At 66.5% G+C, this 113,402-nt stretch carries 114 protein-coding genes and 4 tRNA genes (2 of these 118 only partly in view); 51 read left to right on the top strand and 67 right to left on the bottom strand.

Annotated features, from left to right (window positions below):
• The 6 genes from KIK15_RS11555 to KIK15_RS11530 all read right to left on the bottom strand — a co-directional run.
• Positions 1–664, bottom strand: the 5' portion of a protein-coding gene (locus KIK15_RS11555; protein ID WP_214244499.1) for a DNA polymerase domain-containing protein. The gene continues 398 nt to the left of window position 1, outside the view; only the first 664 of its 1,062 coding nucleotides appear in the window; it begins with the start codon at positions 662–664; its stop codon lies off the left edge, out of view.
• Positions 665–816: 152 nt separating this feature from the next.
• Positions 817–1,212, bottom strand: coding sequence for a hypothetical protein (locus KIK15_RS11550; RefSeq protein WP_214244497.1), 396 nt, complete (start codon positions 1,210–1,212; stop codon positions 817–819).
• Positions 1,213–1,422: 210 nt separating this feature from the next.
• Positions 1,423–2,463, bottom strand: a complete 1,041-nt coding sequence (locus KIK15_RS11545) for an ATP-dependent DNA ligase (protein ID WP_307851846.1) — start codon at positions 2,461–2,463, stop codon at positions 1,423–1,425.
• A 115-nt stretch (positions 2,464–2,578) separates the two neighbouring features.
• A complete protein-coding gene (locus tag KIK15_RS11540; RefSeq protein ID WP_214244495.1) occupies positions 2,579–3,124 on the bottom strand; it encodes a hypothetical protein in 546 nt (181 codons plus the stop codon).
• A 107-nt stretch (positions 3,125–3,231) separates the two neighbouring features.
• Positions 3,232–3,786, bottom strand: coding sequence for a GNAT family N-acetyltransferase (locus KIK15_RS11535; RefSeq protein WP_214244493.1), 555 nt, complete (start codon positions 3,784–3,786; stop codon positions 3,232–3,234).
• Between the two features lie 81 nt (positions 3,787–3,867).
• Positions 3,868–4,227 carry a hypothetical protein gene (locus KIK15_RS11530; RefSeq protein ID WP_214244491.1) on the bottom strand — a complete coding sequence of 120 codons (360 nt, stop codon included), beginning with the start codon at positions 4,225–4,227 and terminating at the stop codon, positions 3,868–3,870.
• A 103-nt stretch (positions 4,228–4,330) separates the two neighbouring features.
• Here KIK15_RS11530 and gluQRS point away from each other — a divergent pair, with 103 nt between their 5' ends.
• Both gluQRS and KIK15_RS18615 read left to right on the top strand, forming a co-directional pair.
• Positions 4,331–5,257: a tRNA glutamyl-Q(34) synthetase GluQRS gene (gene gluQRS / locus KIK15_RS11525; RefSeq protein WP_214244489.1), complete on the top strand. Its 927-nt coding sequence runs from the start codon at positions 4,331–4,333 to the stop codon at positions 5,255–5,257.
• 100 nt (positions 5,258–5,357) lie between these two features.
• On the top strand, positions 5,358–6,053 hold the full coding sequence (locus tag KIK15_RS18615) for an RDD family protein (RefSeq protein ID WP_307851845.1): 696 nt from the start codon (positions 5,358–5,360) through the stop codon (positions 6,051–6,053).
• A gap of 101 nt (positions 6,054–6,154) precedes the next feature.
• On the opposite strand, the gene KIK15_RS11515 is transcribed toward KIK15_RS18615, so the two are convergent.
• The 4 genes from KIK15_RS11515 to KIK15_RS11500 form a co-directional block, all read right to left on the bottom strand.
• Entirely contained in the window at positions 6,155–7,072 is a 918-nt protein-coding gene (locus KIK15_RS11515) for a hypothetical protein (protein WP_214244487.1), read from the bottom strand.
• A gap of 107 nt (positions 7,073–7,179) precedes the next feature.
• Entirely contained in the window at positions 7,180–8,466 is a 1,287-nt protein-coding gene (gene tgt, locus KIK15_RS11510; protein ID WP_214244484.1) for a tRNA guanosine(34) transglycosylase Tgt, read from the bottom strand.
• A 130-nt stretch (positions 8,467–8,596) separates the two neighbouring features.
• Positions 8,597–10,894 carry an MMPL family transporter gene (locus tag KIK15_RS11505; protein WP_214244483.1) on the bottom strand — a complete coding sequence of 766 codons (2,298 nt, stop codon included), beginning with the start codon at positions 10,892–10,894 and terminating at the stop codon, positions 8,597–8,599.
• Between the two features lie 53 nt (positions 10,895–10,947).
• The gene (locus KIK15_RS11500) at positions 10,948–11,553 is read right to left on the bottom strand and encodes a TetR family transcriptional regulator (RefSeq protein WP_214244482.1); all 606 of its coding nucleotides are present in this window, start codon (positions 11,551–11,553) and stop codon (positions 10,948–10,950) included.
• Between the two features lie 131 nt (positions 11,554–11,684).
• On the opposite strand from KIK15_RS11500, the gene KIK15_RS11495 reads away from it, so the two are divergent.
• Positions 11,685–12,224, top strand: a complete 540-nt coding sequence (locus KIK15_RS11495; protein ID WP_214244480.1) for a hypothetical protein — start codon at positions 11,685–11,687, stop codon at positions 12,222–12,224.
• 59 nt (positions 12,225–12,283) lie between these two features.
• Here KIK15_RS11495 and KIK15_RS11490 read toward each other — a convergent pair whose 3' ends face one another.
• The 4 genes from KIK15_RS11490 to KIK15_RS11475 all read right to left on the bottom strand — a co-directional run bounded on the left by KIK15_RS11490 (position 12,284) and on the right by KIK15_RS11475 (position 14,913).
• Positions 12,284–13,684, bottom strand: coding sequence for a wax ester/triacylglycerol synthase domain-containing protein (locus KIK15_RS11490; RefSeq protein WP_214244479.1), 1,401 nt, complete (start codon positions 13,682–13,684; stop codon positions 12,284–12,286).
• A 74-nt stretch (positions 13,685–13,758) separates the two neighbouring features.
• A tRNA-Ser gene (locus KIK15_RS11485) sits at positions 13,759–13,849 on the bottom strand.
• A 45-nt stretch (positions 13,850–13,894) separates the two neighbouring features.
• The gene (locus KIK15_RS11480) at positions 13,895–14,392 is read right to left on the bottom strand and encodes a nucleoside deaminase (protein ID WP_250324447.1); all 498 of its coding nucleotides are present in this window, start codon (positions 14,390–14,392) and stop codon (positions 13,895–13,897) included.
• Positions 14,393–14,403: 11 nt separating this feature from the next.
• Entirely contained in the window at positions 14,404–14,913 is a 510-nt protein-coding gene (locus KIK15_RS11475) for a tRNA adenosine deaminase-associated protein (protein ID WP_214244477.1), read from the bottom strand.
• A 94-nt stretch (positions 14,914–15,007) separates the two neighbouring features.
• Here KIK15_RS11475 and KIK15_RS11470 point away from each other — a divergent pair, with 94 nt between their 5' ends.
• On the top strand, positions 15,008–15,979 hold the full coding sequence (locus KIK15_RS11470) for a prephenate dehydrogenase (RefSeq protein ID WP_214244476.1): 972 nt from the start codon (positions 15,008–15,010) through the stop codon (positions 15,977–15,979).
• On the opposite strand, the gene KIK15_RS11465 is transcribed toward KIK15_RS11470, so the two are convergent.
• Together KIK15_RS11465 and KIK15_RS11460 are read right to left on the bottom strand one after the other, a co-directional pair.
• On the bottom strand, positions 15,952–16,566 hold the full coding sequence (locus KIK15_RS11465) for a putative glycolipid-binding domain-containing protein (RefSeq protein WP_307851844.1): 615 nt from the start codon (positions 16,564–16,566) through the stop codon (positions 15,952–15,954). The genes KIK15_RS11470 and KIK15_RS11465 overlap by 28 nt on opposite strands.
• 354 nt (positions 16,567–16,920) lie before the next feature.
• Positions 16,921–17,742 carry a class I SAM-dependent methyltransferase gene (locus KIK15_RS11460; RefSeq protein WP_214244472.1) on the bottom strand — a complete coding sequence of 274 codons (822 nt, stop codon included), beginning with the start codon at positions 17,740–17,742 and terminating at the stop codon, positions 16,921–16,923.
• 89 nt (positions 17,743–17,831) lie between these two features.
• Between KIK15_RS11460 and KIK15_RS11455 the strand changes: the two genes are divergently transcribed.
• Positions 17,832–18,632, top strand: coding sequence for a YqjF family protein (locus KIK15_RS11455; protein ID WP_250324446.1), 801 nt, complete (start codon positions 17,832–17,834; stop codon positions 18,630–18,632).
• 26 nt (positions 18,633–18,658) lie between these two features.
• On the opposite strand, the gene KIK15_RS11450 is transcribed toward KIK15_RS11455, so the two are convergent.
• Positions 18,659–19,441: an SDR family oxidoreductase gene (locus tag KIK15_RS11450; RefSeq protein ID WP_214244470.1), complete on the bottom strand. Its 783-nt coding sequence runs from the start codon at positions 19,439–19,441 to the stop codon at positions 18,659–18,661.
• Between the two features lie 184 nt (positions 19,442–19,625).
• Here KIK15_RS11450 and KIK15_RS11445 point away from each other — a divergent pair, with 184 nt between their 5' ends.
• Positions 19,626–20,285, top strand: coding sequence for an NADPH-dependent F420 reductase (locus tag KIK15_RS11445; protein WP_374222847.1), 660 nt, complete (start codon positions 19,626–19,628; stop codon positions 20,283–20,285).
• 50 nt (positions 20,286–20,335) lie between these two features.
• Here KIK15_RS11445 and KIK15_RS11440 read toward each other — a convergent pair.
• Positions 20,336–20,408: transfer RNA gene (locus KIK15_RS11440), tRNA-Arg, on the bottom strand.
• Positions 20,409–20,445: 37 nt separating this feature from the next.
• Positions 20,446–20,537: transfer RNA gene (locus tag KIK15_RS11435), tRNA-Ser, on the bottom strand.
• A 108-nt stretch (positions 20,538–20,645) separates the two neighbouring features.
• On the opposite strand from KIK15_RS11435, the gene hisC reads away from it, so the two are divergent.
• Positions 20,646–21,713, top strand: a complete 1,068-nt coding sequence (gene hisC, locus KIK15_RS11430) for a histidinol-phosphate transaminase (protein ID WP_214244468.1) — start codon at positions 20,646–20,648, stop codon at positions 21,711–21,713.
• A gap of 1 nt (position 21,714) precedes the next feature.
• On the opposite strand, the gene KIK15_RS11425 is transcribed toward hisC, so the two are convergent.
• From KIK15_RS11425 to murF, 4 genes are all read right to left on the bottom strand, one after another.
• Entirely contained in the window at positions 21,715–22,725 is a 1,011-nt protein-coding gene (locus KIK15_RS11425; RefSeq protein WP_307851843.1) for an alpha/beta hydrolase family protein, read from the bottom strand.
• Positions 22,726–22,835: 110 nt separating this feature from the next.
• Complete coding sequence (locus KIK15_RS11420; protein ID WP_214244466.1) at positions 22,836–24,095, bottom strand: hypothetical protein; 1,260 nt, start codon at positions 24,093–24,095, stop codon at positions 22,836–22,838.
• Positions 24,092–25,252, bottom strand: a complete 1,161-nt coding sequence (locus tag KIK15_RS11415) for an acyltransferase (protein WP_214244465.1) — start codon at positions 25,250–25,252, stop codon at positions 24,092–24,094. The genes KIK15_RS11420 and KIK15_RS11415 overlap by 4 nt, the downstream gene beginning before the upstream one ends.
• 3 nt (positions 25,253–25,255) lie before the next feature.
• A complete protein-coding gene (gene murF / locus KIK15_RS11410; RefSeq protein ID WP_214244463.1) occupies positions 25,256–26,593 on the bottom strand; it encodes a UDP-N-acetylmuramoyl-tripeptide--D-alanyl-D-alanine ligase in 1,338 nt (445 codons plus the stop codon).
• A 54-nt stretch (positions 26,594–26,647) separates the two neighbouring features.
• Here murF and KIK15_RS11405 point away from each other — a divergent pair, with 54 nt between their 5' ends.
• From KIK15_RS11405 to KIK15_RS11385, 5 genes are all read left to right on the top strand, one after another.
• Positions 26,648–27,727, top strand: a complete 1,080-nt coding sequence (locus KIK15_RS11405; RefSeq protein WP_214244461.1) for a D-alanine--D-alanine ligase family protein — start codon at positions 26,648–26,650, stop codon at positions 27,725–27,727.
• Positions 27,728–27,731: 4 nt separating this feature from the next.
• Positions 27,732–28,787 (top strand): magnesium transporter CorA family protein, encoded by a 1,056-nt coding sequence (locus KIK15_RS11400; RefSeq protein WP_307851842.1) that lies wholly within the window; start codon positions 27,732–27,734, stop codon positions 28,785–28,787.
• 56 nt (positions 28,788–28,843) lie between these two features.
• A complete protein-coding gene (locus tag KIK15_RS11395; RefSeq protein WP_214244459.1) occupies positions 28,844–29,548 on the top strand; it encodes a CPBP family intramembrane glutamic endopeptidase in 705 nt (234 codons plus the stop codon).
• A gap of 19 nt (positions 29,549–29,567) precedes the next feature.
• Entirely contained in the window at positions 29,568–29,909 is a 342-nt protein-coding gene (locus tag KIK15_RS11390; protein ID WP_214244457.1) for a DUF2200 domain-containing protein, read from the top strand.
• A gap of 546 nt (positions 29,910–30,455) precedes the next feature.
• Entirely contained in the window at positions 30,456–31,181 is a 726-nt protein-coding gene (locus KIK15_RS11385) for a hypothetical protein (protein ID WP_214244455.1), read from the top strand.
• A gap of 415 nt (positions 31,182–31,596) precedes the next feature.
• Here the strand turns inward: KIK15_RS11385 and KIK15_RS11380 are convergent, their stop codons facing one another.
• Together KIK15_RS11380 and KIK15_RS11375 are read right to left on the bottom strand one after the other, a co-directional pair.
• A complete protein-coding gene (locus tag KIK15_RS11380; RefSeq protein ID WP_250324444.1) occupies positions 31,597–32,175 on the bottom strand; it encodes an Eco29kI family restriction endonuclease in 579 nt (192 codons plus the stop codon).
• A 20-nt stretch (positions 32,176–32,195) separates the two neighbouring features.
• The gene (locus KIK15_RS11375) at positions 32,196–33,413 is read right to left on the bottom strand and encodes a DNA cytosine methyltransferase (protein ID WP_214244452.1); all 1,218 of its coding nucleotides are present in this window, start codon (positions 33,411–33,413) and stop codon (positions 32,196–32,198) included.
• Positions 33,414–33,750: 337 nt separating this feature from the next.
• On the opposite strand from KIK15_RS11375, the gene KIK15_RS11370 reads away from it, so the two are divergent.
• Positions 33,751–35,049 (top strand): HNH endonuclease signature motif containing protein, encoded by a 1,299-nt coding sequence (locus KIK15_RS11370; protein ID WP_214244450.1) that lies wholly within the window; start codon positions 33,751–33,753, stop codon positions 35,047–35,049.
• A 286-nt stretch (positions 35,050–35,335) separates the two neighbouring features.
• Here the strand turns inward: KIK15_RS11370 and KIK15_RS11365 are convergent.
• Positions 35,336–35,421, bottom strand: a tRNA-Ser gene (locus KIK15_RS11365).
• Positions 35,422–35,469: 48 nt separating this feature from the next.
• The gene (locus KIK15_RS11360) at positions 35,470–36,000 is read right to left on the bottom strand and encodes a MarR family winged helix-turn-helix transcriptional regulator (RefSeq protein ID WP_214244448.1); all 531 of its coding nucleotides are present in this window, start codon (positions 35,998–36,000) and stop codon (positions 35,470–35,472) included.
• Positions 36,001–36,189: 189 nt separating this feature from the next.
• On the opposite strand from KIK15_RS11360, the gene KIK15_RS11355 reads away from it, so the two are divergent.
• Positions 36,190–37,167 carry an NAD(P)H-quinone oxidoreductase gene (locus tag KIK15_RS11355; protein ID WP_214244620.1) on the top strand — a complete coding sequence of 326 codons (978 nt, stop codon included), beginning with the start codon at positions 36,190–36,192 and terminating at the stop codon, positions 37,165–37,167.
• A gap of 67 nt (positions 37,168–37,234) precedes the next feature.
• On the opposite strand, the gene KIK15_RS11350 is transcribed toward KIK15_RS11355, so the two are convergent.
• Positions 37,235–38,431 (bottom strand): cysteine desulfurase-like protein, encoded by a 1,197-nt coding sequence (locus KIK15_RS11350; protein WP_214244446.1) that lies wholly within the window; start codon positions 38,429–38,431, stop codon positions 37,235–37,237.
• A gap of 147 nt (positions 38,432–38,578) precedes the next feature.
• Between KIK15_RS11350 and KIK15_RS11345 the strand changes: the two genes are divergently transcribed.
• Genes KIK15_RS11345 through KIK15_RS11330 form a run of 4 tightly spaced genes read left to right on the top strand, consistent with a single transcriptional unit; the run spans position 38,579 to position 41,789 of the window.
• Positions 38,579–39,106 (top strand): bacterial proteasome activator family protein, encoded by a 528-nt coding sequence (locus KIK15_RS11345; protein WP_214244444.1) that lies wholly within the window; start codon positions 38,579–38,581, stop codon positions 39,104–39,106.
• A 56-nt stretch (positions 39,107–39,162) separates the two neighbouring features.
• On the top strand, positions 39,163–40,023 hold the full coding sequence (locus tag KIK15_RS11340) for an ABC transporter permease (RefSeq protein WP_214244442.1): 861 nt from the start codon (positions 39,163–39,165) through the stop codon (positions 40,021–40,023).
• Positions 40,024–40,048: 25 nt separating this feature from the next.
• Entirely contained in the window at positions 40,049–40,894 is an 846-nt protein-coding gene (locus KIK15_RS11335; protein WP_214244440.1) for an ABC transporter ATP-binding protein, read from the top strand.
• Positions 40,887–41,789 (top strand): glycosyltransferase, encoded by a 903-nt coding sequence (locus tag KIK15_RS11330; protein WP_214244438.1) that lies wholly within the window; start codon positions 40,887–40,889, stop codon positions 41,787–41,789. Before KIK15_RS11335 ends, KIK15_RS11330 begins: the two co-directional genes overlap by 8 nt.
• A gap of 53 nt (positions 41,790–41,842) precedes the next feature.
• Here the strand turns inward: KIK15_RS11330 and KIK15_RS11325 are convergent, their stop codons facing one another.
• The 3 genes from KIK15_RS11325 to KIK15_RS11315 all read right to left on the bottom strand — a co-directional run bounded on the left by KIK15_RS11325 (position 41,843) and on the right by KIK15_RS11315 (position 43,679).
• Positions 41,843–42,283 (bottom strand): hypothetical protein, encoded by a 441-nt coding sequence (locus tag KIK15_RS11325; RefSeq protein WP_214244437.1) that lies wholly within the window; start codon positions 42,281–42,283, stop codon positions 41,843–41,845.
• A 123-nt stretch (positions 42,284–42,406) separates the two neighbouring features.
• Positions 42,407–43,243: an SDR family oxidoreductase gene (locus KIK15_RS11320; RefSeq protein WP_214244436.1), complete on the bottom strand. Its 837-nt coding sequence runs from the start codon at positions 43,241–43,243 to the stop codon at positions 42,407–42,409.
• Positions 43,244–43,247: 4 nt separating this feature from the next.
• Entirely contained in the window at positions 43,248–43,679 is a 432-nt protein-coding gene (locus tag KIK15_RS11315; protein ID WP_214244618.1) for a GtrA family protein, read from the bottom strand.
• 151 nt (positions 43,680–43,830) lie between these two features.
• Between KIK15_RS11315 and KIK15_RS11310 the strand changes: the two genes are divergently transcribed.
• The 5 genes from KIK15_RS11310 (at position 43,831) to KIK15_RS11290 (ending at position 49,090) form a co-directional block, all read left to right on the top strand.
• On the top strand, positions 43,831–45,072 hold the full coding sequence (locus tag KIK15_RS11310) for a lipase family protein (RefSeq protein ID WP_307851840.1): 1,242 nt from the start codon (positions 43,831–43,833) through the stop codon (positions 45,070–45,072).
• A gap of 20 nt (positions 45,073–45,092) precedes the next feature.
• The gene (locus KIK15_RS11305) at positions 45,093–46,343 is read left to right on the top strand and encodes a lipase family protein (RefSeq protein WP_214244614.1); all 1,251 of its coding nucleotides are present in this window, start codon (positions 45,093–45,095) and stop codon (positions 46,341–46,343) included.
• Complete coding sequence (locus KIK15_RS11300) at positions 46,340–47,536, top strand: S9 family peptidase (RefSeq protein ID WP_250324443.1); 1,197 nt, start codon at positions 46,340–46,342, stop codon at positions 47,534–47,536. Before KIK15_RS11305 ends, KIK15_RS11300 begins: the two co-directional genes overlap by 4 nt.
• A 108-nt stretch (positions 47,537–47,644) precedes the next feature.
• Entirely contained in the window at positions 47,645–48,541 is an 897-nt protein-coding gene (locus KIK15_RS11295) for a crotonase/enoyl-CoA hydratase family protein (protein WP_214244435.1), read from the top strand.
• Positions 48,542–48,604: 63 nt separating this feature from the next.
• Positions 48,605–49,090 carry a DUF2231 domain-containing protein gene (locus KIK15_RS11290; RefSeq protein ID WP_214244433.1) on the top strand — a complete coding sequence of 162 codons (486 nt, stop codon included), beginning with the start codon at positions 48,605–48,607 and terminating at the stop codon, positions 49,088–49,090.
• 3 nt (positions 49,091–49,093) lie between these two features.
• On the opposite strand, the gene KIK15_RS11285 is transcribed toward KIK15_RS11290, so the two are convergent.
• On the bottom strand, positions 49,094–50,383 hold the full coding sequence (locus tag KIK15_RS11285; protein WP_214244431.1) for an alpha-hydroxy-acid oxidizing protein: 1,290 nt from the start codon (positions 50,381–50,383) through the stop codon (positions 49,094–49,096).
• Between the two features lie 102 nt (positions 50,384–50,485).
• Here KIK15_RS11285 and KIK15_RS11280 point away from each other — a divergent pair, with 102 nt between their 5' ends.
• Entirely contained in the window at positions 50,486–51,166 is a 681-nt protein-coding gene (locus tag KIK15_RS11280; protein ID WP_214244429.1) for a YoaK family protein, read from the top strand.
• A 193-nt stretch (positions 51,167–51,359) separates the two neighbouring features.
• Entirely contained in the window at positions 51,360–52,589 is a 1,230-nt protein-coding gene (locus tag KIK15_RS11275) for an EAL domain-containing protein (RefSeq protein ID WP_214244427.1), read from the top strand.
• Here the strand turns inward: KIK15_RS11275 and KIK15_RS11270 are convergent.
• On the bottom strand, positions 52,586–53,197 hold the full coding sequence (locus KIK15_RS11270; RefSeq protein ID WP_214244425.1) for a LysE/ArgO family amino acid transporter: 612 nt from the start codon (positions 53,195–53,197) through the stop codon (positions 52,586–52,588). The two genes, KIK15_RS11275 and KIK15_RS11270, sit on opposite strands and share 4 nt — an antisense overlap.
• A gap of 70 nt (positions 53,198–53,267) precedes the next feature.
• Between KIK15_RS11270 and KIK15_RS11265 the strand changes: the two genes are divergently transcribed.
• The gene (locus KIK15_RS11265; RefSeq protein WP_214244423.1) at positions 53,268–54,176 is read left to right on the top strand and encodes a LysR family transcriptional regulator ArgP; all 909 of its coding nucleotides are present in this window, start codon (positions 53,268–53,270) and stop codon (positions 54,174–54,176) included.
• Between the two features lie 65 nt (positions 54,177–54,241).
• Here KIK15_RS11265 and KIK15_RS11260 read toward each other — a convergent pair whose 3' ends face one another.
• Together KIK15_RS11260 and KIK15_RS11255 are read right to left on the bottom strand one after the other, a co-directional pair.
• The gene (locus KIK15_RS11260) at positions 54,242–55,621 is read right to left on the bottom strand and encodes a hypothetical protein (RefSeq protein WP_214244421.1); all 1,380 of its coding nucleotides are present in this window, start codon (positions 55,619–55,621) and stop codon (positions 54,242–54,244) included.
• A 159-nt stretch (positions 55,622–55,780) separates the two neighbouring features.
• Positions 55,781–57,067, bottom strand: coding sequence for an MFS transporter (locus KIK15_RS11255; protein WP_214244419.1), 1,287 nt, complete (start codon positions 57,065–57,067; stop codon positions 55,781–55,783).
• Here KIK15_RS11255 and KIK15_RS18900 point away from each other — a divergent pair.
• Complete coding sequence (locus KIK15_RS18900) at positions 56,971–57,183, top strand: DUF1720 domain-containing protein (RefSeq protein ID WP_374222846.1); 213 nt, start codon at positions 56,971–56,973, stop codon at positions 57,181–57,183. The two genes, KIK15_RS11255 and KIK15_RS18900, sit on opposite strands and share 97 nt — an antisense overlap.
• On the opposite strand, the gene KIK15_RS11250 is transcribed toward KIK15_RS18900, so the two are convergent.
• The 3 genes from KIK15_RS11250 to KIK15_RS11240 all read right to left on the bottom strand — a co-directional run bounded on the left by KIK15_RS11250 (position 57,111) and on the right by KIK15_RS11240 (position 62,350).
• Entirely contained in the window at positions 57,111–58,583 is a 1,473-nt protein-coding gene (locus KIK15_RS11250; protein WP_307851838.1) for an NAD(P)/FAD-dependent oxidoreductase, read from the bottom strand. The genes KIK15_RS18900 and KIK15_RS11250 overlap by 73 nt on opposite strands.
• Positions 58,584–58,658: 75 nt before the next feature.
• Positions 58,659–61,526, bottom strand: coding sequence for a DUF2232 domain-containing protein (locus KIK15_RS11245; protein ID WP_214244416.1), 2,868 nt, complete (start codon positions 61,524–61,526; stop codon positions 58,659–58,661).
• The gene (locus KIK15_RS11240) at positions 61,523–62,350 is read right to left on the bottom strand and encodes a crotonase/enoyl-CoA hydratase family protein (RefSeq protein WP_214244414.1); all 828 of its coding nucleotides are present in this window, start codon (positions 62,348–62,350) and stop codon (positions 61,523–61,525) included. Before KIK15_RS11240 ends, KIK15_RS11245 begins: the two co-directional genes overlap by 4 nt.
• A 39-nt stretch (positions 62,351–62,389) precedes the next feature.
• Here KIK15_RS11240 and KIK15_RS11235 point away from each other — a divergent pair, with 39 nt between their 5' ends.
• The 4 genes from KIK15_RS11235 to KIK15_RS11220 all read left to right on the top strand — a co-directional run bounded on the left by KIK15_RS11235 (position 62,390) and on the right by KIK15_RS11220 (position 66,149).
• Entirely contained in the window at positions 62,390–63,418 is a 1,029-nt protein-coding gene (locus KIK15_RS11235) for a crotonase/enoyl-CoA hydratase family protein (protein ID WP_214244412.1), read from the top strand.
• A gap of 63 nt (positions 63,419–63,481) precedes the next feature.
• The gene (locus KIK15_RS11230) at positions 63,482–63,943 is read left to right on the top strand and encodes a hypothetical protein (RefSeq protein WP_214244410.1); all 462 of its coding nucleotides are present in this window, start codon (positions 63,482–63,484) and stop codon (positions 63,941–63,943) included.
• Positions 63,940–65,292, top strand: a complete 1,353-nt coding sequence (locus tag KIK15_RS11225) for a glutathionylspermidine synthase family protein (protein ID WP_214244408.1) — start codon at positions 63,940–63,942, stop codon at positions 65,290–65,292. Before KIK15_RS11230 ends, KIK15_RS11225 begins: the two co-directional genes overlap by 4 nt.
• On the top strand, positions 65,289–66,149 hold the full coding sequence (locus tag KIK15_RS11220; RefSeq protein WP_214244406.1) for a DUF350 domain-containing protein: 861 nt from the start codon (positions 65,289–65,291) through the stop codon (positions 66,147–66,149). Before KIK15_RS11225 ends, KIK15_RS11220 begins: the two co-directional genes overlap by 4 nt.
• A gap of 9 nt (positions 66,150–66,158) precedes the next feature.
• On the opposite strand, the gene KIK15_RS11215 is transcribed toward KIK15_RS11220, so the two are convergent.
• Positions 66,159–67,106: a Ku protein gene (locus tag KIK15_RS11215; protein WP_214244404.1), complete on the bottom strand. Its 948-nt coding sequence runs from the start codon at positions 67,104–67,106 to the stop codon at positions 66,159–66,161.
• A 569-nt stretch (positions 67,107–67,675) separates the two neighbouring features.
• On the opposite strand from KIK15_RS11215, the gene KIK15_RS11210 reads away from it, so the two are divergent.
• The 4 genes from KIK15_RS11210 to KIK15_RS11195 all read left to right on the top strand — a co-directional run bounded on the left by KIK15_RS11210 (position 67,676) and on the right by KIK15_RS11195 (position 71,746).
• A complete protein-coding gene (locus KIK15_RS11210) occupies positions 67,676–69,073 on the top strand; it encodes a hypothetical protein (RefSeq protein ID WP_214244402.1) in 1,398 nt (465 codons plus the stop codon).
• On the top strand, positions 69,073–70,281 hold the full coding sequence (locus tag KIK15_RS11205; RefSeq protein WP_214244400.1) for a hypothetical protein: 1,209 nt from the start codon (positions 69,073–69,075) through the stop codon (positions 70,279–70,281). The genes KIK15_RS11210 and KIK15_RS11205 overlap by 1 nt, the downstream gene beginning before the upstream one ends.
• A gap of 402 nt (positions 70,282–70,683) precedes the next feature.
• Entirely contained in the window at positions 70,684–71,280 is a 597-nt protein-coding gene (locus KIK15_RS11200) for a hypothetical protein (RefSeq protein ID WP_214244399.1), read from the top strand.
• A gap of 82 nt (positions 71,281–71,362) precedes the next feature.
• Positions 71,363–71,746 carry a hypothetical protein gene (locus tag KIK15_RS11195; protein WP_214244397.1) on the top strand — a complete coding sequence of 128 codons (384 nt, stop codon included), beginning with the start codon at positions 71,363–71,365 and terminating at the stop codon, positions 71,744–71,746.
• Here KIK15_RS11195 and KIK15_RS11190 read toward each other — a convergent pair.
• The 6 genes from KIK15_RS11190 to KIK15_RS11165 all read right to left on the bottom strand — a co-directional run bounded on the left by KIK15_RS11190 (position 71,717) and on the right by KIK15_RS11165 (position 75,657).
• Complete coding sequence (locus tag KIK15_RS11190; RefSeq protein ID WP_214244395.1) at positions 71,717–72,253, bottom strand: hypothetical protein; 537 nt, start codon at positions 72,251–72,253, stop codon at positions 71,717–71,719. The two genes, KIK15_RS11195 and KIK15_RS11190, sit on opposite strands and share 30 nt — an antisense overlap.
• 139 nt (positions 72,254–72,392) lie before the next feature.
• A complete protein-coding gene (locus KIK15_RS11185; protein WP_214244394.1) occupies positions 72,393–72,620 on the bottom strand; it encodes a ferredoxin in 228 nt (75 codons plus the stop codon).
• Positions 72,617–73,876, bottom strand: a complete 1,260-nt coding sequence (locus KIK15_RS11180; RefSeq protein WP_214244392.1) for an NADH-ubiquinone oxidoreductase-F iron-sulfur binding region domain-containing protein — start codon at positions 73,874–73,876, stop codon at positions 72,617–72,619. Before KIK15_RS11180 ends, KIK15_RS11185 begins: the two co-directional genes overlap by 4 nt.
• Entirely contained in the window at positions 73,873–74,436 is a 564-nt protein-coding gene (locus tag KIK15_RS11175) for a ferric reductase-like transmembrane domain-containing protein (protein WP_214244390.1), read from the bottom strand. Before KIK15_RS11175 ends, KIK15_RS11180 begins: the two co-directional genes overlap by 4 nt.
• Positions 74,433–75,359: an FAD:protein FMN transferase gene (locus KIK15_RS11170; RefSeq protein WP_250324442.1), complete on the bottom strand. Its 927-nt coding sequence runs from the start codon at positions 75,357–75,359 to the stop codon at positions 74,433–74,435. Before KIK15_RS11170 ends, KIK15_RS11175 begins: the two co-directional genes overlap by 4 nt.
• A 1-nt stretch (position 75,360) precedes the next feature.
• Positions 75,361–75,657, bottom strand: coding sequence for a hypothetical protein (locus tag KIK15_RS11165; protein WP_214244389.1), 297 nt, complete (start codon positions 75,655–75,657; stop codon positions 75,361–75,363).
• A gap of 208 nt (positions 75,658–75,865) precedes the next feature.
• On the opposite strand from KIK15_RS11165, the gene KIK15_RS11160 reads away from it, so the two are divergent.
• From KIK15_RS11160 to KIK15_RS11130, 7 genes are all read left to right on the top strand, one after another.
• Positions 75,866–76,894, top strand: a complete 1,029-nt coding sequence (locus tag KIK15_RS11160; RefSeq protein ID WP_214244388.1) for an NADP-dependent oxidoreductase — start codon at positions 75,866–75,868, stop codon at positions 76,892–76,894.
• A gap of 90 nt (positions 76,895–76,984) precedes the next feature.
• Complete coding sequence (locus tag KIK15_RS11155) at positions 76,985–77,830, top strand: SDR family NAD(P)-dependent oxidoreductase (protein ID WP_214244387.1); 846 nt, start codon at positions 76,985–76,987, stop codon at positions 77,828–77,830.
• A gap of 222 nt (positions 77,831–78,052) precedes the next feature.
• Complete coding sequence (locus tag KIK15_RS11150; RefSeq protein WP_214244385.1) at positions 78,053–78,535, top strand: SRPBCC family protein; 483 nt, start codon at positions 78,053–78,055, stop codon at positions 78,533–78,535.
• Complete coding sequence (locus KIK15_RS11145; RefSeq protein WP_214244383.1) at positions 78,528–80,981, top strand: ATP-dependent DNA ligase; 2,454 nt, start codon at positions 78,528–78,530, stop codon at positions 80,979–80,981. Before KIK15_RS11150 ends, KIK15_RS11145 begins: the two co-directional genes overlap by 8 nt.
• Positions 80,982–81,045: 64 nt before the next feature.
• On the top strand, positions 81,046–81,417 hold the full coding sequence (locus KIK15_RS11140; RefSeq protein WP_214244381.1) for a hypothetical protein: 372 nt from the start codon (positions 81,046–81,048) through the stop codon (positions 81,415–81,417).
• Positions 81,418–82,089, top strand: coding sequence for a TetR family transcriptional regulator (locus KIK15_RS18610; RefSeq protein ID WP_214244379.1), 672 nt, complete (start codon positions 81,418–81,420; stop codon positions 82,087–82,089).
• Positions 82,090–82,128: 39 nt separating this feature from the next.
• Entirely contained in the window at positions 82,129–82,863 is a 735-nt protein-coding gene (locus KIK15_RS11130) for a metallophosphoesterase (protein ID WP_214244377.1), read from the top strand.
• Between the two features lie 1,352 nt (positions 82,864–84,215).
• Here the strand turns inward: KIK15_RS11130 and KIK15_RS11125 are convergent.
• The 8 genes from KIK15_RS11125 to KIK15_RS11095 all read right to left on the bottom strand — a co-directional run bounded on the left by KIK15_RS11125 (position 84,216) and on the right by KIK15_RS11095 (position 92,061).
• Positions 84,216–85,601 carry a DUF2252 domain-containing protein gene (locus KIK15_RS11125; protein ID WP_214244375.1) on the bottom strand — a complete coding sequence of 462 codons (1,386 nt, stop codon included), beginning with the start codon at positions 85,599–85,601 and terminating at the stop codon, positions 84,216–84,218.
• An 88-nt stretch (positions 85,602–85,689) separates the two neighbouring features.
• On the bottom strand, positions 85,690–85,815 hold the full coding sequence (locus tag KIK15_RS18605) for a hypothetical protein (RefSeq protein ID WP_284149980.1): 126 nt from the start codon (positions 85,813–85,815) through the stop codon (positions 85,690–85,692).
• Between the two features lie 218 nt (positions 85,816–86,033).
• Positions 86,034–87,551, bottom strand: coding sequence for an NAD(P)(+) transhydrogenase (Re/Si-specific) subunit beta (locus KIK15_RS11120; RefSeq protein WP_307851855.1), 1,518 nt, complete (start codon positions 87,549–87,551; stop codon positions 86,034–86,036).
• Between the two features lie 8 nt (positions 87,552–87,559).
• Positions 87,560–87,865: an NAD(P) transhydrogenase subunit alpha gene (locus KIK15_RS11115; protein WP_214244370.1), complete on the bottom strand. Its 306-nt coding sequence runs from the start codon at positions 87,863–87,865 to the stop codon at positions 87,560–87,562.
• The gene (locus KIK15_RS11110; protein ID WP_214244368.1) at positions 87,865–88,947 is read right to left on the bottom strand and encodes a Re/Si-specific NAD(P)(+) transhydrogenase subunit alpha; all 1,083 of its coding nucleotides are present in this window, start codon (positions 88,945–88,947) and stop codon (positions 87,865–87,867) included. Before KIK15_RS11110 ends, KIK15_RS11115 begins: the two co-directional genes overlap by 1 nt.
• A 141-nt stretch (positions 88,948–89,088) precedes the next feature.
• Positions 89,089–89,934, bottom strand: coding sequence for an anti-sigma factor (locus tag KIK15_RS11105; RefSeq protein ID WP_214244366.1), 846 nt, complete (start codon positions 89,932–89,934; stop codon positions 89,089–89,091).
• Positions 89,924–90,499: an ECF RNA polymerase sigma factor SigK gene (gene sigK / locus KIK15_RS11100; RefSeq protein WP_307851837.1), complete on the bottom strand. Its 576-nt coding sequence runs from the start codon at positions 90,497–90,499 to the stop codon at positions 89,924–89,926. The genes KIK15_RS11105 and sigK overlap by 11 nt, the downstream gene beginning before the upstream one ends.
• Before the next feature lie 32 nt (positions 90,500–90,531).
• Positions 90,532–92,061: a molybdopterin-dependent oxidoreductase gene (locus KIK15_RS11095; RefSeq protein WP_214244364.1), complete on the bottom strand. Its 1,530-nt coding sequence runs from the start codon at positions 92,059–92,061 to the stop codon at positions 90,532–90,534.
• 264 nt (positions 92,062–92,325) lie between these two features.
• Here KIK15_RS11095 and KIK15_RS11090 point away from each other — a divergent pair, with 264 nt between their 5' ends.
• On the top strand, positions 92,326–92,988 hold the full coding sequence (locus tag KIK15_RS11090) for a fasciclin domain-containing protein (RefSeq protein WP_214244362.1): 663 nt from the start codon (positions 92,326–92,328) through the stop codon (positions 92,986–92,988).
• Positions 92,989–93,110: 122 nt separating this feature from the next.
• On the opposite strand, the gene KIK15_RS11085 is transcribed toward KIK15_RS11090, so the two are convergent.
• From KIK15_RS11085 to KIK15_RS11060, 6 genes are all read right to left on the bottom strand, one after another.
• Positions 93,111–93,830 (bottom strand): adenosylcobinamide amidohydrolase, encoded by a 720-nt coding sequence (locus tag KIK15_RS11085; RefSeq protein ID WP_250324441.1) that lies wholly within the window; start codon positions 93,828–93,830, stop codon positions 93,111–93,113.
• A complete protein-coding gene (locus KIK15_RS11080) occupies positions 93,827–94,693 on the bottom strand; it encodes an ABC transporter ATP-binding protein (protein ID WP_214244360.1) in 867 nt (288 codons plus the stop codon). Before KIK15_RS11080 ends, KIK15_RS11085 begins: the two co-directional genes overlap by 4 nt.
• Positions 94,690–95,745, bottom strand: coding sequence for an iron ABC transporter permease (locus KIK15_RS11075; protein WP_214244358.1), 1,056 nt, complete (start codon positions 95,743–95,745; stop codon positions 94,690–94,692). The genes KIK15_RS11080 and KIK15_RS11075 overlap by 4 nt, the downstream gene beginning before the upstream one ends.
• The gene (locus KIK15_RS11070; protein ID WP_214244356.1) at positions 95,742–96,707 is read right to left on the bottom strand and encodes an ABC transporter substrate-binding protein; all 966 of its coding nucleotides are present in this window, start codon (positions 96,705–96,707) and stop codon (positions 95,742–95,744) included. The genes KIK15_RS11075 and KIK15_RS11070 overlap by 4 nt, the downstream gene beginning before the upstream one ends.
• 253 nt (positions 96,708–96,960) lie before the next feature.
• Positions 96,961–97,422 carry a hypothetical protein gene (locus tag KIK15_RS11065; RefSeq protein WP_214244354.1) on the bottom strand — a complete coding sequence of 154 codons (462 nt, stop codon included), beginning with the start codon at positions 97,420–97,422 and terminating at the stop codon, positions 96,961–96,963.
• A gap of 57 nt (positions 97,423–97,479) precedes the next feature.
• Positions 97,480–98,307, bottom strand: a complete 828-nt coding sequence (locus tag KIK15_RS11060) for an RNA polymerase sigma factor (RefSeq protein WP_214244352.1) — start codon at positions 98,305–98,307, stop codon at positions 97,480–97,482.
• Between the two features lie 215 nt (positions 98,308–98,522).
• Here KIK15_RS11060 and KIK15_RS11055 point away from each other — a divergent pair, with 215 nt between their 5' ends.
• From KIK15_RS11055 to KIK15_RS11025, 7 genes are read left to right on the top strand one after another with little or no spacing between them, the layout of a single operon-like run.
• On the top strand, positions 98,523–98,981 hold the full coding sequence (locus tag KIK15_RS11055; RefSeq protein ID WP_214244351.1) for an Asp23/Gls24 family envelope stress response protein: 459 nt from the start codon (positions 98,523–98,525) through the stop codon (positions 98,979–98,981).
• Positions 98,978–99,298, top strand: coding sequence for a hypothetical protein (locus tag KIK15_RS11050; protein WP_214244350.1), 321 nt, complete (start codon positions 98,978–98,980; stop codon positions 99,296–99,298). Before KIK15_RS11055 ends, KIK15_RS11050 begins: the two co-directional genes overlap by 4 nt.
• Positions 99,299–99,316: 18 nt before the next feature.
• Positions 99,317–99,610 carry a hypothetical protein gene (locus KIK15_RS11045; protein WP_214244348.1) on the top strand — a complete coding sequence of 98 codons (294 nt, stop codon included), beginning with the start codon at positions 99,317–99,319 and terminating at the stop codon, positions 99,608–99,610.
• A 45-nt stretch (positions 99,611–99,655) separates the two neighbouring features.
• Positions 99,656–99,850: a DUF2273 domain-containing protein gene (locus tag KIK15_RS11040; protein ID WP_214244346.1), complete on the top strand. Its 195-nt coding sequence runs from the start codon at positions 99,656–99,658 to the stop codon at positions 99,848–99,850.
• Positions 99,843–100,229 carry an Asp23/Gls24 family envelope stress response protein gene (locus KIK15_RS11035; protein ID WP_214244344.1) on the top strand — a complete coding sequence of 129 codons (387 nt, stop codon included), beginning with the start codon at positions 99,843–99,845 and terminating at the stop codon, positions 100,227–100,229. The genes KIK15_RS11040 and KIK15_RS11035 overlap by 8 nt, the downstream gene beginning before the upstream one ends.
• Positions 100,226–100,969: a DUF6286 domain-containing protein gene (locus tag KIK15_RS11030; protein ID WP_214244342.1), complete on the top strand. Its 744-nt coding sequence runs from the start codon at positions 100,226–100,228 to the stop codon at positions 100,967–100,969. The genes KIK15_RS11035 and KIK15_RS11030 overlap by 4 nt, the downstream gene beginning before the upstream one ends.
• Positions 100,966–101,535 carry a hypothetical protein gene (locus KIK15_RS11025; protein WP_214244340.1) on the top strand — a complete coding sequence of 190 codons (570 nt, stop codon included), beginning with the start codon at positions 100,966–100,968 and terminating at the stop codon, positions 101,533–101,535. The genes KIK15_RS11030 and KIK15_RS11025 overlap by 4 nt, the downstream gene beginning before the upstream one ends.
• A gap of 121 nt (positions 101,536–101,656) precedes the next feature.
• Here KIK15_RS11025 and KIK15_RS11020 read toward each other — a convergent pair whose 3' ends face one another.
• The 8 genes from KIK15_RS11020 to nadB all read right to left on the bottom strand — a co-directional run bounded on the left by KIK15_RS11020 (position 101,657) and on the right by nadB (position 111,737).
• A complete protein-coding gene (locus KIK15_RS11020) occupies positions 101,657–103,909 on the bottom strand; it encodes a cation-translocating P-type ATPase (RefSeq protein WP_214244338.1) in 2,253 nt (750 codons plus the stop codon).
• Positions 103,906–104,130, bottom strand: coding sequence for a heavy-metal-associated domain-containing protein (locus tag KIK15_RS11015; RefSeq protein WP_250324440.1), 225 nt, complete (start codon positions 104,128–104,130; stop codon positions 103,906–103,908). Before KIK15_RS11015 ends, KIK15_RS11020 begins: the two co-directional genes overlap by 4 nt.
• A 26-nt stretch (positions 104,131–104,156) precedes the next feature.
• The gene (locus KIK15_RS11010; RefSeq protein WP_214244336.1) at positions 104,157–104,468 is read right to left on the bottom strand and encodes a metal-sensitive transcriptional regulator; all 312 of its coding nucleotides are present in this window, start codon (positions 104,466–104,468) and stop codon (positions 104,157–104,159) included.
• Between the two features lie 123 nt (positions 104,469–104,591).
• The gene (locus KIK15_RS11005; protein WP_214244334.1) at positions 104,592–105,407 is read right to left on the bottom strand and encodes a hypothetical protein; all 816 of its coding nucleotides are present in this window, start codon (positions 105,405–105,407) and stop codon (positions 104,592–104,594) included.
• 84 nt (positions 105,408–105,491) lie between these two features.
• Positions 105,492–107,090, bottom strand: a complete 1,599-nt coding sequence (locus KIK15_RS11000) for an FMN-binding glutamate synthase family protein (protein ID WP_214244332.1) — start codon at positions 107,088–107,090, stop codon at positions 105,492–105,494.
• A 121-nt stretch (positions 107,091–107,211) separates the two neighbouring features.
• Positions 107,212–108,354 carry an acyl-CoA dehydrogenase family protein gene (locus KIK15_RS10995; protein WP_214244330.1) on the bottom strand — a complete coding sequence of 381 codons (1,143 nt, stop codon included), beginning with the start codon at positions 108,352–108,354 and terminating at the stop codon, positions 107,212–107,214.
• Positions 108,355–108,482: 128 nt separating this feature from the next.
• Positions 108,483–110,138, bottom strand: coding sequence for a PQQ-binding-like beta-propeller repeat protein (locus KIK15_RS10990; RefSeq protein ID WP_214244328.1), 1,656 nt, complete (start codon positions 110,136–110,138; stop codon positions 108,483–108,485).
• A 60-nt stretch (positions 110,139–110,198) separates the two neighbouring features.
• The gene (nadB, locus tag KIK15_RS10985) at positions 110,199–111,737 is read right to left on the bottom strand and encodes an L-aspartate oxidase (RefSeq protein WP_250324439.1); all 1,539 of its coding nucleotides are present in this window, start codon (positions 111,735–111,737) and stop codon (positions 110,199–110,201) included.
• 535 nt (positions 111,738–112,272) lie between these two features.
• Here nadB and KIK15_RS10980 point away from each other — a divergent pair.
• Positions 112,273–113,402, top strand: partial view of an NADP-dependent succinic semialdehyde dehydrogenase gene (locus tag KIK15_RS10980; protein ID WP_214244324.1) — the 5' portion only. It continues 244 nt past the right edge of the window; the window shows 1,130 of its 1,374 coding nt (coding positions 1–1,130); the start codon lies at positions 112,273–112,275; its stop codon lies off the right edge, out of view.

The raw sequence follows: 113,402 nt of genomic DNA, 5'->3' as shown, positions 1-113,402 counted from the left end.
ACGAGGTGGTCACTCGCGTCGGATCTCGCCGCTCCAGCTCGCGCGCCAAGGCGATGATCGCGCGGCGCGTGGCGATGAAGTCCCACCGGGGGACGATCGGGACATACACGTGAATGCCACGTCCGCCAGAGGTTTTCGGATAGCCGGTCATGCCGAGTTCGTCCAAGACGGGTGCCAACACGTCGATGGCCACCCGGCGAGCGTCGTCGAAGTCGGTTCCGGGTTGGGGATCGAGATCGATGCGCAGCTGATCGGGGTGATCGTTGTCGGGGGACACGGTCGGCCACGGGTGGAAGGTGACCGTGCCGAGGTTGGCGGCCCACACGATGTCAGCGGCGCTGGTGGTACACATGGCATCTGCGGTGCGTCCGGACGGAAACGTGATGTGGGTGGCCGCAACGTGTTCGGGCCGCTTGGCGGCCACCCGCTTCTGGTAGATCTCCTCGCCGTCGATGCCGTCGGGAAACCGTTGCAGGAACGTCGGGCGATCACGCAGCGCGGTCAGCAGCGCCCCGTCGAGAGCCACGCTGCGGTAGTAACCGACGAGATCGCGCTTGCGGCCACCGGTTTCACCGAGTTGTGGGAAGTAGATCTTGTCCGGGTTCGACATCCGCACCGCGACGCCATCGACGTCGAGTTCCTCTGCGGGAGAACGGGCGGCCATCAGTTCGCCGCCGATGGATCATCAATGGTGGTGCCCGTCGAGGGTGCGGGGTCGGACCGACAGTTCATGGGTGCCATGGTGACACGCAACAGCCCCGCCCGGTGAGATTGCGGGCGGGGCTGCATTCGTCGATGTCGGATGTGTGTGGGGTGTCAGCCGAACTCGCCGTAGCGATAGTTGCCCAGGTCGAAGAGGCCGTTCGCGTCGCTGATCGCACTGCAGGCAACGTCCCCGTTGGCGCCGTCGGGATACCCGGTGGTGGGGCTGAGCCCGGGGATGGTGTCCAGGTAGTCGTAGTGCTGGCCGGTCCATTTCTGGATGGAGCCTGAGAGTCCCTGAGCGAGAGTGGTTCCGGGGCGTTCGGGGAACGCGACCGCGGTGAACGTGAAGACCAAGCGCTCGTTGTTGGTCCCACCGGGGTGCTGGTAGCAGGCCAGGCGGTCGGCGCCGGTCGCGGCTGCAGGCGCTGCGGTGACGAGTGCTCCACCGACGATGGACCCGGCGAGAACGGCGGTTGCTGCGCCGGCAGTCATTACACGTTTCAACATGTGTGCTCCTTGATCGGATCGATGCCCGAACGTTCGCCGGTCGGGCTGCACGCATGGTGTCGCCAGATCTTCACATCAGCAAACAGACAATTGCCGTCAACGGATTGAACTGCCGATATGCGACTGGCGGAATTGCCGGTGTGTCGCCCATGTGACGTGGCCTTTTTCCGCTGGACTACGAATCGGTATCGATTGGTACGTCGATGGCGATCACTCGGCGCCGAGAACGTCGAAAAGGTCATACGTCAGCGGCACCTCGAGCTGGTCGTACCCGCAACTGACCGGGTCCCGGTCGGGTCGCCAACGCTGGAACGTGACCGTATGGCGGAACCGATCCTTTTCCATCTGGTCATAGCCCACCTCGACCACCAGCTCGGGTCGGATCGGTATCCATTCGCCGGTGCCCGCAGCGTTCCACCGATTGGGTTCACCCTGGGCGCTGTGATCGGGGTCCAGACGCATCGGCTCGAACCGAGCCTGGAGTTCCACGCGGGTGGCATCGCTGAAGGCACTCGACCCGCCGACCATCCGCAGATCACCGTCCCGGTAGAGGCCGAGCAGCATCGAGCCGACGCCCGTGCCGCTCTTGTGCACTCGATACCCGACCACCACGCAGTCGGCAGTGCGCTTGTGTTTCACCTTCGCCATCTCACGCTTGCCTGGGACATACGTCCCGTCGATTCGCTTGCTCACCACCCCGTCGAGGCCCGCACCTTCGAAGGCGCTGAACCATCGGTGCGCCTCATCGGAGTCGGTGGTGACGCGCGAGATGTGCAGTCTGCCGACGCCGGAGATGGCCTGAGTCAACGCGTCGCGACGATGCGGGAACGTCTCGACGGTCAGATCGCGGTGGCCCAGCGCCAGCGCATCGAAGCCGATGAAGATGGCCGGGGTCTTCTCGGCCAGCATCTGCACGCGCGACTGCGCCGGGTGTATCCGCTGGCTCAACGAGTCCCAGTCGAGGCGACGCACCCCGTTGATCTGGGCCTGCACCCCGATCTCGCCGTCGACGACCACCTTCTCTGGCAGTTCGGCGCGCGCGGCGTCGACGAGTTCGGGAAAGTATCGGGCCAGGTCCTTGCCGCCGCGCGAGCCGATGACCACCTCATCACCGTCGCGGAAGATCAATGCGCGGAACCCATCCCACTTGGGCTCGTGCGACCACACGGTGCCATCGGCGGGTTGCGCGGGCACTGCGGCGACCGCCTTGGCCAACATCGGCGCCACCGGAGGCATCACGGGGAGATCCACGGGGTCATCCTCGCATGTGGCTCTACGGATGCGGACAGGTCATGGGGTCAGACGCGAGAACAATTCACGTAGCCGACCACCGCATGGTGGTCGGCTACGCATTGTTGTCGGTTGTTCAGAGGCAGTTCTTCACGATGCCACCGAAACCGGTGGCAACCTCGAAGATCTCTTTCAAGGCTTTGATGAGATCGGTCTTGGAATCGACGGCAATCAATCGCTTGACCACCTTCGCAATTCCGCCGGCACGCTTGATCTTCGCGACGAAGACCACATTCGTGGCGACGAACTCGGCGACGGCAGCGCTACACCTCAGCACGTCGATGATGCCGGTGGGTGCCACGGGAGCCACCGCGACAAGCCTTTGACCTGCAGCGTCGATCGGAAAGGTGTCGCCGGTGGCTCCTGACGTCACGAATGCGACCGTCCCCTCGGGAAGTCCGCGCGAGCCTATCGAAGCGGCCAGATCGTTGAGCTCGATCACCTCGGACTGCGGGACGTCAAACCGCGTCACGTCTGGTCCGCCAGGAACTGCATTGGCGATGGATGTCGTCATCAACCCCACCATCAGGGACATGACAACCACGATCATGGGCTTGAAAATAGTGCGCACTGAATCTCCTTTTGTTGGGCTGGTAACGGCGCGTACCAGAGTCTCGCCCATGAAAGGAAATTTTGTCAACGACTTTCGGAAAAGAGAAGAATGACCGATTTCGGTGTTCGGCAGAACGGCGATGTTCTGTGCTCGATCAGCCGTTCAACCGCGCAGAGCTACGGGTGAATGTTCTCCCACTGCTCGCGCGCCACCCGGTAGATGCGGCCATCGCCCTCATACCACGGGTCGGGCATCACACCGACGAGCGACAGACCCAGTCGGTCGGCGACCGCAGCCGAACGGTGGTTGTCGGGGAACATGTCGCACCACAGCTCGGTGGCGCCGCGGGCGAAGGCCATGTCGATGATGGCGCGCGCGGCTTCGGTGGCGTAGCCGTGGCCGGTAGAGTCCGGGTGCAAGTGCCAGCCCACCTCGTATTCGCCGACGAAACCGCCGTCCCTACGCACGGCCGGTGCGATCAACACGGTGCCCGCGACCACCCCGGTCTCGCGAATTTCGATGGCACGCCGGAAGTTCAGTGGGTCCGATGCCTCACTGTCGCACTGTCTGGTCACCCACGCCCGGGCGGCGGCGATGTCGGGCATCGGGACATACGGCGGGTCACCGAGCCATCGGATCACCTCGTGTCGGCTCAAGATGTCGAGCACCCGCGGCGCGTCGGCGTCGCGGTATGGCCGCAGGATCAGTCGCGCGGTGTGCACTGTGGTCATCAGGTCATGGTGCGACCCGGCCGGGCAGATAGCCACCGAATTCTTGTCATCTGACGGTGGATGGGTACCGCCGTGCCGGCATCAGGACTCGGCGAGGTCTCCCCGCGCTGCCTTCGCCTTCTCGTGGTCGCGCAGCCCTTTCGTCACCAGCGCCATGGTCAGCTCGAGGATCGCGGCCACTGCCGCCACCTGGCCGACCATCGCCACGAGGGGGATGTAGAAGGTGACACCGTCGGCCCGCAGCGCCCACACCACGCAGGCGATCGGTACCGCCACGATTGCTGTCGGAATCCCCACCCATGCGAACACGACACCGTAGAGCGCTATCCCGGGCACGCCTTGGTCAGTGAAAAAGATTGTCGTGTAAAGCAATATCGGGATGAGCAGCACTCCGAGGAAGGAGACCATGAACAACAGCACGGTGGCAACGAGATCGACCATCGTGTCCTCCCGGTGCGAAGGCCCAGCGATTGTGCGGGCAGCGGCAGATCTGGACAGATGTAAGTCCTACTCACTTACAGCGCATCTGGCTAGTCTCGGTGGCATGGACTCCCCCGGCGGCGGTACCAGCGCCGGCCGCTATGCGCCGTCGCCGTCTGGTGACCTGCACATCGGCAACCTGCGTACCGCGCTGCTGGCGTGGATGTTCGCCCGCAGCACCGGCCGCCGGTTCCTGCTGCGAATCGAAGACCTCGACGATCGGACCAGTCACGAGGTGGCGCAACGTCAGCTGGCCGACCTGCGCGATCTCGGTATCGATTTCGACGGCGAGGTGATGGTGCAATCGCGCCGCACCGAGGTCTACGACGCCACCATCGCCGAGCTGACCGCGGCTGGACGCACCTACGAGTGTTGGTGCAGCCGTAAGGAGATCCTCGCCGCGACCCGGGCCCCGCACGCCCCGCCCGGCGCCTACCCGGGGACCTGCCGCGATCTCACCGCCTCCGCAAGGGCGGCTCGGCGGGCGTCGGGGAAACCGCCCGCCATCCGATTACGTTCGCAGACCAGCCGATTCACCATCGTCGATCAGTTGATCGGCGAGTTCACCGGTGCAGTAGACGATTTCGTCCTTCGTCGTGGCGACGGTACCGCCGCCTACAACCTGGCGGTGGTGGTAGACGATGCGGCGAGCGGGGTGGATCAGGTGGTGCGTGGTGACGACCTGCTGACCTCCAGTCCCCGCCAGGGCTACCTGGCCACTCTGATCGGTGCAGATGTGCCCACCTACGTGCACGTTCCGCTGGTCCTGAACCCGGCCGGAGTGCGGTTGGCCAAACGCGACGGCGCCGTGACCAGGGCCGACCTCGCCCTCGTCGGCGTCGACATCGACCACATCCGCGGCCTGATCGGTCGCTCGTTACGACTGGCCGGACCCGACGAGACCCCGAGTGCAGCACAGCTGCTGGCTCGCTTCGATCCTCAACGCCTGCCGCAGGGCCCATGGATCGTCGACCCCGCCGAGATGTGGTGACCGGTTTCACCGGTCGGCCACTCCGATGTCCTAGACTGGGCGCCTGTCCAGGTCGTGCCCAGCTGTGGGTGCGCCGAGAAAGTCGGGAGAGGAACCCCACGTGAGCGGACCCCAGCAGTACCCAGGCAATGACCCCCAGTACGGTGCGCCGCCCAACCCTGCACCCCAGTACCCCGCGCCCGGGTCGTATCCACCGCCCGCTCAGCCGGGTGCGGGGGCTTATCCGCCGCCGGGTCAGTACCCGCAGCAGCCCGGGGCGTTCCCGCCGCCGCCTCCGGTGGATCCCTACGGCCAGGGTGGATACGGCCAGCCCATCTACGGTGGCGCCGGTCAGCCCGCTGATGCCGGAATCCGACTGGTGGCCCGCATCATCGACAGCATCATCGTCTACATCCCCACGTTCATCATCAGCTTCGCGGCCGGGGTGGGTGTATACGCCTCGAATGGCTCTGGCGTCAGCGTCGGTCTGGTGATCGCGCTGTCCCTGGTGCTCGCGGTCGCCGCCTCGGCCTACTACGTGCTGATGGAGGCGAAGACCGGAAGCACGGTGGGCAAGAAGGTCCTGGGGCTGAAAGTGGTCGGCCCGGCCGGGGGCAACCCGAGCATCAGCCAGGCCGCGCTGCGGTTCCTTCCCCTGTTCCTGGCCGGCCTGGTGACGGGCGTGCTGGGCATTCTCGGCTTCCTGGTCACCCTGGCGGTCTACATCGCTCTCGGCGTCACCATCAGCCAGTCGCCGTCCAAGCAGGGTTTCCACGACAGGATGGCCGGCGGCACGCAGGTGGTCCGCACCCGCTGATCGGCCACCGGTCGCCGCGAACGAAAGATCCCGCCGCCCAGCACGTTCGGGCGGCGGGATCCGTCGTTTCGTGACCTGTGGGTCGGCGTGGGCCGAGCCGATCAGGCAGCGGGACTGATCACCCCGCCGGTGAGGGAACGGAACGCGTACGCGTTGGCGATGGCTACCAGCGGCACGGCCACCAACAGCCCCACACCGCAAAGCAACAGTCCCACCACCAGGATCGCCACCGAGGCCAGGGCCAGCAGCAGCAGAGGCCCGATGTTGGCCGACACCAGTTGGAAACTGTTCTTCAGTGAATCACCGACGCTGGTGCGCTTGTCGAGAGCGAAGTAGGTGGAGAACCACAGCAGGAAGGTGGCCACGATGCCTGGGATGATGAACAGGAGCAGGCCGATCTCACTGATCACCACCACCGACAGCGCCACCGGGAGCGCGGCCACCACCGTGCCGATGCCGAAGATGTCGGCGATCTGCGGTGTGGTGCCGTCGGTTTCGCGCAGTGACACCTGGACCAACAGCAGCTGCAGAACCGAGGAGACAACCAGCGCGAGCACCAGGCTCACAGCAATCCCCACGAACGAGTCCACGACGATCGATGGGAGCTGCGCGATTCCTGAGGCGACGACGAAGACGACGGTGAGCACGATCCAGGTGGCCGGATTGGCCTTGAACTTGTTGAAGGCGTACGACAGTGCCGCACCCACCGACAGCTCCGGCGGCTGCTGGTACTCACCGAACTGCGGCGGAGGCGGCGGAAAGCCCTGGGCCGCAAACTGTTCGGTCGGAGGTGGATAGGTGCCGGGCGCAGGCGGTGGGTAGTTGCCCGGCGGTGGATAATTGCCTGCCGGCGGTGGATAGCTGCCTGCCGGCGGTGGATAACTGCCGGGCGGCGGTGGATAGCTGCCGGGCGCCGACGGTGGCTGACCACCCGGGACGGGTGGCGGGTACGCGCCAGGCTTCTGGCTGGGATCGGGCACAGCGTTGGGGTCGTTCCCGGGCGGCGGATAGCTGGTCATGTCGTCCCTTGGTTGTCGATTCCAGTGGCCGATGAGCGCGCGGCTGTGGCAAAGCGCCCCCATCGGGTGCCAACACTAGTGATCAGGGGCGACGCCTGCGTACCTGTTCAGCCAACCTGGCCGGTCGGACCACCTGTGCCGGCGTAGTACCGGGCCAGGAAGCCGTCGCGGTACTCCCGATACGTGCCGTCGATGATGGCTCGCCGCGCGCGATCGACCAGCGTGACGATGAAGTGCTCGTTGTGGATGGTGCACAAGGTGGCCGCGAGACCCTCCTTCGCCTTGAACAGGTGGTGGATGTAGGCGCGGCTGTAGTTCGACGTGTAGTTGTGCAACTCGGGATCCAGCGGACCGAAGTCGTCACGGAAGCGTCGGTTGGTCACGTTGTAGCGGCCGTCGAAGGAGTAGATGGCACCGTTGCGGGCCACCCGCGAGGGCGACACACAGTCGAAGGTGTCGATCCCGGCCTCGATGGCGGTGAAGATGTCGTCGGGTTCGCTTATCCCCAGCAGGTGCTTGGGTGCGTCGAGCGGCAGCTCGTCGTTCACCCATCCGACGATCTGGCCGAGGTTCTGCTTCTCCAGCGCGCCCCCGATCCCGTAACCGCCGAAACCGCGTCCGCCGGAATCCGTATCGCGCTTGCTCAACTCGGCCAGGTCGCGCGCGGCCTTGCGGCGCAGGTCCTCGTACTGCGCACCCTGCACCACACCCCACAGGGCCTGCGGGGGACGATGACTGCGCGCGGCGTTGAGCCGATTGTGTTCAGCCAGACAGCGAATGGCCCACAGCCGGGTGCGTTCCAGCGAGTTCTCCTGGTACGAGCGGGTGTTCATCAATGTGGTCAGCTCGTCGAAGGCGAAGATGATGTCGGCGCCCAGCTGATGTTGGATCTGCATCGACACCTCCGGGGTGAACCGGTGGGTGGAGCCGTCGAGGTGGGACTTGAAGGTGACGCCGTCGTCGTCCACCCGCGCCAGCCGTTCTTTGCCCGGGGCGATGCTGTCGTCGTCGGGGGTGAGGGTCGGGTCGCCGGCGGTCATCGAGATGACCTTCTTGAACCCCACGCCCAGCGACATCACCTGGAAGCCGCCGCTGTCGGTGTAGGTGGGTCCGGGCCAGTTCATGAACGCGCCGAGTCCGCCTGCGGCGTCGACGATCTCGGGCCCCGGCTGCAGGTAGAGGTGGTAGGCGTTGGCCAGCACGGCCTGGGCGCCGAGTTCGGCAACCGCCTCAGGCAGAACGGTTTTCACCGTCGCCTTGGTGCCCACCGGGATGAAAGCGGGTGTGGCGATGTCGCCGTGCGGGGTGTGGATCTCCCCGGTTCGACCACGCGTGCCGGCCAGCTCGGCGCCGACGGTGAAGCCGCTGGGGGAAACCTCGGGTGCAGTGCTCATCACCGGCGATCATCCCACGATGCAGCAGGTCGCCCCCGCAGACGACCCACGCCCTCATCGCCGACGCCCGCCGACGACCGACGCCCGCACTCAGGTGAATGCGGGCGTCCGATCGAGCGTGCGGTGCGGCCTAGACCTGCACGCGGTCGTCCTCGCGCTGCGACACTGCGCCGTTTCGCGTCTCGAGGTAGCGGTTGAGCTTGTCGCCCTCGACGTCGACGTCGGGCAGGATGCGGTCGAGCCACGTGGGGATCCACCAGGCCTTGTCTCCCATCAGCGACAATGCGGCCGGGATGGCCACCATGCGCACCAGGAAGGCGTCGAAGACCACGGCCGCGGCCAGCGCGAAGCCCATCGACTTGATCAGTGTGTTCTCCTGCAGCACGAACGCGGCGAACACCGAGGTCATGATCAACGCGGCTGCGGTGACCACGCGGGCCCCGTGGGTGAAGCCCTCACGCACGGCCTCGGTCGGAGAGGCGCCGTGCACGTAGGCCTCGCGCATCCGAGTCACCAGGAACACCTGGTAGTCCATCGCCAAACCGAACACGATGCCGATGAGGAAGATCGGCAAGAAGCTGACGATCGGCTGTGGATTGCCGGTCAGGCCCAGGTGACCTTCCTGGAACACCGCGACCGTGGCACCGAAGGTGGCCACCACGCTGAGCAGGAAGCCCAATGCTGCGGTCAGCGGGACCAGGATCGAGCGGAACACCGCCACCAACAGGATGAATGCCAGCCCGACGACGATCGCCAGATACGGCGCCAGCGAGTCAGCCAGCCGCTGCGACACGTCGTCGGCGATCGCGGTCTGCCCGGTCACCCCGTAGGTGACCCCGGTGGCCTGGGTGAACGACGCCTCCTGGTCCCGGATGTCGGACACCAGGTCATGGGTGGCGTCGCTGCTGGGGCCGGTGGTCGGCTCGATGGTGATCACCGCGGTGTCCTTGTTGGCGGTGACGTCGGTCGGCGCGATGAGCACCGCTCGGACGTTCTTGAGCGCCTTCACCTCGGTGACGAGACGTTCGTAGGCCTGCACCCGCTGCTGGGGATCGGCCACCTTCGAGCCGTCGGCGACCACGGCGATGACGCCGTTGCGGCCGGCGCCGAACTCGTCGCTGACGATGTCGTAGGCCTTGCGCTGTGTGGTGGACGGGTCGTTGAAGCCGTCGTCGGGCAGCGCCAACTTCAGGTTGACCATCGGTCCGGCGATCACTCCGAGAACGACCACCGCCAAGACCAGGGCCACCCCCGGGTGCTTGATGACGCGACCGACGAATCGGTGTGCGGCCCCGAGTCGACCTTGGGCCTCGCGCTCCACTCGGCGGTCGGTGTCGGGCGGGTTGACGCCCGGCACGGTGCCGGCGAACGCCTTGGTTCCAAACAGTCCGAGCACGGCGGGAAGCAGGGTCAACGCGACCAACACCGCGACGAACACGGTGCCCGCTGCCGACAGACCCATCGCCGTCAGGAACGGGATCTTCACCACCGACAGCGCGGCCAGCGCGATCAACACGGTGAGACCGGCGAACACCACGGCGCTGCCTGCGGTCCCGACGGCCCGGCCGGCCGCCTCGGCGGGATCGGAGTTCTTGCGCAACTCGTGGCGGTACCGGGACACGATGAATAGCGCGTAGTCGATACCGACGGCCAGACCGATCATCGTCGCCAGGATCGGGGTCTCGCGTGCCAGATCGACGAAGCCGGTGGCGGTGGTGATGCCCAGCACGCCGATCGTGAGACCGATCAGGGCGGTGATGAGCGGCATCCCCCACGCGACGAACGAACCGAAGGTCACGATCATGACGACGATGGCCACGGCGACACCGATCAGCTCAGAGGTCGCTTCGATCTTGGGCAGTTTGAGAGCCAGGCCGGTCATCTCGACGGTGAGCCCGGACTTGCGTGCTTCCTTGGCGACGTTGTCGATCTGCTGGTGGGTCCGCTCGGTGACGTCTGATGGTGTGGTCTTGTTCAGCGAGACCTGGATCTGGGCGGCCGTGGCCTGCTCGTTGATCGGCCCGAAGGCCAGCAGATCCTTGCTCGGCGGGGTGGCCGGGACCGGCGCGGTGAACGGGTTGATGATCGTCTCGGGGTTCTTGACGTCGTCGATCTTCTTGGCTTGTTCGACCAAGGTGTTGATTGCCTGTTGGTATCTGGGGTCAGTCAGATTCTGGCCGTCAGGGGCTTTGATCGTGTATCGCACCGAGATGTCCTCGGTGAACTTGACCTTGTCGGGGAACTTCTCGACCAGCTTGGTCTGCGCCCTTTCGGACGGGATGCCTGGAATGGTGAAGGTGTTGCTGGTCGGCCCGGACAGTGTGGCCGCGGCGACTCCCATGCCGACCAGGACAAGCACCCAGATACCGATCATCTTGAACCGGTTGGTGTACGACCAACGACCGATTCGATACAGGTATGTAGCCATGATCACTTCCTTGTCGGGCGGCAGGTGCCGCGCAGGAGATGTTTCTTTGTCGGTTACCGATGGTCAGGCGCCGTCGCCAAGCCAGTACGTAGGTGGTCGAATGCGTGCTGCAACGTGGCCAGTACGTCGTTCATGCCGCCTGTTTCGTTTAGTTGCTGAAATGCAACACGCGCGGCGATGCCTGCACATCCGAGAACGAGTCGGGTGTAAAGGAGGCCGTGCGGACCGGTCGAACGCTGTGCACACAGTTCGTCGAATCTGGTGATGAGGTCGTTCGCGCCGGCGTCCCTGTTGAGCACCAGGGAGGGCTCGGTGTCCATCAAGGTCATGAGCTGAACGAGTTCCTCAGGGTTCTCGCCGGGATCGCTGATGACCTCCATGAACGCTGCCGTCGCGGAGTCGAAGAACCCCTCGTCGGCCGGTCGGGCCTCCAACGCCAGCAGGATGCGGTTGAGGATCGTCTCCATGAAGGCCCGCAGCGCATCGTCCTTGCTGGCGAAGTAATTGTGGAAGGTGCGGGCCGACACGCCCACCTCGGCCGCGACCGCCTCGACCGACACCGCGTCGAAACCGCGTTGTGCCGACAACCGGACCACTGCGCGGGCCAATGCGTCGCGGGTGGCCGCTTTCTTCGTCTCACGGAGGCCGGTGGAAGACATACGTGCAACCGTAGGCAAAATTGCACACACCCGCAAGATTGCAGTGTCATGCAAAAAAGTGATGGGGCTCACCGTCGTCGTGGCAACCGTGACGGCTGGGCCCCCAACCATCAGTTCGCTACGGTGGCCGCATGCGATGGACACACGGCACGGGTGCAGCGGTGGCCGCGATGTCGTTGGCGCTCACGCTCGGCGTGACCGGATGTGGGTCCGATGGTGGTGACGGTGCGTCGAAACCACCCGCGGGCGACGCTTCTTCTTCTGTGGCGCAACCGGTTTCGCCGTCGCCGCCGGCGCCGTCCGACGTACCGGCGTCGGAAGCGCCGGGCAGCTCCGAAGCGCCCGCCGGGTCTGATCCCGACGCCGAGACCGTGCCCGGACCCAACCTGCCGCCGGCGCAGAACGTGCCGCCGGGCAAGCAGGCGCCGGTCATCGCGGGCATCCGATGCGACACCGCCAACGGACCCGAGGGTGCGCTGCGGGTGATCGTGTTCCCCGGCAGTCGGGTGGGATGCGCGGTGGTGATGCCGGTGGCGCGCAGCTACGGGCCGCTCATCTCGACCGGTCGTCCTCAACAGGTGGCGGGCTGGAGCTGCGATCTGTCGAGCACCCCCGGAGTGTTGGCCCGCTGCGCGCGCGGCGGCGATTCCTTCGGGTTCGTGCCCCAGTGATCGGTCGGATCCCGATACCCGATCAGATCCTCATATTCGGTCAGATCCCCATACTTCGGTCAGATCTCGGCCAGGGCCTCGGTCAGCAGCTCCCGATAGCGGTCGCGCTCGACGATGTTCTCCGGGGCCGACAACACACTCAGCGTCAGCATCGGACCGGCACCGTAGAGGCCGTGCCCTACCCCGACGTGCGATGAGAGCACCGGGAACCCGGCGATGAGCGCCAGTGGCGCGTCGCCCACCGACAACTGTCCGTCCCCGCAGCGCAGGCTGGTGAACGAGGTGTGCACGGTGGGTGCAGTGCCGGCGCCACGGGCGGCTCGCCGACCCGCAGATCGTTGGTCGCGCGCAGAGCGTCGGCTCACCGCGGTGAGGATCGGACGGGGCACCACCTCGGCCAGCCGGACCATGCTGGTCATGTCCGGGTCGCGGAGCCGAGCACGTTCGCGGCGCAACGACGACCGGATGGCGGCGGCCCGATCCGGTGGGGTGACGTTCGCCGACAGTGAGATCAGCGCAGGCAGAAACCTGTTCTCGCCGTGCCAGGCGGTGTCCTTGTCCACCGCCACGGTGACATGGGCGCCCAGGGCCGAGGGGTCCTCCCCGCGTTCCTCGGCGTAGCGTTGCATGGCCAGCGAGATGGCCGCGAGAGCCGTTTCGGTGACCGTGAACCCCGATCGACGCAGCCGGTCGAGGTCGATCGGGATGACCGACAGGTGCCGGTGCGGGCCGGGTGCCGCCGAGTACGACAGGGCGGGTGCCACTGTTGTCGTGGCCACCTCGATGCGCGCATTCATGCGTCTACCCGCCCGCATCGCGCTGATCAGCCCGCCCGGCAGCCGCAGCCCGCGAACCAACCCACGGCCCAGGTCCCCCAGCGCGGTCACCGCGCGAGACCGTGTGGCTGCTGCCGCGATCCCAGCCACCGCGGTGTCACCGGGTTCGGGTGTGACGGCGAACATCGCGCGCACCAGTGCAGCTCCACCGGCCCCGTCGGTGAGGGCGTGGGAGAACCGCACCAGTACGACGGTGGCCGGTCCGTCGACACCGGGTACACCCTCGATGTCGGTGCCGACGTGCAGTTGCCACGGGGAGACCTGTGCGTCCAACGCGCCCGACAGCACGCGGGCGACCGCATCGAGCGTGGCCGACCAGGTGGGCGAGGAGGGGATCAACGCAGTGCAGGTGTCGGCGTGGGGTAACCGTTGGGCCACCCAGACCGGGTAGTCCAGGCCGCCGGGACTGTCGACCAGACGTTTGCGCAGCGCCGGTGTGGCTTCGATGCGTGCGTCGATGTGTCGCGCCACCGCCTCGGCGTCTAGTCCGCCGCCGGCGAAAGCCAGCAGAAAGTACTGGTCGGTCGGCATCCCGTCGCGCGAGGACAACCAGAAGGTGGCGTCCTTGGGGTCGAGCCGACCACTGGTGGTGTCGCCCGGGATCTCGAGCTCTATGTCGCCCACGTAGGCCAGGTTATGTGACGCGCGAGGCCCTTGGTACAAAAACACCCCCCACCTGAACCAGCAGATGGGGGGTGTGGCGGTGGCGGGGGGATTTGAACCCCCGGTACGGGGTTACCGCACACAGCATTTCGAGTGCTGCACCTTCGGCCGCTCGGACACGCCACCGCCGATGAATGTACCTCCACCGCTGCGAACAGCTAAATCGGCAGCTCAGGAGGGGTGGTCGGGGTGGGCGACCGAGTCGCGTCGGGTGGCGAAGAACCCTTGCAACAGCGCCGCGCACTCGGTGTCACGAATGCCGCCGAGCACCTGGGGTCGGTGGGCGAGGCGCTGATCGCGCACCACGTCCCACAACGATCCGACCGCCCCGGTCTTGGGTTCCCAGGCCCCGAACACCAGACGATCCAGCCGCGCCATCGTGATGGCGCCCGCGCACATCACGCACGGTTCCAGGGTGACCACCAGCGTGCAGCCGGTCAGCCGCCACCCGTCGCCGTGGACTGCGGCGGCGGCACGGATGGCGAGGATCTCGGCGTGAGCGGTGGGATCGCCATCGGCCTCACGGCGGTTGCCTGCGCGGGCCAGCACCGTCCCGTCTGCATCCAGCACCACCGCCCCGACCGGAACATCCTGCGGGCCCGAGCCTTTCGCGGCCGACAATGCCAGTGACATCCACTCGTCGTCGACTGCGCGGGACCACGGCGCCATGAGACGTGTGGTCAGTGACCGAGTTTGTCGAGCACACGCGACAACTCGTCGGCGAAACCCAGCCGGGCCGCGATCATCCCGATCTGCTCGTCGGCGTAGAGGTCGGTGTCGGAGACGATCACGTTCATCACCGAGTCGGGCAGGCCGAGGTCGGCCAGCAACCCCAGATCGCCTTCCTCCCAGGGCTCCACGTCGTCGAGCTCGTCGGCGTCGATGTCGGGAACCTCGACGTTGAGTGCGTCGAGTACGTCCACGGCGATGTCGTAGTCGAGCCCGGCGGTGGCGTCCGACAGCAGCAGCCGCGAGCCGGTGGGGGCCGGCCGGATCACCACGAAGAATTCATCGTCTACATCGAGAAGGCCGAAAACTGCACCGGCACTGCGCATCTCACGGAGTGAACGCTCGGCGTCGGCGAGGCTGGACAGGGCACTGTCGTCCATGGCGGTTACGGTCCACGCGCCGTCCTCGCGGACCACGGCGACAGCGAAACCGTCCAGGTCATCGTTACCCTCACCAGCCATGGGGCCACCGTAGTCCCACCTCGAAGCGATTCCCAAGTCCCGCCGCGGGGTGCCTTCACCCCTTGCGCCCGCCCGATGTGCCACTGTTGTGGCCATGGTCGGCGACGGCAGCGTGTGCATCCTCGGACTGGGCCTGATAGGCGGATCGTTGCTGCGTGCGGCGGTGTCAGTGGGGCGGGAGGCGTTCGGCTACAACCGGTCGCCGCAGACGGTCGAGGCCGCGCGAGCCGACGGGTACGACGCCGACACCGATCTGATCGCGGTGCTCGATCGCGCCACCGCAGCCGGCTCGTTGATCGTCCTCGCCACGCCGGTGACCGCAGCGGGTCCCATGCTGGACGCGATCGCAGAGCATGCATCCGATGCGCCGCTGACCGACGTGATCAGTGTGAAGGCGCAGGTGGCGTCCATGGTGGCCGAGCGTGGTCTCACCGCTCGCTTCGTGGGCGGCCACCCGATGGCTGGGACTGCGGTATCCGGTTGGGGGGCAACCGATCCTGAGTTGTTCCGGGGCGCCACCTGGGCGGTGGCCACCGATGACGACGCCGATCCGCAGGTGTGGTCGGCCGTCGCCGATCTCGCGCTCGAGGTGGGGTCGGTGGTGGTGCCGGTGGGCACCGACGCCCACGATGCGGCCGTTGCCGCCATCTCCCATCTGCCGCACCTGACCGCGGCGGCCACCGCGGCTGTCGGTGGGCAGGCCGGTGATCTGGCGTTGCGGCTGGCTGCAGGCAGTTTCCGCGACGGCACCCGGGTGGCTGGCACTGCACCGGCGCTGCAACGGGCCATGTTGGAGGCCAACCGGGAGTCGTTGGCGGCCGCCCTGGACCAGACCATCGAGCTGCTGGCTGCCGCTCGCACCGAACTGACCGAGGCCGGCACGGTGGCTGGACTGGTGGAGGCGGGCCACACCGCGCGGTTGCGGTACGACCAGATCGCAGGTGCAGGAGCGCCATCGATCACCGTGGCGGTGGGCAGTGACGACTGGCCGCGCCGGATGCGCATCGAGGCCCAGCGCGGTTCGGTGTGGCGCGGAGCTCAGATGCGTTCGGCCAGACCGGAATAGCTGCTGACGAAGCCGTGCTCGTCGGTGTGGATGGTCGCGTTGCCCACCGGTGAGACGATCTCGATGGCGTCGCCACCAGCGGTGTAGGTCTGGGTCTCGGCGCTGACCACACCCTCGGGCAGCCGAAGGTAGACCACCGGCAACTCCACGGTCGTGGCGGTGCGGTGCAACCCCAGGCGGCGGATGGGCAGAGTGTTGAACATCGGGCTGAGCATCAGGTCCACATCCCGGGCTCCGCCGAAGTCGCCACGCGTGGTGCCCTGTGGCGTCTGGATCAGCCAGGTCTGCTCGGCGTCACGGGTCAGGGAGATCTGTACCTCGCCACCGGCGCGCACCAGCTGCACCGAGAGTCGACGAGTGACACCGAGGTCGTTGGTCAACAGGTCGTAGGTGGCGCAGAACGCCTCGCTGGTCGGGGTGGCGGCGGCGATGATCTGGCCGTAGGCCTTCACCCGATCGCCGGTGACCTGGACGCGAGCCTGCTCGATGCGGGTGGCCTCGGCGTTACGCCAGGTGAGGATGGTCTTGAAGTCCTCGACCGGTGCAGCTGGGCTCGCGGTCTCGGGGGTGAGCTGTGGAGAATTCACTCCCCTACGGTAAGCGAGGAACCACGGCTGCCGAACGCGGTCCACAGAACCCGTTCCCGGCGGCTCCGATCGGCTCGCCTGCCGCCGCCCCGTTCGCATGGGTTGGCGTTGCTCGCACGGTGTGGTGCGTTTCGCATGGGTTGGGGTTGTTCGCATGGTGTGGTGCGTTTCGCACGGTGCATGCGGCGTGCGAAGCGACATGGACCGTGCGAACGGGGCGGAACCGTGCGAGCTGAACCAGACCGTGCGAACGGGGCAGAACCGTGCGAGCTGAACCGGACCGTGCGAACGGGGCGGAACCGTGCGAGCTGAACCAGACCGTGCGAGCTGAACCAGACCGTGCGGAAGGGAGGGTCAGCGGCGTCGCGCGGTGACGATCAGGTACGGCGCATCGAACGCCACGCGCCCGGATCCGTCGGTGTGCGGGGCCAGTGCCGCCTCGAAACCGGCGACCAGACGTTCGCGCTCCATCTCGTCGCACCGGCGCAGCAGATCCACGTGATACGGCGACTCGCTGGTGAGGAAGTGCATCGCGCTCTCGGCGGTGTCGAACGCCCAGGTGTGTACGCGATGTTCGATCTCGACGGTGTCGAAGTCCTCGGCCAACCGGGCGCGAACGGTCTCGGGCTCACCCCACTGTTCGGGTGCAAACGCTCCCGGCGGAGACGTACCCAGCACGGTGGCCACCGGATCGTGGAAAGGGTTGTGGGAAGGCTTCATCCATGCGCTGAAACCCAACGTTCCGCCGGGACGTAGCAGTCGCACCAGCTCGGCGACCTGACTGACCGGTTCGACGAAGATCAGGCCCATGCTGGAGACCGCGGCATCGAACGATTCGGCCGGCAAGCCGGTGTCTGCGGCGTCGCCGATCACCCAGGTGATGTCGGTGTCGTGTGGCGACACCCGTGACTTCTGTTGTGCCACAGCGATCAACTCGGGTGAGATGTCCAGGCCGGTGATGTCGGTGGCGCCCACCTCCGCCAACGCGAACGCGGCGTTGCCGGTGCCACAGGCCAGGTCGATGGTGCGTACCGCAGACAACGGTAAGCGGTCTTCCACCGAGGCGACCAGCTCGACTGCGATGTCGAAGATGCGGGCCGCCACCGCATCATATCGCCCCGTGGACCACTCACGACCGACGGCGGACGGGGTGGGTGCGGGCTGCGCGGCGGTCATGTGACCAGCGTAGCCCTGCGACGGAGTCACGGGATGGCAGTGGCGATCGCCATATCGGATCCCGGTGATGGCGCGGGCACCATGGACGCATGTCTGCCTCGCCCCGTTCGCATCGCACCGACGCCCCGTCCAGCGTGATGGATGGCTTCGCCTACACCCCTCCGCCGTTGCGCAAGCCGGTGGTCCTCGACCAGTACTGGGACGACCTGACCTTCGTGCACTGGCCGGTGGAGCCGGAATCGGTTGCGCACCTCTACCCGTCGGGTGCGCGACCGGATGTGTTCGACGACGGTTACACGTATGTGGCGCTGGTGCCGTTCTACATGCGGTCCATCGCCTTGGGCCCCACGTTGCCGCCGGTTCCCTACTTCGGCAGCTTCGCCGAGACCAACATCCGTCTGTACTCGATCGATGACGAAGGACGCCACGGCGTGCTGTTCCGGTCGCTGGAGACCGAGCGCGCAGCGGTGGTTCCCATCACACGTGCGGCGCTGGGCATCCCCTACACCTGGGCGAGGATGAGCATCGACCGGGCGCACGCGGCGAGCACCCCGGTCGGCGACGAGATCACCTACGACTCGACGCGCCGGTGGCCTGATCCTGGCCTGCGTAGTCGACTGCGGATCCGAGTGGGCGAGGCGGTGGAGCCCACTCCGTTGGAGACCTGGCTGACCGCGCGGTGGGGTGCCCACACCCGCGCACTCGGGCGCACGCTGTGGGTGCCCAACGAGCATCCGCCGTGGCCGCTGCACGTCGCCGAGGTGCTGGAGCTGTCCGACGACCTGCTCGGTGCCAGCGGTGTGGCGGCAGCTGGTGAGCCATTGCGGGCACTGTTCTCTCCGGGTGTGCGTACCCGTTTCGGACGCCCGTCGATGGTCGATCCAGGGTGACGCATCGGTGTGCAGCGCCTGGCCGGTCAGTATTTGGCTGACTGCCCGCCGTCGATGGGCAGCACCACCGCGTTGACGTAGGAGGCCTCGTCGGAGAGCAGGAACGCGACGACGGTCCCGATCTCCTCGGCGCGACCGTAGCGCTTCGTGGGGTTGGCCTGGATGAACTGGTGGGCCACGGCGTCGGGGTTCTCGGCGTCGATCTGTCGGAACGAGCCTTCGACCATGGGTGTCCAGATGGCGCCGGGGGCGATGGCGTTGACGCGAATGCCGAACTCCGCGTACTCGATCGCCGAGTTGCGGGTGAGCCCCACCACCCCGTGTTTGGCTGCGGCATAACCGGATTGGTTTCCGATAGCCCGGATTCCACCCACCGACGCGGTGTTGACCACCGCGCCCGACCCCTGCCCGCGCATCACACCCAGCACCTTCTCCAGCCCGAGAAACACCCCGCGCAGGTTGATCGCGAGCACGCGGTCGAACTCCGCTGAGGTGAACGATTCGGTCAGGTTCTGTTTGCCCTCGACGCCGGCGTTGTTGAAGAACCCGTCGATCCGACCGAATCGCTGCACGGTCTCGTCGACGTAGCGCTGCGTGTCGGGCTCGGAGGCGACGTCGGCGACCACGCTGAGCGTGGCGGCCCCTGCGACGGCGTCGGTCACTGCGGCCACCGTGGCGTCGAGACCTTCGGCGGACACGTCCACCAGGGACAGCAGCGCACCCTCGCGAGCCAGTTGCACGGCGGTCGCGCGACCGAGACCCGATCCGGCGCCGGTGATGAGGACAACCCGGTCTGTCATGCGTGCCATGGCTTCTCCTGAACAGTCGTGTCCGACGATCGGATATTCATCAGGATGATATCGCGAGGCCGGCCGACGGTTCGGGTTTTGCTCAGCGTCCTCGCGAGCCCGGCGTCTGGAATATCCGGTGGTTCGGCACCGCTGTAACCCGGGTGGTCCTGCGATCGTTGGACCACAGGATCAGGAGAATGACGTGAAGATCGGAATCATCGGAGCAGGTTTGATCGGCGGCACCCTCACCCGGCGCCTGACCGCAGTGGGTCATGAGGTGGCGGTGGCCAACTCGCGTGCGCCCGAGACACTTGCCGAACTGGCGGACGAGACCGGTGCGACCGCGGTCTGGGCGAAAGATGCTGCGGCAGATGCGGATCTGGTCATCTTGACCATCCCGCAGAAGAACGTGCCCGATCTGGCGGCCGGCTTGTTCGCCGCCCGCAAGCCCGGTGCCCCGATCATCGAGACCAACAACTACTACCCGCAGCAGCGGGATGGACTGATCGCGGCCATCGAAGACGGTCAGCCCGAGAGTGCCTGGGTCGCTGAGCAGATCGGTGAGCCGGTGGTGAAGGTGTTCAACGGCATCTACTGGAAGCATCTGCTGAACAAGGGTGTGCCGGCCGGTGAGCCCGGGCGTATCGCCTTGCCGATCGCCGGCGATGACGAGTTGCACAAGAAGATCGCCGCCGACCTGGTCGACGAGATCGGGTTCGAACCGGTGGACGCCGGCACCATCGCCGAGTCGTGGCGTCAGCAGCCGGGTACGCCGTCCTATGGCAAGGACTACGACGCCGCCCGCCTGCACGCGGCGCTGGCCGAGGCGACCCCCGAACGCACCGCCGACTGGAAGGCCTGAGAAAAAATCAACCCCCGTGACCGCCTCACGGCAGGGTCACGGGGGTGCGGTGCGCCCGAAGGGATTCGAACCCCTAACCTCTTGATCCGTAGTCAAGTGCTCTATCCGTTGAGCTACGGGCGCAGGTCTTCAGTTGTGTCGTACAGGTGGCGGGTTGCCGTGGCGGAGGCGAGAGGATTTGAACCTCCGGTCCCGTTTTAGCGGGACAATTCATTAGCAGTGAATCCCATTCGGCCGCTCTGGCACGCCTCCTGATGTAGCCGCCCTCACGGACTGCCGAACACGAAGGTTACACACGGCGCGTCGCGCGGAGCAAACCGCCCTTGGTGACCAGACCAATCGCTCCCTACATTGGGGGATGTGACTCCCATCCTTCGGTCTCATCTCGAATCGATACCCGCCTACGTACCCGGTCGCGTCATCCCGGGCGCGGTGAAACTGGCCAGCAACGAGGTGACCTTCGGACCGCTGCCCAGCGTCGCCGCGGCCATCGCCGAGGCGGCCGGCGGGCTCAACCGTTACCCCGACAACGCGATGGTGGAGCTCACCGAAACACTGGCCAAGAAGTTCGGGGTGACCGCGGACGAGATCGCGGTGGGCTGCGGTTCGGTGATCCTGTGCCAGAACCTGATCACGGTCACGGCCGGGCCTGGCGACGAGGTGCTGTTCGGGTGGCGGTCGTTCGAGATGTACCCGACGGCCACCCAGATCGCCGGTGCCGTGCCGGTGCAGGTGCCGCTCACCGGCGACGACACCTTCGATCTGTCGGCGATGGCCGATGCGATCACCGACCGCACCCGGCTGATCTTCGTCTGCAACCCCAACAACCCCACGGGGACCGTGGTCGAGGCCGCCGACCTTGAGGCCTTCCTCGAGCGGGTCCCGCCGACGGTGGTGGTGGCCCTCGACGAGGCCTACGCCGAATACGTTCGCCCCAGCCCGGCGCAGCGCTACGACGCGATCCAGCTGCACCGGCGACACCGCAACCTGGTGGTGTTGCGGACCTTCTCCAAGGCGTACGGGCTGGCCGGGCTGAGGGTGGGCTACGCGGTGGCCGACCCGACGGTCATTGAGGCATTACGCAAGGTGCACGTCCCATTCAGCGTCAACACGCTGGCTCAGGTGGCCGCGACGGCCTGCCTGCGGGCCGACGACGAGCTGCTCGCGCGCACCGAACCGATCGTGGCCGAGCGTGTTCGGGTTGCCGCGCAGTTGCGTGCGTGGGGGCTGCCGGTGTCGGACTCGCAGGCCAACTTCGTGTGGCTCGGGTTGGGTGCGGACACTGCGGAGTTCAGCGCGGCGATGACAGATCAAAAGGTGATCGTGCGCGCGTTCGACGGTGACGGGGTGCGTGTCACCGTCACCGACCCGCACGAGAACGATGCATTCCTGGCCGCCGTGCGCGCGTGGATGTCGGCTCGCGGCTGACCTAGAGGCCGCGGGACAACGTCTGCCACATGCCGGGCAGGCGCGCGGCCCAGTACGGCCAGTTGTGGGTGCCGACGACGGGGAAGTCGACGGTGACTCCCACGTTGTGTTTGCGCAGCGAGGCGGCGAACTCCGCTGAGCAGCGGTAGGCCGCACCCTCCAACGCCGACCCGGCGAGGATCTGGCCGCTGCGACCCAACGGCGAATCGATCGGAGCGGTCTGATCGCGCGGCCCCGGTGTGCCCTGGCCGGCCGAGATGTAGAGGTACTTGTCGCGCAACGCGTTCAGACGGGTGGCGGGGTCGTGGTCAGACCAGGCTGCCGCCCCTGGCGGACCCCACATGTTGGTGGCGTCGGCGCCCTCCTTGGCCACCGTGCCCCGCACGAACGCCTCGTTCACCGGACCGGTCGTCGGTGGGCAGCCGCTCAGCGAACCGACGGCGGTGTAGAGCGTCGGGTGGCGTGACGCCAGGATGAAGGCCGCTTGCCCGCCCATCGAGATCCCACCGATCGCGTTGATTCCGTTGCCGCCGTAGTGATTGTCGATCAGCGCAGGCAGCTCGGCGGTCAAGAACGTCTCCCACTGCGGCGCGCCCAACACCCGGTCACGCTTGCGCCAGTTCGTGTAATAGGTCCCGGCGCCGCCGGCGGGCATCACCACGGTGACGTTCTTGTCGTCGAAGAAGTCGACCGCGTGGCCCTTGCTCACCCAGTCGCTCTCGCCCTTGCCTGCCCCGGCCCCGTCGAGTAGGTAGAGGCTGGCCCGAGGGCGAGAAGTGTCGCGGGGCAACAAGATCGACACCTGAACCGGCCCACGCATGGCCGGTGAGTTCACCGTTATCCGCAGGTGTCGCGGGGTGATCGCGGTGACGGCCCCCAGCGTCGCCGCAGTGCTGCGGGTCGATGGAGGGATGCTGTTCGAGGGGGCCGCATCTGCGGCGGGAACCGTACTGATGCCCAGCGCACAGGCCACCGCGGTCACACTGATCAGGATTCGACGAAACGTTGTCACTGATTCCACGCTACCGGCGATTGCGGGAAAAATCTGTTCAGATGCACGTTCTCACGGCACCGGTCTGGCGTCGACCAGGTCACCGTCGGGCAACGCCGCCCCGGGCGGGGCTATTTCTCCAGCATCGGTCCGGCTCGATGGGAGTCGCCGGAGGAGAGTCGGATGATGTTGCCCTGCAGAACATCACGGTAGATTCTCAGCTGCTCCTCGCCGGCCCGCACCTGTTCGGTCAGCCGTTTGGTGTTGTCGGCCGAGATCTCTCGGTCACCTGAACGGGCTACCAGTCGGTCGATCCGGTCGTCGATCGTTGCGGTGCGGGCGAACTCGGCGAGGACGCGCAGTTCGACGGCCGCTGACTCGACCACCTCGGCCACCGACGCCAGCGCCGACACCCGGTCGACCACCTGGGTCCACACCGGTCGTAGCGACGTCTCGCGCCGTGAGATGTGGTCGTCGAGGGAGGTGTCGAAACCACCCGCTTGGCGGCTGGCGTCCAGATCGACCCGGATGGTGCGCAGCGCGATCACGTCGGCGGCGATCTCAGCCAGCTCGGCGTTGAGGTCCACCGCACCACGCTGAAGCTCGAAATGCTCAGAATGCCAAGCAGGACAGCGCATCACCCGGTCATAGAACAGGCCGGCGACATACAGGATGGTCTCGTAGCCGTCGAGGAACCGCGCTTCACCATTGGCCGGCGCCAGCTCGGTGTCAGCGGTCAGCTCGCTCACCCAGCGCCGTCCGCGTTCGATGCCTGCCTTGGCTGCCGCGCTACCCATGGCGCCGACCAGCCGATCCAACGCCACTGTGCCCGCGCGTCTCATGTAACCACCGGCGTGGACGTTGGGAGTGGGGGTCAACGTCAACGCCTCGAACAGTGCCTCACGATCAGCCAGCTCCAGGTGCACCCCGTCGCGTCGCTCGCGTCGGATACCGCGGATGCTGGTCGCGAAGATGCCTTTGCCGTTGATGACCTGCTTGCGACCGTCCTCGAGCTTGCGGCTGACCGCGGTGCGCCGGCTTCGCAGCACGGGGGCCACCATGCTCGGCAGCATGGGGTTGCGCAGCTGCGCGTCGATGGCCCCGACGCTGCGCTTGATGCGCCGCAGATCGCCGAATGCCGTTGCCCCCGTGATCAGGTCGCTGGTGGGGATGGGCAGACCTCTCGACATCCGGGTCACCACGATCGTGCGGGCCGAGTCCGACAGATGCCCGGCGGCGATGATCACCGCAGCCTCGTCGGACAGCTCGGCGGGCTCACCTCCGGGGATCACCGACACCGGCACCACGCACCGGTCACACCACGCGGCGATGTCGGTGCGCACCACCGGACGCGATCCACCGAACTCTGGGCTCAGACGCGGGTCGTTCATGTCTTCGATGGTACGGATTGCCGGGTTCTGGAGTTCGGTTCGTGACGGGCCGACCACCAGGTCAGTCGATGCAACAGCCAGGCGATCGGGATGCTGAACGCGGTGGTGGCGACGAAGGCTGCGGTGGTCGATCCGGTGAACACTCGGTAGCCCAACACGTCCATCATCAGCTCCAACACCATCAGGTGCACCAGGAAGAACTCATACGAGATCTCGCCCAGCCAGACCAGCGGCCGCCACGACAGCGTCCGATGCCACCACGTGTCGCGGGGTTCCAACACCAGGGGCGCGATCAGTCCCAGCGCCACCACCAGGTACAACGCATGTTTGACGATAGTGGCTCCGGCCGTGGCCGGCGTGATGGTCGGTTCGCCGGCGACATCGGTGCAGCTGAGTTGGAAGGCCAGCACGGCCACCGGCACCGACAGGATCGGTAGGCATCGCAGCCCGGAGCCGCCGGTGGCCATCCGGCGCGTTGAGATCTCGGCTACCACTGCCAGTGCCATCCCGCCGGCAAACCATGACGCGAACCCGGGCGGCCACAGTCCCGCCGTGGGGTCGATGCGGTTGCCGGAGTGAGTGAGCACAGCCCAGATCGGGCTGATCGCGGCGAGTGCCGTCAGACCGAGGAGCAGGGCGCCCGGGCGCCATCGACCAGCACAGGCCACCCGGGTGAGCAGCCAGGCCAGCGGCGGCAGACACACGTAGAACGCCACCTCCACCGACAGACTCCACATCTGGGTCAGCCCGGAGTGCAGGTGGCCGAACCCGTAGATCTGGGTGAGGGTGAGGTGGCGCAGCAGGCCGTCGAGGCCGTGACCGAGTGTTGAGGTGTCGGTGCGCCACCAGGCGAAGATGGCGTAGACGACCAACACGGTCACCACGTACGCGGGCAGGATGCGACGAATCCGTTGCCGCGCATAGTGACCCACCGATGGCGGTGGCCGGTTGTCGGCAAGGGAGCGTACCCAGGGTCCGAACAACAGCAACCCGGAGAGCACGAAGAAGATCGGCACACCCACCTCCAGGCGTGCGAAGAACCGCCCCGGCAGGTCGTCGGTGTAGCGCCCGGTCCAGAACGCTGCGTGGGTGGCGCAGACGAGAAGGGCTGCCACCGCGCGGATCCCGGTCAGGGCCGGGTTGCGGGGGGCGGACACGTCTCAGGTGGGGTCGGCCTCGAGCAGCCGGGTGGCCACCCGCTCCAGGGCGGCCACCCGGCTGCCCTTCACCAGCACCGCGTCGGCGGCGCCCAGCTGTCCCACCGCTGCCACGGCTGCATTCACATCGGCGACATGGGTTGCGGCCGAACCATAGTCGGGAGCGGCGACGGCGATCACCTCGATCCCGGCGTCGGCGGCGCGTGCACCGATCGCTGCGTGTTCAGCCGGTGCGGTGTCGCCGAGTTCGGCCATCACGCCCAGCACCGCCACCTTGCGTCCGGTGCCCAAGGCTGCCAACGCATCCAGGGCCGCGTTCATGGAGGTGGGGTTGGCGTTGTAGGCGTCGTTGAGCACCGCGGCACCGGTTGCCGTGTGCGACAACTCCATCCGCAGACCCGAGATGGCGGCTCCGCCCAACCCGGCGGCGATCTGATCGACGCTCAGACCCAGGCCGCCGGCCACACAGGCTGCGGCCAGGGCGTTGCTCACCTGGTGTCGTCCACGTGCGGCCAGCCGCACTGGCGTCTGCCCCCACGGGGTGTGCAGGGTGAACGCGGCGCGCAACTCGTCGTCGACGCTCACATCGATGGCGGTCACATCGGCGGTGCGGCCGGGTTCGGTGGCGTAGGTGAGCACGCGGGCGCGGCTCCGCGAGGCCATCGCGGCCACGGTCTCCTGGTCCACGTTGAGCACCGCGATGCCCTCGGGCGGCAGCGCCTCCACCAGTTCGCCCTTGGCCACCGCGATCGCTGCGATGTCACCGAACAGCTCCAGGTGCACCCCGTCGACGCGGGTGACCACGCCCACCGTCGGATGCGCGATGTCGCACAGGGTGGCGATGTGGCCCACGCCGCGCGCCCCCATCTCCACCACCACCGCCTCGGTGTCGTCGGGGGCGTTGACGAGGGTGAGGGGCAGCCCGAGTTCGTTGTTGAACGACCGTTCGTTGGCTGCGGTCCGCAGGGTGGTGGCCAACACCGTGGCCAACAGGTCCTTGGTCGAGGTCTTGCCCACCGATCCGGTCACCCCGATCACCGGACCGGCGATGCGGCTGCGCGCCGCCGAGCCCAACGCCGCCAGCGCGGCTGCGGTGTCCTCGACGACGACTGCAGATCCGGGCTGCTCGGCGATGGGTTCACGGCTCGTCAGATACGCCGCCGCGCCGCCCGCGGAGGCGGCGGCGATGAAGTCGTGACCGTCACGTTCGGCGACGATGGGGACGAAGAGCATGTCCGGGGTCACCGCACGCGAATCGATGCCGGCCCCCGACACCGTGATGTCGGGACCGATGAGTTGACCGCCGGTGGCCGCCGCCACCTCGCTGAGTGTGAAATGCACGCGTCGAAACTACTCCCGTGCGTGGCTCACACCGCCCGCCGTAGGGTGAGCGGCATGCAGAAACCCGCCCGCCACCGGCTGGTGGTCCTGTTCGGGGGTGTCTCGGCGGAGCACGATGTGTCGTGCGTGTCGGCTGCCCACGTGATGGCCGCCGTCGACCCCGACCGCTACGAGATCGTGCCGGTGGGTATCAACCATTCCGGGGAGTGGATCCGCAACGACGACGCGATCGCCGCCCTCACCGCTCGTGCCGCACTGCCCTCGACGCTGTCGACGACCGGCACCGAGGTGACGTCCGGGGAGATCTTGGCGCGCGACGCCTCACCGCTGCCGACGGTGGTGTTGCCGCTGCTGCACGGGCCGCACGGCGAGGACGGCACCGTGCAGGGCATGTTGGAGCTGGCTGGGCTGCCCTATGTGGGCAGCGGGGTGTTGGGGTCGGCGTTGTGCATGGACAAGGCGGCCGCCAAGGTGGCATGCGCGCAGGCGCGAATCCCGCAGTGCCGCTGGATCGAATACCGCGACGGCATGGGCAGCCGGGCCGATCTGGCCGCGCGGGTGATCGATGAGCTGGGCCTGCCGGCGTTCGTCAAACCAGCCAATCTTGGTTCGTCGGTGGGTATCTCGAAGGCACATGATGCCGAGGAGTTGACCGCGGCGATCGACCTCGCGCTCACCTATGACGAGGTGGTGGTGGTGGAGGAGGCCGTCACTGCCCGTGAGATCGAGGTGGCGGTGCTGGGTAACACGGCACCGCAGACGTCGCTGCCCGGTGAGGTGCTGCCCGGTGCGGAGTTCTACGACTATGAGGACAAATACCTCAACGGCACTGCCGGCCTTGCCATCCCAGCGGACCTACCCGCCGAGGAGGTGGCCCGGGTGCGCGAGCTGGCGGCCCAGGCGTTCGTCGCGCTGCGGTGTTCGGGGATGGCGCGGGTGGACTTCTTCTACGAAGAGGCGGGCCGGGGCTGGCTGCTCAACGAGGTCAACACCATTCCGGGGTTCACCCCGTCGTCGATGTATCCGAAGATGTGGGAGGCCACCGGACTGGCCTACCCGCACCTCGTCGATCGACTGGTCGAGTTGGCCCTCGAGCGTCATCGGCGACGATCCGGCTTCTCCACCCATCGGTGACGGCGTGACAGTCGAGGTGAACGGACAACTGTTCCGCGATGGGGTGGCCGTCGAGGGGTTCGCCCTCGAAGACATCTCCGACTACCTGCTGGAACCCGACACCATGGTGTGGGCCGACCTGTTGGATCCAACGCCAGATTCGTTGGGCCAGTTGGCAAACGAGCTAGGGTTGAGCAGGTGGGCCATCGAGGACTCGCTGGCCGACGCCGAACGCGTCAAGGCGTCGACGTACTCCAACCACACCTTCATCAGCGTGTACGCGGTCGGCTTCGACGTGTCGTCGGGCAGCCGCGACCCCGTGAGCTGGGGTGGGCTGCGCAAGCAACGCATCTCGATCTTCATCCGTGCCAACGTGATCGTGACGGTCCGGTTGAGTGACCCGATCATCTCGGCCACCACGGGCACGGTTGCCCAGTTCGGGGCGGGTGCCCGGGTGACCGACATCGAGGCGTTGATCCATCGGCTCGACGAACTCGGCGGCTACCAGCTGGGTGTCGGGATGTTGCTGCACGGTTTGCTCGACGTGGTGGTCGACTCGCATTTCGAGGCCATCGGCCAACTCGACGAGGTGCTGGATTCGTTGGAGCAGCAGGTCTTCGACACCAAGACCAATCCTCGTGTGCTGCAACGCAGTACGTACACCATCCGAAAGGATCTGGTGGCGTTGCGGCGGGTGGTGTTGCCGATGAGCGACGTGGTGGAGCTGCTGGAACGGCATCGCGATGTGCTCAAGGCGCCGGAGGCGTTGCGGGCCCGCTACGAGGACCTCTACGACCACATCACCCGCGCGGCCGAGTGGGTGGACTCGATGCAGGAGATGGTGGTGACCGTCTTCGAGACCAACGCGTCGCTGCAGGATGCCCGACTCAACGAAGTGATGAAGCGGCTGACCGCGTTCACCGCCATCATCGCGGTGCCCACGGCCATCACCGGGTTCTACGGCCAGAACGTGCCGTTCCCGGGGTCGGGGGCGACGAGTGGTTTCGTCACCAGCACGGTGCTCCTGGTGAGCGCGATGTCGCTGTTCTACGTGCTGTTCCGTCGCAACGGCTGGTTGTGACCGCGGCGTGATCTATCACATTCCCTGAGGTCGTTCGCGTACGTACCATCGTCGTCGTGACCACCAACCTGTGGGACCAGCTGCGCGATGTCGTGTTGCATCGCGAAGACAGCCACATCGACGAGGCCCCGAACATTGTTCGGCGGCGACGGATCGTGGTGGCTGTGACCATGGTGGTCGGTGCGGTGTTCCTGGCGCTGTCGTTGTCGACCAAGCCCGGCGACTCGGTGTTCTACGTCTACACAGTCGCGTTGGCGGCGGTGTGGTTCATCGGCTCGGCGCTGGCTCGCCCGCTGCATCTGGGTCGGGTCACCTGGCGGGGGCACCGTCGTCGTCCGGTGTTGACCGGGATCGGATTCGGGCTGGCACTCGGCGGGATCTTCGTTCTCGGTGGTCTGGTGGTGCGTGAGATACCGGTCATCCGGGACCTGGTGCGCCACGTCATGGAACATGCGACGCAGGGCAATCTGACCGTGGTCATCATCATCGCGTTGGTCAACGGGGTCGCCGAGGAACTGTTCTTCCGTGGTGCGCTGTATTCAGCTCTCGGTCGCCACAACCCGGTCATCTACTCGACGCTGATCTATGCGGTGGTCACCATGGCCAGCGGTAACCCGATGCTGGGATTCGCCGCGATCCTGTTGGGCTGGGTGTGTGCGATGGGGCGGCGCGCCACCGACGGGGTGTTGGCGCCGATCCTCACCCACGTGGCCTGGTCGTCGGTCATCCTGCTGGCCCTGCCGCCACTGTTCGGCGTGTGAGCCGGTTACGCTGTCGCGAGTGCATCGCATCTTCACCACGGCTGTTGCCGACGTCTATCCGCTGTATGTCGCGAAGCTGGAACGCAAGGGTCGGACTGAGGCGGAGCTACGGACCGTGATCAGCTGGCTCACGGGTCTCGACGATGCCGGTCTCGATCAACATCTCGAGTCCCGCACCACGTTTCACGACTTCTTCGGTGCTGTGACCCTGCGCCCCGATGCTCGGTTGATCACCGGTGTGGTGTGCGGCGTGCGCGTGGAAGACATCGACGATCCGCTGATGCAGAAGATCCGCTACCTCGACAAGCTGGTCGACGAACTCGCTCGCGGTAAGTCGATGGCAAAGGTGCTGAGGTCCTGAGATCACTCGGATGACCAGCGTTCTCGATGCTGTCGTGGGACGATGCCCAGGTCTTGCTCGACGCGGTTTTCCACGCCCACGGGGGTTGTCGCATGCACGTCCGTCGCTCGGTGAAAGGTGTTGCCGGGATTGGTGCTTTGGCGTTGGTGGTGGCTGGACCTACGTCCTGACAACTCAGTCTTCGGGTGCCCATGTGATCACCTTCTATCGCTGGGCTCAGCGCATCAGCTTCATCGATCCGCCCGTCACCATCAAGTCGCGCTTCACTTACGAAACGTCTAGCGGCCCTGGGAGTTGACGCTGCGGAACCCGAATAGTCCCACCCTGCTCATCGGACGACTTCGGGTATCACCCCGGGTCGACGCCTCGCCAGCTGCACGGCAACGTTCGACACGGCTTCGCTCTGAGCCCAGCCCGTCCCAACGTGGCGCGCTCGCGACCAGAGATCGCGAGATTGTCGGCTCGCCCGTCACGCAACGTCGACTTATGGGACGATAACCGAAAAGTTCGGCTGGTCCTCACGCTGGGAGTCGTCAGATGGTTCGGGTGAAGCGTTTCACGAAAGTGCTTGTCGGAGTAAGTGTTCTGGGTCTGTTGCTGGCCGGATGTCGGCTCACGGGACTGGAGATCACTCCCAGCCGGCTGCAGTGCCGGGTTGTCTCGCAGTCTGATGGCAAGCCGCTGTTCGACGGCGGTAACCAGTGTGGGACGGCGGTGGCGTCGTTCGGGGTTCCCTTCGGCTTCGGATCGAACGGCGCCCAGTTCAGGTTGGCCGCACCACAGACCCGCACCGGGTCGGGCACCGCCACCGATCCGCTCGTCATCACCACTGAGCTGCAGGTGGCCGATCAGGGCGTCAACCTCACGCAGGTGGACACCTTCGTGGACGGCGCCACCAGCTACGACACGACGATCACGGTGAGCACGTTCTCCACCGAGATCTATCCGATCACGGTGTACCGGGCGGCAGATTGCGCCGTCGGCGGTGACAACGGCACCGGAGCCTTGGTGCCCAACGGTGTCTCCTGCGTCGCGTCCAACGGCGAGCGCATCACCTGGACCGATCTGACCGGCGGCGCAACGCGGCAGGAAGGGGCTGTCGGCGACGTGTTCGCGGTGATCGGTGCCGGGAAGCCGTTCGACAACACCGCCAGCACCGTCACCGTCGACAACGCCGCCGGCCTCAGCTGGACGGTGAACATCCCGCCGAGCCCCGGGAGTCTGACGTTGAAATCGCGTTTCACCTACGAAAGCTCAGGCACCGGCAGCTGACGTTTGATCGGTGGCGGCCTGCGGGGGTAGTTGCCCTCGGCCGGACGCCACTGGCAAAACCAGGTGGCATTCCACGCAACAGTCTCGGCCGCCCGTACGAGGGAGATCCGCTACGCGGGGGGTCACACAGGTGATCGAAGCGTATCGGCGAAAAGACGGACCTCGCGACGAGAACTGTACGGGCTCGGTGCGTCCCACTCTCGAAGTCTGGTTGGTCGTCGGCCGGGACAGGGTTTCGTAGTGCGATCACCGCTGGACCGCTGCGGCGTTGGCACAGTCTCCGGCCTACAGGCGGGACGTCAGCTCATCGAGATGTCTCGGATCAGCCGGCGCGCGTTAGAGGTTCTTTGTCAATCCGACAAATCAGTCCGGCGCTCGTCAGCGTTACTCGGCTTAGCAACTCGCCGTCAGGTGCTCATCTGAGTCGTGAGCGCAGATACTCGATCACATCGTCGGCGATCTCGGCGCCAGTCTCTTGGCGTTGTGGGAACTTTTGCGCCCATGGCCTGCCGGGATGCAGGGTATCCCAACGGGTCCTCATGCCATTGATACGACCAGCGCCTGGATCATGATTGCCAAATCCGTCAACGAGCACATTCCATACTGGATGAGAGCGCTGAATCATTACGGACTCGCCCAGGGGAATCCAGATCGGTTCAACAACGAGGTAGCGGAACCGGAACTCATCGAGGCGAAAGTCTCTGGTCTCGACCTGGCCAATACTCTTGGCATGCTCTTTGAGGCGCGACCTGAGAGCCGTTGTAGACGTGGTTTTCGCGACCTCAACTCCCTTCCGGCCACCTTTCGGAACCGCCTTTCCGACGTAGACGGCGATGTCGCGGTTCTCCGGTTCGGAAAGCGGCTTGTACGTGGGGCAGTCCCCTCGGTAGTAGATGGCGTAGATTCCGGCGCCTTTGAAGTCTGGAATCTCGCTATGCCTTACTGCGGGCGTCGCCAGCAGCTTGTTCGCGATGCTCACTGCGAGGTTTTCCATGTCTAGCGGATTATATGCGCTCATGCAGATGCCGCATTCGACGAAGGACGCCGCGACGTAGTCATATTTCGGATGGCAGCCAGCTCGAGGTGCGTCCGAACCGAGGCGGCTACGAGCTGTGCGAGCTTGACGGGCACTGCGTTCCCCAACTGCCGCATTGCCTCGCTCCACGCTCCGTGGAGCTCGTATCGGTCAGGGAAGGTCTGGATGCGGGCGGCCTCTCGAACGGAAAAGTACCGAACTTGCCCATCTGGGTACAATGCCATGTTTTCACCGCCGGGTACACCATGGCCGCCCGCTTTAAGGGCCTTGGCGGGTAAGTCGAGAGGCGAGCCAGTATGGCCCGGGTATTGGCGCGCACCGGGTTGTAATGCGTGATTTAAGAAGCGATTGCTGCCAGCAAGCAGAGGCTCTGGAAGCCCTACGAGCGCCTCGCGAACTGTGCGCCAGGGCTTGCCGATGGGCTCTAGCGACCCGCTGGCAATCAGTTGCGCGCGCGCAATCTGCCGTTCTGTGGGGAGCGGTCGATCTTTTCTCGCGACCTTGTTCCGCTTCCAGTAGTCACCCGTCACCCACTGGTCGTTGATGAGTGCGTCAGATGAATGGGTGGCGACCGGGAAGGACCATTCGGCGCTCACATCCGATCTGAAACCGACGAGAAAGACACGCCAACGCTGCTGCGGCACACCGTAGTCGGCTGCGTTGACCAAGGTCGGAACCACCCGATAGCGGAGGGTAGCTTCGCGTGATGTAGTCATCTCGACTTGTAGTCGCGAGTGGTGGTCGACCCAGTTTTCTTCTGGGCGTGCGGCGAGCTCGGGAAACCGAAGCCTATTTTGGATGTACTCAAAATAATTTGCGAAAGCAGGGCGGGTAAGCCCACGGACATTTTCAACTATGAATGCTCGAGGTCGGAGCTCGCGGATCACTTCCGCCGTCGCGGGGAACATGTCCCTTTTGTCGTCAGCGGCGCGTGCTTTCCCGCCCATGGAGAAGGGCTGACAAGGCGGGCCGCCGGAGACCAGGTCAATGTCTGAGAGGCCGCTCCAGTCGACGCCACGAACGTCACCCTCGTGAATCGACCAGTGTTCTACCAACGGGTATCCGCGCGCACTGTTTTCGCGCATCGTGTCGCACGCCCAGCGGTCCCACTCGGCGACCACGACTGGTTCGAACCCGGCGAGCTCGCATCCCAGGGCGAGACCGCCAGCTCCAGCGAACAGCTCAACTGATTTCACCCTGTGACCGTATCGCCCCCCACTGCCACCGCCCTCCAGCAGCGGCGGCGTGGCGCTGAACTGCAGAAACGAGGCCTCGAATTCCTCCAGGGCAGCAGTCCTTCCCGCTGACAGCTGTGCTGCCTCTCTTGCAGTCAATGCACCCGTATCGGGCCCTCGCTCGAACTCAAGCGGTAGAAACAGTGGCTCACCATCCCCCATACAGCGTAGGACGGCCCAACTCGTCGGTTGGTTCCCCGTCGCCGCTTCTACATTGGGCGCCCGCTGGCGACATCGCCGCGATGGGTTCCGAGTGTAGTCGCTTGCATGTTCGATATAGATCTGTATAATCGTACCCATGAACGGCAAGGTGCTCACCGCTGCAGTCGACACACTCGTCGACGCCGCGACGGACGTGGCTGTCGCCTCCGACGATGACGTGATCGCCACCATCCGCGCGGCCGTACGCTTGCGGGCCACCGCAGATGACCTGTTGGCGCGATCGGCGGGTCACTGCGAACGAATGGGGACTGCGAAACGGTGCGGCATGAAAACCGCCGAGCTCCTGGTCCGCAACGGATGCGCACCCGCTGTCGCCGCCCGAGCCATGCGCGTCGGCCGCGCGCTGGATGTGTTGGACTCCACCGGCCGCTACTCCCGTGACGCCGTGGTGTCCGGCGAACACATTGCAGCCGTCGTCACCGGTGTCGCCCACGCTGCGCGACGGTGCCGCGCGGGACTCGAGTCAGACCTGCTGACACGGCTGGAATCTCAGCTCCTCGCTGCCGCAGTCTCCGGCGCCGCACCCGCCGAGATCTCCAACGCCGCTCGGGCCTTCGCCATCGAGCACGAACCGACCGTCGGTGAGGCCGACCCGAACTCTGTGCCTGCCGCTGAAGACACCAGTCTCAATGAACTGTCCTGGGCCCAAGGCGACGACGGTCGGCTACGCGGCCAGTTCGACCTCGACGTCCTCACCGGGGAACGGTTGATCGCTGGACTGGATGCGGGGTCGCGTCCTCGGCCGGCACCAGATGGGACACCCGACCCGCGGAGAGCTGCGCGACGCCATGCCGACGCGTTCAGTCAACTCCTCGAGTCCGGCGTCACAGCCATGGCGTCCACCGCTTTCGCCGGACCTACCAAGACTGACGTCCTGGTCACCATTCCCGCCGTTGCGGTCAGTGATTCATCCGAGATCGTCGTCGCGAGCGGTGTCGCCGCGCATCTGCAATGGCTGGGACCGATCAGCGACATCTCGACCACCCTGCTCACCTGCGATGCAGTCACCAGCGTGCTCACCTACGACGACAACGGGGCCCCGGTCACCATCACCGACCCGCAACGACTGTTCGCCGGTCCCCAACGTAGAGCGGTCAATGAGCGGACGAAGGGCTGCGTCAAGTGCGGCGCCCCACCGTCGTGGTGCGACATCCACCACATCATCCCCCACAGCCAGGGCGGGTTGACCGTCGTCGACAACGGAGCGCCCGCCTGCCGGACATGTCACATCGAATTCCACCACGGCGGCTGGGAGGTGGTCATCGGCCACGACCGCCACCCCTGGCTCCGACCACCCGCCACCATCGACCCGCGACGACAACTCATCCCGAGCTACCACCGCCGCACCCTCAACCTCGACGGTGTCGCCGCCTGACCCCACCACGGCGTGGACACACCCAACCCAGACCTGGGATCCCACGAGAACCCACACGTTGCTTGAGAACTGAACAGTGAAACCGCCTCGGCCACACCATGGTCCGGCCACGAGATGAACCGATCGTGGCCGGGCCACGAGGCCTTGATCCGGTCGGCGGCACAGACATCAGGATGCGTGGTAACGCATCCAGCCTCGACGTCTACCGCCACGTCGACCGATCTGAGACCACACTGCTGCGAGCCTGGAGGTGTTGGCCGGTGTGAACACAAGCTGGGACCTGCTGCGGAAGCGGAGGGATTTGAACCCCCGGTGCTTTTTAGGCACGCTCGCTTTCAAGGCGAGTGCATTCGGCCGCTCTGCCACGCTTCCTTCGCCGAGTAGCTTACGACAGCGAGCGGGCGGGCCCGTTGTGCAGCCTCAGCGCTCGTGCAGGCCCAGGCGGATGCGGTCGAAGACACGTTCCACCTCGGGTAGGTCGGCGGGGTCGATGTGATCGAGGAAGTTCGATCGCACCCGGCGAACGTGGTCGACGGCGGCTCGCTGCAGCAGAGCCATCCCACGCGGGGTGATGCGGACCAGACGGTTACGTGCGTCATTGGTGTCGGGCAGCCGTTCGATGGCGCCGTTGTCCACCAGCCGCGACACCTGCCGTGAGATGGTGCTTCGCGAGGCCACCGCCCCCTCCGACAGGTCCGACATCCGCAGAGTGCTGCTCTCCGAGAGCAGCACCAGGATTCGGTACTCGCTCAGCGTGAGCCCCGCATCATCCAGCAACGCCCTGTCCAGGCTGGTCAGCAGGTCGGTTGCACACTCGACGAACGCACGCCACGCCCCTACCTCGGCCCCGCGCAGCCAGTTCGGGTCGGCCCCGGCTGGACCCGGCGTGGCTGGGCCCGAAGCGTCCGCGTCGGGATCGGATGCGCTCAGTTCCTCGGCCGTGCTGTACATCGAGACCCCCGATACTGGTGAGTACCACCGAAATCCAGGCGGTATTGGGCAGTACCTCGAAACTACCGAACCGAACGGAAGTAAGGTAGTCGTACGATCGCACTAATTTCCTCGGCTAAAGCCCGTCAGGTGCACACATACGCCGGCTGCGCCTACGCACCTGTTCGGTAGACAGGTGAGATGACATCCATGCGTGCGGCCACCATCACCGGAGCGGGACCCGAGGCGAGCATCGTCATCACCGAAGTCCCGCGTCCAGACCCGGCGCCCGGCGAGATCCTCATCGAGGTGGCCGCTGCGGGCGTGAACCGAGCGGACCTGATGCAGCGCCAAGGTCTCTATCCGCCGCCACCGGGCGCCAGCGAGATCCTCGGACTGGAGGTGTCGGGCACGGTGGCCGCAGTCGGCGCCGGTGTGGAATCACCGGCGGTCGGCGACGAGGTGTGTGCACTGTTGGCCGGTGGCGGATACGCCGAGTTCGTCACGGTCCCGGCCCCACTGGTGCTGCCGGTGCCTCGTGGCGTCACTCTTGTCCACGCCGCAGCGCTACCGGAGGTGGCGGCCACGGTGTGGTCGAACCTGGCCATGACCGCGCACCTGTCCGCGAACGAGTTGCTGCTGATCCACGGTGGGGCCAGCGGCATCGGCACCCACGCCATCCAGTTCGCCCGCGCCCTCGGTGCGCGCGTGGCGGTGACCGCAGGATCGCAGGCCAAGCTCGATGTCTGCGCCTCACTCGGGGCCACCACCCTGATCAACTACCGCGAGGACGATTTCGTTGCGGCGGTGGCCGAACTCGGTGGCGCAGATGTCATCTTCGACATCATGGGTGCAAAGTATCTGCAGCGCAACGTGTCTGCGCTGGCCACCGGGGGTCGAGTGGTGATCATCGGACTGCAGGGTGGCGCGGTGGCCGAACTGAACATCGGTGTGCTGCTGGCGAAACGGGCATCGGTGACCGCGACCAATCTGCGCGGGCGTGCACTGGAGGGCCCCGCGGGCAAGGCCGCGATCATCGCCGGCGTGGCCGAGGCCACCTGGCCGCTGGTCGAATCCGGAGCCATCGCGCCCGTCGTCGACCGCACCATGCCGTTGGCCGACGCCGCGCAGGCGCACCGACTTTTGGAGGACGGGGCCATCACCGGCAAGGTGCTGCTCACCCTGTGATGCGCGAGAGCTGTTGTGCTGAAATCGACAGTGCCGGCACTCCCGACCGGTGAGGGCAGCGGGCGGCTCAGCCCAGCGATCCGAGGGTTCGTACCAGCTGGTCCACCTCATAGGGGGTGGAGTATTGGCCCAGTCCCACCGTCACTGCACCGCCCACGTCGTTGACCCCGATCCGATCCAGCGCTCGACTGGTCACATCGGCCAGCGCGCAGATCCCGTTGTCGGCCAGGCGACGCACCACCTTCTCGGCGGGTACGCCGGTCACGGTGAAGCTGACCGTGGGCACCCGCACCTCAGCGGTGCCGATCACCCGCACCGACGCCAGCTGATCCAGCGAGTTGATCAGGTACACCAGCAGTCGTTGCAGATATGTCGACATCGACTCCATCGACGAGATGAGCCGTCGCCGCCGCGAACCCAACGCCTCATCGTCCAGCGACGCGAGATGTTCGATGGAGGCGACCAGCCCGCCCAACATGGCGTGCTGATGGCGGTCCACCTCCAGTCGCTCGGGTCCGGTGGCAAAGGCCGACAGGCTGACCGGCCGCAGTCGATCCAGCCGCGCCGGGTCGGCGAACACCAGTGCCGCCGCCTGCGGACCGCCCCAGCGCTCGGCCGAGACCACCAGCACGTCGGCTTTCAGGTCGGCGATGTCGAGCAGCATGTACGGGGCCGCGCTGGTGGCATCCACCACCAACAGTGCGCCTGCGGCATGCGCCATGTCGGCCACCGAACGCACATCGGTGACCGTGCCCATCGTCGACGACGCCAACGTCATCGCGACCACGCTGGTCATCTCGGTGATCAACTCGCCGAACTGCCAGGGCGGCAGGATCCCGCTCTCGATGTCCACTTCGGCCCACAGCACCGACGCGCCGTAACGTTCGGCGGCGCGTAGCCAGGGGACCACGTTGGCCTCGTCGTCGAGCCGGGTGACCACCACCGTCGACCCCAACCACACCCGTGGGTTCAACGACTCGGCCAGCACCCCCAGCAGCGCGCCCCGCGAGGGCCCGAGCACCACGCCGTCGGGGTCGCCACCGACCAGGTCGGCCACGGCCGAGCGAGCCGCGGTGACGATGGCTGCAGACTGCTGCGCCGCCGGGTACACGCCGCCGGGTGAGGACACCAGCGCGCGGAACGCTTTGGACACCGTGGATGCCACCGAATCGGGGATCTGCATTCCCGCTTGCGGATCGAGATGGATCCAGCCGTCGCCCAGTGACGGAAACAATCCGCGCACCCGGGCGACGTCATAGGTCATGGGGACACCCTAGACCGTCATCACACGACTGCAGTGTTGTGCGCCGAGCCACAAGCCATGCTGTCGGCGCTGGTCAGCTGTACTGAACTCGGTGTCCACCCCGGGGGATCGCCGACCACGTCAGCGGGTTGACGCAGAATGGGACCCATGACTTCTGGACTGTTCGGAAACGAGGCGGACCGCGGCTCCGACGACGACGGTGTCGTGGTCGTGGGCCCGGATTCCAAAGACAACGACGACGCGGGCACCAACCTCACCGACATGGTGGAGCAGCCGGCCAAGGTGATGCGGATCGGCACGATGATCAAGCAGCTCCTCGAGGAGGTACGCGCCGCCCCCCTCGACGACGCCAGCCGCACCCGGCTCAAGGAGATCCACCGCAGTTCCATCACCGAGCTCGAGGCTGGGCTGGCGCCGGAGTTGCGTGAGGAGTTGGAGCGCTTGGCGCTGCCGTTCACCGATGAGCGCACTCCGTCAGACGCTGAACTGCGCATCGCCCAAGCCCAGCTGGTCGGTTGGCTGGAAGGGCTGTTCCACGGCATCCAGACGGCGTTGTTCGCCCAGCAGATGGCCGCTCGCGCGCAACTGGAACAGATGCGTCAGGGAGCGTTGCCGCCGTCGGCGGGTGGCATGGGTCCAGGACACGGGGTGACCGGCACCGGGCAATACCTGTGAGCTGAGCCGATCGTGGATTGCGGGACGGCGAACCCCGGCCGGTAGGCTGGGCGACCGTGTCCACTGTTGCGCCCGGCGATGTCGCTCCGCGTCCGGTCGCGTCTGATTCGCGAACCTATCGTCGCGCGTTCGCCGATCTGAAGACCGGTTTCGGTCAGTCGGAGTTATGGCTGCTGCTGGGGTGGCAGGACATCAAGCAGCGCTATCGCCGGTCGTTGCTGGGTCCGCTGTGGATCACCGTGGCCACCGGTGTCACCGCGATCGCGATGGGCTTCCTGTACGCCGAGCTCTTCAACGCCGACATCACGACGTTCCTGCCGCACGTCACGCTCGGGCTCATCTTCTGGAACTTCATCAGCCAGTCGATCCTCGAGGGCGCGGTGGTGTTCTCCAGCAACGATGGCCTGATCAAGCAGATCCCGGCGCCGCTGAGCGTCCACGCCTACCGGCTGGTGTGGCGACAGCTGATCATCTTCGCCCACAACATCGTCATCTATCTGGTGATGTTCGCAATCTTTCCGCAGCCCATCAGCTGGACGGTGATCCTGGTGATCCCCGGGGTGCTGTTGCTGGCGCTCAACGCGGTGTGGGTGACCATAGTGTTCGGCATCCTGTCCACCCGTTTCCGTGACATCGGGCAGTTGCTGACCACCGTGGTGCAGCTGGTCTTCTTCCTCACCCCCATCATCTGGACCGCCGACAGCATCCGGGCGCGCACCGATGGTGGCGACTACCGGTTGGCGCTGATCCAGCTGAATCCGATGTATCACTACCTGGAGATCACGCGCGGTCCGCTGGTGGGCGAGAGTGTGGCGCTGTACCACTGGGGGATCGTGATCGGGTGCACCGTCGCCGGTTGGGCGTTGGCGCTGTGGGTGCTCCGCAATTTCCGTGCCCGCGTGGCGTACTGGGTGTGATGCGGCGGATGAGCAGGGGGACACGATGAGTTCGGTGTCGCTGGACACGTGGGATGCCTGCGTCGATTTCCCGATCTTCGACGCCAAGACCCGGTCGCTGAAGAAGTCGGTCCTCGGTCGTGCCGGTGGGGCGATCGGTGCCAACGAGTCCGACGTGATCGTCGTCGAAGCGCTCAAGGACGTGAACCTGCATCTGTCCCATGGGGATCGGATCGGTTTGGTGGGCCACAACGGGGCCGGCAAGTCCACGCTGCTCCGGCTGCTGTCGGGGATCTATGAACCGACCCGCGGTGTTTGCAAGATCAAGGGCCGCGTGGCCCCGGTGTTCGACCTCGGCGTCGGTATGGATCCGGAGATCTCCGGCTACGAGAACATCATCATCCGCGGCATGTTCCTCGGGATGAGTCGGCGCGAGATGCTCAAGAAGGTCGACGAGATCGCCGAGTTCACCGAGCTCGGCGACTATCTCGCGATGCCGCTACGCACCTACTCCACCGGCATGCGGGTGCGGGTGTCACTCGGTGTGGTCACCAGCATCGATCCCGAGATCCTCATCCTGGACGAGGGCATCGGGGCCGTGGACGCGGAGTTCATGCGCAAAGCCCGCGTGCGCCTGCAGGAATTGGTGAAGCGATCGGGAATCCTGGTGTTCGCCAGTCACTCGAACGAGTTCTTGGCCCAATTGTGTGACCGCGCACTGTGGATCGATCACGGCGTCATCACGATGGACGGCGGCATCGAGGAAGTGGTGACCGCCTACGAGGGGCCCGACGCCGGACGGCACGTCCGTGAGGTGCTGGCCGAGGTGGCCCGTGACGACGCCGCGGCGGGATCGACAGCTGGAGAACGTGATTCCGGCGGCGATGACTGAACGGATCATCGCGGTGGTGGTCACCCACCGTCGCGCGCAGCTGTTGGCCCTGTCGCTGTCAGTGCTCACATCGCAGACTCGGCCCATCGATCACCTGATCGTGGTGGACAACGGCAACGAGGCCCAGGTCGCCGATCTTGTTGCTGCACAGACGGTCCCGACCACCTACATCGGTTCCCAGCACAATCTGGGAGGCGCCGGTGGGTTCGCGCTGGGGATGTTGCACGCGTTGGCGGCCGGAGCCGACCGGGTGTGGCTGGCCGACGACGACGGTCGCCCCGAAGGTCCCGAGGTGCTGGCCACCCTGTTGCGCTGCGCGAGCGCGGGCGGCTACGACGAGTTGTCGCCGGTGGTGTGCAACATCGACGATCCCGACACCCTGGCCTTTCCGCTGCGGCGGGGAGTGGTGTGGCGGCGCAAGCGATCTGAGTTGTTCAGCGACCCCAGCGAGACCGATGAGGTGCTCGACGGGATTGCCTCGCTGTTCAACGGGGCCCTGTTCACCGCTGGCGCCATCGAGGCCGTGGGTGTACCGGACCTGCGGTTGTTCGTCCGCGGCGACGAGGTGGAGATCCACCGTCGACTGGTGCGCAGCGGATTGCGGTTCGGAACCTGCTTGCTGACCGCGTACCTGCATCCCGACGGCACCGACGAGTTCAGGCCCATCCTGGGCGGACGAATGCACACGCAGTATCCGGACAACCCGACGAAACGTTTCTACACCTACCGTAACCGCGGCTACCTGCTCAACCAGCCCGGGCTACGGCGCCTCATCCCGCAGGAGTGGGCGCGTTTTGGTTGGTACTTCTTGGTGCAGCAGCGCGATGTTCGCGGGTTTCGCGAGTGGGTCGCCCTGCGGCGGGCGGGTCGGCGCGAGCAGTTCCGGCGCACCTGAGAGCCGAGCGGTCGGGGAATCAGGTGCGCCCCGATCCCCCGACCACGCGGCGATCAGTCCGGGGTGCAGCCGTCGCCGGTGGTGATGTCGGTCTTGTAGGAGAAGTTGACGTAGTAGTTGCGGAAGCAGTTGTTCGAGGATCCGCCCGCAGGGATGTCGAAATCGCCGTGCTTCCAGGTCGGGATCAGGAAGTTGCCGATGCGCACCTTGAGATAGCCGTCGCCCTGGGTATACCACCAGGTGACACCGCCGCCTGACTTGTTGCCCGATTCCCAGTGATAGACCTCAGAACCGTCGCGACGGTAGAGCGTCATCGAGGCCGACCAGATGGTGCCGGTGGAGGCACTGATCCGAGCGAACTGGGTGTGCCCGTTGGGTCCATCGAAGGCCGAGGCCGGTGCGGTTGCTCCGGTCGCCAGTGAACCGGCCGCCGCTGCGGCCACCGCGGTGGTGACGAGTGTTCGGGTGAGTCGTGACGCTTTGGTAGAGGGCATTGCCATCCTCGGTTGAAGTAAAACTGACATCCGAAAGCTATTGCAGAGCAATCAGATTGAGAACGGCAATTGGCGGCTATGACCGGATCGGACCGAACTGTGACGTGACGCGAGCGAGAGTCGTCAGCCGTGACCGTGCCGTAGCGTGCGCTGATAGCGCCGCATCCCCGCGATCCAGCGGTCGTAGTCAGATCCTTTCCGGCGATACATGTCCAGCACCTGCGGATGCGGCAGCACGAGGAATCGTTCGTCGCCGATGGCCTCGATCACCAGCTCGGCCACCTGGGCGGGTTCGAGGACCTCCCCCGCCTGGGTGACCGCGCTGGCCGCCAGCGACGCACCGTCCCGGGCGCCGGCGAACCCCGAGTTCAACAGTTCGGTGTTCACCCCCATCGGACACAGGCAGCTGACCGCGATCCCGTCGTCGCCGTAGGTGACGGCCAACCATTCGGCGAACCCGACCGCGGCGTGTTTGGTCACCGAGTACGTCACCGACCCGATCTGGGTCAGCAGTCCCGCCGCCGATGCCGTGGACAGGAAGTAGCCCCGACCGCGTGCCACCCAACCAGGGACCAGGGCTCGAGCTGCGCGTACGTGCGCCATCAGGTTCACCTGTGTCGCGGTGGTCCAGGCCGCCTCGTCGGAGTCCAAGCCCAACCCGGCGGTGGTACCGGCGTTGGCCACGTAGAGATCCACCGGACCGAACTCGGTGTCGGCGACGCGGATCAACTCGGCGATGACGGTCTCGTCGGACACGTCTCCGCCGCAGGCGCGCGCACGACCCGGTCGGTCGGCATTGATCGAGTCGGCGTTGATCGAGTCGGCGAGGGCGGTGACCGCGGCGACGTCAAGGTCGGCCAGCACCACGTCGGCACCCGCGTCCACCAGGGCCCGAGCGATGGCGGCCCCGATTCCTGCACCGGCCCCGGTGACGATCGCGACAGCTCCGGTCAGTTGCATCTGTTCACCTGATCTTGAAGATGACCACGCGCTGGACCACGAAGTTGATCACCGTCGCGGTGCCCTGGGCGATGACGAACGCCGCGAGGCTGTAGAAGAACTCCTCGGGCCACACCGCCGACAACGCTGTGTACAGGCCGACCTGCACCGCGAAGGTCACCAGATACAGGGCGACCACCGCGATGAAGCGGGCGCGGCTGGGTTCGGTACGGAAGGTCCAGCGCCGGTTGATCAGATAGGCCATCGTGGTGCCGCATACGAAGCCCGCGGCCTTGGCCAGCCAGTGCGGGGCCCCCACCAGGTACTGCAACAGCACGGTGACGCCGAAGTCCACCGCACCCGACCCGGCCCCGGTCACGACGAACCGGACCAACTGTTGGGTCAGCGGAAGATCGGTGGACGCCTCGGCGTCGTCGAGGGGCAGCTCGATGGGCATCGGTGCATGCGCAGTGCTGAACTCGTCGTGCGCATGATGTTCATCGGTGGGCTGCGGGCGGGCTTGGTCGGACACAAGGAGTCAGGGTAGCCCTCGCCTCGACCACTGCAGAGGGTGTTCGCGCACTGTGGGCAAGGCCTACAGTCATCGCGTGACCGTTCGCACCGCGTATCACCGCGTAGTCCTCCTCGTGGCAATCGCCTTGTCGGCGGGGCTGCTGAGCCCTCTGGTGCCGATGGCGTCGGCCGCGCCTGCGCCTGGCCCCCGCAGTTCCGGACTCGACGCGCGGGACTACGCCGGTCCGATACCGGCCCGGCCGGGCACGTTGATCGCGCACACCGCCCTGGATCCGGCGCTGTCGCTGCCGGGTGCCGGCCCTGCCTTTCGTATCCTGTATTCGACCGTCGCCCAACGTGATCGGCCGGCCGTCAGCACCGGTGCGGTGTTTCTCCCGCAGGGCACGGCGCCGTCCGGCGGGTGGCCGGTGTTGGCTTGGGCGCACGGGACCGTCGGTATCGGCGACGACTGTGCACCCTCGGTGCAGCCCCGCACCACGGTCGATTCGCACTACCTCGCCTCGTTCCTGCGCCGTGGCTACGCGATCGTCGCCACCGACTATGCGGGTCAGGGCACGCCGGGCGTAACCGGCTACCTCGACGCCGGACTCCAAGGCCGATCCGTGGTCGACTCGGTGAAAGCGTTGCGCCAGTTGGCCGTTCCCACGGCCCCGCGCTACGCCATCGTCGGCCAGTCGCAGGGCGCGCAGGCCGCGATGGCAGCGGCGCGGTTGGCCACCGGCTACAGCCGCGGATGGGGTCTGGACTACCGCGGCGTGGTGGCCACCGGCACCCCGGCCAACCTGGAGACGGTGTTCGCCTCGGTCGGTCCGGCGTTCCCGCCCGCCTTCGTCCCGGCTTCCATCGCCGGTGGACTGACGGTGTTCGTGTCCTACCTGCTGGTGGGTCTGCGGGTGGAGCGACCGGACCTGGGTATCGATCGGGTGCTCACCCCGCTGGGACGGTCGGTGCTGGCACAGGCAGGCACCGCCTGTTCAGACCAGTTCGCCGCCGACCTGGCGCGACGCAAGGTGACGCTGAACGCGATGTTCACCCGGGGGCTGTCGAGCCTGCCGGGAATCACCGCCGCGTTGGTGCGCTACGCCGGGGTGCCCACCCGCGGCTATGACCGGCCGATCTTCCTGGGACACGGCCTGTCCGACCTGACGGTGCCGGTGGTGACCACGCTGACCCTGGCCGGCCAGCTCACCGCCAACCGGCAACCGGTGCAGGTGCACTACTACCCCGGCGCCGATCACCTCGGCGCCCAGCTGGTGTCGCGACGCGACTCGATGCCGTTCCTGGCCCGCATCCTCAACGCGCCGGGGAAACGATGAGGCCCCACGCGCGCAGGTCGATGCCGTTGGCCACCCGGCGTGGTGGAGGCTTGAGAGCATCAGCGACATTCCGGGTGGCAATCGCCGGTGCGCTGTCCGTGTCGACCCTGGCAGCTCTGCTCGTCGGCGCCGCCCCCGCGGGTGCCGACACCGACCCGCGCACGCCGCCGCCGAACTGGTCTGGTCTCGACGTGCGCGCGTTCGCGGGCCCGGTCCCATCCCGCTCGGGCACGCTGATCGAGCAGGTGCCGTTGGCCCCGACCCTGTCCATTCCCGGCGCCGGGTCGGCGGCGCGAATCCTCTACTCCACCATCGACCAACACGACCGCGCAGCGGTGAGCACCGGCGCGGTGTTCCTGCCGATCGGTCAGGCCCCGCGCGGCGGGTGGCCGGTGTTGGCGTGGGCGCACGGCACCGTGGGTATCGGTGATGACTGCACCCCGTCGGCCCAGCCACGAAGCATCCGAGATCGCGATTACCTGTCGCACTGGCTGCGCCGGGGCTACGCCGTGGTCGCCACCGACTACGCCGGGCTGGGAACGCCGGGCCTGATGAGCTACCTCAACGGGGTGGCCGAGGCGCACTCGATCGTCGACTCGGTGAAAGCGGTTGCGCAGATGGGTGTTCCGACGGCGCGGCGCTGGGCGATAGTGGGGCAGTCGCAGGGTGCCGGTGCGGCGATGAACGCCGCCCGGCTGGCCACCGCATTCACCCGTGGCACCGATCTGGACTACCGGGGTGTGGTGGCCACCGGTACCCCCGCGAACATCGAGACCATCCTGCAGCTCGGCGGACCCACGTTCCCGCCGTTTCGGTTGCCCACCGGGCTGACCACCTACACCGCCTACATCCTCGCGGCCATCCGGGAAGCGCGACCCGACCTGAACATCGACGGGCTGCTGACCGCACGGGGCCGGGCGGTGGCCGACAAGGCCGAGATCGCCTGCTACCCAGAGCTCGAAGCGGCACTGACCACAGCCGACGTCCGCACGTTCTTTTCTCGCCCGATCTCGGCGATACCCGACGCCTACGGCGTACTGCACCGGTTCATCGGGACGCCCGCAAGTGGATACGACCGGCCGATCTTCCTGGGCCAGGGCATCATCGACACCGACGTCCCCGCGCCGTCGGCGTTGTCGCTGGCGGCCCAGCTGCAGGCGAACCGGCAGCCCTTCGAGTTGCACCTGTACCCCACCGATCATTCGGGGACCGTCTACGCCTCGGTGAAGGACTCCACCCCGTTCCTGACGCGCATCCTGGCGGCCCGATGATGCGCATCGGTACGGCGGTGATGACGTGCGTGGTGGCTGCGACGACGGCGGTGTTGTCGGCCGGTCCGGCGACCGCGTTGCCACCGGAGCCGGCGCCCATCACCTCCGGCCTCGACGCAGTGGACTACTCCGGCCCCATCCCCGATCGCGCTGGGGCCCTGATCCGTTCGGTGCCGCTGGATCCGCGGCTGTCGTTGAGCGCGGCCGGGCACGCTTTCCGGGTGTTGTATTCGACCACCGATCAACTGAACCGGCGTGCGGTCAGCACCGGTGAGGTGTTGATACCGCGTGGAACGCCTCCGCGCGGTGGGTGGCCGGTGATCGCGTGGGCGCACGGCACCGTCGGCATGGGCGACGACTGTGCACCGTCGATGCAGGTGCACGAGGAGGGCGAAGCCGCCTACCTCAACCACTGGTTGCGACGTGGATTCGCCATCGCAGCAACCGATTACGTCGGCATGGGGACACCCGGCATCCTCAGCTACCTCAACGGCGTCACCGCAGCGCACTCGGTGGTCGACTCGGTGATCGCCGCGCATGCGTTGCCGGTGCCGCTCTCGACGTCCTGGATCGCCATCGGGCACTCCCAAGGCGCGGGCGCTGCGCTCAACACCGGTCGATACGCCCAACAGTTCACTGCCGGTGCAGGTCTGGACTATCGCGGTGTGGTGGCGACCGGGGCGCCGGCGAACCTCGAGGCGCTGATCCGGTACGGGGGTCCACAGTTCCCGCCGGTGGTGTTGCCCCGTCCGCTCAACGGCTACCTGCTCTACATCCTGGCCGGATTGCGAGACGCCCGACCCGATCTGAAACTGAACGACATCCTCACCGCGCGTGGTCGCCAACTCGCCGACATCGCTGTGAACACCTGCGGTAAACAGCTCCGGCCGTACTCGCAGGGACTGGATCTGCGCACCCTGTTCCGGCGTCCGCTGAGCTCCATCCCGAACATCTACGGCGTGCTGCGCGACTACCTCGGTACGCCCGATCGGGGCTACACCCGGCCGGTGTTCTTGGGTCAGGGTCTGCTGGATGTGAATGTGCCTGCGCCGTCAGCGTTGTCGCTGGCCGCACAGCTGCAGGCCAACCGTCAGCCCGTGGAGCTACGGGTGTACCCCGGGGCCGATCATCCTGGGGTCTTGGTGGCCGGGTTGGGCGACATCGACCGGTTCGTCACCCGGGTCACCCGCTGAGCTCGCGCTTCGCCTGCGAAAAAACTGCGTTCCGGCCGGGGCCGGAGGGGAATATTCCCTTCAGCACGTCCCACGGTGCAGATTTCGGCCGGCGCTACCGTGGGCGTCATGGACCTGCAGAATCTGGAAACCGTCACCTACGAGATCACCGACGGCATCGCGCTGGTGACGTTGAACCGCCCGCACCACCTCAACGCCTTCACCCCGCAGATGGCCGAGGACCTTGTGTTCGTGTTCGGGGCCGCCTCCACCGACCCGGACGTGGCCGCGGTGGTGGTGACCGGCTCCGGACGTGGGTTCTGCGCTGGGATGGAGCTTCGTACCGAGGGCAACGTCTTCGGCCTCGACGAGTCGGTGCAGCCAACGCTGGCCGACATGCAGGAGCGGTTCACCGACCCCGACATCGTCCACGGTGCACGTGACACCGGTGGTCGCGTGGCGCTGGCCATCTACGAGTGCCCCAAGCCCGTGATCGCCGCCATCAACGGCCCGGCCGTGGGTTTCGGGGCCACCATGACCCTGCCGATGGATTTCCGACTCGCATCGCAGAGCGCGCGGATCGGCTTCGTCTTCGGTCGACTCGGCGTGGTGTTGGAGGCGGCGTCGAGTTGGTTCCTGCCGCGGGTGGTCGGTTTGCAGAACGCCCTCGAACTGGTCTACACCGCCGACATCATCGATGCCGCCCGCGCCCAGGAGATCGGCCTGGTGCGTTCGGTGCACCCCGATGACGAGGTGCTCGACGCCGCCATCGCGTTGGCCCACCGCGTCACCGACGGCAAGTCGCAGGTCGCCACCGCCCTGATGCGTCACATGCTGTACCGCAACAGCGCTTTCGCATCTCCGGTCGACGCTCACCGAGTCGACTCGCTGGCCATGTACTACACGTCGTTTCAGGACGGTCAGGAAGGAGTGGCAGCGTTCCTCGACAAGCGGCCGCCCAACTTCACCTCGCGGGTGCCGCAGGATCTGCCGGCGTTCCTGGCCGACACCGACACGATTCGCTGACCGCGCGGGCGCGTTTGCGGCGGTCGCAGCATGCTGCCAGGCGCATGACTTTAGGATGCAAGTGTGGACACATTTGACGGCATTCCCACCCATCCGCTGTTCGTACACCTGACCGTGGTCGCGATCCCGCTGGCCGCGCTTCTTGGCATCGTCGCGGTGGCGTGGCCGGCGGCGCGTCGCAAGATCGGGATCGTCGGGCCGGCCGTGGCCCTCGTCGCGCTGATCATGACCCCGATCACCACCAGCGCCGGAGAGGCGTTGGAGGAGAAGACCCCCTCGTCGAGCATCCTCAACGAGCACACCGAATGGGGCGACCGGGTGCTCTACTTGGTCGCGCCGCTGTTCCTGTTCATGCTCATCTTCTGGGCGTTGAACTCCGACAAGGCGCTGGGCTGGCTCACATCCAAGGTCTCGGCACTCAACCCCAGAACCGTGTCGATCGCCAACATCGTGGTGGCCGTGCTGGTGGTGGGCTTCGCTCTCGCGTCGCTGGTGCTCATCTACCAGGTCGGGCACAGCGGTGCTGAATCCGTCTGGCGCCGCGACTAGCGTTCAGTCCCTGCGCCGCAGCATCTCTCGGGTCAGATCCGCCACATCGGTCTGACCCGAGAGGCCGAGGGTGAGGTCGAGCTCTGCGATGATGTTGGCCACCGCCTCACGCGCGCCGGTCTGGCCCGCGATGGCGAGACCGTACATGTGCGGCCGCCCGATGCACACCGCGTCGGCTCCCAGGGCCAGCGCTATGTAAGCGTCGGCCCCAGTGCGAATACCGGAGTCCAACAACACTTTCGCTCGTCCGCGCACCGCGTCGACGATGTCGACCAAGGCGTCCAGTGACGCGACGGACCGGTCGATCTGGCGGCCCCCATGGTTGGACACCAAGATGCCGTCGACGCCCAGATCGACTGCACGCCTGGCGTCGTCGGGGTGCAGGATGCCTTTGAGCACCACCGGCAGGCTGGTCCGGGCACACAACCCGGCGATGTCGTCCCAGTTCAACGACGGCCGCGAGTAGATGTCGAGGAAGGTTTCCACCGATGCCCGAGGAATCGGTGACCGCAGGTTGGCCCAGGTGCCACCGGGCAGGTGGCGTGCCATCGACACCAGCGCCGCCACTGCGGCTGCCGTCACCCGTGGGCGTGGGCCTGCCTGTGTCCCAGCCGATTCGGCGACCCGCTCGGTGACGATCTGTTGAAACCGTGGGTCCGAGGTGTATTGGGCGATGCCCTCGCCACGCGCGAAGGGCAACGATCCCAGGTTCAGGTCCTGCGGCCGCCAGCCCAGCATCGTGGTGTCGAGGGTGACCACCAGGGCATCGGCACCGCACTCCTCGGCCCGCCGCACCAGACTCTCGACCAGCGCGTCATCGGTGGACCAGTACAGCTGGAACCACCGAGGTGCGCCCTCGCGTACCGCCTCCATCGCCGCTGCGGTCTCCTCCATCGGCGAGCAGCCCTGGTTGGACAGGATGTAGGGCACTCCCAGCTCGGCGGCCGCCGCGCCGATCAGCAGATCCGAATCCCGTTGTGCCAGTTCGCCAGCGCCCACCGGGGAGAACAACACCGGCGCCGCGAGGGTCTTGCCGAACAGTTCCACCGACAGGTTCCGTTGCGAGACATCACGCAGCACCCTCGGCACTATCGACCACCTGTCGAAGGCGGCGCGGTTGGCCTCCATCGTCGTACCTTCGCCTGCGCCACCGCCGATGTAGGCCCAGGCCCGTTGTCCCATCGCCTTTTTCGCTCGTCGCTCCAGCTCGGCGAAATCGGTGGGGACCGCGGGAGTGCGCCCGAACACACCGGCCGAGTAGATGGCGTTCTGGCGTTGTCGTCCGATACTCATCTACGACACCCTTCTGGAGAATCCTTCGGAGATCACCGCACACCGCATCCTGCGGTGTGAGCCTAAACGCTCACCGGAGTCCAGCGGACCTAGAGTGAGCCGATGAGCCCCACCGCCCGGCCCGTGACGATCGTTTTCGCCGGACTGCTCGGTGCGGTGTCGGGCAGCGTGGACGTGCTGGTGTTCACCCGGCTCGGTGGGGTGTTCGCCAGCGTCATCACCGGCAACGTGGTGGTCGTCGGTGCGGCCATCGGCAGCGGTCGGTTCGGGGTCATGTCGCACGCGGCGGTCGCGGTACTCGGGTACGCCCTGGGGGTTCTCGCGGCCACCGTGGCCACCCGTCACGTCGATGACCACCCGGCGCGCGGCGCGGCCACACTGGTGGTGGCGGTCTACGCAACCGAGTGGGCGCTCGTGACCGGCGTGGGCGCGGTGTGGCTGGGCGCGCACGGCCGTCCCGGCGGGTGGGTCCAGTACCTCGCCCTGATCGGTGTCGCGACGGCGATGGGGATGCAGAGCCGCGCGTTCGCGATGGACCGGCTGCCCGGGGTGACGACAACCTATTTCACCGGGACGCTCACCGGCTTGCTGACCGGTCTGATCACCCATTCCACGATCAACCGGGCCGCAGCGGCAGCGTTGGTCTCGCTGCTGCTCGGAGCAGCGGCGTCGGGGGCGGTGATCTCGGTGGCCCGCACCTTCGCGCCGCTGGTCCCGATCAGCTTGCTCAGCGTGGCGGTGGCGATGGCGGTGCTGCGGTGGCGACGTCACCCGGCCACCTGATCGGACCGGGCGAGGTCGAGCAGTTGTCGATCACATCTGAATGGCCATGATGCAGGAGTTTCCCTGAGAAACCGCAGGTATCGACCGGTCTACAGATCGAGTAACATGATCCGGAATCGGCTGTCGAACGTGCGGGCCTACGGGGGTTGCCTGCCACACGCGTTCGGCGGCGTACTCAGCGGGGTGGGTTCTGGTGACTGTGGTCAATGAGGCGGCGTCGGCGATCGTCGACGATCCCTCGCGCGTGGTGCCAGTGTTCCAACCTGTCATCGATCTGGCCACTGGCGATGTCATCGGCTTCGAGGCGTTGGCGCGATGGCCCGAGCATCCCGAGGTCAATCCGCTGCAGGCCTTCGATGCCGCGCGCCGCGCCGGCCAACTGGGGTCGATGGACTGGTGGTGTCGTCGGCGTGCGGTGGAGGTGGCCCACTCCGAGGGCATCGATCAGAGCCACACCCTGTTCATCAACGTCGAGCCCGACTCGCTGTCATGCCCGCCGCCCTGGGCGTCTGCGGACAATCCGTGGCAAGACCTGATCGACGCCGATATGCAGATCGTGCTGGAGCTGACCGAGCGGTCGTTGCTGTTCGACCCACCCACCGTGCTGCACACCGTTGCGTCGGCGCGCCGCAACGGTTTCGGCATCGCGCTCGATGACGTGGGGGCGCGACCGGCGTCGATCGCACTGTTGGACCTGATCGCGCCTGACGTGGTGAAGTTCGATCGTTCGATCACACAGATGGAGGAGTGCCGCCGCGATGCGGCGCTCACCATCGGCGCCGCGGTCACCTACGCCCGGCGATACGGGGCCACCCTGCTCGCCGAAGGCATCGAGTTGGCCGATCATGTGGCCGCCGCCGACCTGATCGGCGCCACCCTGGGCCAGGGCTACCTCTACGGCCGCCCCGGTCCGCTGGGCACCAGGATGATCCCGCCCAGCCCGGCCGGCCTGGTCGACCCTCGTCGCGCCCGTACCGTGCCACTGCGCACCATTCTTGACGAGTTGCACACCACCACAACAGATCTCGCCGACATCGAGCAGGCCTTCACTCGATACGAAGAGTTGGCCGGTCACGAGCCGACGCCGGGTTGCGTCCTGGCGGCGCTGGCCGGTCCTCGTCATGTGTCCGCCGAACTCGGCGCGCGCTACCGGGAGATCGCCGAGCGACAGATGCTCGTCGGCATGATCGGACGGGGACTGGGGCCACGACCCATTCCGGGCGTACGCGGTCCCCGCACGCCGACCGAGTTGACCGACGGCGTGTTCGCAGCCGCCTCGATCGGTGGCGACCACGCCAGCGCCATCATCGCCTCGGCGTGCGAGGGCACCGATCGGTACCGCTGGTGTGTCACCACCGACCGCTCCATCGTGGCCGACATCTGTCGTTCCATCGCAACCGATCTGGCCGGCGGACAGGTCTAGACCGACAGCAACAGCATGGTGCCGATGCTCATCATGATCACCGCGATCACCCCGTCGAGCACCCGCCACGCCTTCGGGTTGGAAAACAGTGGCGCCAGCCGGACCGTCGCCAGCCCCAGCGCGCCGAACCACAGGATGCTGGCGATGCCCGCCCCCAGCGCGAACATCCATTTGCCCTGTGCCCCATGGCTGTTGGCCACCGCGCCCATCATCACCACGGTGTCGAGGTAGACGTGCGGGTTGAGCCAGGTCAACGCCAACGCGGTACCCACTGCGGCCCACCGACTCAACTGAGCTGACGCGGACACGGCCATCGATCGCTGGGTGAGGCTGCGCCGCGCCGCCATCAGCCCCAGAGTGCAGATGTAGAGCCCTCCGGCCACGGTTGCTGCCACCACCACCTTGGGGTGCGCCGAGACGATGGTGCCCAGCCCGCCGACACCGGCCACGATGAGGGTGAGGTCGGACAGGGTGCACACGGCCAGAACCGGCAGCAGATGACTGCGCGCCACGCCGATCCGCATCACGAATGCGTTCTGCGGTCCGATGGCGACGATGAGTCCTGCTCCGGTTCCCAGGCCGGCCAGAGCCGGAAGGAACAGCGTCATGAAGGAAACGTTAAGGCGACACCTGCCAACAGCCCAGCGAATGATTTTCACGAATCATTAGAATCACTTCATGACCATCTCCAGTGACGGATTGGCCACGTTGGTCGCCGTGGTGCGCGAAGGGACCTTCGAGGCGGCGGCACGCTCGTTGCACATCACCCCCTCAGCGGTGAGTCAACGCATCAAGGCGCTGGAATCCACGGTGGGCCGAGTGGTGGTGCAACGGGGTAAGCCGGCACGAGCCACTGCCGATGGCCAGGTGCTGTTGCGGCTGGCCAAGCAGTGGGACCTGTTGATCTCCAGTGCTTTTGCCGAACTCACCGGCGAGGACGACTCCGCCCACGACGATCCGCGCGACCGGCATCGGATTCACCTACCGATCGCGGTGAACGCCGACTCGCTGGCCATCTGGCTGCTGCCGGTGGTGGCGCGGATGCAACAGCGACATCCGGTCGCCATGGAAGTGCTGCGCGGCGACGAGAGCGCCAACACCGAGTTCCTGCGCGCCGGGGAGGTGGTGGGCGCCATCACATCACACCCCACGCCGATCCGGGGCTGTACCGTCCGACGGCTGGGGGCCACCCGATACCTACCGGTCGCCAACCACGAGTTCGCCGAGTACTGGTTTCCCGACGGACTCACCGGAGTCGACCTGGCGCGGGCGCCGCTGGTGTCCTTCGACCGCAACGATCAGTTGCAGGCCGAGTTCATCCGGCGACACACCCGCAAACGGGTGAGCCCGCCCACCACCTACATCCCCGCGTCCACCGAGTATCACCGCGCCATCGAACTGGGTGCCGGGTGGGGGACGGTGCCCGAGGTCCAGATCGCCGATGCGTTGGACGCGGGCACGGTGGTCACCCTGTCGGATCGACACATCGACGTCGAATTGTTCTGGCAGTTCTGGTCAGTGCACTCCCCGCTCATCGACGAGTTGACCGAGATGATCGCCGCCGCCGCTGCCGACAGTCTGGTCTGATGGCTACGCCCCGTGCGCGAATCTGGAGGGCGGGCCCTCCAGAAACACTCACGGGGTGCTGACGATCAAGCTGCTGGCGGGACGGACCGCAGATCCTTGTCAAGGAGATGGATGGTGCCGTCGTCGGTGATGGCAGCCCGCGGTGCGCTGCCATGCAACGGGATTCGCCGCACCAACTCGTGGGTCTCGGGGTGGATCAGCACCAGTTCATCCCGTGAGGTCTGGCAGTCGACCGTCCACATCAAGTGGTCGAGGGTGAAGTCGGGGACCTGACGCGTCTCCCCGTGGATGAATCGGCCGCGAAGCCTGGTCGCTGGGTCCAGAGTGAGATCGCCTCGAATTCGATGGACTTGGTTGTCGATTCGAACATTCAGCGGATCGCCGCCTAATGCGGGCCACGAGCCGGGTACGCCGTGGTGTACCGGGCCGACGGTGACGTTCGCGTCCAGATCGATTCGTACCAGCTTGAATTCGCTGGATGCGACGTCGTTGACGACGGCGATCCAATGGTCGTTGCGGCCGGCCACGTTGTAGCAGTGGCCAGGTGGCGCCGGAATCCGGAGTTCGGATGAGTCCTGGCTGTGGATACGCCACCTTCCGTCAGTGGTGATCGTGAGAATCAGTTCGCCCAGCGTGGCTGCGGCACCGACAGCTCTGTCGTTGACGCGGACCGGGGACTGGCCGGGGGCACAACGGAACAAGCCGTCACTACCGGTCACCCAGCATCCACTGGCCGTGGCGAAAACAGATCGATCGACTCCGATCAGACCCGGCAGCAGGTACTCGGCGTCATCCGCGCGCACGATCGGCAGTGCGCAATCAACCTGCCACAGCGTCGATCCATGCGCCGAGATGTCACCAGGCACGAACGGTGGCCGGTCTGGAGGTGGTGCGACGTCGAGGTCGAGGTCGAGGATCAGCCCGATACCGATGGTGGTGGTTTCACCGAGTTCAGGTTGGCGATCGTGGATGACACTGCGGTCGAAGTGCCGCGGTGCAGAATTTGTCTCCTCGGCCAGGTAGGGCCGCCCATCCAGACCCCATCGCACCGGAAAGGGCGGCGCCCCAGGAACTCCCAGCATCGACTGGCGCACCATGTGCATCCGGGTGATGCGTCCGCGTACTCTTCCGGACCCATCGCCGTGAAAGCAGGTGAGCACGCCCGACACCGTCACATCGCCGATCATCGGCCGAGGTCCTGACCAGCGCGCCGACCAGCCGTCACCGGTGAGTAGGCCAGTCCACTCCGGGCCGTCGATGCCGACGCGAACATCTGGGTCCGGTTCCAGTCGGCCGTGGTGATCGGTGGCGGGGAAATCGGTGATCGCGTTGTTGCGCAACGCCAGTGGAAGCTCGATCACCTCGCCAACAGATGGCGGGCGCAGACAGCCGTCTGCGATCAACAGTTCGTCGAGGAATATCGACAGACAACGTTGCGCGCTCATGCGCCTTTCGGTGATGTCATGCCGCCGACCGTACGTGGTCGCCCCGCCATGCCGCAAGAGCCCTGTTGTCAGGTGTCTTCCGCCCACTCGACGTCACACTTCTGCCCAACCGACGGCGTTTACCGCCCAATGGAGGTCGACTTCCGCCCACTCGACGGGTCAGGTGGCCGGTCGGGCGCGCCATGGCAGAAACAAGCTGCTCGACGCGATGACAGTGGCGGCCACGGCCAGAACGGTGCGGGTGCCACAGGCGGTGGCCACGGCGCCACCGGCCAGGATGAACAGTGGCGGAACCAGTCTGGTGCCCACCGACCAGGTGGTGACCACCCGTGACATCAGATGATCAGGAGTCACCGACATCCGGTAGGTGGTGAACACCGGGTTGAAGATTCCCGCGCAGAACAGCAGCATGAACTCTGCGGCGATGATGACCGCCAGCCCCACGGTGGATGGACCCGCCAGCAGCACCAGGCCCAGCCATCCGGTACGAGCGAACCCGAAGGCGAGAAGGGTTCGGTCAGAACCGAACCAGAGCGATACGGACGGAGCCACCGCAGCACCCAGCACCCCGCCCAGACACGGGAGACCGAGGGCCAGCCCAAATTGCCAGGGTGCAAACCCCAAGTCCCGCAACATCAACACCGCCAGCAAAGGTGTTGACATCAGCACGCCACCGCTAAAGACGACTGAGTTGACGAACAGCATGCGAAGTGTGCGATGCCCCAGCAGAAATGCCAGACCCTCGACGATCTCGCGGCGCAGATGTCGTGGCGCAGTCCGCTGCGGTGGTGTCGGTTCCGGTGACTGTAGCCGACTCACCCCTACCGCCGACAGCAGGAAGCTCGTCGCGTCCACCGCCATCGACGCGGTCGCGCCCAGCACACTGACCAGCAGTCCGCCCAGTGGACTGCCCACCGATTGAGCTGTCCACGCCGTGGTTTCGAAGCGCGAGTTGGCCGACATCAGCAACTCAGGCGGTACCAGCGACTTCAGATTCGGCTGGCTGGCACTGCGAAACACCATGGCACACAACGCTTGCACCACCGCCACTACACACAGGTGCGCGAAGGTCAGCGTGCCGAAGGCCGCCGCGATCGGAACCGAGATGAGCGTGACGAACCCGGCGATGTCAGCGCCGATCATGAGTGGTCGTTTGCGTTGGAACTCGATCCACGGGCCCAGCGGCAGCGCGACCGTCGCCGCCACGAGCAGTGGAGCCGCCGCCAGCGTGGAGACCTGCCAGGCCGGTGCGTGGAGTACCAGGATCGCGACCAGACCCAGCGCGCCTGCACCGATGGCGCTGCCCAGCGTGGTGATCGAGTAGGCGGCCCACAGCCGTCGAAAGTCGCTTGGCCGCAGAGGTTGCCGCCCAGTCGACCGGGTTTTCCGCCCAGCCGACGTCGTTTTCCGCCCAACCGACGGGGTTTTCCGCCCACTCGACGTCAACTTCCGCCCAGTCGACGGGGTTTTCCGCCCACTCGACGGGTGGTCAACGATCGGCGGTGGCGGGCGTGGTCACTCGACCGAAGGTCATCGAGTCGGTCACCTGGCCGCGGAGGTGATCGATGTAATCCAGCAACACGTTGGCCCCCACCTTCCAGGGTCGCTCGGTGCTCGACTTCGGCAACACGTCGGCGGCCCGTTGGATGTATCCGGACTGCAGGTCGACCATGGGCAGTTCGGGTATGGACTTGCCGTTGCGGTCGGGGTAGGCGTGGGTGTAACCGTGAGAATCCATGTAGTCCAACAGCTCTGCCACCGACCGGGCGGTCATGTCCGAGCGCAGCGTCCACGATGCGTTGGTGTAGCCGAAGATCCAAGCGAAGTTCGGCACCCCCTCCAACATTCGCCCCCGGTACAGGAAGCGTTCGTGCGGATCGACCGTCACACCGTCCACCGCCAGCGTGATGCCGCCGAACGCTTGGATTTTCAAGCCGGTCGCCATCACCACGATGTCGGCGTCGAGATGAGCACCGGAGCTCAGGGCGATGCCGGTCGCGTCGAAGTGGTCGATGGTGTCGGTGACGATGTCTGCCTTGCCTGCGCGGATGGCCCGGTACAGATCGGCATCGGGTACCACACACAGGCGCTGATCCCACGGCTGGTAGCTGGGGTTGAGGTGGGTGTCGACGTCGAAGCCTGCGGGCAGGAACCGCAACGCCAACCCTCGTAGCCGCGCGCGTGCTCGGGCGGGAAACCGACGGCAGTAGAAGTAGAACCCGAGACTGAGCACGGTGTTCATCCATCGAGCCATCCGGTGAGCGGCCATGGTGGGCAGGTACTTTCGCAACAGCTGAGCGCGTTTGTCCACCGACGGGAGCACCGAGATGTGGGTGGGTGAGCGCTGCAGCATGGTCACCAGCGCGGCCTCGCGGGACAGCGACGGCACCAGGGTGATGGCGGTGGCGCCGCTGCCGATCACCACCACCTTCTTGCTCGCGTAGTCGAGGTCCTCGGGCCAGAACTGTGGGTGCACCACCGTGCCGGTGAAGTCGGCGAGCCCGTCGAAGTCTGGTGCGTGTCCCTGCTCGTAGTCGTAGTACCCGGTGCACAGGTACAGGAACCGGGTCCGAAACTGCGTTGGCGTACCCGACACCGTGGCGTCGACCGTCCAGCGGTCGGTGCGGGAGTCGAACTGTGCGGCGGTCACCTTCACGCCGTACTCGATGTGCCGGTCGATGCCGTTCTCGGTGGCCACATCGACGAGGTACTGCCGGATGTCGGCCCCGTCGGCGATGGCTTTGCGACCGTCCCATGCCTTGAATGGGTAACTGAGCGTGTAGATGTCGCTGTCCGAGCGTACGCCCGGGTATCGGAACAGGTCCCAGGTTCCGCCGATCCGCTCACGGTTCTCGACGATGACGTAGCTGAGGCCGGGGTTGCGTTCCTGCAGTCGGTAGGCCGCGTTGATCCCGGACAACCCGGCCCCCACGATCACCACGTCGACGGAGCGCGCGGGCACGTGTGAGTCATTCGTCTCGTCAACCACCATGGACTCTTCGTACCACCTGCCATCGGCCGACGACAGGTGTGGAGGTCATCCGACGACGATGCCGAGGACCACCACCGCCACCATGACACCGATGACCATCAGGTCGCGCGCGGCGGGGCGTCGATCGGCCCGCGCCACCACGCCGATGCCGCCGCGGTTGTCCATTGATGCCGCGACCTCGCGAGCGTTCTGCGCGGCCAACGCGCACGCGATGGCCATGGCCGCCGCAGCTTCTTCCAGCCGACGCTGCACCGTACGTTTCCCAGGCGCGCGACGCTGACCCACGGCCTGCAGTAGCGCCCGAAAATCGCCGATCATGAAGGGTAGCAACCGAAGTGACACCGTGACGGCCACCGCTACCGCCTGCAGGCGCAACCCCACCCGCCGGCCCCACCCGACCACGCGTTGCCCGAACGCGGGCACCTCGACCATCGGCGTGGTCCAGCAGAACAGCAGCGACAGGTAGAAGGACAGCACGGTGATGGAGATGAGGATGCCCCACGTGTTCACCCCGCCCAGGCCCAGCTTGACGCCCAGGATGGTGACGAACGGTGATCCGCCGCCCAGCGCGGTGAACACCGCGCCGATCAGGGTGACGCCCACCAGCCACCACGGCAGCCGGGGTAGCGCGGCGGTCGGGATGCGACCGGCCGCCGTCCACACCGCGGCGATGGCAGCACCGATACCCACGGTGATCCACGATGGGGAGATCCCGAACATCAGAGCGGTCGCCACCAACCCGAACACCTTGGTGCCCACCCACAGGCTGCGGGCCGGCGACTCACGCGGCAACACCCGACCCACGGCCGAGAACAGGGTGGCCTTGGATCGTCGTCCCGGCGGAATGGGCTTGGGCCCCAACGGGGTCACCTCGATGGCGCGGTCTGCGATAGTGGCCAGCTCACCGAGGTCGTGGGTGACGATCACCAGGGTGGTCCCCGATGCGCGCACCCGCGCCAACGCGTCGACCATGGCCGCTCGGGATGCCTCGTCCAGACCGGCCAGCGGTTCGTCGAGCACCAACACCCGTGGTTTGGCGGCCAGCAACCCGGCCAGCGCCACCCGACGTTGCTGTCCGACGCTGAGATGATCGACCCGCATCTCGGCGATGGCCCACGGGTCGAGTCCCAGCTCACGCAGTGCCTCGTGCACCAGCTTCCCGGAGGCGGAGTCGACTCCGGCGGCGTCGCAGATGTCGTCGCGTACCCGCGCCCGCACCAACGACAGGCGCGCGAACTGATGGCCGAACAGCGCACCGGTGCGGTCGTTGCGCACGGGTTCGCCGTCGAGTGTGATGGTGCCGGAATCGGGGCGCTCGATACCGGCGATCAGACGGGCCAGCGTGGTCTTCCCGGCGCCGTTGGGGCCGGTGATCACCACAGTCTGGCCGGGGTGGATGGTCATCGACACGTCGGCGAGAACCTCACGGTGCCAGGGGGTTCCACTGTCGTGTGCAAATCCCACGCCCCGCAGATCAACCCGGCCGCCGCGCACGGCGAACCGGGTGGCGGTGGGGGCGCCGGTGTCGGTGCGGGTGGCCCGGTCGATCTCCACGCCGCCGCCGGGCACGACGATCGTCTGATCGGCCACCGCCAGTTCGCGGGGATCGTGGGTCACGTGGACCACGGTGGTGCCGTGGTCGGCTACATCGCGGTAGAGCTTCATCAACTGCACCCGTCCGGTGCCGTCGATCATCGAGGTGCTCTCGTCGCTGATCAGCAGACCCGGGTTACGTCCCATCGCCCCGGCGATGGCCAGTCGCTGCAACTGGCCGCCGGACAGGCGTGCGGTCTCGGCGTCCAGCGACACCGACAGCCCCACCCGGTCCAGCAATGCCCGCGACATCCCCGGAGTGAGGTTCTGTGCCCCCCACGCCAGGTCGTCGCCCACCTGCAGGCCCAGCACGCTGGTCTCGGGGCGTTGTCCGATGACAGCGGTGCCGCCGGGTGCCCCGAGACCGGGGTCACCGGCGCGGCGGATGAACCCGTAGGTGGGTTCGCGACCAGAGATGATCTGTACGAGCGTGGATTTGCCGGCCCCGTTTCGTCCGGCCACGGCCACCAGCCCACCCACGCCGATGTCGGCGTCGATACCGGCGATGGTCGGCGCCGCAGCACCGGGGTGGGTGACGGAGATGTCGCGCAACGAGAGCGGGACCGGGGCCACCACCCCGGTGTCGGCGACCAGTCGACCATCGTGGGGCACCCCGAGGCGACGAGTGAGGGAACGGGTGGGTGGCGCGGCGAAGAGATAGGTGAACAACAGTGACAGCAGCGTTCCCACCAGCGTGGCCACCGAGATGGTGATGGGCCAGGCACGTAATGCCGTGTCGACGGCATCGTTGAAGCCGTCCACCGACACGTAGCCGCCGTTGGACAGGGCTCGCGCCAGACCGCGCAGGCCGTTGCGGATGTTGTCGAAGACCAGTTGCCGGTAGTCGGCGAAGATGGCGAGCACGCCGGTGGTGAACGCGGCCACCGGTATCGCCACCCCGATCACGCCGACCCCGATCATGGTGCCGACCTTCCACTCTCGCCGGATCGCGATACCGCAGAAGCACCCCATCACCGCCGACCACAACACCATGTTGGCGGTGCCGTATCCGCCGAACAGCAACGCCACGATCCACCCGGTGACCCCGGCCAGCACGCACACCCGCAGCCGTCGACGCGACCCCAACAGCGCGAACGGGATGGCGGCCACCAGCGTGGCTGCCCCGGCGATGGGCAGCACCCGAGAGAGCACACAGATGGCGGCGGCCACGTCGGCAAACGCGGCCGCCTCGGCGGCCTCGATCGCGGTGATGGGGCGCCGTTTCGCGGCATCGGTCGCGGTGGCCGCGGGCGCGGTGGGCTGGGTGGCCGAGGGTGGGGTGGTGGCCTGCTGATCGCCGTCGCGTTGGGTTGCGGTCATGTCGAGGCCGTCTCGGTGAACGATCCGTGTCGACCGGCGCCGGCGGCGAACGCGGCTGCCCCGGCGAGCGCGCCGTCGCTCAACGACACCGCACCGTGGCGGATCTCGTTGGCCAGGGCGGCGGGCAGGTCGAGGCCGGCCTGTTGGCGCACCGACAGTCGATCGTGGCGCAAACAGGTCTGCGGGAACGCGGCCAGTTGGTGGGCCAGTTCGCGGGCACTCGCCAGGGCGGTGCCGCGTGGGGCCACCCGGTTGACCAGGCCCATCGCCAGCGCTTCGGCCGCATCGACCGGCCGTCCGGTAAGGATGAGGTCCAATGCGCGGCTCTCCCCGATCAGCCGGGGTAGCCGCACGGTGCCGCCGTCGATCAAAGGCACCCCCCAACGCCTACAGAACACCCCGAGGACAGCGTCTTCGTCGGCCACCCGCAGGTCGGCCCAGATCGCCAGCTCCAGACCACCGGCCACCGCGTGCCCGTCGATGGCGGCGATCACCGGCTTGTTCAGCTCCATCCGCGACACACCCATCGGCGCGTCGCCGTCGGGCTCGAAACGGTTGACTCGAGACGCATCACCGCTGGCGATCGCGCCGAGATCGGCTCCGGCGCAAAAGGTTCCGCCGTGTCCATGCAGGATGGCGACGCTCGCATCCGGGTCGGCGTCGAACGCCCGAAACGCTTGGGCGAGAGCCTCGGCGGTGTGCCGATCCACGGCGTTGCGCACCTGCGGCCGGTTGAGCCCGATCAGGGTGACGGGCCCGTCGGTGGTGACCACCACGGCACCTTCGCCGATCGCGGGGCCGTCCAACCCGGGTTCGTCACTCATGCCACCACGTTACGGTGATCGGCATGACCAGGGATCGTCATGTCCGCTGACCACTTCGCCTCGGGCTCGCGTCCGGCCGCCTGGCGGGAGGGGGCCGAATCGGGCCACGACCCGCACGCTGCGGCGGTCGCGGACACCACACCGCCCGATGAGCTGGACTTTCCCACGCTGACCTATCGGGTGACCGGACGCGTCGCGCGCATCACTTTCAACCGTCCCGCGCAGGGAAATGCCATCACCTCCGACACCCCGCTGGATCTGACAGCGGCGGTGGAGGCCGCCGACATCGACCCACGCGTGCACGTGATGCTGCTCTCGGGTCGCGGCAAGGGGTTCTGCGGTGGTTATGACCTGGGGGCGTTCGCCGAACGCAGCCAACGCCCCGACACACGAGGTTTCACCGTCAGCCAAGAGGGCACGGTGCTGGACCCGCGCATGCAGGCCAGCAACCACAACCCGCAGCAGCAGTGGGACCCGATGGTCGACTACGCGATGATGAGCCGTTTCTCCCGCGGTTTCGCCAGCCTGCTGCATGCCAACAAGCCGGTGGTGGCCAAGCTGCATGGATTCTGTGTGGCCGGTGGCACCGACATCGCACTGCACTGCGATCAGATCATCGCCGCCGATGACACCAAGATCGGCTATCCGCCCACCCGGGTGTGGGGGGTGCCCTCGACCGGGTTGTGGGCGCACCGCATCGGCGATCAACGCGCCAAGCGGCTGTTGTTCACCGGTGACTGCATCACCGGGAAGCAGGCGGTCGACTGGGGCTTGGCCATCGACTCGGCTCCCGTCGATGAGCTGGACGCGCGGGTGGAGGAGTACGTGGCGCGGATCGCGCTGATGCCGATCAATCAGTTGATCATGGTGAAACTGGCGCTCAACAGTGCGTTGCATGCCCAGGGCATTGCCAACTCGGCGTTGATCTCCACGGTGTTCGACGGCATCTCCCGGCACACCCGCGAGGGTTATGCGTTCCAGAACCGCAGCGCCACAGTCGGATTCCGGCAGGCGGTGCGTGAACGCGACGAGGCTTTCGGCGACGCCAAGCGAGGTGGCACCACGTAGTCGCTCCTGGCCAGGCGTACGGGCTATAGTCGAGTCTTCCTTTGATCAGGAGGTCGACAGGACGTGCGTGGACGGATGACCGGGGTGGCTGCGCTGGGTGCTGCGGCGACGTTGGCGCTGGGCGGCTGCAGCTCGTTCAGCTCTTCCAGTGCCGACAACGAGTACTGCGTGGATGAGAACGACCAGGTGGTCGACAACATCTACTGCGATGACGACAGTTACGGCGACTCCTTCGGCGGTGTCGGGCACACCTACTACTACGTGCGCGGGCCCTACGCGAAGAACCTCGTGCGCGGTTCGGCCCTCGATGTCACCAAGGCGAAGTCCCGTCGGCTCATGGCTTCGCCGCAGTCGGCGTTGGGGGCGACCCGCAGCGGGGACGGTACCCAGCGGGGCTCGGCGACCGGCAGCACCGACACCCGGGCCGACGGCACCACGCGACGCAACTCGGGCGGGTTCGGATCGTCGGAGAGCAGCTCCAACTCGTCGAAGAGCCGGTCGGGCTCGTCGAGCAACGGGGGATGAGACGACTGACCTGCGCCCAGCGTCCCGATTGGACTGCGCTGGTGCAGTCGCAGGGGCTGGTCTACACCCGCGAAACCGATCCATCGGACCCGTTCCATCACTACTGGCGCGAAGGCGTCTACTACTCGTTCACCCTGGCCGAGATCGAGTTGCTCGAAGAAGCAGCTCGCTGCGTGTTCGACATGTGCGTCGAGGCCGGCGACTGGATGACCGACCCAGCCAATCGAGATGTGTTGAGCCAGATCGGGATACCGGCCTACGCGCACGATCAGGTGATCGCGTCGTGGGATCCTGAGCCCGCGTTCGGCAGCATCTACGGACGCTTCGACTTCCGGTTCGGCGGTCTGGACCATCCCGACCCAGCATTGCGTGTGCCGCAGCTCTACGAGTTCAACGCCGACACCCCCACGAGTCTGGTCGAGTCGGCAACCATCCAGTGGTTGTGGTTGGAGCAGACTGGTCACGGGCGCGACCAGTGGAACCTGATCTACGAGATGCTGGTCGATGCATGGCGTCGCAACCTGCGTGGATTGGGCGATCGATACGGATTGGGCGTGCCCACAGTGCATTTCGCCATCGGGGCGGGGCAGGGGTCGTTCGAGGACGAGATGAACACGCTGCTGCTTCGGGACGCCTGTGCCGCAGCCGGATTCGACACGGCCACCATCGAGATGGAAGACATCGTGCTGGGTGACGACGGGCGCTTCTATGACGAGGCCGACCGCCACATCGACGTCATCTTCAAGCTCTATCCGTGGGAGTTCATGGTGGAGGAGCGTTTTGGTCCGGCGGCGTTTGCCGACATGGCCACCGTGGGCCGCCGCAGTCCCGACGGCACCTACACCGGTGGAACAGTATGGATCGAGCCGCCATACAAGATGCTGTGGAGCAACAAGGGCTTGCTGGCGGTGCTGTGGGCACGTTTCGCTGATGATCCTCGGTCGAAGTTCCTCATCCCCAGCTACTTCGAGTCAGATGCCCCGCCGATGTCGACCGGATACGCGCGCAAACCACTGCTCAGCCGTGAGGGTGCCAACCTCAGCCTGGTCGACGCCGACGGGAAGCTGGTGGTCCCGGTCATCGACCGCGAGTACGGCGGCGAAGGGTTCATCATCCAGAACTTGGCGCTACCTCCTGAGTTCCGCACCGCAGCCAGTGAACCCGTGCATCCGGTGTTGGGGCTGTGGATGGTCGACGGTGAACCGGCGGGCATGGGTATCCGGGAGAGCACGTCGCCGGTCACCGATGATTTTGCCAATTTCGTGCCGCACAGCATCAGCGACGGCGAATTGCGCTACGCACCTGCTGATTCCGTCGTATCGGCGGCCGCCACTGAGAGTGAGTCATGAGTTCGTTCTTCCCTGATCTGGTCCGCGCTCTGGTGATCGTCGCGGTGCTGCTGTTCTACATCGGCCTGCTGTGGCGGGTGCTGGACTGGATCACCCCGTTCGACGATTGGGATGAGCTCTTCGTCAAGGGCAATGTGGCCTACCTGGCCCAGCGAGTCGGATTGCTGGTGGCGCAACCGATCGCGATGCTGGCGGTGATAGGGCAGTTCGACGTGGGCAACCTGTGGCCGTCGGCCCGAACTCTGCTGATCGAGGGCGCCTGGGTGTTCACGGCGTTGCTGCTTGCCTATTTCTTCGTCGACTGGGTGCTGTTCCCGAAAGTGGCCAACCGGGAGCTGTTGCTGGCCGACAACCGAGCGGTGGGTGTGGTTGAGGCAGGTTTCTACATCGGGATCGGATTGTTGCTCAACGGCTCTCTCACCGGTGACGGTAACTCGTGGGTGATGACCGTGTCGTCCACGGTGGTGTTCTACGTGCTGGGTCTGGCGTTTGTGATGGGGGTGTACTGGCTGCACGAGGCGGTCACCTCCTACGATCTGCGTGCTCGGCTCCGCGATGGGAACCTGGCGGCTGGAATCGAACTGGCGGCCGTGCTGGTCTCGGCCAGCGTGGTCACGCGAGTCGGGGTGGCCGGGGACATCGATGGTTGGGTGGAGGCGTTCGGTTGGTTCTTCCTCACCGCCGCAACGGCCGTCGTGCTGTTGTATCTGGTGCGATGGATCGGCAACCGCCTGCTGACGCGACGACACACGATCGCTGAGGCTCAGGAAGCGGGGTCGACGACGGTTGCTGCGTTCCAGGCGACCACTCTGCTTGTCGCGGCGACCATCGTCGCCGCGACACTGTCAGCGATTTGAGGCGTTGCCTCAGACAGCCTTCTTGACCGACGCCTTCTTGGCGGCAACCTTTTTCGTCGGTGCGGTGGTGGTTGCGGCCTTCTTCGCAGCTGCCTTCTTGGCGGCGGACTTGGCCCCCACGGCCTTCTTTGCCGGTGCAGCGGCGGGGGTGTCGGCGACGGCGGGAGCGCTGCCGGTGCGGTCGCGTACCGAGGCGCGCAACGCGGCCAACAGGTCGGCCACCTCGGAGTCCTCGTCCTCGGTAGTGGTGGTCTCGGCGACCGGGAACGCTTCAGTGCCTTGGGCTTTGGCTTCGATCAGCTTGGACAGCTCCAGCTGGTAGGTGTCCTCGTACTGGGTGGGGTCGAAGTCGCCGGCCATGCTCTCGATCAGGGAGGCGGCCATCTCCAGTTCTTGGGGCCGAATCTCGGGGGTGTCGTCGAGGAACCCGAACGTGGGCTGGCGAACCTCGTCGGGCCACAGCAGGGTCTGCAGGGTGATCACGTCGTCGACCACCCGCAGCGCGGCCAGCCGGGTGCGGCTGCGCAGGGTGAAGGTGGCGATCGCCAGCCTTTCGGTCTGCGCCAGCGCATCGCGCATCAACACGTACGCCTTGGACGACTTGGACGCAGGCTCCAGGTAGTAGGGCTTGTCGAAGTAGATCGGGTCGACCTGATCGACCGGGACGAAGCCGGTGATCGCCACCTCGGGGCTCTTCTGGACTGGGAGCTCGGCGAGATCGGTCTTGGTGAGGATCACCATCTCGCCCGACTCGCTCTCGTAGGCGTTGGCGATCTCGGAGAACTCGACCTCGGTGTCGGTGCCCTCCTTCACTCGGCGGTACCGGATGCGGGTGCCGTCAGTGGCCACCTGGTGGCTGGTGCGGTCGTGGGACTCGGTGGCCGAGTACACCTTGACCGGCACGTTCACCAGGCCGAAGCTGAGGTCGCCTTTCCAGATGGAGCGCATGGCAGTCATTGTGCCCATACGTCTGCACGAACGCACTACTTTGCTGGGCTCGCGCGCCGGTTGGAGATCCCACCTTGGCAAATCACCCTTTACCGACATTGCGGTCTTTGGCCGGTGCTAGCCCCTGGTGGTGTGTCCGGTTCGGCGTGGGGATTGGTTGGGGGTACGACTGAAAGTGGTTGGCGTGAGATTGGTTCTGCGGTCTGCGGTCTGCGGTCTGTGTGGGGTTGTCGGTGGGGGTGGGTGTAGCGGGCGCTAATCCGGTGCCGCCGTCTGCGCCTCCGGTGTCGTCGTCTCCTGATCAGTCGCCGGATTCCCCGGTGTCGCCGGATTCTCCTGGCACGCCGGGTTCGCCTGTTTCTCCTGACACGGCGGATGTTCCGCCGCCGTCGGATGTTCCTGTGTCGCCGGGTTCGCCGTCGCCGTCTGTGGATTCCCCTCCAGTGGTGTCGCCGGCTCCGTCTGGTCCGCCGGTGGTGGGGTGTGCGACGGGTACGCGGAAGGGGGTGCGGTGGTCTCCGACGCGTAATCCGCATCGGAGTGTGGTGCGGGGGAAGATGCGGTCGGATTGTGAGAGCGTGCCGAAGCCGTTTACGAAGGCTGATGCTGATCGGGCGGAGGTGTTGGAGGCGAATCTGGCTGTCGTCTCCACGTCGTTGGCGACGGCTGCGGTGACGGCGGGGTGTCAGGTGTATTGGCCGGCGCCGTTTGAGGTGTGTGGCCGGATTCGGGACAAGTACAACCAGACGGGTGGCCCGAATGGATTCTTGTTGTTCCCGAAGACCAGTGAGTTGACGAACCCAGATCGGGTGGGGAAGCGGTCAGAGTTTTTGGGTGGCAACATTTATTGGACTGCTGTGACGGATGCGCATCCGATGGCGCATGATTTTTTGACGAAGTGGGGCCAGTACGGGTTCGAGGGTGGCTTCATGAAGTATCCGACGACGGATGAGATTCCGCTGGGTGGGTTGGATGGTCGTCGTCAGGAGTTCCAGGGGACGACGTTGTTTTACAGTATTCCGACGGGGACGCATAATGTGCAGGGTGCGATCCGGGACAAGTATCGGGCGATCGGCGCGCAGACGAATGCGTTGGGCTTTCCGGTCACGGATGAGACGGTGACCCCGGATGGGAAGGGTCGGTTCAACAATTTCCAGAACGGTGCTATCTACTGGTCAGCAACAAGCGGCGCGTTCCCCATCGTCGATAGAGTTTATAAGGTGTGGGGTGATGTGAGATATGAGCGTAGTCGCTATGGATATCCAATCGGCAACTTTTCGTCGTCTGACGGTGGTGTGACTGTCGATCAGTCTTTCCAAAATGGTAGCATTAAGGCAGCTGGCCCAAAGACCGTGCAACTTTCTAAGTTTAATGAGGGTACTACGCCCGAAGAAGTACTCCGTGACGCCGCCGCTGCTGCAAGCTCGGCCGCGACGGCAATCGCTACTGTAGTCGAACAGGCGCTGGCAGAGAAAAATGCATCAACTAGCACGCTGGTGCATGACCCGTCGGAGCTTGTTGCAATTCCAGAGGCGCGTGGGGTTGGTGATCTCTTCTATTCTGATGCAGCGCAGGTAGTCGGAAACTTTCAGTTCGAGCACGGACACATGGGCATTTTCGTTTCAACCAAAGAAACTGTTAAGGCCCTAGACCCGACTCGAGGAGTCCAGCGAAAGCTGGCATCGGAAGCGCGTGTCCATAACCCAAGATTGATGTATGTTCACGCGAGCAATGAGACCCGGGCTCTTGCGGCAGAGTATGCGCTGTTGAAGGAGGGCTCGGGATACAACAAGAACTTCGCGTTTAATCGTCGCGACTGGGAGAAGAGGGCGCTGGGCAACACTTACAACTGCTCGCAGCTCGTATGGGCGGCGTACATGAATGCGACAGGCGGCAAGGTAGATATCGATGGAGACGGTGGATGGGGTGTTTATCCTCGTGACATTCGTGATGCACCGGATGCGACGGCGTACTGATGGCTAATTCTTCAACCAATTCTCTCGCATCTACGCCCAACAAGGCGAAGCGTTTGCGGCTGGTTCTTACGTTGTCGGTGTCGGTGTTGGTTGTGGCCTCGGCATGTCAGGTGACTGCGGATGCTCCGGGTGACGAGTTGACTTCGCTGCCTGCGTCTGCGGTTGCGGTGTTGGCGGTGGGGATCGAGGCAGAACCGACCCCGAGGCCGGCGTCGACGTACATTATTGCGTTTGATGCGGCCGGGAAGGTAGTGGGAAGCAAGACGGGTGCGCTGATGTATTCGCCGATGGTATACGCGTCGAAGGATCGAGTGGTGGCCACGACCGGCGATGCGGTGTACGAGTTCACCACGGGTGGGATGCAAAAGGTATCGATCAACGAGAATATGGGTCAGGCTGGTGCAATCGACGAGACAACCGGTACATCGACTCTGTGGTTCAACACGGCTAAACCTGATGGTCCGGCAACCGGGTATCGCAACGATTATGTCGTCGCCGACAACTCGGCCGGGCCGTCGCAACTGACGCATGGTCGATTCGAAGGTTATGTTCGGTCGGTGTCCCAATGCGGAGACCGCGCCTACGTGGTTGCCGAGGACATAAATTCGCCACGCCGTGTCCCGACCCGCGCGACGAACGGCTTCTTCACAACGACCCGAGGAACCCGGCCGACGCTGCTCCGGACGTGGGAGCAGTCGATCGAGGTTTCCCCAGTTTCCCGGAGAGGCGTGTGCTGGAAACGAGGTGGAATGATGGTGAATCTGTTCTCCTATCCGCCCGCGACCAGCGCATCCGAAGCGTCTGCCGTACTCACGCTCGTGTCCAACGATCTCCGCACCGGGATGTCGACTGAAAAGCCAGTCACAGTGCCTGGTCGAGTTGGTGCCGCGATGCGCGATACGCTCACTTTGCACAATGACCGGCTGTACTGGATCAATACTGCTGGAGAGATGCTTTCGGTCGCGGCAGACGGGTCGGAGGGCACCGTCCGATTCGAGTGGTCGATACCGGACGCACGCCAGGCCCGGATAGCGAACGTGGGCAACGGCATCGTCGCCGTGGTCACCAAAGACTCGACGCCCCGCTACATCGAGTACTCGCTGGTCGATGGGCGCACCCTGCGGACTGTACCGCTTGCCTGGCTGCCCAAGACCCTGACCAGCTTCTATAGTGCCGAAGTACTCAGCGTCGCAGCGATTCCGCGTTGATGTGGCGGCGTCGTCTCGGTCGCGGGCTGAGTGGTGACGGTGCGCTCGGTGAACCACCCGATGAGCCGCACGGCGGTACTTGGGTGAAACGGGTGCTAAACCGCCATACAGGAAACCGATGAGACTGGGCGCACACGCTTCGGTGTCCTGTGTCGTCGGTGGGCCGCGCCCAGCTCGCCGAGTGCATGCAGCTCTGCCGGCAGCAGTCTGAGCGGTCGTGGGGTCCGCGCGAACAGTGGCTTTGTAGGCTCCGACAGAGCAGGATGAGAAGGGGCTCTTCAGAGTACTGTGAGCCGATTGGCCGCGGCTATAACCACTTACCAGGAATTTTTATGTCAGGGTATCTAGGTCCACAGCTATGCCTCGCGGCGATATTCCTGCCTGGAAGGAGTTCATATCGATATGGCTGTCACGATTGCTGAGAGCTCTTCGCCCGCGGACTGGATCTTTGAAAGTGACTCGCCATGGACACGCCTGGTGACGTTCGGCCCGGGAGGGTTTGGCGCCTATGCGCGGCTGCGGTTTCTCCCCGACCCAGAATTCCACGGGCAAATGATCCGTGATGCAGCCCCGTCCGACTATAGACACCGCGGGGAGCAAGAAGGACGCCTGATGGCCGAGCTGTGCGCAGTGTTGGCCGACGCAACAAGCACTCCTGAGCGGTGCTATTTTGCGGTGTGGTCGGGATATCATGGTGTAACGCAGTGCATCTCCGGAACGCGAACCTTTCGCGTCCCGAACCGGCAGTATCAGCTGTACTCCGGCAGTGTCGCGGATGCGCAATCCTGGGCCGATGCGCCCGCGACTGGGCCCACGATCTTTCTCAACCCGCCCGCGATGGTCTGGCCCGCTGACCATGCTTGGTTCATCGCCTGCGACACCGACTCACATTGGGCGGGTATCGGGGCTGACGTGCCGGTGATCGCGCGCCTTGTGGAGCGCGCTGATCTCGACATCATGAACGCCTCGCCGTGGGACACCCAGCCGATGTACCGATGAAGGCACCGTTGAACAATTTCTCAGTCGGAGGTGGTGACGTAGTGGCCACACGTCGGCACGCTACTGGCTCGAGCCCGAGGAAATGATGTCGAGTTTCCGGTGGCGCGACAAAGACGTTGGAAACGAATTTGTTGCGATCAGGGGCTTGGTTCTCGGTGTGCTGACCAGCGCGACCTATATTCCCATAGGGACTGAAATCCTCCGTATGGCACATCCGCAGATGCCAGCGATTGGGCCGTCAAGCGACTTGTTCTCTCCTCCGATGGGCTATTTCCTCGTCTGGCTTGGTGCTGCGTTGGTGATCGCTCTTCCCGGCCTGGTGCTACTCTTTTCACGGGCTTTACGCATGTCGGCAGCGATTTATGTGGCGACAGCCATCGTCTGCTGCGGGATTCTCTATTACCTCATATTCAACATCGACACCTCCTACTTCGTGTCACTTCCTCGGCTCACCACTGTTACGTGACCATTGCGGTGTCTGGGTCAAGCTGCCGATTTCGATGGCGCCGTTGCTGTGCGAGAGCATCCAGGCTGCGCGTCCTTCGCGCAGGGTGGGACGAAGAACCCGTCCCTGCACCTCGGGCCAAAGAACGTGATGACGACCAGCAAGTCCATCCTGGATCAGGTATGCGAGCCAGCATGTGGCAGAAACTGTCGTGCGATCAAGCTCGCCAGCCTCGTCGGTCATGATGAATGAATGACCATCCAAGTTTCGGTCGGGACGTAACTCCACCATGATCAATCCAAGACGCCGTGATATCGACAGCAGCCACACCATCTCTCGGGGATCTACTTTTATCCCAGGGATAAGAACGCTCTCTATATCCCTGGAGACAGCAGCAACCGCTGCGACCCACTGATCTGGCGGGGCCGCTCCACCAACGTTGTCCCACGTCCCGTCCCACGGCTTCCAAGAGTGCTCAGCCAGTCTGTGGAAGCGATCGAGCCCACTCTCGAAATCATTGAAACGCATGTCCGTGACGATCGCAGAAAGTTTCGTTCAGCGCCTACTCATTTCGGCCGCTGGGCGTTCTCCCTTGCATCCGCGCGTGCCGACGAACGCTGACGTCAGACCTGTCCCACGCAGACGCCAACTTCCTCGCCTGGCACGGTCAGTCGACCACGCGTAACGCCAGTAGTGGGCAGGCTTTCACCGCACGGTTCACGTGGCGTCGATCGGACTCGGCGACCGTTGGTTCGCGTTCGCCGGTGCGGGCCATCGGGTAGCCCCATTCGTCGCGGTCGAGGGTGTGGGGCAGCAGTTCGGTGCATGATCCGCGGCCATCGCAGCGGGTCCAATCGATGTGCAGACGTGGGGCGTGGGATCGGTTGCGGGTCATCGGTTTCTCCTGCAGTAGCCGCGGCCGTGGGCGTCGATGTCGTCGGCGAACACGGCCAGCGCCGAGCGGACCATGGCTGCGGTACCGTCCGGGTGCGCGCAGGCACCCCGTCCGTCGACGGTGTCGGCCAGGCGCCGCACGTGCGCAGCCCGGTCCAGCCCGCCGTGGGCCAACAGCTCTGCGGTGCTGCGCGCCAGGCTGGGTAGGCCGAACATGCATGGTCCACATTGGCGGGCGCTCTGATCGGCCAGATTGTCGACGATCTGGGTGGTCGCGTGTAGCCCGCACTCGCCGCGCAGCAGATAGCGGACCACACCCGCCCCAGGCGCGGCACCCAAGTACGACAGCGACTCTCGCGACAACCGCGCCTGCGCAACGTGTCGCCCGTCCACCCAGGTGCCGTGGAATCCGCCCACCAACACCGCCCGCACCCGGCTTGCGTCCACGCCGGCGGCCCCGTGCAACAGCACCGCCAGCGGCACCCCGAGGTCCACCTCCAACACCCCGTCGACACCGTCCACCCCGCTGACCGTGGCCAGCATGGTGCCCGGCTCCTGCGCGGTGCCGCGCCCCCGGAACCACTGCGCGCCATTGCGGTTGATCACCGCGATGTGCGCCAACGTCTCCACGTTGTGCACCAACGTCGCAGCACCCTGCACCCCCGATCGGGCCGTGGGCACCCGGCGATCCCGAGGCCGTCCCGGTCCGCCCTCGATGAGGTCGACGATGGCACTGGTCTCGCCGTCGACGAACCGACCCGCAGTGCCCACCACCTGCACCGGCAACCCATCCCATCCGGTGCTTTGGCGGTGGGCGATCAGCGCACGCATCCGATCTACCGATGCTGTTGGCACACACAGGTATCCGGTGTTTGCGCCCACCGCTGACGCCACCGCGGCCAGGCCGTCGAGCACCAAATGCGGTGACTGGGCCAACAGCACCGCATCTTTGCGGCTCAACGGTTCCCCTTCGGCACCATTGGCCACCACCACCGGCCGGATACGTGCCGATGCACCGGACTTCATGGTGGCAGCCAACTTTCGGGCCGCAGGGAATGCCGCGCCGCCACGTCCCGACAGACCAGAGGCATCGATCGCATCAAGCAACTCACCAGGGTCGGCAGCTCGGCGCGGGCCGTAGATGCGCTGGTGGGAATCAAGATCGTCGCCGGCGCCGGTCAGCAGTCGTGGATGGGTCGAGGGTGCCGCCGTAGCTGCGCTGTCAACGGCGAACGGGCGGGTGGGTGAGATGGTCATCGCAGAGCCACCTTTCGGTTGTCGCTGAACTCGGTGAAGTCGGCCCGCAGGCGCAGGGCGATCGCGGAAACCACCAGGGCGATGCACGCGATGTCGATGGCGATCATCCATACCGTGCCTGCGTCGGTGCCACTGCCCATCCCGTGGGCCAGCGCAATTGGCCACAACGCGTAGGCGGCCCAGTGCACGACCCGAAAAGTTCGGTGGCCCAGACGATGTCGTAGCAGAGCGGTGACCACCAGCACGATCATCAGATCGAGAGCCAGGGTGCCCAAGCCCACCCACAACCACTCGTAGCTGCCGCCGAACGGGATGATGACATCCACCAGGTCCAGCTGCGCGTACGGGTCGATGACCAGCGTGGTCACATGTAGTGCGATGAGCGCAGTGGCGGCCAGCGAGGCGAACTGATGCACCGAGAGCACCCCGAATCGGGGCAGACCCAGCATCGGACGACCCGATCGGGTGAGCACGCCGAGCACCATCGACACCGTCAGCATCACCAGCGCGGTGATGCCGGTGCCGCGGCCCAACGCCCACAGGGCTTCGTTGCTGATCATGCGGCCTGCTCCTGCTCGTCGGGCCAGCCGCCCACACCGATCACCGAGCCGTCGTTGCCCACCAGCCGCGCCGCAAGCCCACTGCCCTGCACCCACGCCAGACCGGCGTCGCCCTTCACGATGGCGCCGGTGGTCAGGGTGTTGGCGTCCACGCAACGACGCGCCACCACGGTGACCGTGCGCCACCGGGTGGGTGCGGGTGCACCCGATCGCGGATCGAGGATGTGATGCACCACTTGGCCGTCCGGTGAACGCCAGCGCCGTTGCAACGTGCTGGAGGTGGCGACCGCACAGTCACCGACCAGCCCGATCTGAGTGGCGGGCTGATCCGGACCGTCGTCGATGCGGATCTGCCAGCCGCCCTCGGGGGTGTCGCCGCGCACGGTGAGGTCGCCACCGAGGTTGACCAGCACACCGCCACCGAGTTCGGCAGCCACCCGGTCCGCGGCGATGTCGGCAGCCGCAGCCTTCGCGGTGGCCCCGAGATCGAGCAGGACGCCCTCAGGCACGGTGAGAGTGTCGCCGTGGCGAGTGATCATCGTGTGATCGGCGTCAGTGACTGTCACCCGCATCGGTCGCGCCGCCAGGTGGTCGCCCTCGCGGACCAGCCGCAGGTCACGGTCGTAACCCAACGCCACCAGCCGCCGCCCGACCGTCGGGTCCACCGCCCCACCAGAAGCTCGGGCCGCGGCCAGCGCGGTGTCCACCAGCTGGGCCAGCATTGGTGAGATGCGGGTGGGACGGCCACGTCGAATGGCGGTCGAATACAGCTCCGCGTCGGGCCGGAAACGGCTCGCGGCCCGGTCCACTTCGGCGATCACGTCGTCGACGATGCGCCGGGCGGCGTGCAACGCGGCGGGGTCGGTGACGGTCAGCGAGGCCTGCAGGCCCCACACCGTCCAGGTGTCGCATGCGTGTGTCATGTCACGATCCGTTCGACTGGGCGTGGCTGTCGCCGCTGCCTGGGCTGACCGTGGGCGCGGTGCCCCAGCTGGTGTCGCCCGAACTGGTATCGCTTGAGCTGCTGCCCGACGAATCGCCGTCGGATGATCCGGTGCTGGTCGACCCGCCCTGATCGGTGGTGCTGCTCGCCGGGGTCGAGTCTTTGTGGGTGTCGGCGTAGGCCAGCCCCGAGGTGATGCCGACGGCGGCCAGCGCTCCGACGGCCAGGGTGCTCGCCGTGATGCGTGCTCGGGTGATTCCGCGTGCTGGTGTGTTCACCGTTGCGCTCCTTTGGTGGTTCTGCTCGAGAAGAGTGACTTGCTGCTGCAAGTCATCTCCGGGTAGCCACCAGCATGCGCAGCCAGACTGTGGGGTCGCTGAGAGCGCACTGGCAGAGCGCTGCGGAACAACCATCGGCCACACGCTGTTGTCGTGAGCAGCACGTTTACACCTATGAAACCTGTTGACGACGACTTGGAGCGCCACCGTGACCACCCCACAGACCACCCGCCGCATCGTTCTCGCCGCCCGCCCGCACGGCGAGCCGGTCGATTCGGATTTCCGGTTCGAGGAGGCGGAGCTGCCTGCGTTGGGCGAGCGGCAGGTGCTGCTGCAGACGCTGGATCTGTCGCTGGACCCGTACATGCGGGGGCGGATGAGTGCAGCCAAGTCGTATGCCGCGCCGGTTGAGATCGGTGAGGTGATGGTGGGCGCCACGGTGTCGCGGGTGCTGGAGTCCACCGACCCGGCGTACGCGCCGGGCGACGTGGTGCTGTCCTACGGCGGCTGGCAGACCCATTCGGTGGAATCGACGTCGCACCTGCGCAAGGTCGACCCCGCGCTGGCGCCGGTGTCCACCGCGCTCGGCGTGCTCGGGATGCCTGGCTTCACCGCCTATGCCGGTCTGTTGCAGATCGGCAAGCCCCAGCCCGGTGAGACGGTGGTGGTGGCCGCCGCGGCCGGACCGGTCGGCTCGGCCGTCGGTCAGATCGCCAAGATCCACGGTGCCCGCGCGGTCGGGATCGCCGGCGGTCCAGACAAGGTGGCGTATGTGCGTGACGAACTCGGGTTCGACGTGGCCATCGACCATCGTGCCGATGACTTCGTCGATCAGCTCGCCGCAGCCACCGGCGACGGCATCGACGTCTACTTCGAGAACGTGGGCGGCCGGGTTTTCGACGCCGTGCTGCCCCGGATGAACCCGTTCGGTCGGATCCCGGTGTGTGGCCTGGTGTCGCAGTACAACACGACGTCGCTGCCCGAGGGGCCCGACCGCACCGGTCAGCTGATGGGAATCGTGTTGTCGCGCAGCCTGACCGTGCGTGGCTTCATCCAGTCGGAGTTTGTCGAGGCTCATCACGACGCGTTCCTCGCCGACGCAGCGCGCTGGATCGCCGATGGCTCGTTGCGCTACCGCGAGGATGTCACCGACGGCCTCGACAACACCCTCGACGCGTTCCGCGCGATGCTGACGGGTGCATCGTTCGGCAAAACGGTGGTGCGTATCGCCGAGTGACCGCGGTCGGCTACCCCAGCATCTGATATCTTGCGTTGTCAGATTGCGACGTCGAGGGGTCGCCGCACGGCATCGACACGGGAGCGCCAGATGTACTCATTGACCGGCAAGGTCGTCATCGTCACCGGCGGTGCCAGTGGGATCGGCGCGGCCATCGCGACGCAGGCCACGCAGCGTGGTGCCCAGGTGATTCGGATGGACATCAGCCCCGACCCCACCGCAGCCGCACCCGATGCCGATGGGCGTCCCACCTTCCTCACCGCCGACGTCTCCGACCGCTCGTCGATCCAGGCTGCGGTGGACACCGTGCTCGAGGCCTACGGCCGCATCGATGTGGCGATCGCCAACGCCGGCGTCGCGGGCAAGGTCTCCAAGACCGTGGCCGTCACCCCCGACGAAGAATTTGCACGCGTGCTGGGCGTCAACCTGTTCGGCGTGTGGAACACCGTCAAAGCCGCACTGCCGGCGGTGACCGAGGCCCGGGGGCATCTGCTGCTCACCGCATCGACCTACGCCTACGTCAACGGCATGGCGAATGCGCCGTATGCGGTGAGCAAAGCCGGAGTCGAGTCGCTGGCACGGTCGATGCGAGCCGAGCTGGCCGGCAGCGGCGTCACGGTGGGTGCGTTGCTTCCAGGGTGGGTGGCCACCCCCATCACCGACATCGTCTACGGTGCCGACCCCCTGGCCACACAATTGGCCGCGGCCGCCATCCCTGGGCCATTGTTGAAACCCACCACGCCGGAGAAACTGGCCGCAGCCGCCATCCGTGGCATCGAGAAGCGTTCGCGCGCAACGGTCTATCCGCCGCTGTGGAAGCCGACCTCCTACATCCGGGGCGTGATGAACCCGATCATCGACCGAAAGATCGAGCGATCGAGCAAGATTCGCGCCCTCATCGCGCAGGTGGAAGACCGCGGCAACCGCGGGTCCTGACCTCGATTCCATCGCCTAGGTCATCTGCGAGTGTCGCCACCGGGGCGTGAGATGCGATGAGCATTCATGAGGTCTCCCGGATCTGAGTCCAGACACAGCTGCTGGGGACAACGCCAGACCCGCCCCGGGTCCGATATGTCGGATTCATCGGAACGTGTGTGGACGGTCGTCGAGTGGGTTCGTGTGCTGCCGCCGCGGTCGGTCCGCGACTACGGTTGACCTGTGAACGAACTGCGTCATCAGGAGTCCATCGTCATCGCGGCCGCGCCCGACGAGATCTATCGAGTTGTCAGTGATGTGACCCGAACCGGTGAGTGGAGTCCGATCTGTGTCGGCTGCCGATGGGACGACGACGACGTGCCCGGCCCCGACGGTCCGCAGGTCGGCGCGTGGTTCATCGGTACCAACGTGACCCCGCAGCGCACCTGGGAGACCCGTTCGGTGGTCACCGTCGCCGATCGCCCGCACGAGTTCGCGTGGTCGGTGGGCGAGGGCTGGGTGGAGTGGGGTTATCGGCTGCGAGCCGTCGACGGCGGGACCGAGCTGACCGAACGCTGGCACCTGACCCCGGCCGGTGAGGCGCGTTTCGCCGAACTCTACGGCGATCAGGCGACCGAACAAATTGCCGAGCGCCGTTCCGCCGCCCTACGGGGCATCCCCGCGACCCTGGCGCGCATCAAAGACATCGTGGAGGCCGATGGCTGACACGCTCGATGTCGATGGCCACACCATCTCGGTGACGCACCTGGACAAGGTGCTCTACCCGCTCACCGGGACGCGCAAGTTCGAGGTGATCGACTACTACAACCGCATCAGCGACGTGATGCTGCCGCACCTGCGGGGCCGCCCCATCACGCGTAAGCGTTGGCCCGATGGTGTTGCGGCCATGCCGTTCTTCGAGAAGAACCTGCCTACCTCTGCACCCGACTGGATCGATCGGCGCGTGCTGGAACACAGCGAGCGTGACGCGGTGTACCCGGTGGCCACCGGGCGCGCCGACCTGGTGTGGCTGGGTCAGCAGTCGGCGTTGGAACTGCATGTGCCCCAATGGCTTTTCCCAGATGATGGATCGAAGCATCCGATCGACAAGGCGGATCGGTTGGCCAATCGTGTGGTGCTCGACCTCGATCCTGGTCCTGGGGTGAGCTTGCATCAGTGTGCTGAAATCGCTCTGCTGGCCCACGACATGTTGATCGACGCCGGGTTGCCGTCGTTTCCGGTCACCAGCGGTAGTAAGGGAATTCACGTCTACGCCCGGTTGCCCCGGCTGGTCAGCTGTGACGGCGCACGAGCAGTGGCACGCCAGATCGCCACCGCGCTGGCCACGCAGCTACCCGACCGGGTGACCGCGTCGATGGCCAAGGCGGCCCGACCGGGACGAGTGTTCATCGACTGGAGTCAGAACAGCAGTTCCAAGACCACGCTGTCGCCGTACTCGTTGCGGGGTCGGGAGCGACCGTGGGTGGCCGCACCGCGCACCTGGGATGAGCTGCGGGACAGTGACATCAGCCAACTGGAGTTCGGCGAGGTGCTGGCACGGGCCGAGCGCGATGGCGACTTGCTGGCTGAGCTGGACCTCGACGTCGGCGGCCGCTCCGACGCCGTGCCGCCGGCGGTCGAGGAGGTGACACCCGAGCCAGAGCACGGCGAGGCGAACGGCCCGGCGACCCGGGTGGTCGATCTCGGTGAGTACCGCCGCAAGCGGGACCGTAACCGCACTCCCGAACCGTTCGGTCCCGAGGTGGTCGAGATCACCGAGCCATCGCAGGCACTTGACGACACCGGCGATACTGCCCAGATCGTCTCCCGCGCACAGATCTTCGTCATCCAGGAGCATCATGCGCGTCGGTTGCACTACGACTTCCGCCTCGAACGTGATGGTGTCCTGGTGTCGTGGGCGGTACCCAAGAACCTGCCCTCCGACAGTGATCAGAACCGGCTGGCGGTGCAGACCGAGGACCATCCGCTTGATTACGCCGACTTCGAGGGTGAGATCCCTGCCGGGGAGTACGGCGGTGGACACGTGAGCATCTTCGACCGCGGCACCTACGAGACCGAGAAGTGGCGCGAGGACGAGGTGATCGTGCGGTTGCACGGCACCCGCATCAGTGGCCGCTACGCATTGATCCGCACCGGCGGCAAGAATTGGTTGGCCCACCTGATGGCCGACGAGGTGCGTCCCATCGTGGCCGACGGGGTGGGCGATCCGCGGCCGATGCTGGCCACCGACGAGCCCATCGACAACCTGAGCGCACACGCGTGGGCGTTCGAAGGCAAGTGGGACGGATATCGGATCCTGGTGCGCTACATCGGCGGCGACCTACGGTTGATCAGTCGATCCGGGCTCGACATGACCGCCGATTTCCCCCAGTTGCATTCGCTGGCTGATGATCTCGGGTTGATGGATGTGGTTCTCGACGGGGAGGTGGTGGCGATCGACGCCGGCGGGCACACCAATTTCACGGTGCTGGCCGCACGTGGTTCCACCGACGAACCGTTCACTCTTGGGCTCTATCTGTTCGACATCCTCTACCTCAACGGTACGTCGGTGATGCGGTTGCCGTGGTCGCAGCGGCGGTTGCTGTTGGAGGAACTGGCGCCGGTGTTCGCCGCGCGCCGTCGAGCGTCGAAGCCCGGTGATGCGGTGATCGAGGTGCCAGCCCTGTTGTCGGGCAACGGTTCTGATGCGATGGCGCACAGCCGCGAGAAGGGCTACGAGGGGGTGGTGGCCAAGCGGCGAGACTCGCTCTACCAGCAGGGTCGGCGCTCTACGGCGTGGCTCAAACACAAGAACTGGAGCGACATCGAGGTGGTCATCGGCGGGTGGCGTCCCGGCAAAGGCACCCGATCCAACTCGATCGGATCGTTGATCCTCGGGCTGCCCGAGGAGACCGGTCTGCGTTACGTAGGTCGGGTGGGTACCGGGTTCACCGATCGGCAACTGGCCGCCATCAAGGCGGAATTGGAACCGCTGCGTCGACGGACGTCGCCGTTCCTGGAGAAGCTGGACCGGCCGGTGGAGGCCGATGCGGTGTGGGTGTTGCCCACACTGGTCGCAGAGGTTCGGTTCATGGACTGGACCTCGGGTGGGCACCTGCGCCATCCCAGCTGGCGAGGCATTCGCCGCGACAAGCTGCCCGGCGATCTGTAGCAGTGGGGGCGCCGGGCCCGGCGAAACCGGCGCGCGGAACATGAACATCGTTTATGTTTTGCCCATGACTCCTACCCGCATCACCCTCGCCGTCGCCCGGATGCTTATCGGTCTGGGCGCGTGGCTGGCCCCCGACCTGACCGTCCGAGTGTTCGGCCTCGACCCCGAGCGTTCCAACCGGTTCGTCGGTCGACTCTTCGGCGCCCGTGAGTTCGCGCTGGCGGCAGCGCTTCTCGCCGCGCCTGGAAAGGCCGTCGCGACGGTGGCCGCGGTGGGGGCGGTAGTGGACGCTGTTGACGCGGTCGCCGGTTTCGACGAGACGCGGCGGGGCAACCTCGGTGGCCGCGCCATCGCGCTGGGTCCGGTGGGCGCGATGGGATTCGCCGCGCTCGGTGCCCTGGTGTACCGCGAGAGTTCCCGCCCGATCGCCTCCTGAGTGAGCGGTCCACCGACCCCAGATCACCGGGCCGTCGAGCTGCCCTACCGAGCCCTGTTGCGCCGAAACCCCGTCCAGCAGCGCAGCGTTCGTCGAGTGGAAGACATCGTCGATGCTGCCGCAGTCCTGCTCAGCGACCGCGACCCGTCTCGGTTGACCGCGCGTGATCTCGCCGCGACCGCTGCAGTGCCCACCGCTACCGTCTATCAGTTCTTCGACGACCTCGACGCAGTCTGCCAAGCCCTGGCCATCCGATTCATGGCTGCCATGCCTGCGGTGGTCGAGGCGGCCGTTGCACCTCGCGGCCCATGGGAGACCGTCATCGACGACCTCATCGACGGGTTCGCCGCGATGGTGCGCACCCACCCGGCCATCCGGGCGTTGTGGCTGTCGGGGGTGCTCGGCGAGGCGACCCGCACCGTGGAACGCACGCTGGATCGAAGAATCGCCGAGCGCATCGGCCGCACCGTGGTGCAGCGTGCCCGCGACGCCGGGTGGTCGGTGGCGGACGAGCCGGCGTTGGTGCAATGGGAGGTGTTGGTAGCGATCATCGATGCGTTGTTGCGGCGTGCGTTCACACTCCACCCCGACGGCGACGACGCCACCCTCGCCGAGGCCGCTCGCGCCGCCCGCGCCTACGCTGCGGCGGTGCTGTCTGGAGTGGCGAGGTGAGGTGGCATCATCGGAAGCGACGCCACCTCAGGAGGACACGTGCCGGTAGTCGCCCACATCAGCGATCTGCATTTCAACGGGACCGCTGGGCGCCGCGACCGGATCCGCTCGGTACTCGACTACGTCGCGCAGCGTGCTGATGGCATCGACGTGCTGGTGGTGACCGGTGACATCACCGACGAGGCCACCACCGAGCAGTACGCCGAGGCGGCCGAGGTGTTGGCGGCCCCCATCCCGATGCTGCTGGTACCGGGCAACCACGACGACCGGCGCGGATTCGCCACCCTGGTCGGGGATCCCCCTGCAGACGCGCCCATCAACCACGCCGAGGTGGTGGCCGGAACACTGTTCCTGATGTGCGACAGCACGATTGCTGGTCGCCCCGACGGCTTCCTCAGCGACACAACGCTGTCGTGGATGGCTGCGCAGATCGGTGCCGTCGACATCGACACCCCCGTCGTCATCTGCTTCCACCACCCGCCGGCGCCGGTCCTGATGACGTTCATGGACTCGATCCGCCAGACCGGTGAACAACGTCTCGCCGACCTCGTCGGCCGCTACCCCAACGTGGTGGGCATGTTGTGCGGTCACGTGCACAGCGGGTCGGTGACCACGTTCGCCGGTCGGCCGCTGGTGACCGCGCCGGGGGTGTCGTCCACCCTGAACCTCGATTTCGAGGGATCAGAGATACTCAACGAGACCCAACCAGCCGGACTGGCATTTCACCAGTTGGACGGCTGGCGACTGATCACGCACTTTCGCGCCGTGCACTGACATCGGTGTGGTTGGGTGCTGATGACTTCACCCCACACGAGGGTGGGTTACCGCCTACCCGACGGGTCGTGGGGTGATCCGACGAGGATCGGCCGCTCACGGACAACCACCGTCACGTTCGATGGGTGGATGCCCGCAGTTGTTGATGGCCAACTCGTCTGGGTGTTGGATTGATGAAGTGGATGACTCCGCTTTGACTTGGGGCAAGATTAGTAACGATGTGATAGCTGATCTAATTCAAGTGCAGTTTAGAAGCGCTGCGGCAAAGTGCGCTGTGAACGAGGCCCAAGATCAGCAAGATTAGGACAACTGTTATTGCGCCAAGTAGTGGTAGGTAGATAGCTGAGGGGGATAACTCGTAAAGCCATGGGGCGCCGCGAACTATGCGAGAATCTGATGCCAGAGACGGTCCCCTGTAAGTCGGGTCAATGATGGCGCGAAAGTCGACGGATGGGTGAACGAGCCGACCGTACAAGTATGTGACGCTACCGATGCAGATGCCCGTGAGTGCTGCCATGCCGATAGCGGTCACTACTCGTGCCCCCAAGGATGCGAACCGTCGTGAAATAGCCGGATAGGCCACGCCGAAGAGCAGTCCGATGGTGAGACCAGCCAAGGCGAGAATGCCGGTGGCGGGCCACCAGCTGGGCCCCGAGACGTACTTGAGGTAGTCGAAAGTGAAGGTATAGCCCTTGTCGCCGGGAGCGACTCGAGGCGGGCTGACGTCGACCAGGTAGCGGGTGGTGGCGTGACGCCAGGCCCCGGCCCCGAGGAGGCCGGCGGCGAGCCCCGCGACTCCGAAGAGGCATGTGCTCAGTCGGGTTGATGGCGCACGTGCAAGCACGCTGATCTCCTTCTCGTAGCGTCGAGTAATGATTCGATGGGAACGTGAGTGCAGGTCTTGGTTCGTTAGCACCCCCGGACGCTGACTTTGTTCCGGTTCGGGTGTCAACGCGAGGTCGCGCCGCGCAGTGGGGTGAGGCGGTTTCGAACTCGGACGAGGTCTACCTGATCGAGTCGTGGCCAAGCATGTCGGCCGCTCCCAACGTCCACCAGGTGAGAAGCACAGACGGTCTCTGGCCGGTCGGCTCAACATCTGCGACCCAGTCGCCGGACCCTGGTGCGGGAACCGAAGACGCCACGGCGCCTCTCTTCGGGCCTCAAAGGTGGCACGGATAGTACGTCATGACTACGCCGACGGGGGACTCACCTGAACGTAGAAGTCATCACCCGCAATAACCCGATTCTTCGCGTAGAACCACCCCCGAAGTGCATCGCATGCGATGTGGGCAAATCGGATACGAAGAAATTGAAAAGAATCGCTCGACAAGTGCACGTTGACCTGCGAATTTTCAGATCTCCCCGTTGTCCGCGGCTGCCACGAAGGTCGCGTAGTCGGCCTCCACCTGATCCGCGTACCGCACCGCCCACCGGCCGAAGGCCTCATCGGCCACCGATCCCTTGCCGAGGTAGGCGCCGATCTGTACCGAGGCGGGGCTCTGGGCATGTCCCCGGGCCAGCAGCCGCCCGCACAACTCGCCGTAGCGTCGCAGCTCTTTGGCGTCGAGTTCGGTGGCGTCGACTGAGCCCTTCATGTCCCGGAACTGCCGCCAGTAGAACGCGCCTCGCGGTGATGCCGTCCAGCCGAGGAACGGGTCGGAATTCGCCTGCAGCACATGGGCGCTGGCCACCACACGGATCGCGTCGCGGGCATGTGCGGGCGTGTGTTCAGTCTCGGGGATGACCGAGGTCAGTTTGCCGTTGACCTCCAGGACCGAGGGCGCGGCCTGCTTGAGCTGTAGCACCATCGGCTCACCCGACGGGCCCTGCAGCAGCACGATCAACGCCACGTTGCCCACCGAGCCGACGCCCACCACCCGACGAGCCACGTCGGTGATCTCGAACTGCGACAACAACAATGCGACGTCGGTGCGCACCGAGGCCAGGTAGTGGTCGAACAGGTCGCCGATCAGGTGCCCGCCCACCTCGACGGTGGATGGATCCTGCGCCGAGAGCGGGACGACGATCGGCGGATCGGGGCTGATTTTTCGGGTGCCGGAGTCGTCGAGGTAGGTGATCTTGTCCACGATCGCTGCAGCGGTTCGCTTGCGCGCCTTGGCCAATGCCCTCTCGAGCACGCCGTGCACGCGTTCGTCTGCGAGCTCGGAGATCGATTCGGCGTCGGCTGAGACGTAGTAGCGGTCGATCACCGAGGTGGACCCCGCGACACGCATGGCGCGGCGATACTTCTCGGCCACCTCCGATGCGAGGGTCTCCTGGGTGTCCCGGTCGGCACCGGCGGCCCGCGCACACAGGGCCACGCTGGTGGCCAGCCGTTTGAGGTCCCACTCCCACGGGCCTACCCCGGACTCATCGAAGTCGTTGAGGTCGAACAAGATGCGGCGTTCGGGGCTGGCGTAGAAGCCGAAGTTGCCGGCGTGGGCGTCGCCGGAGATGACCACGTCGATGTCGGTGACCGGGGTGCCGGAAAGGTCGGTGGCCATCACATCGGCGGTGGCGCGGAAGAAGGCGAAGGCGGATTCACTCATCCGTTCCACGCGTAGCGGGATGAGGTCGGGGATTCGGCCGGAGTGTTGGCGATGCACCAGATCGATGAGATCACGATCCGCCGCCGGGCAGTCGGCGAGCGCATCACGCGGAATCGCCTCGCGCAGTTGATGTCCCAGCTCGATCGACTCATCGTGATCGTGGCGGGCCAGGAAGTTGTGGAACGGCATGGTCCAGAGTGTAGCCAGCTGAGCACCCCGGAAATGGGGAGTTGTCGCCACAGTCTCGGTGGGGCTCGACCTTCGCCCAGCTACCCGGTCAGCCCAGGAAGTAGGCCACGGCGGCACGGCCGAGCGCCGGCCCGCCGTGCTGAGCCAGTCCGACCAACGCACCGACCCCGGCGCTGATCAGAACGCCGAGGAGAGCGAGCGACGTGTTCACCATCGAGTCGATCCGGCCGGGAGAGACTCGAAAAGTGTTCACCCGCAGCCTGATCGGTCGAGTTCTCATCGGTCAGGTCACGGTGCCCGTGCAAGCTCAACAGCCTGACGCCAACTCTCGGAACACCACGGTCTGCGGATTCCGGTTCTTCGTCGGCTGACATCCGCCCAGTCGATGGGGTTTTCCGCCCAACGGACGCCGGTTTCCGCCCAGTCGACGGGTCAGAGGGCTTTGAGTTCCTCGATCACTTCGCCAACCGACTTCTTGGCGTCGCCGAACAGCATCGAGGTGCCCGGTGCGCCGAACAGCGGGTTCTCGATACCGGCGTACCCCGACGACATCGACCGCTTGAGCACGACCACCGATCGCGCCTCGTCGACGTTGAGGATGGGCATCCCGTAGATCGGCGAGCCGGGGTCGTTGCGGGCTGCGGGGTTGGTGACGTCGTTGGCGCCGATGACGATGGCGACGTCGGTACGGCTGAACTCGCCGTTGATGTCGTCCATTTCCTTCATCGCGTCGTAGGGCACATCAGCCTCGGCCAGCAGCACGTTCATGTGCCCCGGCATGCGACCGGCCACCGGGTGGATGGCGTACTTGACCTCGACACCCTTGGCTTCGAGTAGCGTCGCCATCTCCTTGACCGCGTGCTGGGCCTGCGCGACGGCCAGCCCGTAACCGGGCACCACGATGACCTGGTTGGCGTAGGCCATCTGGATGGCCGCATCGGCGGCCGAGGTGGCCTTCACCGTGCCACCGTCGGCGAGGGGACCTGCGGCACCGTCGGTGCCACCGCCGCCGAACGAACCGAACACGATCGCAGGAATCGAGCGGTTCATGGCCGTGGCCATCAGGTTGGTGAGGATGGATCCCGAGGCGCCGACGATCATGCCTGCGACGATGAGCGCGGTGTTGTTCAGTGCGATACCCGCGGCTGCAGCCGACAGGCCAGTCATGGCGTTGAGCAGCGAGATGACCACCGGCATGTCGGCGCCACCGATGGGGAACACCACGAACAGACCCATCACCCCGGCCGCGATCAACAGTCCGACGATCCACCAGGTGCTGGCCCCGCCGCCGTCGGTGGCCTGCACGCCGAGGTAGATCGCGATGGCGATCGACAGGGCGAGCAGAGCGATGTTGGCGAGCTGGAACAGTCGGGCGTTGCCGACGAAGAACTTCTCCAGCCCCTTGGGCAGGATCTCCTGCAACTTGGCGAACGCGACCAGCGAACCCCAGAACGAGATCGAGCCGATGATCGCAGCGATCAGCGAGCCGACGACCAGCGGCGATGCCGGCTGGCGGCCGCCGAACTCGGAGAACCCGGCGGTCTCGATGAACTCTGACCAGGCGATGAGGGCCACTGTGCCGCCGCCGACACCGTTGAACAGTGCGACCAGCTGCGGCATCGCGGTCATCTTGGTTTTCAGCGCGGGTGGGATGCCGAGGACCACACCGAGCAGCAGACCGACCGCGATGAGGACCCAGTTGATGGTGGGGACGTCGACGCGGCCCAACCCGTCGTCGCTGCGCGCGCCCTCGTTCCAGACGTAGAGCAGCGTCGCGGCGACAGCGATGCCCATGCCGACAGCGGCGATCCAGTTGCCGCGCACCGCGGTCTTGGGACCGGTCAGCCCCGAGAGTCCGTAGATGAACAGGGAGAACGCGACGATGTAGAGCGCGGTGACCGTGTAGGACACACCCTGGTTCGGCGTGTGGCCGCCGACGAACTTGGCGATCTCGACGGTCACTTGCCGGCCTCTTTCTTGCCCTTGAACATGCCGAGCATGCGGTCGGTCACGGCGAAGCCGCCGATCACGTTCAGCGTTCCGAAGACGAGGGCGACGAACGCGATGATCCGCACGCCCCAACCCGCGTCGGCAGGCAGCGCACCCAGCACGATCAACGCGCCCAGCACGACGATGCCGTGGATGGCGTTGGTGCCCGACATCAGCGGGGTGTGCAGGGTGTTGGGCACCTTGGAGATGACGGCGAAACCGACGAACCCGGCGAGCACCAGGATCGCGATATTGGCCAGCAGACCGGTGTACATCAGGCGGTTCCTGCCTCTCGGGTCACGCAGGCCGCGGCCAGCACCTCGTCGGTGAAATCGGGTGCCACCGCGCCGTTCTCGTCGAGCAGCAGCTCGATGAGCGCGAGGATGTTCTTGGCGTACAGCTCGCTGGCGTGCTCAGGCATACCGGCGGGCAGGTTGAGGGGTGAGCAGATGAGCACGTCGTGTTTGATCACGTTCTCACCTGGCTCGGTGAGTTCACAGTTGCCGCCGGTCTCCCCGGCCAGGTCGACCACCACGCTGCCGGCTTTCATACCCTGCACTGCAGCGGCGGTGACCAGACGCGGCGCCGGACGCCCCGGGACCAACGCGGTGGTGATGACGACGTCGAAACCGCCGATCGCCTTCTCCAGCGCTGCCTGCTGCTGCGCGCGTTCGTCCTCGGTCAGCTCGCGGGCGTAGCCACCTTCACCGGCAGCGTCGATGCCGAGATCGAGCCATTGCGCGCCAACAGATTTCACCTGTTCAGCGACTTCGGGCCGCACGTCATAGCCGGTGGTGCGCGCGCCGAGACGTTTGGCGGTGGCCAGTGCCTGCAGTCCGGCCACTCCCACGCCCAACACCAACACCGTCGCCGGCTTCACCGTGCCCGCAGCGGTGGTCAGCATCGGGAAGAAACGGGTGGACTGATCCGCCGCGAGTAGCACCGCCTTGTAGCCCGACACGTTGCCCTGCGAGCTCAGCGCGTCCATCACCTGAGCGCGGGAGATGCGGGGGATCGCCTCGACGGCGAACGCCTGCACTCCAGCGGCCTTCAACGCGCCGATCTGGTTCTCGGCGTTGCGGGGGGCGAGGAATCCGATCAACGTCTGACCCGAGTGCAGCTTGGCCACCTCGTCGTCGGTGGGGGCCACGACCTTGGCCACCACATCGGCCGACCAGGGGTCACCGATGGTGGCCCCGGCATCGACATAGAGCTGATCGGGAATCAGGGCACCGAGCCCGGCCCCCGACTCGACGACGACGTCGACCCCTTTGCCGACCAGGGTCGCGACCACCTTGGGTACCAACGCGACGCGGCGCTCACCGGCCACCACCTCACGCACGACACCAACGCTCATAGACAACTCGTTTCTCGTGCATCGCGCAGGCTCACACCGCAGAAGATGTGACGCGGGACCATCCCCTCGACGGAAACGTCCCCGTGCCGCGCCCGACAGTTGACTCGAAAGATAGCACGGGCCCGTACCACCGAAATCAGGTCAGATCGGGACCGCTGCCAGCACTTCTCCGGTGGGCTTCGGCGACCCGCCGACCGGTTCGATGGTCATCCCCACCGCACGGGAATCGCCCAGCCCGGCAAGGATCACCGGCTTTCCGGCTGCGATTACCAGCCCGGCGGGGCGAGGGCCCTGAGCGTTGTCGATGAGCCACAGCTGGTAGGTGCGGCTCATCGGCGGCGCCGGGGTGTCGTCGAGCAACACCACCGCCTTGTCCAGCGTGCGCGACGCGGCGATCACCATGGTGCCCGGTGAACCGCTCATCTTGGTGCGATGTACCTCGGTGTCGGGGGCGCTCATCACCGTGCGCATCTGGTCTAGGGCCGCGTCGGCCTGGGTGACCGTGGCCGGGGTCGTCGGAGCGGGGCTGTCGACGGTGGACCGACCGATCACGATGCCACCGGTGACCAGCAGCACCGCTGCCGCCGCTGACGACACCGAGACCGCGATCCGCTGTCGACGCTTGCGCCGTTGCGCCAGTTCGTCGTTCGGGTCCGCTTCTGTCGGCGGGGACGGCACCGGGAACTCGCCTGAGCCGAGCGACACGGCGGCGTGACGACCTGCCGTGGCGTCGGGAGCAGATGATTCCACTACGGCGAGGACCCGCCCGCGTAACGCCTCGGACGGAGCCACGCTCGCTTCGGCGGCCATGCGCGCCACCGCTTCTCGCGTCCGACGGATCTCGGTGATCGCAGCGACCCGCTGGTCGTGGTCGATGGCCAACAGGGCCAGCTCGAACTGGTCCACCTCATCGGGACTCAACGCATTGATCGCGTAGAGCTCGAGCAGGTCGTCGACCACCTCGTAGGGTCGTGCCTCAGGCCTCATCGCCGGTCTCCAAGCAGGTCTTGAGCCGACGCAGCCCATCCCTGATCCGGGATTTGACCGTTGGTAGTGCAGCTCCGAGTTTCTCGGCCACCTGTGGATAGCTCAGGCCGCCGTAGTAGGACAGTTCGATGCTCTCGCGCTGGGTGTCTGTCAGAGTGCCCAGACAGTGGATGACCGCCCTGCGATCCTCGGAGGTGAGCACCGAGTCGACCACGTCGTCGGTCACCGGGCTCGCGTTGGACACGAAGTACTCCGAGCCTCGACGTGTCGCCGCCTGCTCCGATCGCACCCGGTCCACGGCCCGCCGGTGCCCGATCGTCAGCATCCAGGAGATGACCGAACCCATGTCGGGCCGATAGGACGCCGCGTTCTGCCACACCTGCAGGTAGACCTCCTGCAACGTCTCCTCGGCGTAACCGGGATCCCGAAGCACCCGCAGGATGAGTCCGTACACGCGTGAGCTCGTCGCGTCGTACAACTCGGCGAATGCTGCCCGGTCGCGTGTCGCGGTCCGCTCCAGCAGATCCGCCAACTCCGGCAGATGTGCAAGGGTTCGGTCGGTCACAACTCCGACAGTAGCGCGTCTGGTTCATTCCTTTACACAATCGTCAGGACGCGGTTGTGCCAGCCAGTGGCACCACCGGGGATCGGGGTGGTGCGCTTCTCGGTCTGCGTGGCACCCGTCTTGTCCGTCGCGCGGCAGGTGATGGTGTGCTGGCCTTTGGTGGCCTGCCACTTGTAGGTCCATTGCCGCCAGGTGTCGATCGAGTACTCGTCGGCCAGGGTGGCGACCTCCCAGGGGCCATTGTCGATGCGCACCTCCACCTTCGCGATGCCACGGCGCTGAGCCCAGGCGGTGCCGGCGATCACGATCTCGCCGGCCGGTTGCTGCGACAGGCCGGCGGGGCGGTCGATACGAGAAGCCGTCTTGATGGGCGCCTTGGCACCCCAGCCACGCTTGGTCCAGTACGCCTCGTCCTTGTCGAAGGTGGTCACCTTCCAGTCGACGACCCACTTGGTGCCGGAGACGAAGCCGTAGAGGCCGGGTACCACCTGGCGTACGGGGTAGCCGTGTTCGAGCGGCAGCGGTTCACCGTTCATCGACACCGCCAACATCGCGTCGCGACCGTCGGTCAACTCCTGCAGAGGCGTGCCGCAGGTCCACCCGTCGACGCTGGTGGAGAACAACATGTCCGCCCCGGGTTTGACCTTGGCCTTCTCCAGGATCGACTTGATCGGGTAGCCGATCCAGGTGGCGTTGCTGGCCAGTGGTCCACCGACCTGATTGGACACACACGTCATGGTGATGACGCGCTCGATGGGTTCCATCCCCATCAGGTCGTCCCAGGTCAACCGCAACTCGTTCTCCACCATGCCGTGGATACGCAGTTCCCAGTCGGCGGCTTTGAGCTTCGGTACCTGCAGGGCGGTGTCGATGCGATAGAAGTCGTCGTTCTTGGTGATGAACGAGGTGGCCTCGGGGATCTTCACATCGGCCCCGGCCGGGATTGCTTCCGCGCGCGTCTTGGGGACCGGGAGCTTGAGCTTGCGACGTTCGGCGATGGCGTCGCTGGCCGCTGCGATCTGGCGTCCCGCGAACGCGACTGCGGCGGCCACCACGGCCACCGATCCGGCCGCGGAGATGAAGGTACGACGAGACAGGCCGTCGACAAGGGTCGGGTCGGCCTTGTTGGTGGAGCGGAAGAAGCCGAGCAGTGCGCGCAACACGAGCACACCCACCACACCGGAGACGATCGACGGGATGACGTAGCTGGTCTCGGCGGTGGGTCGGTTGGTGGCGGCAACCGCACCGACGATCGCGAAGATGACCGTCATCGCCGACCCGATGGGCACCCGGCGGCGTTCGAGGAGACCGGCGACGGCGGCGATCACCGCGATGCCGACGCCCATGCCGGCGAGGAGGACTGTCTTGTCGCTGGTGCCGAAGGTGCGGATGGCCCACTGGCGCACGGCCTCGGGGGCGTTGTCGATGAGGTAGGAGCCGACCGCGAAGTACGGAGAGGAGTTGGCGGAGATGGCCAACGACACCACCTCCCCAGCAGCCAGAGCAGCTCCGACGGCGACGACACCAGCAACCGCGGCGTATACGGTCCGTTCAACTCGCATCGGGACACTCCTCACAATCAGCCAGCAGGTCCGGGCAGCGGAGGTGCGGCGCTCAGGGTCGGGCTGGGGTCACCAAGCAGTTCGTCGCCGAGCGCCTCGCGGATGTCTATGTGGTAGGTCTCGTTTCAGGTCTCGTTATCGACTCGTGATGATCGCAGATCGTGTGTCACATGATCGAGACCGATCTTTTCTGTTTCGACCCATCCGCTGAGACGTATGGTCCGAATGGCAGATGACCGACACACCAAACAGATTGGATTGGCAATGGCTCTGAAGAAGACTCACCGTTTCGCTGTCGCAGTTGCGAGCGTGGGCCTGGCGGCCGGCCTCGTCGCCGGTTGTTCCAGTGACAACAACGACGACAACAGCTCCTCGTCGTCTGCTGCACCCACCTCGACCGAGGCCATGACCTCGGCCAGCGCAGACGCCGCTTCGGGACCGGTCGGCGCCGGCTGTGCCGCCTACGCCGAGGCCAACGCTTCGGGCCCCGGCTCGGTGCAGGGCATGGCGATGGACCCCGTCGCCACCGCGGCCAGCAACAACCCGCTGCTGAAGACCCTGGTCTCGGCTGTCTCGGGCAAGCTGAACCCGAAGGTCAACCTGGTCGACACCCTCAACGGTGGCCAGTTCACCGTGTTCGCACCGGTGGATGACGCGTTCGCCAAGATCCCGGCGGCCACCATCGACACCCTCAAGACCGACGACGCGACCCTGTCGAAGATCCTGACCTACCACGTGGTCCCGGGTCAGCTGACCCCGGAGCAGGTCATCGGCAAGCACAAGACCGTGCAGGGTGGCGAGGTCGACGTGACCGGTACCCCGGACAAGCTGACCGTCAACGGCAACAGCAACGTGATCTGCGGTGGCGTCAAGACCGCCAACGCCACGGTGTACCTGATCGACTCCGTGCTCATGCCGCCGGCCTGATCACTACGTTGATCTACCGATGACAGTGCGTCCCTGAGGGTTTCGCACGATCATCAACCCCACGGTTTGCGGACCGGAGAGCCTCGCCCCTGGCTCTTCGGTCCGCTTTCCTTTCTGATCTGTCACATGCGTCGGGACTGCGCCCAACGCAACCAATCTCGCGTTCCGGCACCCACAGCAGCGGCCACGCACCGTGCCGCCGAAATCCCCACCGTCGACCGGGGACCGCCGTAGCGCCCTTCGTCGTCCACCGCCCCGATCGGAGCGGCCACGGCGATGGCATCCGACGAGGTGCCGGTGGCAGCACAACCGTTGTGCAGCAACGCCTGCGTCTTCGCCTCGGTGGCCGTGACCACCAGATTGACCAGGGCGGCATCGGACACCGGCCGGTTCACCACCACCAAGATGTTGATCGTCCCCACGCGGCCGTGGGTCTCGGCGGCGATCTGCCGATCAGAGGCCGCCGCCCAGATCGGCACCCCGAGCCCCACCGTCGCCACCGCGCAGGCGGTCTCGTCGGCAGCCCACATCCGGCGACGTACGTCGGCGGCGGTCAGCATTCCCACCCCGAGACCGAACAGTCGGGCGTGTGCGGCCATCTCGGCCAGATGCGCCTGCGGATCGGGGTGAAAGTACTGCGCCGACACCATCGCGTTGAGCCACCATCGGCGATCACCGGCGCCTCCGCCCACCGGAGCCGACGACACCATCCGGTAGGCGATCGGAGGCCGCCACCGCAGGATCGGCCACGACGCATCACCGTCGGCGCGCATCGCGTCCTCCCAGTGGCCGGGCAGCGGTGGTGCTGCGCGGTGATCAGAGGTGTTGTCGCGCAGGGTCATCGCGGTCCGGTCATCAGGGGTGGGTCGGTTGGGCCGGGCGGGTCGGGTCGCGGTGGGCGGTTGGGCAGAATCCGCACCCGGGTATCGGACGTGGTCACGGTGACGTCGGCGCCGTAGTAGGTCCGCAACGTCGACTCGGTGAACACCTGCGCCGGTGTCCCGGTCGCCACCGCCCGCCCGTCGGCCAGCAACAGCACCTGCTCGGCGTAGAGAGCGGCCAGGCTCAGGTCGTGGATGGCTGACACCACAGTCATCTCGTGGTCGGTTCGCAGCGAGTCGATCAGCTCCAAGACCTGCTGGGCGTGGCCGAGATCGAGTGCGGCGGTGGGCTCGTCGAGCACCAGCAGCTGCGGCCGACCCGCCAACGCGCGGGCGATCACCGCGCGTTGGCGTTCGCCACCGGACAGCGTCGCCAGCTCTCGATCACCCAGTTGGTCCACCTCCACCCGCGCCATCGCGTCGGCGGCGGCGATGCGGTCGGCGCGGGTGGGACCGGCCAGCAGTCCGTGACGGGCCACGCGACCCAGCAGCACGTAGTCGGCCACGCGCACCGCCGACGGGATCACCGGACTCTGTGGGACGTAACCCACGCGGCGAGCACGATCGCGAGAGGCCAGCTGCCGTAGCGGATCGTCACCGAGGTACACCTCACCCGCCATTCGCGTATGCCGATCGGGTGCGGTCAGACCCACCAGCGCGCGCAGCAGCGTCGACTTGCCTGCGCCGTTGGGCCCCACCACCGCCCACCACCGGCCGGCGTCGATGGTCAGGTCCACCTCGTCGAGCAACACCGCCGCACCGATGGACACCCCCAGTCCGGTGACGGTCACCGTCCCCGGGGTGCGCGGCTCCGAGATGGTCATGTCGCCGCGCCGCGGCGGCGGAGCAGCGCGGCGAAGAACGGGGCGCCGACGAACGCGGTCACCACCCCGATGGGGATCTCGGCGGGCGCGAGCACCGTGCGGGCCACCATGTCGGCCATCATCAAGAACGTGGCTCCCACCAGCACCGACACCGGCAGGATGAGTCGATAGGAGGGCCCCACGAGGCGACGCACCACATGCGGCACCACCAGTCCGACGAAACCGATGAGCCCACTGACCGACACCGCCGCCGCCGTTCCCAGCGACGCCGCGGCCAGGATGATCAGCCGCACCCGGGCCGGGCGGATGCCCAACGTGGTGGCCTCGTCGTCGCCCACCGCCAGCACGTCCAGGGCTCGACCGGCCCCGATCAGCACCACCACCGACACCGCGGCGTACGGCACCATCAGCCACAGATCACTCCAGCGGGCACCGCCGAGCCCGCCGAGTATCCACGAGTAGATCTGTCGCAGGTCCTCGCTGTCGGACTGTTGCACCAGGGTCTGCGCGGCGGAGAGGAACGAGGCGACCGCGATGCCGGCCAACACCAGCACCGCCTCCGATCCGCCGGCGCGGGCAGCGGCCGCGCCCAACACATAGGCCATCGCCACCCCGGCCAGGGCCCCGACGAAGGCGGCCAGCGCCACCACACCGACCGGCCCGACCGATCGGACCGGGGCGTAGGCGATCACCAGTGTCGCGCCCAGCCCCGCACCGGCGGCGGCGCCGAGCAGGTACGGGTCGGCCAGCGGATTGCGGAACACCCCCTGATACGCCCCGCCCGCCACGGCCAACGTGGCCCCGACCACCGCGGCCATCAACACGCGGGGCAGCCTCAGCTCGGTGACGATGCGTGCGTCCACCCCCGTCAACCCGCCGGGCACATCGACGCCGGGGATCTGATCGATCAGAGTCACCACCACCGACAGCGGGTTGAGCCCCAGGGTCCCGATGCACAGCGCCGCGATGAGGGCCGCGGGCGCAGCCATCACCGCCACACCGAGCCATCCACGCCGCGACACGCCGGCGGCGCGATCGGCGAGCCCGGTCATCGACCGCGCAGAGGCTGGGCCACCTGTTCAGCGAAGTCGGCGACGCGGGGACCCCACCGGCTGGCGATGTCGTCGTCGACCACGATCACCCGCTTGCTCACCACCGCAGGCAGGGTGGCGAAGGCAGGTCGTGCCGCCAGGGTGGCCGCGTTCTGACCGCAGCATTTGCTGTCGGCCAACACCACGATGTCTGGTTGCGCTCGTACCACGGCCTCGGCCGAGAGCTGCGGATAGTCGCCGGCGGCCGTGGGGGCCACGTCGGCGATGTTGGTGAACCCGAACCGCTTGTAGATGCTGCCGATGAAGGTGCGCGAGGTGGCGCTGTAAAAGGTTTGATCGAGCTCGTGGTACACCTTCGCGCCTGCGAGCTTGTCGGCCACCGAGGCGACGGCCGCATCGACGCGGCGGGTGGTGTCGGCCGCCACCTCCTCGGCCTTGGCGCGATGTCCGGTGAGGGTGCCCAACGTGATGATCTGCTTGGTGGCCTGCTCCAGCGAGGTGGCCGCCGGCAGCAGCACCACCGGGATGCCCAGCTTGCCCAGCCCGGAGGTCAAACCGCCGATGTCGTCGGAGGCGACCACCAGGTCGGGGGCGTATCCGGCCACGGCCTCCACATTGGGTGAGAAGCCGGACAGTTTCGTACGCGGGGCCGTTGCCGGATAGTTCGACTGGTCGTCGACGGCCTTGACCTGTGTGCCGGCATCGATGGCGAACAGCATCTCGGTGGCGGTGGGTGACAGGCTGACGATGGCGCGCGGAGCTGCGGTGAGGGTGACCGGGCCGTTGCTCGCGCTGACGGTGACCGGGAACGATGTCGAGCCAGCTGACCCCGAGCCTGCCGATCTCGACGGGGAGGTCGAACCGGGTGACGAGTCCGATCCGCATCCGGAAGCCACGGTGACGGCGGTGAGTACGACGAGAACCGGCGCCAGCAGGCGCAGCCGGTGCAGACGTCTGGACACGAGCACTCCGATGGGTCTGGGCGCCGACCGGGTCCGGGTGATCCGCCCGGGTCGTGGTCGGCTGCCTCGTGGAACCCGGGTCACCGGGTCGAGGTCACGTGCGCAGCTCAGGCGACCTGGCTCGGCGGGGTGGCGACCTCGCGTCACAGTTGCGGAAAACAGCGCCGGATTCTGACCGGACTTCGCTGACCCGTGCACGGCCGGCAGTACCCGGCTCGTCGAGGCTAGCAGCGCAGATGCGGGGGTGGGGCGGTCAGGCCTGGAGGTCTTCGAGGTCGGCCCAGTGCACCGAGATGCGCTCGGTGACCGCCGCAGCGGTGCGCGGTCCGAGGCATTCGACGAGGGTGGAGCCGATGATGGTGCGGATCCGTTGGGCACGTTCGGCCATGTCGTCGTCGAATCGGGCACGCATGCTCAACTCGATCCCGACGATGGATCCCTCGTCGGTGTGGATGTCGACCGCCAGCACCGAACGCAGCAGCCCGCGGCGGACGCGACGCAGGATCAGCCGCTTGATCACGCCGTCGGTGACGGTGATGCCGGGGCGGTCGGTGTGCAGTTCGGTACGGGAATGGGTGAGTCGCCGCGCGGCCTCGATGACGATTCGACTGAGCCGTTCGACCTCGGAGGGCGTGGGGTCGAGTTTGCGCAATTCCCCGGTGATCCACTCCGGCGACCGACCCGAGTCCTCCAGCGAGGAATCGATCGTGGCCATGAGGGATCCGTTCTGTCGCCGATGTGTTGTCCGTCCGAGACGTTTCGGCCGCCGAGTTTACGTTTTCAAGTGGGTTCGTGACGACCCCGAGTTCGCGTGACCCGTACGACGCGGGCCCGCTCGGGACTCGGTGTTGTCGACAGCAAGCCCGGGATTGCCCTGTATACGGCGTTTCGGGGTGGCACCTCGAGTCGTCGGACCGGTGGCGCTCGCATCCTCGGTCGGATCGTCGTCGTCCTCGCTCGGACCGTGGCCCGAACCGTTGCCGCCGGGGCGCCACGGCTGCATCCGCTCGGCCAGTCGAGCGCGGGTGCGTTGCAGGTTGCCCCGCACCGAACCGGGCGAGATCTGCAGGGCGGCGGCGATCTCGGGATGCGACATCCCCTCCATCTCCCGTAGCCACCACACCGCGCGCGCCACGTGCGGCAGCTGCGCGAGTTCCTGCTCCAGCGCTTCGAGCAGCGAGCCGGCCATCGACTCCTGCGCCGGGGTGGGTCGACCCGACGGCACCGCAGCCAACATGTCGTCCTCGGCCAGCAGTTCGGTCTGCTTGCGGCGCAGATCGATGATCTTGCGGTGGGCGATGGAGAAGGCCCAGGTGCGGAAACTGCTCTGGAAGGCGAACTTCGGCAGCCCCCGCCACGCGGCCAGCAGCGTCTCCTGCACCACCTCTTCGGCTTTGCCGCGATCGGGTGTCATCCGGTTGGCGTAACGCAACAGCATCGGAAGGGTGCGCCGCACCAGTTCCTCGAACGCGTCGCGGTCGCCGACGGCGGCGGCGCGCGCCAACATGTCGTCGGATTCGGCGTCGGCGGGTTCATGATCTGTCGGCTCGGGTGCGGAGGTGTCGCGACCGGCGAGGTCCGGCGCAGCGGGGGCGTTCATCGCTCGCGAGCTCCTCCCGGTCATCGGATGTGGTGTAGGTCACGCGAAAGCTCCGTGCAGATCGCGGCGCCCACCCGACTCAGAAAGTACACCGGCGTGCGGAACCGATCTGGGTGGTGCGCCGCCGGTGAACACAAGGACATGAGATCGAGACCGCCGGTCACAAGACGGTCGCGATCCCGTGGCAACCCAGCTACGAAGAAGGAGAGAACCTCATGACCTCAGCAACCGCTCCCGTGAAGTCCACCAGCGGCAAGGAGATCAAGGACGACCACCGCGACCTCGTCGGTGCGTTCGGTCGCACCACCATCGCCGACACCGTGGTGTCGAAGATCGCCGGCATCGCAGCGCGTGAGATCGACGGCGTCTACGACCTCGGCGGCCAGGCCGCCCGCGCGTTCGGCAAGGTGCGCGAGGTCATCCCCGGCGCAGGAGCTGATGTGACCCAGGGTGTGCGCGTCGAGGTGGGCGAGAAGCAGGCCGCCGTCGACATCGGCCTGGTCGCCGAGTACGGCGTGCCCGTCCACGACCTGGCCGCCGCCGTGCGGTCCAACGTCATCAGCTCCATCGAGGGCATGACCAGCCTCGAGGTCACCGAGGTCAACGTCTCTGTCTACGACGTGCACTTCGAGGGCGAGAAGGAAGAGAACGAAGAGGGACCGCGAGTCCAGTGACAGCGCTGACCGATGTGGCCGACGCGGTGGCCGCTGCCGCCACGTCGGTCACCGGCGTCACCGCGCTGAGCCCGGGACGATTCGGCGAGATCGCCACCTATGGGCCCGGCCGCCGCGTCAGCGGTGTCCGACTGTCCGATCAGGGCGGCGAGGTGCACATCGAGGTGTCGCTTGTTCGCAACCTACTCGATGTCGCCGAAGAGGTCCGGGTGGCCGCCGAGAAGGCGGCCGGGCGCCCGATGACGGTCGTGGTCGAAGATGTGTCGATGGACAACGACACACCCACGACTCCTGCGGACTCGCAGGACACCGTCTGATCCGGCGGCAACGCCGTGATGCCCTCAGATCCCGAGTACGCCGCCCGACGTCGGGCGCTGATCCGTCAGCACCATCCCGACGTCGGCGGCGACCCGGAGCGGTTACGAATCGAACTCGAGCGACTGGATCGTGAGTTCGCGCGTCCGCACTCAGCGCCCGCCCGCCCCCGAGCACGGACGGGCGAGCGTCCAGTGGTGCGACCGAGCAGCCAGACCCGCGTCATCGCCCGCCGCCTCGCCGCGCAGATTCGCGCGATCCGAGGCAGGCTTCCTCGATCGGTGCCGGGCAGCAAACGCTACTTCGACATCTGACTTACCTTGCCCGACAACCGATCACCACGTCAACCGGAGGACATCATGGACAACTTCACCAACAACAGCGCCGTCACCTTCCTGCTTGTCGGCCTACTGCTCGCGCTGGCCGCCACCACCGGCGGATTCGGCGGTTTCATCCTCGCCATCCTGCTCGGCGGCATCGGTCTGGCTTTCGGTCTGCACCGCGACGGCGTCATCGACCTGTCCGGTCTGCTGCGGAGCCGTAACCGTGGCTGACCATGCCGTGGTCCCCCCGGCGCCGCTCGACGGCGGCGGTCCAGGCGAGACCACGATCCGCGACAAGGTCGGTGAGAAGATCGCCGCGTACACCGCCACGCAGATCGAAGGTGTGCTGCGCCAGCGGGGTTCGCTCGGGATGATCACCGGCGGCAACTATCCGAAGGTGTCGTTGGACATGTCCGAGTCGCACCCGTCGGTGTCGGTGGAGATCGCGGTCGGATGGCCCACTCCACTGACCGCACTGGCCCAGGAGGTCCGTGCGCTGGTGCACTCCGAGCTCGGTCGGCTCACCGGGCAGATCCCCAATCGGGTGAATGTGACGGTGGCCGAGGTGGTCTCGGGTTCCGACGGCAAGGGAACGAGGAGGGTGTTGTGAGCTCGACCCAGATATCGGGCGCGAAGGATTCTCGCGCCACCACCGGCCGCAAGGCCCGGTCGGTGCTGGCTCCCACTGCAGTGCCCGGCGCGGTACACGTCAGCACCGTGTTCGCCGTCGCCCTGTTCGCGATCGGGGCAATCGCTCTGCGCGACTTCATGATCGCGATGAAGTGGATCACCGGCTCGCCGTGGCTGACACCTGCGTCACGGTGGATCGCAGATCTGTCGTGGCAAGGGTGGATGTGGCCGGCCGCCGTGGCCCTGTGTCTCGTCGGGCTCTGGCTGTTGATCATCGCCCTGCGGCCACGATCGAAAACCCATGTGGCCGTGACCACCTCGGGTCCGGTGGAGGCGTACGCCCCCAGCACCTGGACCCGCCGCTCCGACATCGCGCGGCGTGCCAGTGCGGTCAGCCGCCGGGTGCCCGGCGTCGAGTCGGCCACCACCGTGGTCAGCCGTCGCAAGATCTCCACCCAGGCGCGAGTCATCGACGTCGAGCCCGACACGGTCGATCAGATTCGGGCGGCCATCGCTGCTGCGGTGGCGCCGGTGTTCACACCGAAGAAGATCGTCGTCAAGATCACCGTGGACAAAGCGGCACAGGCCCACGTACCGCCGCCGCCGGTCGCGCGGCCCCAACCAGTGGCCTCGGCCGCCGAGTTCGCCGACGACGCGCCCGCCGACCCCGACGCGACCACCCCCGGTGAACTGTCTCTGTCGAAGGGAACGCAGTCATGAACGCCATCCCGGCAACGTGGAATCGCTTTGTCACACTTGTACTCTCGGCTGCCTTCCTGGTGGTCGGCGGCGCCACCATCGCCTGGCAACTGAAGGTGACGTGGGTGCGCGATCGCATCGCCGACATCGACCAGAACTGGTTCCAGACGGCCCCCGACCAGTCGTGGTGGAAGTACAGCCTGGCCGGGATCGCAGCCGGCACCATCGTGTTCGGGCTGGTGCTGTTGATCGTGAACGCACGTCCGCGCAAGACCGGGACCGTGGTGCTGCCGGGTAGCGATCGGTCAGGAGTCCTGTCGGCCAACCCGGCCAAGATCGCCAAGGCGGTTGCCGACGATCTCGAGCACAACCGGGTGATCTCCTCGGCCAAGGCCAAGGCGGTCGACGACCGCAAGCGCCGTCTGTTGGAGGTCACCGTGACCGCCGATCCACGCTATGACTACGCCGACGTGTTGACCGCGGTGCAACGTGCCGAGGAGCAGGTCGCGGCCGCTCTGCCCGGCAGCGACGTACGTCCTCGCTTCCTCATCCACCTGGAGAAGACGAAGCTCACCCGCGTGGAGTGATCGCGCTCGGCTTCTTGCCCGCCCACCAAATCGCGCTCCACCTTGCCTCCCGCTCCAATTGTTTGCTGAAGCGGGGGTGACAAGGTGGAGCGCGATCTGTTGGTGGGTGACGAAGTGATGATCAGGTGCGCCCGCGGAATCGCTTGAGACGCAGGCTATTGGCTACGACGAACACCGACGACAAGGCCATCGCCGCTCCGGCGAACATCGGGTTCAGCAGGCCTGCCGCAGCCAACGGCAACGCTGCGACGTTGTACCCGAACGCCCAGATCAGATTTCCATGGGTGGTCCGTAATGTGGCGCGGGACAATCTGATCGCATCCACCGCGGCACGGAGATCACCCGACATCAAGGTCACATCGGCTGCGGCCATCGCCACGTCGGTACCGGTCCCCATGGCCAGACCCAGATCAGCCTGAGCCAACGCCGCAGCATCGTTCACCCCGTCGCCGATCATGGCCACCCGTGACCCGGCGCGTTGCTGTTCGACGATGGTGGCCACCTTCTGCTCGGGCAGCACGCCGGCGATCACGGTGTCGATTCCCACCTGTGCGGCAATGCTGTTCGCCGCCCCAGCGTTGTCGCCGGTCAACAGGATGGGGCGCAAGTGCAGCCCGATCAAGCCGGCGACCGCCTCCTGCGCGTGTGGTGCGAGTTCATCGGAGACGACGATCGCGCCCCTGATCTCGCCCTCCCAGGCCACGGCCACCGCCGTGGCCCCGTTCGATTCGGCACGCTCGATGGCGGCACTCACCCTGGGGTGCAGGCGCATACCTGCCTCCAACGCCCATCCCACCCGACCGGTCCAGACGGTCACGCCGTCGACCGTGCCGCGTACACCGCGTCCGGTGGCACTGACGAAATCGGTGACCGCAGGCAACGGGCCATCGGTCTGCACGGCCGCGACCGCCCGCGCGATGGGATGTTCCGAGCCTGTCTCCACGGCAGCGGCTCGTCGCACCACGTCGCGCCGTTCGGCGTCGGGCGCGACGATCACGTCGGTCACCGCCATCACACCCGTGGTCAGGGTGCCGGTCTTGTCGAGCACCACGGTGTCGATGCGCCCAGCCCGCTCCAGCGCGCGTGGACCGTGGATCAGCACCCCGAGTGCGGCGCCGCGCCCGGTGCCCACCATCAGCGCGGTCGGTGTGGCCAGCCCCAGCGCACACGGGCACGCGATGATCAACACCGCCACCGCGGGCGGGAGTGCCGAACCGGCTGAGCCGTCGAAGACCATCCAACCGGTGAAGGTCAGGGCGGCCAGGATCAGCACGGCGGGCACGAAATACGCCGACACGCGGTCGGCGAGACGTTGAGCGTCGGCCTTACCGTCTTGAGCGCGTTGCATGAGGGCGGTGATGCGCGCCAGCGCGGTGTCCGAGCCCACCGACGTGGCCCGCACCAGCAGGGTGCCGCCGGCGTTGATCGTCGATCCGATCACCCGATCGCCCGGACCGATGTCGACCGGTACCGACTCTCCGGTGATCACCGACTGATCGACCACCGAGGCCCCGTCGATCACCTCTCCGTCGGTGGCGATGGTTTCCCCGGGCCGCACCCGGATCACGTCGCCCACCGCGAGATCTGCTGCAGCGATCGTGGTTTCGCGTGGGCCGTCGGGGGTGTCGAGCACCAGCGTCGCGTTCTTGGCGCCGAGCGCGGCCAACGCGCGCAGCGCCGAGCCTGCCTCGCGGGTGGACCGCGCCTCCAGGTAGCGCCCGGCCAGCAGGAACACCGTCACCCCGGCCGCCACCTCGAGGTAGATCTCGGGAACGCTGCGATGACCGCTCATCGCTGTGGGTGACATCGACATGCCTTGGTGGACGTCGGGGTCGCCGGCGCCACCGAACATCAACGCCCACAACGACCATCCGTAGGCGGCGACGATCCCGATGGACACCAGGGTGTCCATCGTGGTGGTGCGATGCAGCGCCCCGGACACCGCGGCCCGATGGAAGGGCCAAGCTCCCCAGGTCACCACCGGGGTGGCCAACACCAGCGACACCCACTGCCACCCGACGAACTGCCACGCGGGCACCATGGCCAGGGCCACAACCGGAATGCTCAGGGCCGCAACGATGGTCAGCCGCCGACGCAACGTCCGCGACCGTTGCTCACTCTCGGCTTCTCGGTCGTGCTCAGGTGCGTGCGGGCGGGCCTGATAGCCCGCCGCGGCCACCGCGTCGGTCAGGGTGTCGATGTGCAGGTGGGCCGGGTGGCGCACCCGCGCGGTCTCGGTGGCGAAGTTGACCGTGACCGTCACGTCGTCGAGCCTGCCGACCTTGCGTTCGATGCGGGCGGCGCACGACGCGCAGGTCATCCCGTCGATGTCGAGGACGGTGTCGACCACGTCGGCGGTGCGCGCCGCGGTCATCCGGCTGCGAGTGCGAAACCCGCCTCGTCGACCGCTGCCGCCACGGCTGCGGGGTCGACGGGTCCGTCGCTGGTCACCGAGACCAGGCCCGTGTCGAGGTCGACATCGACGCCGCGCACCCCGGGTACCTCGGAGATCTCCTCGGTCACCGACATCACGCAGTGCTGGCAGGTCATTCCGGTGACGGTGAAATTGGTTGTGGTGGAGATGTTCTCGCTCATTCTCGGTTCCTCCTCAGAGATGATGGTCAGGACTTGACCAGGCGGGTGATGGCATCCATCGCCTCTTGGATCTTGACGTGTCCTGCGGCGTCACCCTCCTGGGCGGCGTGCAGGACGCAGTGGTTCATGTGCTCGGACAACAGGCCCAGGCCGACGGCCTGTAGGGCCTTGGTCATCGCGGTCACCTGCGTCAGGATGTCGATGCAGTAGGCCTCCTCGTCCACCATCCGCTGCAGCCCACGGGCCTGACCCTCGATGCGCCGTAGCCGCTTGAGGTAGTCGTCTTTGTTCTGGATGTAGCCGTGATGTGTGATCTGGTCGGTGTCGCTCACCCGCATCTCCTCGCCTGTCGCCCGATACCCCCTATAGGTATACCAGCCCGAGGTCCAGTACGGTACCCCCCTAGGGTATCGAATGAGCTGCCGATCGCCCTGTCACCACCGACGCTGGTCGGATACGGGTCAGAGATGGCGACCGGAGCGGCGCAGCGCGGCGGCGAGCTGGGCCAGCGCAGCCGACAGCGAATCCAGCGCCTGGCTGACGGTGGGACCGTCGTCGGCGACCGGGGTGCTCGCCGTCGCCGGATGAGATGCAGCGGCGGTGGCCCCGGGCCGGGTGGCGTCGATCGGCTCGGTGACGCGTTCGATCAGGCGGGTGCTGGTGTCGTCGACATCGGGTGCGCGTCGGCGCCCGGGGCGAGGCGTGGTGGGCGGCCGCGGGGGAAGCGATCCGGAGAGGTCGGCGTGCCGCGAGCGCGCGGCGGGATGGGTGGCCTCGATCCCTGGCGAGATGTCGGAGCCGTGTGCGATGTCGGGGGTGTCGGAGGTCGATGGCGCAGGCACCGGCGCGACCTCGGCGAGGTGCGGGTTCTCCAGACGGCCGACGGTCAATACATTCGAGGCGCTCGACCCGTTGCGTCGGCTGGTGTCGCTGTCGGCTCTACGCGGCTCGCCCGAAACCGAGTGCGCGTGACCATTCGTCGGTGCGTACCAGTGCGCGCCTGCGTGCCCTTCGAACAACATGCATCGCGCGCCCACGCCGCCCGAACACGGATTGCGATCGATCAGCGACTGGGCGTGCGGGTCGACATCGTTCCACTGCAACCAGAGTCGTCGATCGAAACGGGGGACTCGTTCGGCGTCGGAGGCGTGGTCACCGCCGTGGCCGAGGCTGAGCCGACAGCTCAGAACCCAGGCGTCATCGCTGGTGTGACCGAGTTGCGCGCGTTCGGCCGCGCTGCAGATGACCGTCGACCAACAACCGTCCTGCATCCACATCACCCCCTCCGGCCCACCGCACACAGTAGTGGCCCGACCGGTGGCTGGTCACCGAACAGGCGACCGAGAGTGGGATTGAGGGGGTCAGCGGGCGCGGGCTGCGCCGTTGAACGAGTCGGCGTCGGCGCGCGCCCAATCACGCACCCAGTTCGGTGGCGGATCGGCCAACAGTTCCCCGTCGTCGAGCCACTCATGGATCTCGGCGTAGGAGCGTTGGGTGACCGAGTCGGTGCGTTTGCGCAACATCGCCGGATGTAGCTGCGACGGGTCGGACACTCCCATGGCGGCCATCAGCGCCACGGCCTGGGCGACGGTGGCCTCGTGATAGCGATGTACCCGGGCGGCTTTGTCGGGGACGTCGAGGGCGCGGGCGCGCCGGGGATCCTGGGTGGCCACACCCACCGGGCACTGGTTGGTGTGACAGCGCTGCGACTGGATGCAGCCGATCGCCATCATCATGGCGCGTGCGGAGTTGGTGAAGTCGGCGCCCTGGATGAGGCGTTTGACGATGTCGCTGCCCGAGGCCACCTTGCCGCTGGCCCCCACCTTCACCCGATCACGCAAACCCGTTCCCACCAGTGCGTTGTGCACGGTCAGCAACCCGTCGGTCAGCGGTAGCCCCATGTGGTCCTCGAACTCCAGAGGTGCTGCGGCAGTGCCGCCTTCGGCCCCGTCGACGATGATGAAGTCTGGGCCGTCGTCCTCGGCCACCATCGCCTTGCAGATGCTCAACACCTGGCTGCGGTCACCGACGCAGAGTTTGATGCCGACTGGTTTGCCGCCGGCCAGCTCTCGCAGGTGCGCCACGAAGCGCACCAGTTCCCGCGGAGTGGTGAACGCGGAATGGAAGGCGGGGCTGATGCAGTCCACGCCCTGCGGGACACCCCGATATGCGGCGATCTCCGCGGTCACCTTCACCGCAGGCAACACCCCGCCGATCCCGGGCTTGGCGCCCTGGCTCAACTTGATCGAGATGCACTTGACGTGAGGGTCGGATGCCTTGCGCGCGAACATCTCCGGATCGAAACGGCCGTCGGGGGTGCGGGCTCCGAAGTAGCCCGAACCCAGTTCCCAGATCAGGTCGGCGCCGGCTTCCAGGTGATACGGGGTGAGCCCACCCTCGCCGGTGTCGTGGGCGAAACCCCCTGCCGAGGCGCCGCGGTTGAGTGCGGTGAGCGCGGTCCCAGACAGCGCTCCAAAGCTCATCGAGGACACGTTGAGCAGCGACATCGAGTACGGCGCAGTGCATTTCGGGCCACCGATACGAACCCTGGGCGGTTGGGCGGGCACGGGCACCGGCATCGCCGAGTGCACCAGGTATTCGTAGCCCGCCGCATCGAGGTCACGTTCGGTGCCGAACGACTGCTCGGCGTGAATCCCCTTGGCGCGCTCGTAGATCAGCGTGCGTACGTCACGGTCGAAGGGCCGGCCGTCGTAGTTGCGCTCGATGAAGTACTGCTGCAGCTCGGGACGGATGGTCTCCATCAGGAAGCGCAGATGTCCGATCAGCGGGTAGTTGCGCAGGATGGAGTGGCGGCGCTGGGTGAGGTCGGCCAGCGCGATGACCAACCCGAGCAGGAAGAACCCGGCGACCACCCACCATCCCCACCAGATGAAGATGGCCAACAGGCCGAAACCGACGGCCCCACCGAGGGTGCCCAGAAGGACAGCAGCAATCACCATGGCGACCAACCTACGTGCCGAAAACTGCCCCGCGGCAACCGTTGGAGGGAACATTCCCCCCGACGCGTGCTCACGAGGCAGTTTTCAGCAGAGGCGCGGAATGAGACTCGGCAGCCGGGTCTCAGAAACCGAGGTCCTTGCCGATGATGTCCTTCATGATCTCGGTGGTGCCGCCGTAGATGGTCTCGATGCGGACATCCTTGTACATCCGCGAGATGGGGTACTCGGCCATGTAGCCGTAGCCGCCGTGCAGCTGCAAGCAGGTGTCGATGGTCCGCTTGGCCAGTTCGGTGCAGTACCACTTGGCTTTTGACGCATCGACAGCGGTGAGTTCCTTGTCGACGGCGGCCACGATGCTGCGGTCGATGTAGGCCTGCGCCACGTCCAACTCGGTGGCCATCTCCGCGATCTTGTGCTTGTTGGCCTGGAACGAGCCGATGGACTGACCGAAGGCCTTGCGGTCCTTGGCGTAGGCCAGCGTCTCCTCCAGCGCGATCTTGGCCGTCGCGATGGCACCGACGCCGATGGCCAGACGCTCAGACGGCAGGTTGTGCATCAGGTGGTAGAAACCCTTGCCCACCTCGCCGATCACGTTGTTCACCGGCACACGCACGTCGGTGAAGTTCAGCTCGGCGGTGTCCTGAGCGTGCTGGCCCAGCTTCTTGAGGTTGCGGCCCCGCTCGAATCCGGCCATGCCGCGCTCGACGGCCAGCAGTGTGAAGCCCTTGTGTCCGGCGGTGGGGTCGGTGCGGGTGACCACGATGACCAGGTCGGAGTTGATACCTGAGGAGATGAAGGTCTTGGCGCCGTTGAGCACCCAGTGGTCGCCGTCGAGGACCGCCGAGGTCTTGATACCGGCCAGGTCGCTGCCGCAGCCGGGTTCGGTCATGGCGATGGCGCCGATGATCTCACCCGTGGCAAAGCCGGGCACCCAACGCTTCTTCTGCTCTTCGGTGCACAGGTTGGTCAGGTAGGGACCCACCACGTCGTTTTGCAGCGACATGCCCGGCCCACGCGACCCGACGCGCGCGAACTCCTCGATGACCACGGCATTGAACCGGAAGTCGTCGATGCCGGCGCCGCCGTACTCCTCGGGCTGGCTGAAGCCCAGCAGCCCGGCCTCACCGGCCTTCTTGAACACCTCGCGGTCGACGATGCCGTCCAGTTCCCACTGGTCGGCGTGCGGCGCCACCTCGCGTTCGATGAAGGTGCGGGCGGTTTCGCGCAGCTGCTCGTGTTCGGGTTCGAAGATCAGTCGTTTCATCGCAGGTACACCCTCATCGGTTGCTGGTGGGAACCCGGCGCACGCTGCGCCGAGCGATCGCTCGTTCCCTCGAGGTTACGCGCGCACGAAGAAACATGACAAGGGGTTCAGTTTCATTGGTGGGTGACCTAGGACTGGCTCGACGACACCAGACCGATGACATGTTGGCCGCCGAAGGTGCCCGTGCACGACGCCAACAGCGCTCCAGGCACTCGCACGAGGTCGGCGATCTCCTCGGGGCAGGGGCCGGTACGCGTGGTGACCGCGCCGGAGCTCGTGTCCACATCCAGCAGCACGCTGCCGGTCCTGCTTTCACCGGCCAGAGTGAACCCGCGGCGGTTGCGCGCGACGGCTCGTGAGTCGACCCCGAAGACAGCCGCCGGCACCACCAATCGTCGTGGTGGACCTCCGCGTAGCGACACGGTGAACAGCGCCGATCCCGACTCGTACAGCACCTGTCCGTCGCGCCCTACCCCGATCACGGTGATCCACTGGTCGCGCCGCGGTGCGACCAACGTAGTCTCGCCGCCGTTGGCGACCGTGTAGACGATGCTGTCGGCGCGATCGGGAAGCCTCGCCCCAGGACGCACCCACACCAGGCCATCTGGTGCTAAAGCGACGTCGCCAGCGACGAAACGTTTCGACATCGGTGCCCCGGTCGAGCTGCTGTAGAACGCATCGGTGGACGATGTGCACGACGTCGAGATCCACAGGAATCCGGAACCGATCGCGCTGTCCACTCTGTCGCACTCGGCGGGGATGCTGGTCGCCTGCGACCATCGCCGTTTACCAGTGCCTACATCCAGGGCTAGTAGCTCGCTGGTGGCGGCGCGACGGCGTAGAACGTAGACGGTTCCGCCGTCGAACGGACCCACCCCGACGAGAACCGCCGGGTCGATGAGGTGCCACAGCTGTCGGCCGGTGGCGCCATCGACACCCGTGACGGTGCCACGATCGCGAACCACCACCACCTTCCCATCGTCGGTGCTGTCGAACCGAGGGGAGCCGTAGCCGTACCGGCTGGTGGACACAGCGCGACGCCACCGCTGCGTCCCGGTTGCCCCGTCGTAGGCGATGAGGCCGCCGTTACCCGAGGTGACGAACCCGGGCCCCGCGTAGGCCAGACCGAAGATGGCGCTGTCGAGTCGGTAGGCCACGCGTCCCACGTCGAGCGGGTCGGGGATGTCACGAGCTGCAGCGGACCTGGCACCCGCAGCGGTATGGACCTCGCCGGTGCCCGTGGTCGGCGAAAGTACGTGGACACCAACAATGCTGAGCACGACCGCCAGGGTTGTCGCTGTCAGCAGAGATGCCCGAGTCGGAAACTGCTCCGCCTGCGCCTCGTTGCTCATCCCAGATCCGATGATGCGGGTCACCACCAGTAGCGCAGTGCTGATCACCGCCATCAGCAGCGCCGCCCGCAGGAAACCAGCCCCGGTCGCAGCCGTGGTCATGGCCGTGTCGCGCGCGATGCGGTTGAGCGCAGGCGCGAGGTTGAGCAACACGAGCACGGTGCACAGCGCAACCATCATCAACGCGTGTCCTGCCGTCCAGGTCCGGCGCCCGGCCCAGATGGCCGCGAGCAGCAACACCGCGGTGAGCACCGAGATCCCCGCCACCCAGCTTGCGACAGTGGTGAACCGGCCTGGATCCACCGGTGGCAGAGGGTCGTTGATCGCCTCCAGCCGCACCCGCCCGTAGACCGCCGAGGCGATCGCGCCGACCGCCATGCCCGCACAGGCGGCGTACGACCACCGGATCTGTGTCACCCTGGCCGATGTCATACGCACCCCTCGTGCCCAGGCGGGGTGCTGGGCCCGCCGGTGTACAAACTTGCGAGAAGTCTAGCGGCGGCACCCCGCCACCGTGACGGTGTGGGCCAGGTGTGACCGATCGTCGGTGCGCTGATGGCAACCCATCGACTCGGTGCGGGCGGTGGCCGCAGCCACCACGGCGCCGGCGACTGCGGCCAGCGATGCGCCTTCGTGGTCGATATCGTTGTGGGCCAGGCGTTTCGGAGCGGTGACCAGCAGTTCGGTGAGGATGTTCAGGCCCTCGGCGTCGCGGGAGACACCTGCGTGGGCCGACATCGCATCCTGCAGTGTGGTCCGGTCGAGGACGGGCCGGACCGCTGGTTCATCGGCGCCGGGGTCGATGATCGCGATGGTGCCCACCCGGTCGGCGGCGCGTGCCGCCACCCGACGCCCCACCACCAGCGCCTCCAGCAAACTGTTGGACGCCAATCGATTTGCACCGTGCAGGCCGGTCCGTGCCACCTCGCCTGCGGCAAACAGTCCGTCGATGTCAGTGGATCCGTGGGTGTCGGTGGCCACGCCACCACACAGATAGTGCGCCCCGGGTACCACCGGGATCAGCTCGGCCACCGGGTCCACCCCGATGGCGCGTACGCCTGCAGTGACGGTGGGGAAGCGTTCGGCGAAGTCGGCCACGCCGCGGGCGTCGAGATACACGCACGGATCCCCCGAGACGGCCATCGAGGAATGGATGGCCTGGGCCACCACATCGCGAGGTGCCAAGTCGCCCAACGGATGACGCCCCGCCATGATCGAGTCGCCGCGTGCATCGACCAGGGTGGCGCCCTCGCCGCGGACGGCTTCGCTGACCAGGGTGCGGCGTCCCCGCGCACCGGGGGTGTAGAGCATGGTGGGGTGGAACTGGATGAACTCCATATCGCGCACCGATGCGCCGACCTGCAGCGCCAATGCGATGCCGTCGCCGGTGCTGCCCACCGGGTTGGTGGTGGCGGCATAGACCTGCCCGATGCCACCGGTGGCCAGCACCACCGTGGGGGCCAGGAATCGCATTGGGCCATCGCCACTTTCGGCGGTCACTCCGATCACGGTGCCGTCTCGTCGGATGAGTTCGGTCGCCAGACAAGCGATCACCGTGATGCCGGGCATGGCGCCCGCGTGGGTCCACAAGGCGCGCTGCACTTCGGCGCCGGTGGCGTCACCACCGGCGTGGATGATGCGCCGCGCACTGTGCCCGCCCTCGCGGGTGCGGCGTAAGCGGCCGGTGGCGTCGGTGTCGAACCGGGCACCCCAAGCGATCAACGCGTTCACCGCATCGGGTCCGGCGGCGATGATCGAGCGCGCGACGGCCTCGTCGGTATGACCGGCGCCGGCGGCCACGGTGTCGGCGACGTGGGCCTCGATGGAGTCGAGTGGGTCGCGGGGGTCGACCACGGCGATGCCGCCCTGGGCGTAAGCGGTGGCGGTGTCCGGACCGGCGTGGGTACCGGGCCCCTTGGCCAACACCGTCACCGACAGTCCCAGCTCCGCAGCGGTGATGGCGGCGGTCAGGCCGGCCACACCGGCGCCGACGACGATCAGGTCGGATGGGGTACGAGCTGTCGACACCATGGCGATGTCTCCCTCAGTTGGGCGGAGCCGGGATCGACGAAGGTTTTCGACCGACGATCGAAAACTACCATGCGGTGGACACGGCCCGCCAGGATCCGCGCGTGCCGACGGTGTTCGCACGGTGTGACGGTGTTCGCATGGTGTGGCGCTGTTCGCACGCTGCATGCGCCGTGCGAACCGGCCCTGACCGTGCGAACCGACCCTGACCGTGCGAACCGACCGCAACCCGTGCGAACCGGCTGCCGACGGTGTTCGCGCGGTGTGACGCCGTTCGCATGGTGTGGCGCTGTTCGCACGCTGCATGCGCCGTGCGAACCGGCCCTGACCGTGCGAACCGACCCCAACCGTGCGAACCGACCCCAACCGTGCGAACCGGCCCTGACCGTGCGAACCGGCCCTGACCGTGCGAACCGGCCCCGAGCGTGATCTCGCCCGGCGACCCCGAGCGTTGTCTGGGGATCGAACAGATCGGTTGGGCGCCGACCGTAGGGTGAGCACAGCTGACATCCGATCACCCGACCCTGAGGAGCGCACAGTGGCCATCGCATCTGTGAACCCGGCGACCGGCCAGACGCTGGCCACCTTCACCGCCCACACGGCCGAACAGATCGAGGCGGCCCTCGCCACGGCCGCGGCCACCGCCGACACCTACCGGCACACCAGTTTTGCCGATCGGTCGGCCGGATTGCGGGCCGCCGCCGACCTTCTCGACGCCGACATCGACACCCTCGCCGCCACCATGACCGCAGAGATGGGCAAGACGCTGGCCGCGGCGCGAGCCGAGGTGTCCAAGTGCGCCAAGGGGCTTCGCTTCTACGCCCAACACGCTAAGGCGATGCTGGCCGACGAGGCCGCCGACGCCGCCGCCGTCGGTGCGTCGCGGGCATTTCACCGCTTCGCCCCGCTGGGAGTGGTGTTGGCGGTGATGCCGTGGAATTTCCCACTGTGGCAGGTCATCAGGTTCGCGGCACCCGCCCTCATGGCGGGTAATGTCGGCCTGCTCAAACACGCCTCCAACGTGCCCCAGACGGCGCTTTACCTCGGTGACCTGTTCGCCCGCGCGGGCCTGCCCGCTGGGGCATTCCAGACGCTGCTCATCGGATCCGACGCGGTCGATGCGGTCATCTCCGACCCACGCGTGGCCGCGGCGACACTCACCGGCAGCGAAGGCGCCGGCCGCAGCGTGGGCGTCAGTGCCGGAAAAGCACTCAAGAAGGTGGTCCTCGAACTCGGTGGCTCCGACCCGTTCGTGGTGTTGCCCTCGGCCGACCTGGCTGCCGCAGCGCGCGTCGCGACCGTGGCGCGGTGTCAGAACAACGGCCAATCCTGCATCGCGGCAAAACGTTTCATCGTGCACACCGATGTGTACGACGCGTTCACCGAGTTGTTCACCGCGGCAATGGCGGCCCAGAAGGTGGGTGACCCCACCGACCCCGACACCGTCGTCGGACCGCTGGCCACCGAGCAGGGTCGCACCGACGTCATCGAGTTGGTCGACGACGCCACGGCCAAGGGCGCCACCGTCCTCACCGGCGGAACCGTCCCCGACGGCCCCGGCTGGTTCTACCCGCCGACCGTGATCGCCGACATCACCCCGGCCATGCGCATCTATGCCGAGGAGACGTTCGGGCCGGTGGCCTCCCTGTACCGGGCCACCGACCTCGA

The organism is Williamsia sp. CHRR-6, from assembly GCF_018474015.1.
Lineage (GTDB): Bacteria > Actinomycetota > Actinomycetes > Mycobacteriales > Mycobacteriaceae > Williamsia_A.
This window is presented reverse-complemented; position numbering and strand designations above follow the sequence as displayed.

Coding starts and splice junctions, on each gene's coding strand:
- KIK15_RS11550 (WP_214244497.1), bottom strand. CDS start 1,212: ATGTTGAAACGTGTAATGACTGCCGGCGCAGCAACCGCCGTTCTCGCC.
- KIK15_RS11540 (WP_214244495.1), bottom strand. CDS start 3,124: ATGGGCGAGACTCTGGTACGCGCCGTTACCAGCCCAACAAAAGGAGAT.
- KIK15_RS11535 (WP_214244493.1), bottom strand. CDS start 3,786: ATGACCACAGTGCACACCGCGCGACTGATCCTGCGGCCATACCGCGAC.
- KIK15_RS11530 (WP_214244491.1), bottom strand. CDS start 4,227: ATGGTCGATCTCGTTGCCACCGTGCTGTTGTTCATGGTCTCCTTCCTC.
- gluQRS (WP_214244489.1), top strand. CDS start 4,331: ATGGACTCCCCCGGCGGCGGTACCAGCGCCGGCCGCTATGCGCCGTCG.
- KIK15_RS11515 (WP_214244487.1), bottom strand. CDS start 7,072: ATGACCAGCTATCCGCCGCCCGGGAACGACCCCAACGCTGTGCCCGAT.
- tgt (WP_214244484.1), bottom strand. CDS start 8,466: ATGAGCACTGCACCCGAGGTTTCCCCCAGCGGCTTCACCGTCGGCGCC.
- KIK15_RS11505 (WP_214244483.1), bottom strand. CDS start 10,894: ATGGCTACATACCTGTATCGAATCGGTCGTTGGTCGTACACCAACCGG.
- KIK15_RS11500 (WP_214244482.1), bottom strand. CDS start 11,553: ATGTCTTCCACCGGCCTCCGTGAGACGAAGAAAGCGGCCACCCGCGAC.
- KIK15_RS11495 (WP_214244480.1), top strand. CDS start 11,685: ATGCGATGGACACACGGCACGGGTGCAGCGGTGGCCGCGATGTCGTTG.
- KIK15_RS11480 (WP_250324447.1), bottom strand. CDS start 14,392: ATGGCGCCGTGGTCCCGCGCAGTCGACGACGAGTGGATGTCACTGGCA.
- KIK15_RS11475 (WP_214244477.1), bottom strand. CDS start 14,913: ATGGCTGGTGAGGGTAACGATGACCTGGACGGTTTCGCTGTCGCCGTG.
- KIK15_RS11470 (WP_214244476.1), top strand. CDS start 15,008: ATGGTCGGCGACGGCAGCGTGTGCATCCTCGGACTGGGCCTGATAGGC.
- KIK15_RS11460 (WP_214244472.1), bottom strand. CDS start 17,742: ATGACCGCCGCGCAGCCCGCACCCACCCCGTCCGCCGTCGGTCGTGAG.
- KIK15_RS11455 (WP_250324446.1), top strand. CDS start 17,832: ATGTCTGCCTCGCCCCGTTCGCATCGCACCGACGCCCCGTCCAGCGTG.
- KIK15_RS11450 (WP_214244470.1), bottom strand. CDS start 19,441: ATGGCACGCATGACAGACCGGGTTGTCCTCATCACCGGCGCCGGATCG.
- KIK15_RS11420 (WP_214244466.1), bottom strand. CDS start 24,095: ATGAACGACCCGCGTCTGAGCCCAGAGTTCGGTGGATCGCGTCCGGTG.
- KIK15_RS11405 (WP_214244461.1), top strand. CDS start 26,648: ATGCAGAAACCCGCCCGCCACCGGCTGGTGGTCCTGTTCGGGGGTGTC.
- KIK15_RS11380 (WP_250324444.1), bottom strand. CDS start 32,175: ATGGAAAACCTCGCAGTGAGCATCGCGAACAAGCTGCTGGCGACGCCC.
- KIK15_RS11370 (WP_214244450.1), top strand. CDS start 33,751: ATGAACGGCAAGGTGCTCACCGCTGCAGTCGACACACTCGTCGACGCC.
- KIK15_RS11360 (WP_214244448.1), bottom strand. CDS start 36,000: ATGTACAGCACGGCCGAGGAACTGAGCGCATCCGATCCCGACGCGGAC.
- KIK15_RS11355 (WP_214244620.1), top strand. CDS start 36,190: ATGCGTGCGGCCACCATCACCGGAGCGGGACCCGAGGCGAGCATCGTC.
- KIK15_RS11350 (WP_214244446.1), bottom strand. CDS start 38,431: ATGACCTATGACGTCGCCCGGGTGCGCGGATTGTTTCCGTCACTGGGC.
- KIK15_RS11345 (WP_214244444.1), top strand. CDS start 38,579: ATGACTTCTGGACTGTTCGGAAACGAGGCGGACCGCGGCTCCGACGAC.
- KIK15_RS11335 (WP_214244440.1), top strand. CDS start 40,049: ATGAGTTCGGTGTCGCTGGACACGTGGGATGCCTGCGTCGATTTCCCG.
- KIK15_RS11330 (WP_214244438.1), top strand. CDS start 40,887: ATGACTGAACGGATCATCGCGGTGGTGGTCACCCACCGTCGCGCGCAG.
- KIK15_RS11325 (WP_214244437.1), bottom strand. CDS start 42,283: ATGCCCTCTACCAAAGCGTCACGACTCACCCGAACACTCGTCACCACC.
- KIK15_RS11320 (WP_214244436.1), bottom strand. CDS start 43,243: ATGCAACTGACCGGAGCTGTCGCGATCGTCACCGGGGCCGGTGCAGGA.
- KIK15_RS11315 (WP_214244618.1), bottom strand. CDS start 43,679: ATGCCCATCGAGCTGCCCCTCGACGACGCCGAGGCGTCCACCGATCTT.
- KIK15_RS11305 (WP_214244614.1), top strand. CDS start 45,093: ATGCCGTTGGCCACCCGGCGTGGTGGAGGCTTGAGAGCATCAGCGACA.
- KIK15_RS11300 (WP_250324443.1), top strand. CDS start 46,340: ATGATGCGCATCGGTACGGCGGTGATGACGTGCGTGGTGGCTGCGACG.
- KIK15_RS11295 (WP_214244435.1), top strand. CDS start 47,645: ATGGACCTGCAGAATCTGGAAACCGTCACCTACGAGATCACCGACGGC.
- KIK15_RS11285 (WP_214244431.1), bottom strand. CDS start 50,383: ATGAGTATCGGACGACAACGCCAGAACGCCATCTACTCGGCCGGTGTG.
- KIK15_RS11280 (WP_214244429.1), top strand. CDS start 50,486: ATGAGCCCCACCGCCCGGCCCGTGACGATCGTTTTCGCCGGACTGCTC.
- KIK15_RS11270 (WP_214244425.1), bottom strand. CDS start 53,197: ATGACGCTGTTCCTTCCGGCTCTGGCCGGCCTGGGAACCGGAGCAGGA.
- KIK15_RS11265 (WP_214244423.1), top strand. CDS start 53,268: ATGACCATCTCCAGTGACGGATTGGCCACGTTGGTCGCCGTGGTGCGC.
- KIK15_RS11260 (WP_214244421.1), bottom strand. CDS start 55,621: ATGAGCGCGCAACGTTGTCTGTCGATATTCCTCGACGAACTGTTGATC.
- KIK15_RS11245 (WP_214244416.1), bottom strand. CDS start 61,526: ATGACCGCAACCCAACGCGACGGCGATCAGCAGGCCACCACCCCACCC.
- KIK15_RS11240 (WP_214244414.1), bottom strand. CDS start 62,350: ATGAGTGACGAACCCGGGTTGGACGGCCCCGCGATCGGCGAAGGTGCC.
- KIK15_RS11235 (WP_214244412.1), top strand. CDS start 62,390: ATGTCCGCTGACCACTTCGCCTCGGGCTCGCGTCCGGCCGCCTGGCGG.
- KIK15_RS11225 (WP_214244408.1), top strand. CDS start 63,940: ATGAGACGACTGACCTGCGCCCAGCGTCCCGATTGGACTGCGCTGGTG.
- KIK15_RS11220 (WP_214244406.1), top strand. CDS start 65,289: ATGAGTTCGTTCTTCCCTGATCTGGTCCGCGCTCTGGTGATCGTCGCG.
- KIK15_RS11215 (WP_214244404.1), bottom strand. CDS start 67,106: ATGACTGCCATGCGCTCCATCTGGAAAGGCGACCTCAGCTTCGGCCTG.
- KIK15_RS11205 (WP_214244400.1), top strand. CDS start 69,073: ATGGCTAATTCTTCAACCAATTCTCTCGCATCTACGCCCAACAAGGCG.
- KIK15_RS11200 (WP_214244399.1), top strand. CDS start 70,684: ATGGCTGTCACGATTGCTGAGAGCTCTTCGCCCGCGGACTGGATCTTT.
- KIK15_RS11195 (WP_214244397.1), top strand. CDS start 71,363: ATGATGTCGAGTTTCCGGTGGCGCGACAAAGACGTTGGAAACGAATTT.
- KIK15_RS11190 (WP_214244395.1), bottom strand. CDS start 72,253: ATGCGTTTCAATGATTTCGAGAGTGGGCTCGATCGCTTCCACAGACTG.
- KIK15_RS11185 (WP_214244394.1), bottom strand. CDS start 72,620: ATGACCCGCAACCGATCCCACGCCCCACGTCTGCACATCGATTGGACC.
- KIK15_RS11180 (WP_214244392.1), bottom strand. CDS start 73,876: ATGACCATCTCACCCACCCGCCCGTTCGCCGTTGACAGCGCAGCTACG.
- KIK15_RS11175 (WP_214244390.1), bottom strand. CDS start 74,436: ATGATCAGCAACGAAGCCCTGTGGGCGTTGGGCCGCGGCACCGGCATC.
- KIK15_RS11170 (WP_250324442.1), bottom strand. CDS start 75,359: ATGACACACGCATGCGACACCTGGACGGTGTGGGGCCTGCAGGCCTCG.
- KIK15_RS11155 (WP_214244387.1), top strand. CDS start 76,985: ATGTACTCATTGACCGGCAAGGTCGTCATCGTCACCGGCGGTGCCAGT.
- KIK15_RS11145 (WP_214244383.1), top strand. CDS start 78,528: ATGGCTGACACGCTCGATGTCGATGGCCACACCATCTCGGTGACGCAC.
- KIK15_RS11140 (WP_214244381.1), top strand. CDS start 81,046: ATGACTCCTACCCGCATCACCCTCGCCGTCGCCCGGATGCTTATCGGT.
- KIK15_RS11125 (WP_214244375.1), bottom strand. CDS start 85,601: ATGCCGTTCCACAACTTCCTGGCCCGCCACGATCACGATGAGTCGATC.
- KIK15_RS18605 (WP_284149980.1), bottom strand. CDS start 85,815: ATGGTGAACACGTCGCTCGCTCTCCTCGGCGTTCTGATCAGCGCCGGG.
- KIK15_RS11115 (WP_214244370.1), bottom strand. CDS start 87,865: ATGTACACCGGTCTGCTGGCCAATATCGCGATCCTGGTGCTCGCCGGG.
- KIK15_RS11110 (WP_214244368.1), bottom strand. CDS start 88,947: ATGAGCGTTGGTGTCGTGCGTGAGGTGGTGGCCGGTGAGCGCCGCGTC.
- KIK15_RS11105 (WP_214244366.1), bottom strand. CDS start 89,934: ATGAGGCCTGAGGCACGACCCTACGAGGTGGTCGACGACCTGCTCGAG.
- KIK15_RS11095 (WP_214244364.1), bottom strand. CDS start 92,061: ATGCGAGTTGAACGGACCGTATACGCCGCGGTTGCTGGTGTCGTCGCC.
- KIK15_RS11090 (WP_214244362.1), top strand. CDS start 92,326: ATGGCTCTGAAGAAGACTCACCGTTTCGCTGTCGCAGTTGCGAGCGTG.
- KIK15_RS11085 (WP_250324441.1), bottom strand. CDS start 93,830: ATGACCCTGCGCGACAACACCTCTGATCACCGCGCAGCACCACCGCTG.
- KIK15_RS11080 (WP_214244360.1), bottom strand. CDS start 94,693: ATGACCATCTCGGAGCCGCGCACCCCGGGGACGGTGACCGTCACCGGA.
- KIK15_RS11075 (WP_214244358.1), bottom strand. CDS start 95,745: ATGACCGGGCTCGCCGATCGCGCCGCCGGCGTGTCGCGGCGTGGATGG.
- KIK15_RS11065 (WP_214244354.1), bottom strand. CDS start 97,422: ATGGCCACGATCGATTCCTCGCTGGAGGACTCGGGTCGGTCGCCGGAG.
- KIK15_RS11060 (WP_214244352.1), bottom strand. CDS start 98,307: ATGAACGCCCCCGCTGCGCCGGACCTCGCCGGTCGCGACACCTCCGCA.
- KIK15_RS11055 (WP_214244351.1), top strand. CDS start 98,523: ATGACCTCAGCAACCGCTCCCGTGAAGTCCACCAGCGGCAAGGAGATC.
- KIK15_RS11045 (WP_214244348.1), top strand. CDS start 99,317: ATGCCCTCAGATCCCGAGTACGCCGCCCGACGTCGGGCGCTGATCCGT.
- KIK15_RS11040 (WP_214244346.1), top strand. CDS start 99,656: ATGGACAACTTCACCAACAACAGCGCCGTCACCTTCCTGCTTGTCGGC.
- KIK15_RS11025 (WP_214244340.1), top strand. CDS start 100,966: ATGAACGCCATCCCGGCAACGTGGAATCGCTTTGTCACACTTGTACTC.
- KIK15_RS11020 (WP_214244338.1), bottom strand. CDS start 103,909: ATGACCGCGGCGCGCACCGCCGACGTGGTCGACACCGTCCTCGACATC.
- KIK15_RS11015 (WP_250324440.1), bottom strand. CDS start 104,130: ATGAGCGAGAACATCTCCACCACAACCAATTTCACCGTCACCGGAATG.
- KIK15_RS11010 (WP_214244336.1), bottom strand. CDS start 104,468: ATGCGGGTGAGCGACACCGACCAGATCACACATCACGGCTACATCCAG.
- KIK15_RS11005 (WP_214244334.1), bottom strand. CDS start 105,407: ATGTGGATGCAGGACGGTTGTTGGTCGACGGTCATCTGCAGCGCGGCC.
- KIK15_RS11000 (WP_214244332.1), bottom strand. CDS start 107,090: ATGGTGATTGCTGCTGTCCTTCTGGGCACCCTCGGTGGGGCCGTCGGT.
- KIK15_RS10995 (WP_214244330.1), bottom strand. CDS start 108,354: ATGAAACGACTGATCTTCGAACCCGAACACGAGCAGCTGCGCGAAACC.
- KIK15_RS10990 (WP_214244328.1), bottom strand. CDS start 110,138: ATGACATCGGCCAGGGTGACACAGATCCGGTGGTCGTACGCCGCCTGT.
- nadB (WP_250324439.1), bottom strand. CDS start 111,737: ATGGTGTCGACAGCTCGTACCCCATCCGACCTGATCGTCGTCGGCGCC.